The sequence below is a fragment of the Bowdeniella massiliensis genome, assembly GCF_023634005.1.
GTDB classification, from domain to species: Bacteria; Actinomycetota; Actinomycetes; order Actinomycetales; family Actinomycetaceae; genus Bowdeniella; species Bowdeniella massiliensis.
Window position 1 is genome coordinate 1 of the sequence record NZ_JALIQR010000006.1, and the last position, 112,548, is coordinate 112,548.

The window sequence follows — 112,548 nt, forward strand, 5'->3', positions numbered from 1 at the left end:
GGAGACGGAGCGCGAGCTGCTTCTGCTCACGACTGAGATGACCATGCTTGCCCTGCAACCGATGCCTCCTGAGATCAACGTCTGCTTCATCTCACAGCACCCATTGCGTTGACCGGTTGAATCCGCCATCGTGTTCGCACGTCTGAGTTCACGTACCTCGCGTTCGAGTTCCGCGATCCGGGCCGCGTCACCGCTCGTGGTGCCAGGGCGGAGCCCCTCGTCGGTCTCAGCACGATGCACCCAAGTTCTGAGCGCTTCGGGATGCCCGCCGAGTTGCTCAGCGATCCGTCGGTACGCGCCTTGCCGCGTCGCGAGGTCTCGGCGGGCATCGAGACACAGGCGGGTCCCGCGCTCGCGCAGCTCGGCGGGGTATTTACTGACTCCCATTCGCGGGGTTCCTTCCGGGCCGTTCTACCCTCCATCAAACCCGACACGATTCACTTCCCTGCGGCTTGCGCTCGTGCGCGGCGCTGACCCTGGACGTGACCGACGCGGATGTGGGCACCCGCTTTCTGGCAATGTATGGCAAGGGCGACACAGACCGACACGCACCACTGAATGCCAACCTAGCTGTACCCATCCGTGAGGTTGGCGGCAACTCGTTGGCTTGAGATAGGAAGAACTGAACCGTCCTGGGTGTCGTTCTTTTCAATTGTGTGAATCTGAGACGACCTCGCGAGAGGCAACGATGCCTCATAAGGACACACATCAGATCCGCGACCGGGTCCTATCCTTGGGTAAAGGAAGGCTGCCACAATGGCCTATGGTCTACCGGTGAGCGTCACCAGGCGCGCCTTGGCGCCCGACAGGTCGCGGGTGTCACGAGCCGAGAGAATGGAGAATCTTCAGCCGCTAGGCGATGGATTCAATCGTTAGAACAGGAACTGGAGGGCACCCGGCTTACGACCTAGATACTGAAAGACAACGGTATCCACGCACGAGGCAGTTCCCGGCGCTCAAAGCCGTGACCGAGCGCAGCCAGAGGGCCTGAGGAGGACCGCCCGCCACCCAACACCCCTTAACGGCATGCAGGAGAACTCGCTATCTTCGACTAATCAAATACTCCTTTTTCCGCTTTACAAGTTGGATAGAACAGCAATCTACATAGAAGGTCACTCGAAATACTTGCGCTCAGACGCGCAGTAGTATAGTTTCGACTAACCCGGATGTGGCACGAGCCACATTAAATGGAGGAACTATGTCAAGGCTCAGATCACTTCAAGCCCCCTCACATTCTTCGCCATCGGAGGGACTGCGGTAGCGTCAGCCACCGTCGATATCCCACCCGCAACTGACGGGCTCATCTTGACAAGACACGTTGTCAACAAGACCAGCACCGCCAATTTCATTGACACCACCAAAGAAATCGGACGCTGCCAAGTCGGAACGACCGGCGGAACCTGTACGATCCAGAGCGGCAAGACCGTTACACGGACGATTCAACTCACGACCGGAGTAACCCGCTGGTCAGTTGCATCATCCCTCTCTATCAGTTCGGCATCATCCGTGACGACCTCTCAATCATGCACCTCACCGGTCATGCGAGCAGGCGAGGCCTGGATCGCAAATCCCATCGGAACGAGATTCAGATACCAAATCGAAACACGAGGCCGTCTCGATGGCGCTCCTATCCCCCCAAAGCGGAGCGGATATCTGTACGCGTTCAACCCAACAGGGTCCATCTACTGCAAATTGATTGGATGAACCTACCGGCGGAGACCCTGCGCTGGACAGTTCTGGGTCTCCGCCGGACTGACACTTCGGCGATAGCTTTCCACAGATCTTGGCCAATTAGGAGAAATCTTGAGAACACGAGTCGCAATGGCTCTTGCAGCCGTATTGTGCTTTACCGGCTGCAGCAGCAAATCGGGAACAGACCGTACTGCCGAATCCCTCCTAGGCAAAAGTCTTGGAGAAGTCGGAAGCACCATATCCTCCGATGAGGTCTTGCTTATAGTTCAGGATGCCTCCCCACGCTTCGCCGAACCACCCAGTTACACCGCAGATAATCTGCATGATAGTCGGTTCACAATCATCGCCGCGTGTTCAAACCGGCCCAGATTGGATGATAGTTCTCAGATCGAGATCGCCGTTGTTCCAACAGACACTTTCCAAAAGGAAGGAAAAGAACGAATGGATCTCGCAGAATTCACTGATGCTGTAGTTTGCGACTTCAAATAGTGGTGATCCTGTACTGACGCAATGTTCGCTCCTACCGAACCAATCAAGACCGGTTGGGTTAGCCGACTCCCATGGGATGATAAACGTGGCCGCTGTCACCGGTTAAGGGCCAGCAATCCACTACAGGTTACGTGGACCCCGTGATCACCGTTTGAGGTGACACCCGCCCGTGCCCCACCCATTCGCGAATTTGTGACAGCGGGGCCACTGTCGAACGATGGCCTGGCAATGACGTTCCCCTCAGCACCATTGCCGCACTGGGCACAATTCCTTCGCCGGGCAGCTACGTGATGATTGGCGTGCCAACTGAATCGTCTGTAAGCGTTCGTGGTGGCCGGTCCTGGGCTGAATCGCAGGGTTGATGTTATAGTCCCTTGCCCGTGGAGGCTCTTAATCGTCTGCCTCCTATTGGGCATTGTTGCACGGGATCTGTCCGGCGGGGAGCAAACGTCAAGGCGAGATTCTAGTCCACAATCCTGCGCGCAGGTAGTGCCATCGCCCGGTCAGGTCATATAGTGAATGCTCGCGTCGTTTTCCGCACTCCGCGCATGCTCTCCTGCTTCAGAGGCGTTCGCTCTGATCCCGGACGATCTCGCACCTCTCGCGCTTCTCCGGGGCATGCAAGTTCTGCCGCCCGTACCCGCCAACACGCTTCGTTCCGAGCTGCTGGATCTGCGGCACGAAAAGCTCATCAAGCACTTACCCATCCGAATTGGGCTGTTCCTTCGCGTCCCGGCATCCGCGAGAAATGAAACACACACGATATACCGCACAAAACGCACGGCAAGGGAATACGACTCTGACACGATCACAATACTCGTCAACGAATCCGATCAATTCGTTCGGTGCCGGTCGAGTTGCTTCCCGAAAACATGCTCACAGCATTGATTGCATAGGTTCGCTTCTTCGCCTCGCGATCTCGCGGCGCAAGCGCCAAATCTCCTCGGTCTGTCAGCAGTAACACCGGACTTTACACCGGCATCGATCTCATAGAGGCGCTGCTACACGCGCAGTGCCACAAGGTTCAATTCCAGCAGCCCACCAACATTACAGCAGGTCACAGCCAGTGACTCGTGCTCACAACTGGCCTCAGCGAGCAGGCACTGCCGGGGTTCGGGGTCGAAGTTGCTTGTGGTCCACCCTCCTACAAAGGTCGGAACCCTCACCAGGCCGATTCAATCTCCCTACTGGCACCCAAAAGAACACCCTCACCTACCAGGCACCAAACAGAACGCCTTCCAACGAATTCAACCTTAACGAATACAACAAAATCGCTACTAATCCCGCAAGTTCGCCGGGAACTGTGGGCATCGATCGATGACGTCACTTGGCGCATCGACGATACTTGCAGGCAATTTGTATGTTCGCTCTGCAAAGTAGCCGTCAACGAAAGCGCCCTTGGAAGGAAAGCCCGTAACGGTATAGCCCTCGCGAGCAAGGCATGGGATGGACTCATCCATACTCCACTGCCATAGCTCGCCGATTTCTCGCTCATTCATCGGTGGTCGCGTCTTCTTCGGATACTGTCCGTAGCACGTATATTGAGAGATCTCGAAGGCCGCCGACTGACCGGCCGGGACTTCCACTTCCACCTCGTCAACATCGGGGAAGTACTTCGTTTGACTCCACCCCTGCTGCTTTAAGCACTCAGCGTATGGGCCCATTGATTCTTGATACGCAACTAGGCTGACCGACGGCCGCTCCGGAGAAACTGCTCCCTCCGGAAGACTCGCGAGGACGTCTTTCCACATCACGTCTAGCATCTCTTGGTGCGTTTGCTCCGGAAAAGACCGTTCTCCGTTCGCATCCACTTTGACTTCAGGAAGGTTCTCCCGATTCACCCCGTCGTCGGACTGAATCGAGCTTTCGGCAGGCTCCGGAGAAGTAGAAGTCGATGCGCCGCCTGACGTGCAGCCAGCAATCAGGGTTCCCAAAGTGGCGAAGACTAAGCCAGCCTTAAGCGCTCGCCAATGCGTCGGACCAGACTCGGTCGTCCTCGATGCTTGTTCGATCATTCACTTATGCTATGCAGCGCATCACACTGCTGCCACCCCTTGACGCCACCGAGACCAAACCGTTACAGACTCCACCTATCTTCCGGGTCGCATCGTCCTCAGGGTCGATCACATCAGGACCGTTTATCTACTACGGTAAATTCTGTGACCCCCTCAGATTCGAATCCGACCAAGGAACGTCATCGTCGCCTGTGGCAACGCCAGGCGGTGATCTTTGGTGGCCTCGGACTGCTCCTCGCGCTAGCGCTCGTGTTGTCTCTCGCTCAGTTCTCCGGACTGCTCCCCTCACCGTTCGCGCGCGAGTTCACTGTGCCAGAGGAGGAGGAGACCGGGAATACGACTGTGTCCGTATGTCCTCCCGCCGACTCGGTGCCGGTAGCGCTGAAAGATCTACCGGTAGACGTCTACAACGGGACGAGCCGCGTTGGCCTCGCGGGCGCAACTGCAAAGGGTCTCAAGGAGCTCGGACTCAAGGTCGGTCAGACGGGCAACTTCGGTGCGGGTTATCCCGGCACGGCACTCATTCGCGTCAATCAGTCACAGATCGTTCAGGGCTACACCATCTCCCGGCTGTTCCCCGATTCCGTCGTCACGCTCGAAGAGCGTGATACGGAGTCGATCGATGTCATCGTCGGCGATGAGTACAGCCAAATGGCGGGTGCTGATGCCGTCGGAGATAAGCCGTTCGTGGCCCCCGAAGGATGCAAAACACCGCCGGAGCCCCCTGAAGAGGAGGCCCCGGCGGAAGGTGACGGCTAGGAATTAGCGAGACTTGCGGACTCCGCGCCCGAAGTCCTCACCATTCAGCTCGACTCCGCCCGGCGCTGATGCCGGGGAAGCCGGTTCGAACGACGTCCCCCGCCAGCGGGAAATTGCCCGCATGACGTGGTAGATGATGATCGCGGCCGCCGAGCCGAGAGCGATTCCCTCGAAGCTGATCTGTCCCACGTTGATCGTGTAGTTCGCGATCGCGACGATGAGGGCGACAGCAGCGGTGTTGAGGTTCACGGGATCGGAGAAGTCCACTTGGCGCTGGACCCAGATCCGCACCCCGAGCATGCCAATCATGCCGTACAGGACGGTAGCCGCGCCGCCGAGCACGCCGGCGGGGATCGTCGCGATTGCTTCACCGAACTTCGGCAGCATCGAAAGGCCCAGTGCGAAGAGCGCGGCACAGACATAGGCAGCGGTCGAGTACACGCGCGTGGCTGCCATGACGCCGATGTTCTCGGCGTAGGTCGTCGTGCCGGAGCCGCCTCCGGATCCGGCCAGCATGGTCGAAACACCATCGGCGATGAGCGCACGCCCGGTGACATCGTCGAGATTGTCTCCCGTCATCGCCGCCACCGACTTCACGTGTCCGACGTTTTCTGCCACCAGCACGAGCACTACTGGAACAAACAGGCCGAGGTAGCTCGGGTCGAATGCGGGTGCGTGGAACGCGGGAAGGCCAACCCAGGAGGCATCTCCGATGGCTTCGAAGTTCACTTCGCCGCGAATGGCAGCGGTGACATATCCGACCAGAACACCGAGCAGGATGGACAGGCGTCCGACGATTCCCTTAAACAGGACCGTGATGAGCAAAATCGCGACGATGGTGACCACGGCGGTCACGGGCGCCTGCTTCACCCAGTTCCATGCGGCCGGCGCTAGGTTGAAGCCAATGAGGGCAACGATGGCGCCGGTGACGACCGGAGGCATGACCGCATCGATCCAGCGGACACCCGCGAAGTGGACGATGACACCGACGACCGCGAGCGTGAGTCCAACTGAGATGATGCCGCCCTGGGCGAGCGCCATCTTGTGCGGATCCAGGGCTGTGCCCTCACCGGGCACGAACCCGGTCACGGCCCCAATTGGAGCAAGGAGCGCGAAGGATGAGCCAAGGTAGCTCGGGAGCCTGCCCGCAGTCGTGATCAAGAAGATCAGCGTGCCGATCGCGGTGAAGAACAGCGTCGTTGACGGCGGGAAACCGGTCAATAAGGGCACTAAAAAAGTGGCCCCAAACATGGCCACTACGTGTTGTGCTCCGATCCCTGCGGTGAGAGACCAACTCAACCGCTCATGCGGGGTGACGATCTCACCGGGACCGATCTTTTTTCCGTCGCCGTGAAGCGTCCAGAATCCTTTGGTGGGGTTTGACATGGGTTTCCTCCGTGGTCGGCCGTGGCCTTTTTCCGGGAACACTGTACAACCAGCGCCGAGACTGCCCCCTCGACACGCCGTATGCTGAGCACATGACCCGCCAGCCGCCCGTATCTGACCCCGTGGACCTTGTGTTTCCTGGTACCGAAGATATAGACGCATCCGCCGTTTTTTCTGGACCGGGCTACAAGGCGCCTGAGATTAAGACGGAGTCCACGGCACTGACGAGTTTGGTGCTGTCCCTCCTCTTCTTCATCCCTGCGCTACCGCTGCTGGGTGTGGTTTTTGGGGTCGTGGGACTTCAACGGTGCGCCAACCGCCGCCGCAATGGCCAGGGGCTAGCAATTGCCGGCATCGTTATCGGTGCAGTTGTCACGGCCATACAGCTGATGGTGCTTTTCCTGTACTTCTCCTTTATGGGAGCGGTATGAAGCCGTTTGTTCTCATCGCCACGCGTCCCGAGGACGAAACCGCCGACGCCGAGTACGAGCTCTTCTTACGTTTTGGCGGGCTAAGGGAAACCGAGCTCATCCGGATCCGGCTGGAATCTGAGCCGCTACCCGAGATCGACTTGTCTGCGATCTCGGGAATCATGCTCGGAGGCAGCCCGTTCACGGGCTCGATTCCGCGGGAACACAAATCCGACACCCAGATTCGAGTCGAGCACGAACTCTCGGGGCTCCTGGATCGAGTAGTTCCCCAAGACATCCCCTTGCTTGGTGCATGCTACGGGGTTGGCACCCTCGGGCGGCACCAGGGCGGACAGATCGACTTCACCTACGGCGAAGAGATCGGCGCACCCATCATGAGGATTACCGACGCCGGTCTTTCCGACCCACTACTGGAAGGGATCCCGCGCGAGTTCAGGTCCTTCGTCGGTCATAAGGAGGCCTGCTCGAAACTACCCGAGCATGCCACCCTGCTCGTGTCATCTCAGGCGTGTCCCGTGCAGATGTTTCGGATCAAGAACAATCTCTACGGCACGCAATTCCATCCCGAACTCGACATCCCCGGGATTCACTTGCGGATTGATGTGTACAAGGACGCGGGTTACTTCCCGGCCGAATCAGCACAAGAGGTCAAGGATTACACGGCAAAGTTCGACGTCTCGGCATCCCACCAGATCGTGCGCAACTTCGTCGATTACTACCGCCGCTAAAGCCAGGCGAGCCAGCTCTCGGGCAGGAGGGTGTATCCGACGAAAGCCACCAGGTCGATCAGTGTGTGAGCAACGACGAGCGGCATGACGCGCCGCGTACGCCGGTAATACTCGGCAAAGACCACACCCATGACGACGTTGCCGATCCCCGGACCGATGCCCTGATAGAGATGATAGGTGCCGCGCAGCAGAGCTGACGCCGTGAGGATTGCCGGCACTTTCCAGCCCATCTGCTCCAGGCGCTCATACAGGTAACCAACGGCGATGACCTCTTCCAGCACCGCGTTTTTCAGGGCCGCCAGGATCAAGACCGGTACCGCCCACCAATATGACGGCAACCCCGCCGGCGAGACGTTCACGGTGATACCGATAAGCCGCCCCAGCAGGTAGAACCCGAGTCCCGGGATCCCGATGAGGGCGCCAAGTCCGATTCCGGCCAGCAGGTCACGCCCGGGACGACGACACTCGAATCCGATTCGGGCCAGTGCGCTCTTGCCGGAATCTGACAGGAAATACAGCGCTAGCACCACAGGCACGAGGGCGAAGCCAATCGCCAGCAGCTGGTAGGTCAGATCCAGATACGGGCGCGCGCTCAAGGACGTATTCAGCCCTGCGCTTTGCTGGCGCAGCGGGGTCGCAGCGGTCAGACGCGCAATGATATTGACGATTGAATAGATGCCCGATTGGCCGAGCGAGAGCCCAAGGACAATGAGGACCTCGGGCCCCAGGCGGCTCCGGGGCGCTGCCCGCTCGATCACAGCCAGTCCTTTCGCTTCATGACGACGTAGACGCTGGCCGAGAGCCCCACAACAAGGACAATCGAGGCGATGAACCCGGTGGCGTTGCCTTCCCCCGGAAACGGCACGTTTTGTCCAAACCATCCGGTCACGAGCGTCGGGACCGCGATGATCGCGGCCCACGCCGCAAGCTTTTTCATCACCGTGTTCAGTCGCGAGTCCTGCAGCTGCAGATGAGTCTCCACGAGGTTTTGGATGACATCGCGCAGCGAATCGGTCCACTCGCTCGCGCGCAGGACGTGATCCATGAGGTCTTGGAACCAGGGATCTGGCCGGTCGGCGAACTCGTGCCGGATCAGGCCGAGCACCACCTCGCGCATCGGCAGCACATAGCGCCGCAGCTTGGCCAGGTCCTTCCTGACCGCATAGGCCTTGGCCGAGAACTCAGGCCCCGGACCGCCCTCTGCAAACAGCTCGTCTTCAAGGTCTTCGAGATCACCGTCGATGAGCTGAATCGTCTCAAAGTGACCATCCACGATGTAGTCAAACAGGACGTGGACAAGGACACCGACGTCATCGGAGCTGCGGGCGGCGAGCTCCCGGTCTGCATTGGCCATGATGCGCGGAATATCGATGTCCTCATCGAGCCGCACCGTCACGAGGCCATGATCGAGCAAGAACCCCGAGACTCGCGAGGTTTGCAACCGGCCCGCTTCCCGGTCCTCGGCCCGGCTTTCCATATCGGTGGCGTAGACGACGAAGAAGAGCCGGCCATCGATCTCGGTGAGCTTGGGACGCTCATGGGGTGCGAGCGCGTCCTCGACCGTCGTGGGATCAAGCCCCAACTCGTCGGCGAGGTGGCCGAGCTGATCGGGGCTGGGCGCCACGAGATCGATCCAGCACAGCGTGCTTGGGTCTTCCAGGGCGTGGCGGATCGTCGCCGGCTCCAGGTCGGTATCGACGGGCTCACTATCGATCCAGGTACGGGCGTGGATCGCGGCGGAAGTGGCGGGACGCATGAAGACTATTGTGCCTACAGTTGGGGCATGCTTGTTGCTTTCTCTGTTGCCCCCTCCGGCTCCGCTGATGAATCCGGATCCGTGGCCAAGGCCGTCGCCGCCGCCGTCGAGGTCGTGCGCGCCTCCGGGCTTCCTAACCGCACCGACGCGATGTTCACGACGATCGAGGGCGAATGGGATGAGGTCATGGATGTCGTGAGGCGCGCGACCGAGGCCGTCGGCGCCTACGGTTCTCGCGTCTCGCTCGTCCTGAAAGCCGATATTCGCCCCGGTTTCACCGGCGAGCTCGATGGCAAGGTGGAGCGCCTCGAGGCCCACCTCGCCGAGCGCGAATGAGTGAGGCCGGCGAACCGCCGTGCCCGCTGCTCGCCCACCCCGGCACCGGCCAGCTGTTTGCCTCCCCCGTCCCTCCCGGCACGGGCTGGCCGGGCGATCCAGCTACCGCCGCGACGGCGGTGGCAACGAGCGCCGCTGAGGTCTCCCACCTCGCGGCCTCATGTGAGACGACCGAGCAGCTCGATGCCCACGTCACGGTGTGCCGGGCGTGCCCTCGCCTCGTCGCCTGGCGGGAAGACCATGCACGGGTAAAGCGCGCCGCCTTCGCCGATGAGCCCTACTGGGGACGCCCCGTTGCGAGCTTCGGCAACCCCGCCGCGCGGCGCCTAATCGTCGGGCTCGCGCCAGCCGCCCACGGCGGTAATCGCACCGGTCGCATGTTCACCGGGGATCGCTCCGGCGACTGGCTCTTCGCCTCGCTGTTCCGCGTCGGCCTCGCCTCCCAGCCCTCGAGCGAGGAGGCCGCCGACGGCCTGGAGCTGTTCGGCGCGCGCATGGTGGCACCCGTGCACTGTGCGCCACCCGCGAACAAACCGACCACCACCGAGATTGCGACGTGCGCGCCCTGGATCGAGCGCGAATTCTCGCTCATTCGCCCGATCGCTCTCCTCGCGCTCGGCGGTATCGCCTGGCAGTCCGTGCTGCGCACCGCTCGCGCGCTCGGCTGGCAGGTGCCGCGACCCGCGCCGCGATTCGGCCACGGCGCGGAGGTCGAGCTGGTGGCAGATTACGGCAGCGTGCGCCTTCTCGGCTGCTATCACGTCTCGCAACAAAACACGTTCACGGGCCGCCTCACCGAGGCCATGCTCGATACCGTCATGACTCGATTCGCGTCTGCCCCGTGAGCAGTTAATGTGGCATTAGGTAGGTGAGGACTGCGTGAGCGATAACGATAAGACCCGCGAACGCTGCTCGATGGGATCGGCGGCGATCGACGAGATCGCGGCGGGCAGCGCGGCCCGCGCGACATGCTGGGTCATGCTCGAACAGCCCGGCGCGTGGGGCCGTAAGGCCGTCACCCAATCGGATCTCGATCCGGCACTCGGCGCCCGTATCGACGATCTCGTGAGCTCCGTCGGCGGCCGCTTTGGCCTCATCCGAGAGCCCAATAAGCGCGTGAGCGAGAGCGATGACAAGCGCGTGCTGCTCATCGCGGGCGGGCTTAGCGGCGAGCCGTGGCTCGTGCGCGGCACCGTCACGGATCCCGCCAAACTGGAGCGCCTGACGCCCGAGGCGCTGAGCTCGCCCACCCCCGATGCGGTGCTCGCGCTGTTTTACCGGTTCGTCGTCTCGCGCGAGGCCGTCGCCCTCGTGTGCACTAACGGCACGCGCGACCTGTGCTGCGCGCTTGAAGGCCGGCCCGTGGCGATCGAGGCGGCGCAGCAGCGCGGCGGTCTCGTCTTTGAAACCTCCCACACCGGAGGCCACCGCTTCGCCCCGACGGGGGTGCTGCTGCCGAGCGGTTTCACCTTCGCGCGGGCGAGCGCTAAGAGCGTCGTCGCCGCAATCGATGCGGGCTCGATGGGCATCATCGCGCCCGACCTGAACGACGCGTGGCATAACCGCGGGATGTCCGCACTACCTCCCGAACAGCAGGTCGCGCTCGCCACGGTCCAAGAGCGCCTCGGGGTCGCGCGCCTGACGGGTTGGCAGCTCACGACGCTATCGGCCGAGGACGACCGCTGGCAGATCCGCGTGCGGCGCGAGGATACCGACGAACTCGTCGAGGTCATCCGCGATACGGCGGCGGGCGAGACGCGTCCACTGTCATGCGGCGCCGAGGCCAAGCTCCTGGCGCGATGGCGCGCCACGATAATCTAGTACGACCGTCCCATTACCGCGGTTTTCGCGGTACCATAGCCGTATCCGCAATGGCGCATGTGAAAGGCGAACGATGAGCGAGACCGACGACCAGCTCGCGCGCAAGAATGCCCGCCTCGCCCACGCCCTGTCCGCCGCCCGCCAGGAGCTTTCGAGCCTGCGCCAGGAGATCGACCGGCTCACCGCGCCCCCGCTCAGCTTTGGCACCTACCTGCGCACCGTCGACGCCCTGCAGCGCATCGTCGACATCTCCGCGGCGGGCCGCAAGATGCGCGTGGCCGTCTCCCAGCAGGTCCCGCTCGGCGGTCTGCAGGCCGGCACCGGCGTCATCCTCGATGACCACCTCTGCGTCATCGCCACCACCGAAGCCGAGGACACCGGCGATATCGTCGCCGTCGAACAGCGCCTGGATGACGACCACGTCCTCGTCATCGTGCGGGGCGAAGACAGCCGCGTCCTGCGCTTGGCCGGGGACCTCGCCCGCGAGCGCCTGCGCCTTGGCGACTCACTGCTCGCCAATCTGCGCGACGGGATCGCGCTGCGCCGGGTGCTGCGCGCCGAGGTCGAGGACCTGCTGCTGGAGGAGGTGCCCCACACGCCGTGGGAGGCCATCGGCGGGCTATCCGAGGCGATCGAGCAAATCCGCGACGCCGTCGAACTGCCCGTCACCCACCCCGAACTCTTCACCGAACACCGCCTGCGCCCACCCAAGGGTGTGCTGCTCTACGGGCCGCCCGGCTGCGGCAAAACCCTCATCGCCAAGGCGATCGCCACCTCGCTGTCGCGAACCGCGGGCGCCGACGCCTACTTCCTCAACATCAAGGGCCCCCAGCTGCTGGACAAGTACGTCGGTGAAACCGAGCGACGCATCCGCCTCATCTTCGCGCGGGCCCGCGACAAGGCCGCGCTCGGCCTGCCCGTCGTGATCTTTTTCGACGAGATGGAATCGCTCTTCCGCACGCGTGGTTCGGGCGTCTCCTCCGACGTCGAGACGACGGTCGTGCCGCAGCTGCTCGCGGAAATCGATGGCGTCGAGGAATTGCGCAACGTGATCGTCATCGGCGCCTCCAACCGCGAGGACATGATCGATCCGGCGATCCTGCGGCCCGGCCGCCTCGACGTCAAGATCCGCATCGACCGGCCAGATGAGGCCGGCAGCGCCGAGATCCTCGCCCGCTACCTCACCGCGGACCTGCCGATCGCCGAGTCCGAGATCGCGGCCGCCGGAGGCGTAGCCGAGGCCGTTGCCGCCATGCGCTCGGCCCTGCTCGCCGCGCTGTTTACCCGCGACGAACACACCGCGCTGCTCACGGTACGCCGCCGCTCGGGGGCAACCGAGACGTGGCACCTTGCCGATCTCGTCTCGGGCGCCATGATCGCCACGATCGTTGATCGCGCAAAGACGGCGGCGATCAAGTCTTACCTCGAGACCGGCACGCGTGGGCTCAGCACGGACCACCTCCGCCACGCGCTGCAGCGCGAACTTGCCGACAGCGCGGACCTGCCGGGTGCGAGCGACCCGGAGGAGTGGGCCCGCGTCATCGGGCGGGGTCGCGGCGGCGATCCCATCGTCGCGGTGATCCCCGTGGCGGGTGATGACGCATGATCTCGGTCTCGCGCATCCAGGGCGTGGAAACCGAATACGCCCTGCTCGATCCCGCCGATCCGGGCGCGGATCCGGAGGCATTGGCGACCAAGCTGCTGTTTTCCTACGCGCGCGCCCTGGCCGCCGAGGGCCAGCCGAGCCAACTCCACGTCCCCGCGGCCACGGGCCGGGAGCTCGAGGCGGGGGCAGGCACCCGCTTTGACTATTCGGGCGAAGCCCCGGGCTCCGACGCTCGCGGCTTTACGCACACGAACCTGCCGGCCGAGGCCCGCACCAACGAGGGCGCCGGCGCGGCGCTGACATCGGCCGCCACCCGCTGGGTCACGCGCCTGACCCCCTTTGAGGCGCACTACTACCGCGGCTCGGCGATCCACGGCCCAAACGGTGCGCGGCTGTACGTCGACCACTCCCACCCCGAATACGCCGCGCCCGAAGCCCTCGGACCGCGCGCGGCCATGCGCTATGACCTCGCCGGCGATCGCCTCATGCAGCGCGCTGCCGCCGATCTGCGCTGCGTGCTCGTGAAGAACAACGTCGATGGCAAGGGCCAAGCCTGGGGCGCCCACGAGTCCTACCTCATGTCGCGCGCCACCAGCTGGGACCTCATCACGGCAACCCTCCTGCCCTTCCTCGTCACCCGGCCCATCATCGGAGGCGCGGGCCGCGTCGGTATCGGGCGCCGCAGTGAAGAACCCGGCTTCCAGATCTTCGCGCGCGCGGACTTCATCGAGCAGGAAACCTCCCTGTACACCACCCGCGAGCGCCCCATCATCAACACCCGCGACGAACCCCACGCAAGCGGCAACCGGTGGCGCCGCCTACACGTCATCACCGCCGATTCCTCCGTTCTCGCGCCGACGATCCTGCTGCGCATGGGCAGCCTTTCCGCCGTCCTATCCCTCATCGAGAACCACCCCGAGGACGCGGCCGACCTCGCCGAACGCTTCCGCCTCGCCGATCCGGTCGCCGCCGTGCGCACCTTCAGCTATGACCCGACGCTGTCGGCCACCGCGCCGCTGGCCGCCGGCGGGCAGGCGAGCGCCCTGCAGATCCAGCGGGCCTTCCTTGCCGCCTGCCGCGCGCATCGCTGCGATGCGGAAACCCGCGAGGTGCTCGACCTGTGGTCCGAGGCCCTCGACGCCCTCGCGATCGGCCCACACGCCGCCGCCAGCCTCGTGCAGTGGTGCGCGAAGTACGAGCTGCTGCAGCGCCTACGCGCGAAGTACTCCTGCGGCTGGGACGACCCGCGCATCGCGGCCGCCGACCTGCAATTCGCGATGCTCGATCCGGCCGCCTCGCTCGCCGCCGCCCTGCAGCGCGCCGGCACGATCCGCCAGATCATCGACGACGAGGAGATCGCGGCGGCCGAGCTCGCCGCCCCTGAGAACACGCGCGCCGGCGGCCGCGCCGCCTTCCTTGCCGCCTATCCGGACCAGATCTGGGCCGCGAGCTGGACCTCCCTCGTCGTGGATTCGCCTCGCCCCCACCTGCTGCGCGTCACCCTGTCCGATCCGCACCACCCCACCGCCGCCGAAGCCCGCGCCGCGATCGCCGCGACCGATAGCGCGCTCGCCGCACTGACGCACCTGGGCCTCGATGTCCCACCCGATCCGCACACCGAGGGTTGGGACGAAGGCATCTACCATGAACCCAAGGAGGAGTAATGGCCAAGCGCATCCAGAAAGAAACCACCCACGAGGACGCGGCCGAACCCATCGAGCCGCCCACGCCCGCCGGCCCCAACCCCACGGCCCAGGGCCTCGATCAAGTCCTGGCCGATATCGACGACGTCCTTGAGGTCAACGCCCTGAGCTTCGTCCAAGGATTCGTGCAAAAGGGCGGCCAGTGAGCCCTGCCGGGCCGCTCACCCGTGCCTGCGGGATCGAAACCGAATACGGCGTGGCGAGCGCGCACCTGGCGCCGGTCCCCGACGATAGCGCTCCGCCCGTTGCCGCCGAGGCCGCGGTCAACGAGATTTTCCGCCACACGCCGCAGCGCCACCGCAGCGCGCACCACTTCTTAGCCAACGGCTCCCGCCTCTACGTCGACATCGGCTCCCACCCCGAATACGCCGGCGCCGAATGCCGCTACTTATCCGACGTGCTCGCCCAGGACCGCGCGGGCGACGCCATCCTCGCCGATATGCTCGCCACCGCCAACGCTGACCTCGCCACGCGCGAGCCCGCGGCGCGCATCCACCTGCTGAAATCAAACGCCGACGCCCACGGCAACACCTTCGGCTGCCACGAGAACTACCAGATTCGCCGTAGCCCCGAGCTGCCCACCGCCGGATTCGTCGGCTTCCTCGCCGCCCGCCAAATCCTCACCGGCGCTGGCCTGCTGCCCTTCCCCGGCGAGGTCGCCCACACCGAGCGCCCCACCTCGGCGCTCGCCCCGCTGCTGTTTTCCGCCCGCGCCCCCTTCATGACAGCACCCACCTCCGCGGACCCCACCCGCGGCCGCGCCTTCATCAATACCCGCGACGAACCCCACGCGGACAAGACCCGCTGGCGCCGCCTGCACATCATCGCGGGCGACGCGGCCAGGTGTGAGGCGACGACGGCCGTCAAGGTGCTGCTCGCCGACGCCCTGCTCGCCCTGATCGAGGCCGGCGGCTGGGACCTGGTCGAATGCGAGCTCGCCGATCCGATCGCCGCCACGCGGGCCTGGAACCTGGACCCGAACTCGCCCGCCGAGCGCACCGGCGGCCGCTCGCCCATCACCTGCCCCGAGCTCCTCACGCTCGTGTGCGACCGGATCGCGCCCACCCTGCCCGACGATCCGCTCACCGCCCGTACCTTCGATCTCGCGCGCCGTGGCATTGCGGCCCTCGAATCGGGCGATTACTCGAGCGTGCAAACCGAGCTCGATTGGGCGATCAAGGCCACCCTCGCGCGCCACGTCGCCGCCTCGGCGCCCGAGGGCTACGCCGACCCGCGCGTGCTGCGCACGATCCTTGCCTTCCACGACATCTCCGATACCACGGGCCTCGCCGCGGGCCTGCGCCGCGCGGGCCTCATGGCTAGCTGGGTCAGCCCCGAAGAGGTCGCCGCCGCCCGCACCACCCCGCCCACGGGCACCCGCGCCCGCATCCGCGGCGCCTTCGTCGCGGCGTGCGCAGCGGCGGGCCGCTCCGCCTCCGTCGGCTGGGCCCACATCCGCCTCGATTCCCCACCACGCCCCCAGATCGATCTACCCGATCCGCTCTCCGATGACGACGCCCAAGCCGCAGCCCTCATCGCGGAGCTCACCGAAATGTAGCCATGAAATTCCTCATTATCGGATCCGGCGCGATGGGCCTGTACTTCGCGGCCCGCCTCACCCAGGCCGGCCACGACGTCACCGTCCTCGCCCGCCCCACCTCAAAAGAAGCAACCGCCGTGCGCTTCACCCGCGGCGAGAACACCGGCACCATCGCGCCCATCCCGATTGTCTCGAGCCCACCGCCCGGCGCGCCCGACTGCATCATCCTGGCCACCAAGGTCTGGCAGGCCCGCGAAGCCCTGCAGCGCATCGAGGGTCGCTACGATGCCCGCACGCCGATCCTCACCCTGCAAAACGGGATCGACGCCCCCATCATCGCGCGCGAGCTCTTCCCCGACGCGCCCATCCTCGCCGCCACCTGCGTCGTGCATGTCCAGCGCACCGCCCCCGGCGCGCTCACCCTCCTCGGGGCGGACGCCACCCTGCTCGTGGGGCTCTTCGATGCCATCGGCGACGCCGCCCCGATCGTCGCCGCGATCGACGAATCGGCGATCGCTGCCAGCCTCGCGCCCGACATCCACCTCGCGCTGTGGAAGAAGCTCGCCCTCATTGCCTCCTACGGCGGCATCGGGGCCGTTTCCGGGCTGCCCGTCGGCGTCACTCGCGACCACCCCGAAACGAGCCGGCTCGTGCGCGAGGCGATCACGGAGGCGGCCAACGTCGCGCGCGCCAGCGGCGTTAACTTCACCGACGCCGACGAGGAGGAGACATTCGCGATCTATGCCGAGTCCTTTGCGCCCGATGCGACGTCCTCGATGCAGCGCGATCTCGCGGCCGGTCGCCCGAGCGAGCTCGCCGCCCAAAACGGCGCGATCGTCTCGCGTGCCGCGACGCTCGGCGTGCCGGTGCCGATCCACTCCTTCATCTACCGCACCCAGCTGCCGCGCGAGCGCGAGGCCCGCCATCAGGGGGGGAAAAGGAGAAACCCATGGCAGGACGAGACTTTTCCGCCCATCTTCGCGGCAGCAGTGAGCCCTTTGGCATGTCGGTCCCGCTGGTGATCGACGGGGGCCTTGGCGCCGAGCTCACGGTCACGGCCGATTTTTCGACCAATGCCAAGGACGCCCCGAGCTTCACGTGCGCCTTCACCGGCGGCGCCGTCCAGCGCGAGGATCGCCCCCTCGCCGTCATCGGTGTAGCGCTCACCTCGGTGGGCACCCTGGAGTACGAGGATCCCGCGATGCTCGTCCCACTTGCCGCCTTCGACTCCGAGGACGCCGCGATCGAGCACGCCCATGCGGCCATCCGCGACCTCGACGAGGCGGCGATGCTTGGCCTGCTGCGCGAGGCCTACGGCTGGCTGTTTGCTGAACGCTAGAACTGCGGGATGACGGACAGGTAGATCGCGGGCCGACGCTCGCGCCAATTGCCCTGCCAGCCCGAGGCGCTGCGCACGAAGTCGGTGCGCTCCATCCGGATGGCGCGCACCTTCCGGTTATCGACCTCGAGGGTGGCCGGCAGCGGCCGCGAGGCCGCGACGTTACAGCTCGGCCCCGCATCGATCGGCTGCACGCCCGCAAGCGAGGTATCGCCCGCGAAGTCATCGCCGCGCGCCTCGGCGAGGAAGCGAGCGGCCGCGGCGATCTGCCGCACCCGCTCATGCTCGGGGATGTCCTGCGCCGTCACCATCGTCACGCCGGGCCGCGAGCCGCAAATCGTCACGAGGTGCCGATCGACCACGGCCCGCCCCTCCACGGTGTAGAGCGCCTGCAGCTCTGCCTGATCGATGCTCGCCACGTAGGGCGCGTCCGGGCTATCGGTCGGCGTAAAGGCGAGCCCGACGGCCTCGCTCGGATCCCCATAGGCGATGAGCTGGCAGGCGTCTGCCGGCAGCAATCGGATGCGAAACCCGACGTGCCGCCACACGCCGTAATAGCCCGAGCGGATGATCGGAATGAAGCGATCATCCGAGGGCGTCGTCGGTTCGAACCACGGGTTGCTGGGCGCATCGCAGCAGCGACCGGCCAAGCGCGGCCCCTCGCCCGCGGGCACCACATCGGGCACGTGCGAGAGCTGGCGGGTAACCACGGCGTTCGGGATGGAGCGCAACTGCAGGCGCAGGTCCCACGGGTCGTAGGAGTCGTTGAGGTCCGCCAGAACATCACGCGGGACGAGATCGAGCTCGCGCACGTTCGTGAGCTCCCCCGGCTCGACGTGGACCTCGCCCGCGAGGTCGGCGTAACTGCCGTCCGCGCGGCGAAAGAGGACGCGGTCGCGAAACGCGACGCCGCCCGCAAAGCCCGAGGCAAGAATGACCGGATGCTCCATCATGCCTGATCCGCCCAGTAGGCGATGTCATGCGCGCGAACGTCGCGGTCACCGACGCGCGCCTGCTCATCGCCGATGTTGAGCGCGAGGTAGACGGGCGCCGCCGCCTCCTCGCGTGGCGTGAGCCGCAGCGCGAGCAGCGTGTTGGTCAGCTCGATGACCTCCAGGTGGGCATCGTGCAGCCAGCGGTGGCGGCGCCGGAAGCCGAATAGCTCCTGGTAGCGCGCCCGCAGGCCGCGTCCCAGCTCGGATAGTTCCGCGGGCGAGGCCGGCAGCTGCGGCCGGATCTCCGCATCGCCCCCGAGCCGCTCGTACTTCGTGCCGGTAAAGCCGTCCTCATCGCCGTAGTAGATGCTCGGCGTTCCGGGCACGAGCGCGAGCAGCGCCACCGCGTGGACCAGATGCCGCCGGTCGGTAAGCCGCGACGCGATCCGTGTGACGTCGTGATTGGAGACGAACGTCTGCGGAATGAAGGTTTCAAGGAAGGACGCGTGCCGCGCCAGCGCATGATCAAGCTCGTAGAAATTGGCATCGTTCAGCGCCGACCACGTCGCCTTCCACAGCTCGTACTGCGTCACCGAGTCGAATCCCGAATCCGCGACGATCGCCGGATAGTCCCCGTGGATGACCTCGCCGAAGATATAAAGCTCCGGGAAACGTTCGCGCACCGGCGGCAGGATCGTCTGCCACGTGGCGGGGTTCATGGCGTAGGCGGCATCCATCCGCCAGCAATCCACCCCGCGCTCCGACCAGTACGTCAGCACCTCGGCAACGAGCGGGCTTGCGGCCGGATAATCCAGGTTGACCAGGCCCGAGTGCCCTTCAAAAAATGTCGTCGACGGGTCATCCAGGCGGTCCGCGACTAGGGCATGGCCGCGCCCGACGTGGTTGAACACCCCGTCGAGCCCAACCTTGATGCCCCGCTCGTGGCAGGCCGTGATGAGCTCGATGAGGTCCGCTTCATCACCGAGCCGCGGATCCACGCTGAAGTGATCGAGCGTGTCATAGCCGTGGGAATAGGAGGAAAAGATCGGCCCGAGCAGCAGCGCGTTGCACCCGATAGCGAGCAGGTGGTCGAGCCAGCCAATCAGATCCGGCAGCCGGTGGGCGATGCCGTCCGGCCCCGCGAGGGGGTCCTCGTCATCGCGGGTATCGGGCGCACCGAGCGCGCCGAGGGGAAAGACGTGCCAGAAGATGGCGTCTTTGACCCAGCCGGGCTCGCTCACTGCTCGCTCTTGGGCGCGATCGAGGGGTCAGCATCCGACAGGAATTCGACGATGCGCTCGGCCTCGTCGTCCTCCCCGATCGCTGCGGCGGCTTTACCGAGCGCCATGAGCGCGCGCAAGAAGCCCTGGTTGGGCAGGTGATCGAAGGGGATGGGGCCGGCGCCGCGCCATCCCGCGCGACGCAGCGCGTCCAGGCCGCGATGGTAGCCGGTACGTGCATAGGCGTAGGCGGCGACGTCGTCGCGCTCGGCGAGCGCCTGCTCCGACAGCAGCGCCCACGGCAGCGAGGAGGCCGGATACTGGCGGGCGACCTCGTGCGGGCTAGCGCCCTCCTCGATGAGGGGTGCCGCAGGATCTGCGGGAAGCAGCGTCGGTTCGGGGCGGAGCAGATTCTGTTTCATGGCCCCAGTGTCTCACTTTGGATAGACCTCGGGACGGGAACTGTGGAGAGTTCCCGTCCCGGGGCGCGTTATTCGGCGTCGTGCTCGATGGTCTGTCGGGAGCCGCCGTGCGAGACCTGAATCTTGCGCGGCTTGGCCTCCTCCGCCACCGGAATGGTGAGGGTCAAAACGCCATCGGCGTAGTCGGCCTCGATCTTGTCCGGAGCCACGCCCTGGCCGAGACCAATCTGGCGGGCGAAAGTCCCCGTCGGACGCTCGTGGGTGAGCCATTCCAGATCCTCGCCGGTCACCGAGCGTCGCTCGGCGCGGATCGTCAGGGTCCGATCCTCGACGTCGATATCGATCGAGGACGCGTCCACGCCCGGCAGATCAATCTGGGCGACGAACTTATCGCCGTCCCGGTACAGGTCGAGCGGCATGCCCGGAGAGACCGGGGCCTGTCGCACGGATGCGTTAAACAGTCGATCCATTTCGCGGAACGGATCATAGCGAGTTGCCATCGTCGAAACCTCCAAGTCAGTGCTGCCCGGCGTTCCGGGCCGATACCCCATTATTGGCACTCGAGGCCTGAGAGTGCCAGCCATGATCGCCCTGGGCGAAAAGTTGAGCCGACTTGGCTCAACCTGCAGACGCAGTGCCCTAAATTGCGGGAAATTCGGCCAGTCTCAAGCCGCAGCTGCGTTGCGAGCGCGTACACTGGTGAGACGCTCGTTGCCAATGGAGGTTTGCATGTATCGCATGAGTGGCGTTCGCCGCACGTATGACTGGGGGTCACGCGATGCCATCCCGTGGCTCATGGGGGAAGAGGTAACCGAGGATCCGGTCGCCGAACTGTGGTTTGGCGTGCATCCGACGGGTCCTGCTGGGCTACCCGATCATGACGAATTTGCCGACCTGCGGGCGCTGATCGAATCCGATCCGCTCGGCACCCTCGGCGAAGACGTGCGCACCCGCTTTGGCGATACCCTGCCGTTCCTCATGAAGCTCATCGCACCCGCGAAGCCGCTCTCGCTGCAGGTCCATCCCAGCGCCGAGCTCGCCGCCGAGGGCTATAAGAAGGAAGAAGCTGCGGGCATTCCGCTCGATGCCCCGACCCGCAACTACCGCGATCCCAACCACAAGCCCGAGATGGTCATTGCCCTGACCAGACTCGAGGCGATGTGCGGCTTCCGGGCTCCCAGGCGGGCAATCGAACTCCTGGAAGACCTCGATGCGCCGCTGGCCGAGCGCCTCATCAAGGTGCTGCGCAATGACCCGACTGCCGCCGGCATGAAGCGCGCGTTTGCGCTGCTCGTGTCCGGGCCGCGCCGGCCATCGCAAGAAGACGTCACGGCGGTTGCCGAGGCGTGCGCGAAGCGCCTTGCCGCCGCCGAATCCCCCTCACCGCGAGCCGACTCCATCGTCGGGCTGCTGCAGTCCGAACACCCGGGTGATCCCGGCGTGGTCGCGGCTCTGCTGCTCAACCCGGTGACGCTGCGCGGCGGCGAAACCCTCTTTGTTTCGACCGGCACCGTCCACGCCTACCTGTCCGGCCTCGCCGTGGAGGTCATGGCCTCCTCCGACAACGTGCTGCGCGCGGGACTGACCCACAAGCACGTCGACGTCGATGAGATGCTGCGCTGCGTCGACTTCGTCGCCGCGCCTCCCATCCGGCTCGCGCCCGAACTTTTTGGCAGCGCCACCGAAGTCTTCTACGCCCCGGTCGATGACTTCGAACTGAACGTCACGCGGCTGCGCGAAAGCCACGGCCGCCAGGTGGTGCGAGGCCAGGGTCCGCGCGTCATCCTGTGCGTCGACGGCAAGATCTCGGTCTGGAATGAAGCGGGCGAGATGCTGCGGCTGAAGTGCGGCCAGGCCGTCTTCGTCCCCGCGAGCGATGGCTGCATCGAAGCCAAGGGCTCGGGTACGCTCGTCCAGGCGGACGTGCCCTAGCGCCCGGTATCGCGCCCCACCGGCGCGGTCTCGCGTGCCGGCAGCCAGCCGATAGCCGCGGCAATCATCATGAGCCCGGACAGGGCGAACCCGAGCGAATAGCCGGCCGTATCGACGATGAGACCGACGAGTATCGGGCCGACGATCGCGCCAAAGTCCGAGAGCATCATGAAGGTCGCGATCACCTTGCCCGCAGCCCGTTCCGGCCCGACGATATCGGCGACGGTCGCCTGCTGCGCCGGGTTAAGGATGCCCGAGCCGAGCCCGGCCAGCGCGCACAGCGTGATGAGCAGCCAGATCGAATCAGCCAGCCCCAGCACGGCGGTCAGGCTTCCGGCCACGAGCAGCCCGACGATGATCGGACGACGCCGCCCGATGCGGTCCGTAATGCGCCCCGCAAACAGCAAAATCGAGGCATTGCCGACGGCAAAGGCCGTAAGGGCCGCGCCCGCGACCCACGTCTGCGTCGCGATTGTGGCGGCAAAGAGCGGCAGAATCGAAACCCGCACCCCGAAGTTCGTCCAGCCGTTAGCAAACGAGGAGCCGAGCGCCGAGCGGAACGCGGAGTCCCGCAGCGCCTCCGGCACGGTCATCACGGGCAACGCGGGCGTCGCGGGATCGCGCCGCAGACTCGCCCCCGAGAGGAAGACCCCGACGACGACGGCCGCGATAATGAGCGCGACGCCGTAGGCCACGAACGGCACCCAGATCGCGATCTCGGCGAGCAGGCCGCCAAGCAGCGGCCCGATCACGTTACCGATGAGGAACGCGCCGCCGTAATAGGAGGAGACGCGCCCGCGGATCTTTGGCGGCGCGAGCCGCACAATGAGGGAGGCCGCAGAGACCGTGAACATGACCGAGCCGATACCGCCAAGGCCCCGGTAGATGATGAGCTGCCAATAGGAGTTCGCCGTCGCCACCGCTAGCGTGGACAGCGCCACGATGAGCACGCCGCTGATATAGACCGGCCGCTCCCCCAGCTTGTCGATGAGCGCCCCACCCGCGGGTGCAAACAGCAGCCGGAAGACGGCAAAAATCGAGACGACGATCGTCGCCGCGGTCACGGAAACATCGAAGGACTCGGCGAATCGCGGCAGCACAGGAGCGATCAGTCCGTAGCCGACGGCGATCACGAAAGCCGCCACGACCATCACCCAGATTTCGGCGGGAACCCGCACCTGCGCTTCGGAAGAACTGGTCATAGCGGACCCATTGTCTCCCGCGCCACCGCGCCGAGCCAATCGGCCTACAGTAGAGGGGTGGAAACCTCAACGCTGAATCTGCCCGCGACCGCCCCGATCACCCGCATGGCCGATGGCACGATCAAGCAAATCAATCCGCTCTCCGGCACCGAGGTTTGGACGATCCCCGGCCGCGCCAACCGCCCGCTGCGGCCCGCCAACCCCGAGCCCGGGCCCGTCGATACCGCCCGCACCGGCCACCACTGCGCCTTCTGCTCCGGCCGCTACCTGGAAACCCCGCCGGAAAAAGCACGCATCATCACCGAGGACGGCGCCTGGCGCACCCTGCTGAACGTGCCCGCCTCTAAGCTTTTTGACACGACGGCCGAATTCCGCCGCATCCCGAACCTCTTTGAGATCCTCTCGCTGGAGTACTGGCAATCGAACTACGGCTACCAGATCCCCTCCCAGGTGATCGACCGGCGCGATGCCTACCTCGTCGAAGACGCCGGCTGGGAGCACGTGCTCGCGATCGTGCGCACCAAACTCCTCGCCTCCGGCCTCACCGCATCCGAGATCGACGCCCTCGATGAGCGCACCCTCATCTCCTTTGCCGACGCCTTCTTCGCCTCCGGCCACGACGTCATCGTCGCCCGCCGCCACTATGTCGACGACGCCCGCTCCACCGCCGATCTCGCCGCCTCCGGCTCCCTCAGCCCCGACGAGCACCACCAGTACATCGCCATGACAGTGGAAACGATGCGCGATCTGTACCGCAAATACCCGCAGGCCAAATACGTCGCGGCCTTCCAAAACTGGCTCAAGCCCGCCGGCGCCTCCTTCGACCACCTGCACAAGCAACTCGTGACGATCGACGAACGCGGCGTGCAGGCCGAACGCGAGATCGCCAAGGTCGCCCTCAGCCCCGATATCTACAATCGCCTCGCCCTGAACTACGCCATCGCCCACGGCCTCGTCATCGCCGAAAACGAGCACGCCATCGCCTTCGCCGGCTTCGGCCACCGCTTCCCGACGCTTGAGATCTACTCCAAGGCCGCCGCAAACTTCCCCTGGAAGCACCACCCCGACGCCGTACGCGGCATGTCCGATCTCATCCACGCCTGCCACGTCGCCACCGGCCCGGAGATCGCCACCAATGAGGAGTGGTACCACCGCCCGCCGGATACCGAAACCAAGATGCCCTGGCGCGTCATGCTCAAATGGCGCGTATCCACGCTCGCGGGTTTTGAAGGCGGCACGAAGATCAACGTCAACACGATCGACCCCTTTGCCCTGGCCGACCGCGCCCTCACCCAACTCACCGCCCACCGCGAGCGCCTCGCCCCCGGGATCGCACTCGGCGCCGAATGCGATGCCCGCCCCGGCAGCCTCGCCTACCAATCGGAGAAATAACGATGACCTATCCCGACGTCTACCGCGCCGCCGAGAACCGCCACGACCAGCTCCCCACCGCCCACTGCGGCGCGACGGGCCTCGTCCTGCCGCGCATCAGCCTCGGCCTATGGTGGAATTTCGGCGACGACCGCCCCCTTGCCACCCAGCGCGAGATCATCCGCCGCGCCTTCGATCTCGGCGTCTTCCATTTCGACCTCGCCAATAACTACGGCCCGCCCTTCGGCTCCGCCGAGAAGAACTTCGGGCGGATTTTCGCTGAGGACCTACGCCCCTACCGCGACGAGCTCATCATCTCCACCAAAGCCGGCTGGGACTTTTTCGCCGGCCCGCACGGCATCGGCGGCAGCGCGAAGTACCTCATGGGCTCGCTGGAAAACTCCCTGCGCTCGCTGCAACTCGACTACGTCGATATCTTCTACTCTCACCGGCCCGATCCCGACACGCCGCTCGAAGAAACCCTGCGCACCCTCGATCTCATCGTGCGTCAGGGCAAGGCGCGCTATGTCGGGATCTCCTCCTACAGCGCCGATCAAACCCTGCACGCCCGGGAGATCATGCGCGAGCTCGGCACCCCGCTCGCCATCCACCAACCCTCCTATTCGATGCTCAACCGCTGGGTGGAAGACGAGCCCTCGCTGCTCGCCGCCTGCGCGGCCGCCGGCATGGGCACGATCGTCTTCTCCCCGCTCGCCCAAGGACTATTGACGAACAAGTATCTCGTCGACGATCCCGCCAGCCAGCTCACCTCTTCACGCGCGGGTTCCTCGCTCACGGCCGACATGCTGAACGAGCACACCCTCACCCGCATCCGCCACCTGGATGCGATCGCCAAGGAACGCGGCCAGAGCCTCGCCCAGCTCGCGATCTCCTGGGTGCTGCGCGACCAGGGCGAGCAGACCGTCACCTCCGCGCTCATCGGCGCCTCGCGCACGAGCCAGCTCGAGGAGAACCTCGCGGCGGCATCCCGCACCGATTTCACCGACGACGAGCTCGACGCTATCGAGCACTACGCCGTGGATTCGGGCATTAACCTGTGGGCCGAGGCGACGAAGTCGACGGCCGGCTCCTAGCAGCGAAAACGGGCCCCGGGATTTCCCGGGGCCCGTTCGCGTTGACCGCTAGCTCGCGTAGCGGCGGCGGATCATCGCGGCGCCGACCCCAGCTAGGGCAAGCATCGCGAGGATCGGACCCGAGCTATCGCTGCCGGTGATCGGCAACTCGGGCTTGATCGGCGGCTTCGGCGGCACGGGCGCGTCCTTACAGACCTTCGCCTGCGCGCTATCCTTATCGCCAGTTTCCGCGATCCAGGCAGTGTTCGTCACCTCGATACACTCCCCAGCCTTGGGCTCCAGCGTCAGCGAGTAGGTGAAGACGGCAGCGCCATCAACGACCTCGTAGCCCTCGCCCGGCTGGATCTTCCCGTCGGCGTCGACGGTCACGACCCCGAGCGTATGCTCCTCGCCGGCAACCGTCTTATCGTCGATGATCGTCACCTTGTCCCCGACGAGGCTGCCGAGCTCGAAGTCGAGCTCCGCGTTCGCATCGATCGAGCCCGTCGTGCCCACCGCGTCCGTGTAGTGCACGCTCGCGGTGTTCATCGTGGCATCGCCGTCCGTGAAGGCGCACTCATAGCTGAGCGTGAGCGATGCCCCGGCCTCGAGCGTCAGCGGGAAGTCGACCGCCTCGCCCGCGCTGGTGCGCAGCTCGCACGTCGCCTCGCCATCGGGTACGTCCAGCACGTCGGTGATGGTGTACGTGCCAGCGGCGAAGTCCGTCGGGTTGGCAACGGTGATCTCGCCGCTCGCGACGTAGGCCGAATCGCTGTGGCCGGCCACGCGCGCGCTCACGGTGTAGTCGACGCGCCCGTCCTTGCCGGGTTTGCTCGCCTGCTTATCGATCGACCAGTCAAAGGTGCGCTCGAACGTGCCCGCGGCGGTCTTGTCCACCTCCAGCGGCGCCAGCTCGCACACCTCGGTCACGGCCTCATCGGCGACGCGACCCTCGGCATCGTCCACGCCCCACACCTTGTTGGTGTAGCTCGTGCACTGCCCGGCCTCACCCGCAAGCTTAAGCTCGTAGGCGAAGACGGCCTTACCGTCGATCACCTCGTAGCCCTCGCCCGCCTGCACGGCGCCATCCTCATCGATCGTCACGACGCCAAGCTCGACCGGATTGTCCGGATCGGTCTTGTCATCGGTCACGGTCAGGTTGGCGTTGACGACGTTGCGCAGCAGCCATTCGGAGACCTCGGCGGTCGCGCTGACGTGGGAATCGCCCCAGCTCAGCGTCGCCGTGTTGGTCCCGACGTCGGTCGTCTCAACGTCGCAGCGGTACAGGAAGGTCGTCGTCTCGGTGATATCCATCGGGAATTCCACCTCGACGCCGCCCTGCGTCATGATCGTGCACGACTGCGCTGCGGGCAGCTCATCGCGCAGGGTCGCACTCGGCAGGGTCACGCCCTCGGGCACCGTCACCGTGATCGCACCGCCGACGAACTGCGGCGTATCGACCGGATCGCTCGCCCATGCGTGTACCCAGTATTCGACGTTCGCCTGCTCGCCGGCGGAGACCACCTGCGAGTCGGGATCGACGGACTTATCGACGTGCCACGTGAATGCGCGATCGACGTTGCCGTAGGCGTTCTTTTCGATCGCCGGGGCGCACACGTCAACGCTCGCGGAGGCGGACTTATCCAGCACCGATGCGGTGTTCGGGTAGGTCACGCACTCGCCCGGCGTCGGCTTCATCGAGACGTTGTAGGTAAAGACCGCCGCATTATCGACGACCTCAACATCAATGCCCTCGATCGCGGTTGCCGAGGTGATGACGCCGGCATCATCGACGCTCACCCAGCCCACCTCGACGCGGCCCAGATCGTTAAAGTTGTCGTAGACGGTGACCTGCTGGTTCGCGATCGAACCCGGCTCGCCGACGGCAACATCCGCGCGCGCGGTTGCCGAGGTATGCGGCGTGGGAATCCGCAGCCCATCGACGATGCCGTGATCCCACGTCAGCAGCGCGGTGTTAACGCCACCGCTGACCGCAGTGAAGTCGCCCTCGCACACGTAGGGAACCGTGATGGTGGCGCCCGCCGCGACCTCTTCAGGTGCGACGAGTTCGCACGCCAGCCCGGCCTCCGACAAACCCGTCACGACGTCGGTGAGCCCCGTGACCGGGACCGCCCACGCGTTCGGGTTCTTGATCGTGATCTCACCGGTGACGGTGCTCGCGGTATCGATCGGCGCCGACGGCGTCACTCTCAGCGTGTAGTTGGGCGTTGCGGACTCGTCATCGCCGAGCAGGAAGTCCGCCCGATCAACGCTCTTCGTCAGATCCCAATCGAACGCCCGATCGTAGGCGACGGCGGCCGTCTTCGTGATCGCCAGATCCGATCCGACGCAGAGCTTGACGTTCGCATCGGCGGACTTCTCGAGCCCGTCCGTGCTCACGAGGCTGGCCGTGTTGGTGTAGGTCTCACACTCACCCGGCGTGCCATCAAGCGTCTTGGTGTAGCCGAAGGTGTGGACCTTGCCCTGCTCCGACCACGTCAGCTCGACGGCGTCACCGAACTCGGCGAACGTATCGCTCACGGTGACGCTCTTGTGTTTCGAGCTGGCTTCCACGAAGCCGGTCTCGGCGCTCGCGCTCGCCGTGTAGCTCGCGTCGGCCGCCCGCTGTGGGTAGTCCTCCTGGGACCAGGCCACGCTCGCCGTGTTCGTCACGGTCTCAGCCGGCTCGTCCGCGAAGGAGCACGTGTAGGCGTAGCTCGCCGAGCCCGCCGGCACGCTCACCTGCAGCCCATCGGTCGCCGGATCAACGTCCGCGACGTCCGGGAAGGTGCACGTCGCGCCCGCAAGCGTATCGCTCAGCGTCGCCACGATGGGCTCGTCGTTCGGGTTCGAAACGGTGACGTTGCCCGCGACGACATAGTTGCTCGTGGTGCGCGCACCCTCGGTGACGATCACCTCGTAGGACGCCTCGTGCTGCGTGCCTTCGGCAATGCCGACGAGCGAGCGATCCACGCCCTTGGTGATGTCCCAGTCGTAGACGGCGTCATAGCGCCCCTCGGCGGTCTTGGTCACCGCGAGCGGCTCATAGTACTTCTGCTCGAGGTTTTGCACGACGCAGGAGACGACCTGCTCGAAGCCGACGGGAACGACGAAGCCGTTCTCGCCCACATTGGTCACGGCAACGGGCGCGCCGCCCACCGTACAGACGGCATTCTTGCCGTCCTGCGGGAACAGCTGGAAGTTGTCCTGCAGCCGCTCGCTGACGGTGACGTCGCGGCTCTCGCCCGGCTGCATCTCAGCGAGCTTGAAGCTCACGGCGCCATCGGCATTGGTCGTGGCACTCCCCGGCGAGAGACCCTCGCCCGCCGCATCGAACGTCCAACCTTCGCCAACGCCAATGACGTTGCCAGCCTCGTCGACGATCTGCTTGACGATATTGACCGTGCCGCCACACGTCTTCAGCGCAATCTCCTTCAGCGCCGCGGCCAGCTGGTCGTAGTTACCAATGGCGTAGTAATCGGTCCCAGCGCGTGGGCCCGACACCGCGGCAATGTTGGCGTAGTTGATGCCGCTGCCCACGGCCAGCCCCATGACGAAGGTGCCCGCGTTCTTCAGCGCATTGGCGGCGTGCACCGCGCTGTCGAGATCGATCTGGTCGAAGCGCGAGCCATAGTCCGGGTTGCCAGGCGTGCCCGGCGTGCCATAGGCCGTCGGATTGCCGTCGGTCACGAAGATGACGAGGTCGTAGCCCGCGCCTATCTGACGCAGCCCCGCGTCCCAGTTCGTACCGCCGCGGTTACTCGGCGGGGTTTGCAGCCCGTCGATCTTGGCCTTCACCGCATTCGCGCCACCCGCCGTCGCGATCGACGTCGCAGGCAGGTTGGAATTGCCCGTCGCCGGCGCAAACGAGGCAAAGCTATAGACTCCGACGCTCGACGGCGTGCCGGCAAGCGTATCCACGAACTGTTTGCCCGCGGCTTTGGACTGCTGCACGTCGCTCGCGCTGAGCGAGTTCGACAGGTCGAATACGAGCGCGATCTTCAAGCCACATTGCCCCGGCAGCTCCGGGTTCGGAACCGTCGACACAGTGGGCGCGCGCATCGCCGAGCGTGTCTGCGGGCCATCGATCGGCCCCGTGGACTCGGGCTCCGCGCTCGGCGCAGGTTTCTCCACCGACGCGGGCTTCTCGGCCGGCGCGGGCTTCTCGGCCGGCGCGGGCTTCTCGGCCGGCGCAGGCTTCTCGACCGGCGCAGGCTTCTCGACCGGCGCCTCCGGACTCTCCTCGACGGCCTCCGGCGGTGCGACGCTCTGCTCTACTGCAGGTGTCGCCTCCCCTTCGGCAAACGATGGTGGCACTGCAAAGCCACCGAACAACAGCGCTATTCCCGCTGTGATAGATAGGGCTCTCCGGCGCCGATAGGCGCGGGAGCCTGATTGATGTTTCGCCACTGACTCTCCCGAAAATCACGAAGGCGGTCAGGCCTCCCTTGGCGCTGCACTGGCAGGCAGCGATGCCTCCACGGTGGAGGCATACACTCCTAACTATAGTGACATCAACGTCAACTAAAGCATATAAGCTACAGTGGTCTATTTGACATGCAGGGTCGACACAATTCGCCCCTAAAAATCGGCCTAGAACCGATCAATGAGCTATTCCCAGCAAGGCGCCTTGTTATCGTGCGGCTCACACACCAATGGATATACCAAAAACAGTATCCGTATACATCAGGCCCCAGGTATGAGCGTCGCGGTCGAAACCCCCTCGACCCATTTTTCGGTGGAGCGCAAACTCAACAGGACCCACGACCCATCGCGATGCCCAAACTTCGCCCGATAGTTCACCGAGGATATTTCCCCCTCATCCATATCCTTCGGGCCTCGCACGTAGCTCACGTCCTCGAAACCTTGTATCTCCACGACGGAACCATGCTGGAGGGCCTGCGAAGTAGTGTGAAAGTCGACGTCGACCAAGATCGGGCGCTGCGGGTCGCGCCTGCCGCGCGCGCGAAGGTCATCGGAATCGACGAACGCCACCGATACGTCCGCAGGAATGGAGTGCAACTCAGCGGGCCGGTCCTCCATATAGATCTTCCAGCGCTCCTCCAGCACATCCTCGACGATGGCGGCGAGCTCGTCGGCCTGCTCCGGCGGAATAGGTTCGGGTCCGCAGGCGGCGAGCATACCTGCGACGCTCAACGCAGCAACCGCCGCGCGCAGCTTAGTTTTCACGCCGCACTCCTCACGATCGGGCACATCGACAGGCGCAAGGTGGCGAGCTGCCGCGTCCCCACCAAAACGGCCGGGTCGAGCTTTGCATCCGTGACCCGCGCCCGCGCTTCCTGCCCCTCCAGCCTAACGATGAGATCGCTATATCCGCGCCGCACACGCACATCCAGCACTTCAACCTCGACCTCGGTGCCAGGCGCCGGCTGCGATGAGACGGTCAGCGCCGCCGGCGCGATGGCACGAAGGCCGCCCTCGCTCGATACGAACGGGCCATATCCCAGGAACTGCGCAACAGCGACGGTTCGCGGATCGCGCCACACCTCCTCCGGGGTCCCCTGCCGCGCCAACTCGCCATCGATGAGAATCGCGATCCGGTCCGCGACGGTGAATGCCTCATCCTGATCATGCGTGACGTAGATGCTGGTCGAATTCGACCGTTTCAAGATCGCGCGAATCTCGGAGGCAAGCCGCTCTCGCATCGCCCGATCCAGCGACGACAGCGGCTCATCAAGCAACATGAGCCGCGGATCCGGGGCAAGCGCCCGAGCGAGTGCAACGCGCTGCGCCTGCCCACCCGACAGCGAGGTCACCGAGCGATGCGCCATGTCCTGCAGGCCGACGAGCTCCAGCATGTCCGCCACCCGCTCGGCGCGCTCCTTGCGCGGGAGACCATACCCAACGTTGCCCCCGACGTCGCGATGCGCGAACAATTGGCCGTCTTGGAACATCAAACCAAAGCCGCGGCGATGGACCGGCACGTCGATAACGGACTCCCCCGCAAAGAGCACGTCTCCGGCCGCAACGGGCTCCAGCCCCGCGACGGCACGCAGCAGCGACGACTTGCCCGAGCCCGAGGGCCCCAGTAGGGCGACAATCTCGCCCGGCGCCGCCGTCAGCGACACCCCGTTGACGGCGATGTTATCCCCGTACCGTACGACGAGGTCGCGCACCTCAAGCCCGATCATGCAAACTCTCCAGCCTGCGAGGGCCGACCTCGCTCCATGATGACCATGACAACCGCCGCGAGCGCGGCAAGCAGCACGCTTGCCGCCATCGCCATCCCCTGCTCGAGCGCGCCCGGGCGCGAGATGAGGCGATAGATGACGACGGGCAGCGTGGGCGATTCCGGCCGCGCCAGGAACGACGTCGCGCCGAACTCCCCGAGCGAGACCGCCAACGCAAATCCGGCGGCGACGGCTCCAGCTCGCACCAGGTGCGCGCCGTCGATCGTTGCGAGCACCCGCCCCGGCGACGCCCCCAAGGACGCCGCCGCCTCCCGCTGCCGGGGCGAGATCGCACGCAGCACCGGCGCGATCATCCGCACGACGAGCGGCACCGCCACCACCGCCTGCGCGATCGGCACGAGCCAAAACGAACTGCGCAGATCCAGCGGCGGCCGATTGAGCGTAATGAGAAAACCGAACCCGACCGTCACCGCCGATACCCCAAGCGGCAACATGAACGTGGCGTCGAGGAACGCGAGCGCGTGCCGCCCACGCCGCGTGCGCGGCCGCCGCGTCACGACCAGCGCCACCGCCACTCCCACAACGAGCGCGATCAGCGCCGCAATGAGCGCAATCCCGATCGACGTCCCCGCGGCCTGCAGCGCGGAAACCCGCACCGCGCGCGTGGCATCGGCGTTCGCGAGATTGCGGTAGTGCTCGAGGGTGAAGCGGCCCCCGCTGTGCAGCGAGCGCCACACGAGCTGCGCAATCGGCAACACGATGAGCCCCGCGACGACGATCCCGGTGACGACGAACGCGGGCACATCGGCGCCGCGCAGCCGGTGCGTCACCGGATCGGGCCGCAGATTCAGCGCCCGCTCGCTGCGTTTGCGCGCCTGCCCCGCCGCCCACAGCGCCACCGCAATGACAAGGAGCTGGACGACGGACAGCACCGCGGCCCCACGCAGGTCCAAGAACGTGGTCGTCAGCAGGTAAATCTCCGACTCGATCGTCGCCAGCCGCACCCCGCCCAGGATCAGGACGATGCCAAAGGCCGTCGCGCAAAACAGGAACACCACCGACGCCGCGGAGACGATCGCCGGCGCCAGCGCCGGCAGCGTCACCGTCAAAAACGCCCGCAGCGGCGTGGCCCCGAGCGCCCGCGCGGCCTCCACCTGCCGCGGATCGAGCCGCGCCCACAGGTTCCCGACGTTGCGCACCACGAGCGAATAGTTGAAAAACACCATGGCCGCGACGACGGCGACGACGCTGCCATCCAGCCCCAAAAAGTCGAGCCACCCGCCGCTCGCCAGCAGCGATCGAAAAGCGACGCCGACGACGACGGTCGGCAGGACGAACGGCACGGCAACGATCGCGCGCGCCACCATCATGCCGGGGAAGCGGCAGCGATACAGTGCATAGGCCCCCGGCACCCCGAGGAGCACCGCCAGCACCGTGCCGGCCGTCGCCATCCCTAGCGTCAGCCCAATGATCCGCCACGTGCGATCGCGCGCGAAGACCTCGGAAAACGCCCCGAAGTCCCAGCCGCCCTCGGGCGAGGTGAAGCCGCGCAGCACGAGCGTGGCGGCGGGCCACGCAAAGAACAGCGCGAGGAAGACGAGCGGGAGCCCCGCCGCCAATGCCCACCCGAGGATCCGCTGGGCCTTCACTTAGCCGATGACCTCCGCCTGCCAGGCGCGCAGCCACGCTTCGGCGTTGGCCGCTACCTCATCGGCGGGCAGCGAGTGCATTTCCGTTGCGAGCGGCCCGAAGTTCACAAGGTCCTCGGGAGCATTCGCCTCCGGGTTCGCCGGATGCATGTACGTGACCTCACTGATCGCCTCTTGCACCGCAGGCGTCAGCATGAACTCGACGAATTTCGCCGCGGCCTCGGGATTCTTGCTCCCCTGCAAGACGCCCGCATACTCCACTTGCCGGTAGCACGTCTGCGGCAGCGCCGCCGTCGTGCTCTCGGTCTTCGCCTCATTAACCGAATATGCCGGCGAGGACCCATAGGAGACCATCATCGGGAACGGCCCAGCGCCTTCACCAGCGGAATAATCGACGCTGAACGCATCCGACCAGCCGTTCGTAATCTTCACGCCGTTATCGCGCAGTTGCTTCCAATAGTCGAGCCAGCCGTCCGTACCGAAGTGCTCGATCGTGGCGAGCATGAAGGCCATTCCCGGGGTCGACGACGCCGGGTTCATCGCGACGAGCAGTCCCTTGTATTCGGGCTTTGCCAGGTCCTCGAACGTCTGCGGCGGCTGCTTGCCCTGGAACCACGCCTTATCGTAGTTGACACACACATCCCCCTGGTCGATGGGGATGAGGCCGGGTTCGCCCGCATAATCAAGTGCCTTATCCGGCGACGCGACGGACGTCTCCGCAATGACGTCCTGGCCCGAGATGCGATACGAGACGGTGTTGTCGAGCCCGTAGACGACGTCCCCGAGCGGCGCATCCTTGGTCAAGACGAGCTGGTTGGCGAGCTCGCCGCCGTCACCGATCTGCTGAATGGAGACGTCAATGCCGGTCTCCTCAGCGAACTGCTTGATGAGCGTTTCCGGGAAGTCGAACGAATCGTGGGATAGGACGACGAGCGATTCAGGCTGCTCGGCGCTACTGCAGGCGCTAAGCCCCAGGGCGAGCGCACTGACGAGCGCGAGGCCGATCTTGCTGGACATAAAAATAACCTCCTTGCCGGAGGGGTTCGGCGCCGCAGGGTGCGGCATACCGGAGATTGCGACTCCCTTCGCCGGCATGATCCGGATCAGGTTCGTAGGGTCTGCGTTCGCACTCTCAGCGCCAGGTGGCGCTCCCCTGTCCACGCGCATAAGTATACGGCACCTCTTCAGTCGGCTCGGTCGTGCCACACTCGACTGCGAACTCCGCGCCCGTCATCTTGACGACCTCGCGGTCGGTGTAGATGTCGTGGCGGTTGCCTTCGTTGAGCACCCAGGTGGTGCCGTCTTCGCTCAGGATCCAGGAGTGCTTCCAGTAGGAAACCGTCTCGTAGTAGTCCTTGGTCTCGCACTGCGGGGTCCGCGAGATGACCTGAGAGCGCTGCACATCTGCGGGCTTCACGCCCGGTCCGGCGGTGCACTCAGCCGCGATTTCCGCGGGCGTATCTCCCAGGATTCCTTCAGGTTGGCTCGCGGAATTGTGAACTTTCCTGATTGCTTATGCCACGTTTGATGGCGAACTATTGGGTCGGGCGACTAGCCTACGACGTTCACTAATCGCCCCAGGTCAACAAATCGGACAGCGACAGCCATCCCGGGACCTGGCAGCGGGCCGTTTCCGTCTCGGTCATCGGGCGGTAGGTGCTCTCCGGCCGAGGCGCGGCGATGTCCTCCCAGATCCGCTCGACGGGATTGAAGGTTCGAGTCGAGGTGACCTTCGTGCGCTGCCGCTCGACAGTCTTCGTCGTGCAGTCCTGGCGCACGTCGCGCCACGGCGTGTACGTCACGGTCTCAGGTGCGGGGCACTCCTTGAGCTCCGCCGCATTCAACTGGCGGGTGCGCTGCTCGGTCTCGCGGGCGGGCTCCCCCGTTACCCAGGCGGCATCGGCTTCGCTCCAGATGTAGGCCGTGGCGGTCTTGACGCGTTCTTGGCTAGCGGTGCCGCCGGCGCACATCAGCTCAACGTCGCGCCACGCCGTATATGAGGTGACATCGGCCGGTGGGGTCGTCGAACAGCCCTCAATGGTGCCCATCAGCGAGCTTGTGAGCAGCGGTAGCTCGCCCTTGACGTGGGCGGTGACCTCAAAGGAGAAGGACGCATCCGCGGGCAGCTGGGTGAAGGACACCTGCAGCTCGTTGCCATCGTCTTCGAACTGCACGGAACCGATCCCGACCGCAGCTACCGACTCAGACCCGGCCGGGCTAGTGAACGCCGTCGCTGAATCCGGCTCGAAGCGGAAGCCGTCGCTCGCCTGCACCCGGAAGGAGGCGTTGGTAAGGTCCTTCGTCGTCGAACCGGTCAGGCGAATGGTGCGCATCTGCTCGCCGGGGCCGATCTCCGTGGCCAGATCACCGAAGGCGTCACCGGTATCGGTGCGCGAGGCGGTGAGGACGGACTCGTCGGCGACGAGGTAGGTGCGCTGGGAGATGACCTGCTGGCAGGGCTCGCCGGCGGGGCGGCTCGGCGCTTCGGGCAGGATGGATTCATCGCCGCACGTTGAGAGCACGCTCCCATCGCGCGTCCACGTGTAGTGACAGTCGCTTTCGGCCACGGCGGGCACGGCAAAGAGCGTGAGCGCTCCGAGTGATGCAGCTAAGCGGATCATGTCACCTCCAGTCGTGAAGATGACTATTGTAGGCGGTTTTTCGCGAAAACGCTACGCTTCCACTTCGCGATCGCCACCGTACCAGCGCGAAGCGCCTGTCAGTGCGAGCTGGCGAGCAAGGCCCATCAGGGCGCCGGAGATGAGCGCGAACGTGAGGACCTCTGCGAGGCGAACGCCCGGATCTTCCGGGTCCTCGGGCGGGTTATGACCCGTCACGGCCTTCCAACCGACATTGACGACCTTGGAGGCCACCATGCCGGCGACGGCCATCGAGCCTGCTGAGACGATCTTCCAACCGATATCCATGCCTCAATCATGCCGCATCTCGTCATCGGCGGCGCGCTGTGCCACGGCGCGAAGCGCCCGTCGCTTATCGCGCCGATACTCATCGACGATGAGCGCGCGGCTGGGGGCGTGCCCGGTGCGGAAGCCCGCACGCGAGGCCAGGTGGGCGGAAATCGGGCTCGTGACGAGCGTGAAGGCGACGACGAGCGCGAGAGCCCAGATCGTCGTCGGACCGCGCAGCGTCAGGGCGAGGCCAGACATGAGCATCATGGTGCCGAAAGTTTGCGGCTTAGCGGCGGCGTGCAGGCGCTTGAGCAGATCGTCGAAATGCAGGATGCCGATCGCGGCGATCAGGATAAAGAACGCGCCGATCGCGATGAAGATCGAGCCGAGCAGGGTCATGATGGCTCCTCGCGAGGGGTGTCGACGTCGTGCACGGGCTCGGCCTCGTCGGCAATGAGTTTGTTGATGCGCTCGACTTCCGCAGCCTCCTGCTCGTTCATGATGCGAGCTTCTTCCGGGTCATCGATGACGGCGAACCGGGCGATCGTCGTCGTCCCAATAAACCCGACGATGGACAGCGCCACGAGCGCGGGGATGAGATCGAGTCGGCTCGTCAGCGCCGAATAGCTCGCGACAGCGCCGATCATGGCCGCGGTGACCACGTCCATCGAGATCGCGCGATCCAGCATCGAGGGGCCGCGCGACAGGCGGATCAGGACGACGACCGTCGCGATCGCGACGCAGGCGAAGGAGATGTACAGCAGCCACGTACTAATCATGGGCGGCCTTCCGTTCGAGGCGGGCGCCCACGGCATCCGGCCGGAAATAGTTCGGGCCCTGGCAGCGCCACCCGGTGTCGTAGCCGGCATCCAGCAGTTCGTCATCGGAGGCGATCGCGCGCAGCAGGCGCTCCTCCTGCGCGACGACGGAGGCGCGGAAATCATCGAGCGAGGCCCGCGGGTTATCCGGATCGACGTCAAGGACGTGCACGTAAAGCAGCCCCGAGTGCTTCAGCGCCTCGATCGCCACCGAGCCGGGCACGAGCGTCGTGAGGCCGGCCGTCGCCGTGAGGTAGAGGTCATTGTGGCTGCGCGTCTGGATCCGCACGACGGCGCACGTCGGATCGGCGCGTTTCAGCACGAGCTTGGCCACGTGGAAGGAGGCGACAACGACGTCGTAGAGGAACCGCACGACGAGGTAGATAACCGCGAGCGGCCGGATCTTGAAACGCATGACGAGGCGCGGCAGCGGCGCGAGGTAGGAAATAATGAGCGAGAGCAGGATGCCGTTGGCGATATTGCCCCACGACAGGTCGCCCCACAGCAGCAGCCAGACTCCCGTCAGCCAGATGATCATGCCGAGCGAGGTGGGTCCGCGGCCGCGCAGCTGCTTAATCGCCATTGTGATCCGCCTCCGGGTTCTCCTCTTCCTGCGGCGTCGTCTCCGTCGTATCGGAGGACTGGCCCTGGCCGCGCAGGCCATCGGGCAAGACGGCGTTGATGTAGTAGTTCGGATTCGACAGGTTCGCGGCGGCATCGTCGGTGTAGTTGATGACGCGGCCGCCCGCGATCGACAGCCCCATCGCAAGGACGACGAGCGAGGTTGCGGCGCCGATCATCGGCAGCGGCAGGCTCGTGGCGGGCATCGGTTCTTCCGCCTTCTGCCAAAACGCCATGTTCCAGGCTTTCACGACGGCATACAGGGTGAGGATCGAGGTGATGAGGGCGCCCGCGATGAGCGTGTAGTCCAGCGCGCTCGCGCCGCTGGCCGCGGCCTGCAGCAGGCCCACCTTGCCGATAAAGCCGGTAAATGGCGGGATTCCCGCGAGGTTCAGCGCCGGCACGAGGTAGAGCACGGCGACGAACGGGATCGCGGTGGCGAGCGAACCGAGACGGATGAGGGAGGTCGTGCCGCCGTAGCGTTCGACGAGGCCCGCCACGAGGAAGAGCGAGGTCTGGACGGTGATGTGGTGCACGACGTAGAACACGGCGGCGGATAGCCCTTCGGGCGTGTTCGTCGAGATGCCCCAGATCATGAAGCCAGTGTGGGAGACCAACGTAAAGGAGAGCATACGTTTGAGGTCATTTTGCGCGACGGCGCCGAGGATGCCGACGAGCATCGTCGCGAGCGCCACCCACGCGAGCAGCGTGTTGAGATCGTCGCCGGGAAACAGCAGCGTCTCGGTGCGGATGATCGCGTAGACGCCGACCTTGGTCAAGAGGCCCGCGAAGACGGCGGTCACCGGCGCAGGCGCCGTCGGGTAGGAGTCGGGCAGCCACGCCGACAGCGGGAAGACGGCGGCCTTAATGCCGAATGCCGCGAGCAGCGTCAGGTGCAAGACGGTGCGCAGGGACGGGTCGAGATCCGCGAGGCGCTCGGCCAGGTGCGCGAAGGACACCGTCCCGACGGCGGCGTAGATGAGCGCGATTGCGAGGAGGAAGAGCACCGAGGAGACGAGGGAGACGACGACGTAGATCGTTCCCGAGCGGATGCGATCGCGCGAGCCGCCGAGGGTGATGAGCACGAAGGAGGCGGCGAGCAGAATCTCGAATCCGACGTACAGGTTGAACAGGTCGCCGGTCAAAAAGGCGTTGGACACGCCCGCCGATAGGACGAGGAACGTCGGGTAGAAGACGGCGACGGGCGCGCCTTCGTCCTCGTCGGCCACCCCCTGCGCGGTCGAGTAGACGAGCACCGCGAGGGTCACCGCGATGGAGATCGTCAGCATGAGGGCGGAGAAGCGGTCGACGACGAGGGTGATGCCGACGGGTGCGGCCCAGGAGCCGACGTCCAGGGCGAGGGCGGAGGAATCGACGACGACGAGCAGCAGGATCGCGATGCCGAGCGAGATCGTCAGGGCCGACAGCGCGATTGCGCGCGAGATGCGCGGGTGGCGGCCGAGTGCGAGCGCGGCGCCGGCCGAAAACAGCGGGACGAGGACGGGTAGCGGCACGATCCAGTTCACAGCGCACGCTCCTCGGCTTCGGAGACTTCCTCGTGGGGCTTGCCGCCCGTCTCATCGCGCGCGAGCGCGGCATCGGCTTCGACGGGCGTGCCGTCGTCATCGAGGCGCCGCGCGGCAATGCGTTCGCGGATCTTGCGGTCTGCGATGCGGCGATCTTCGAGGTCGTCTTGCACTTCGTCGTGACCATTGAGCTGCCAGGAGCGGTAGGCCATTGCGAGCAGGAACGCCGTGATGCCGAGCGTGATGACGATCGCGGTCAGGACGAAGGCCTGCGGCAGCGGGTCGGAGATGCGAGAGGGATCGGGGCGGCCGATGAGCGGGGGCGCGCCCGCCTGCCCGCCCGCGATCAGGATCATGATGTTAATGCCGTTGGACAGTAGCGAGAACCCGATGATGATGCGCGTCAGTGAGCGCTCCAGCAGCAGGTAGACACCGATCGCGACGAGGAAGGCCGCGAGGATCACAAGGACGAGTGCGGGGCTCAATTCGTGACCTCCTCGGCGCGGGCGGCGTCGTCGGTGATGAGCGCCGCGGTCTCATCGGCTTCGCTATCGCCCTCGCCCTCGATCTCGGCGTGGCGGTCGATCTCGGCGCCAAGCGAGCGCAGGATATCGAGCACGAGGCCGACGACGAGGACGTAGACGCCGACGTCGAAGAGGATCGCCGAGGCGATGTGGATATCGCCGTAGATCGGGACGGTGAAGTCGAAGACGGTGGTTTGCAGGATCGTGCCGCCGAAGAAGACGGGCAGCAGGCCGGCGAACGCGGCGAGCGCGAGGCCCGTGCCAAGGAGGTGGCCGGCGTTCAGCGGCATGGCTTCGCCGAGCTCGTAGCGGCCCGCGGCCAGATAGCGCACGATGAGCGCGGTGCCGGCCATGAGGCCGCCGGCGAAGCCACCGCCGGGCGCGTTGTGGCCCGCGAATAGCAGGTAGAGCGAGACGAGGATCATCGTGTGGAAGACGAGCCGGGCGCCGATCTCGAAAATGATGGAGCGGCGGTGCGGGGCGAGCGTGAGGGAGCCGGCGAGCCAGGTTCGGCCGCGGCCCGGCTGGCGCAGTTCGTAGCCTTGCTGCTTCAGCTCCGCAGCGCGTTTGGCGGCGGCGCGGCGGGTGGCGTCGTGCAGCGCGGCGGCGTTGTGCAGCGCCCGGGAGTCCCACACGGCGGAGGTCGATTCGTCGCGGCGGTTGCGCGCGCGATCGACGATGCCGGCGCGCGAACGCAAGAACAGCAGCGAAGCGACGCCCGTGGCCGCGACGAGGAGGACGGAGATCTCGCCGAAGGTGTCCCACGCTCGGATGTCGACGAGCGTGACGTTGACGATGTTGTGGCCGTAGCCGAAGTTCAGCGCTTCGGCGGGGAAATTGGCGGAGACGGGATCGGCGGTACGCCCGGAGACGGCGATGACGCCGAGGACCGCGACGATGAGGCCCGCGAAACCGCCGAGCGCCGCCCGGAAGTAGCGTGAGGCGCGCAGCGGCCGGTTGGAGAAGTAGGCGGGCAGGCGGCGCAGCACGAGGATGAAAACGACGAGCGTGACCGTCTCGACGAGGACCTGGGTGAGCGCCAGATCGGGGGCGCCGTGCAGCGCGTAGGTCAGGGCGATGCCGTAGCCGGAGACTCCCATGAGCAGCACGGCCTTCAGGCGCCGCCGGGCGCGGGCGGCGAGCACGGCGGCGACGATCGTGACGATCGCGACGGGCACCTGCGCGATGCTGTCATACAGCCGCATGCCGCCGATGTGCGGGGTGCGCGCGAGGACGGCAATGAGCAGGGCGCCCATGACCGTGCCGATCACCGTCGCGAGGTAGAACGGCAGCGAACCGCGCTGGGTGCGCGCGGTGACGGCCGCGGCGCCATCTTCCAGCGCCTGCTCGCTGCGGCGGAAGGACTCCTCGGGATCGGGCAGGAACGCGACGCGGCGCTGCAGCTCCTCGATGCGAGTGCGCATGGCGAACATCGCCGCGCCCGCCGCAATAATGACGACGGTGACCCCGAGGGCGACGGTGAATCCGCCCCACAGCGTGAGATGGCCGGGCTCCCCGGGCGCGATCGTCGTCGCCGGTGCGAGGGCGTCCTCCATCGCCGACGGCATCAGCCCGAGCAGGGCGCCGGCCGCGAGCACGATGGGCGAGAACTGGATGATCGGGCTGAGCGCGTGGCCGTCGACGGGCGCGACGCCGGGCTTCGTGGCAAAAGCGCCCCAGTAAAAGCGCAGCCCATAGGCGAGGGTGAGGATCGAGCCGAGCGCAAAGGCGATTAGGACGAGCAGATCGCGCACCCAGTCATCGCCGCCGAGCGCCACGGCGTGCACGAGGCCCTCGATCGCGGCCTCCTTGCCGAGGTAGCCCAGCAGCGGCGGCAGGCCCACCATCGAGGCGGTCGCGACCGCGCCCGCGATCGCCATGAGCGGCATCTTCCGGGCGATTCCCGACAGTTCACGCAGATCGCGGGTGCCGACGCACCAGTCGATGACGCCAACGGTGAGGAACAGCGAGGACTTAAACAGGGCGTGCGCGACGATGAGGGTCAGGCCCGCGAGCATGAGCGCCTTGGAGCCCTGGCCGACGATCGCGATGATCATGCCGAGCTGGCTGATCGTGCCGAAGGCCAGCAGCAGCTTGATGTCGTACTGGCGCAGCGCGCGGTAGCCGCCGAGGATCATCGTCGCGAGCCCGAGCCCCAGGACGATCGCCTGCCAGACGCCAAGGTGGGCGTAGCCGGGCGCGAAACGCGCAACGAGGTAGACGCCCGCCTTGACCATCGCGGCCGCGTGCAGGTAGGCGGAGACGGGGGTGGGCGCTGCCATCGCGGCCGGGAGCCAAAAATGCGTGGGGACGAGCGCCGACTTCGAGCTCGCGCCAAACAGCAGCAGGATGATCGCGGCGATGACGAGCCCCGTCGTCTCCGGCGGATTCGTCACGAGCTGCGAGATCGAATACGAGCCGCCGGGCAGCTGCCCTAGCAGGATGATGCCGCCCAGCATGGCCAGGCCCCCGAGCGTCGTGAGGATGATCGCCTGGTGCGCGGCGCGCCGCGAGGTCTGGCGCTCGTGGTGATGGCCGATGAGCAGGAAGGAGAAGACCGTCGTCGCTTCCCAAAAAACGTAGAGCGCTAGCGTGTTATCCGTCGTCACGAGGCCATACATCGCGCCGGCAAAGGCGACGAAAACGGCGCCGAATCGCGGCAGGGATTGGGCGTGACGGGCGAAATACGGCGAGCAGTACACGAGCACGAGCGCCCCGACGCCGGAGACGATGAGCGCCATAATCGCGCCGAGCGGATCCAGCCGGAAGGCGAAATCCATCTCGAGCGCGGGCACCCAGGAGATGACCTCCGTCGGCGGATTATCGGAAAACGCGGCGCGCAACTGGGTGAGCGTATAGCCGAAGGCCGCCGCGGGCACGAGCGCGAGAATCAGAAAACCGCGTCGCCCCAGGCGCATGATTGCGGGCGCTACCAGCGCGGCGAGCGCGTGCAGGGCGACGAGTAAGGTCACGGGCGGGCCTCACGGTTGGGGGTGTTCGAGGGTACTACGTCATTGTAATGGATCGAGCCGGATAGGATCGAGCTATGCTCTCTTCCACGACCGAGGACTACCTCAAGGTGATTTGGGCGCTGAGCGAATGGAGCGAGGACCCCGTCACCATCGGCTCGCTCGCCCGCTCGCTCGGGCTGGCCCCCTCCTCGGTGTCCGAGACGATCAAGCGCCTTGCCTCCCAGGGCCTGGTCGATCACGAGCCCTACCGCGGCATTCGCCTGTCCGAGCGCGGCGAGGCCGCCGCGGTGACGATGATCCGGCGCCACCGCGTGCTGGAGACCTACCTCGTGCGCGTTTTTGGTTACACCTGGGATGAGGTCCACGACGAGGCGGAGGCCCTCGAGCACGGTGCCTCCAATCGGCTCATCGACGCCATGGCGAGCGCCCTTGGCAACCCGGCCGTCGACCCGCACGGCGATCCCATCCCGCGCGCCGACGGCTCGCTGCCCGAATGTCCCGAGCACGTCATTAGCCTCGCGGAACTTGCCCCCGGCCGCGAAGCCGAGATCGTGCGCGTGTCCGACGCAGCGCCCGAGCTGCTGCGCTGGTGCGAAAAATCGGGTCTGACGCTCGGCGCGCAGGTGCGCGTCACCGACGTCATCGCCGCCGCCCAGTTGCTCGAGGTGGCCGTCGCCACCACGCCCGAGCCGCTCACCCTCTCGCTCGCCGCCGCCGGCTCGATCTGGGTGCGGTAAATGCTGCTCATCGCCCTGCTTGCCACCCTCATCGGCGTCGCCGTCTTCACCTCGGGCGTCATCCGCATCGTGGCGCGGCTGCGCAAGGGGAAGGACGCCGATCGCCTCCGCCCCGTCGGCGCACGCGCCTGGCTGACGCTCAAGGAGATCCTCGGCCACGGCCGTTTCACCCACAAGCCCGTCGTGAAAGTCGCGCACTGGCTCGTCATGATCTCGTTCCCCGCGCTGTTCCTGACGCTGCTCGCGGGCTTCTTCCAGCTCACCAACCCCGCCTTCGCGCTACCGCTGATCGGCCAGTTCCCGCCGTATGAATGGGCCGTCGAGCTGATCGCCTGGGCGTGCCTGATCGCGATCACGGCCCTCGTCGTCATCCGGCTGAAGAACCTGCCGCACGACCGCTCCTCGCGCTTCTTCGGCTCCAGCCAGTGGCAGGCGTTCTTCGTCGAGGGCGTCATCGGCGCCGTCGCGGTGTGCATCATCGCGCTGCGTGCCCTGGAGTACGCCTACCTGTCGGCCGCGCAGCTGCCCGGCGCGAGCCTCGCACATTTCCCGACGACGGCCTGGCTCGCCCCCACGGGCCTTAGCCTCGAGGCGCTCGCGCGCGCCATCGCCATCGTCGCGCTCACCAAGATCTTCGTGTCCAACGCCTGGTTCATCGTCGTCGGCCTACAACCGACGATGGGCATCGCCTGGCACCGTTTCCTCGCGATCGTCAACGTCTATGCGCGCCGCAACCTCGACGGCACCCCCGCGCTCGGGCCGATCCATCCACTCGTCGTCGACGGCGTCGAACTCACGGCGGAAACGATGGAGGAGCTCGACGAGGACGCCACGCTCGGGGTGGGCAGCCCGGGCGATTTCACCTGGAAGGGGCTGCTCGATTTTTCGACGTGCACCGAGTGCGGGCGCTGCCAGGACGTGTGCCCGGCGTGGAATACCGGCAAGCCGCTCACGCCCAAGGGCCTGATTATGGACCTGCGCGATCAGACGACGGACGTGTTCGAGGCGGCGCTGCAGATCGATCCGGACGTCCTGTGGAGTTGCACGACGTGCGGCGCCTGCGTGGAGATGTGCCCCGTCGATATTGAACACATCGATCACGTCACCGATTTGCGGCGCTACCAGGTGCTCATGTCCTCGGCGTTCCCGCAGGAATTCTCGCGGATGTTTCGCTCGCTGGAGACGAAGGGCAACCCGTACAACCAGAGCGCGCGCAAGCGCCTGGAGTGGGCCAAGGGGCTCGACGTCCTCGTCGCGGGCGTGGATATCGACTCGCTGGACGAGGTCGACTACCTCATGTGGGTCGGCTGCGCGGGGGCCTATGACGCGCGGGCGCGGCAGACGACGCGGGCCGTCGCGGAGCTGCTGCAGACCGCGGGCGTGCGCTTTGCGGTGCTGGGCGATGGCGAGTCCTGCACGGGCGATCCGGCGAGGCGCGCCGGCAACGAGGTGCTCTACCAGATGCTCGCGGCGCAAAACGTCGAGGTGCTGAACGAACTCGGGGCGACGAAGATCGTCACGAGCTGCGCGCACTGCCTGAACACCCTGGGACGCGAATATCCGCAGCTGGGCGGCACCTACGAGGTCGTCCACCACACGCAGCTGCTGAACCGACTCGTGCGCGAGGGCGCGCTGAAGCTCGCGCCGCCAGAGGCCGGCACCATCACCTACCACGATCCGTGCTACCTCGGGCGCCACAACGACATCTACCGGCCGCCGCGCGAGCTCGTCGGCGACGTCGCCACCAGCGTCGTTGAGATGCCACGCCACGGCGATCGCGCCATGTGCTGCGGGGCGGGCGGCGCGCGCGTGTGGACGGAAGAGAGCATTGGCGAGCGCATCAACCAGGTGCGCGCGAAGGAAGCGGCCGACACGGGCGCCGATATCGTGGCGACGGCCTGCCCATTTTGCACGCAGATGCTCTCCGACGGCGCCGCGGCCAACGGCGATGAGATCCAGGTGCGCGACGTCGCGACCCTCATGCTCGACGCCGTGCGCCGCGCTACATGACCTGGCAGCGCCGCCCGGAGGTTGCGGCGGCTCGTCGTCGCTCGGTCACGACGCTTGCCGCCTCCCAGGTACTGTCTTCGCTAGCCATCGGCGTTGGCCCATCGGTGGGCGTGCTGCTCGCGGCCGAGGTCACGCATTCGGAGGCGTGGGCCGGTATTGCGCGCGCGTCCATGACGATCGGCGCGGCGCTCGTTGCCATGCCGCTCGCGGCCCTTGCCGCCAACCGCGGCCGGCGCGCGGCGCTGGGACTCGCCTTTAGCGTCGCGACGTTGGGTGCGGGCCTCGTCGCCCTATCTGCGCAGTTCACCTCTGCGCCGCTGTTCGTCGCAGGGATGCTTGCGATGGGCTTCGGCACGGCCGCGGGCCTGCAGGCCCGATTCGCGGGCGCCGACCTGGCCGAGCCGGATCGCCGCGCCCGCACCCTCTCGCTCGTCGTGTGGGCCGGCACCGTGGGAGCCGTCCTCGGCCCCTCGCTCGCCGAGCCCGGGGCGGCGCTCGGCGGCGTCTTCGGCTGGCATCCGTTCGCGGGAGCCTTCGCGATCGCCGCGCTGCTAGCCGCCCTGACGACCGTGCTCATCGTCGTCTTCCTGCGCCCCGATCCGCTCTTGCTCGCCCAGCGCTTCGAAGCCACCGCCGCTCCCGCCGCCACTCACGCCCAGCGCCGCCGCGCGTTCGGCCCTGCTTGGCGCGCAATCGCGCACGTCCCGGCCGCGCGCGACGCCCTCATCGCGCAGGTCCTTGCCCACCTCGTCATGGTCTCGATCATGACCATGACGCCCGTCCACCTGCACCACTCCGACCACAGCCTCGGCGTCATCGGCGTCATCATCTCGCTGCACGTCGCGGGCATGTGGGCCTTTGCGCCGCTGTTCGGCTGGGGCTCGGACCGCCTGGGCGCGCGTCGCATGATCCTCATCGGCGCGGCCATCCAGCTGCTCTCGTGCGTGATCGCCTTCATCTGGGCGGGCGCCATGATCGGCGTCGCGATCGCGCTATTCCTCCTGGGCCTCGGCTGGTCGGCCATCACCGTGCCCGCAGCCGCGATGCTCACTCACGCGGTCGCCCCCGCGCAGCGCCCCTACGTCCAGGGCTTCGGCGACCTCTCAATGAACGCCGTCGCGGCCTTCGGCGCTGCGATTTCCGGGCCCGTCATGGCCTACACGAATTTTTCCGCGCTCGCCGCCATCGGCGCCCTCGCGATCCTGCCGGTTATTGGATATCGACGAGGAACCCGTCATCATCCGCGACGACGCCGGGCGCGAGCGCCACAATAGCGCGGCACGCCGCTTCGATGACGCGCGCCGCCGCGGAGCGCTCGCGCCGCTGCGCAAGGCTCAACTGCCGCTGATCCTCGTTCTCGGCAATGAAGCGCACAGCGTAGGCGACGGCACCTCCCGCCGCCCAGTCAAACGCCGCGATCGAGGGCGGCAAAAACTCCTCGGCCTGCACCTCGATGCTGATCTGCCCCCCGGCGATGGGCGCATAGATGCTGTACGCATCGAGCACGACGTCCTCGGCCAACTCATAGCTGTCGGCATCCTGCAGCGAGCTGCGCGCACCCGCAAGAATCGGCGCGAGTCGCGCATCCAGCGTGTCCGGATCGAGCCAGATCGGCGAATACACGCTCAAGTCTGGCCGCTCGTCGGGATCGGGCACGACGACCGACCCGCCCGCGAGGACGAGCGCTCCCCCAAGCCGCCTCGCCGCTGCGCGGAAGAAATCTAGCGCCCGCGCCTCCTCGCCCTGGGGCAGCCCCTCGGGGTAGGCGTCCCAGACGGGATCGATGCCCGCGAGCTCGCTGGGCAGCGCCGCTCCCCGATCGGGCGGCACGTGGGCGACGAAAGCGGCGTGCGCCCAGGCCGGAATATCGAGTTCGCGCCGGATCTCGCTCGCCAAGCCGTAGGCGCCCGAGATGCTGTAGTCGGCCGCGAGCGCGAACGTGTACTCGTCTTGCGGATAGACGTCCGGGAAGTAGGACGCCGCGAGCGCATGGATGTCCGCGTAGCCCACGCCCTCGGGCACTACCAGGATGTGGTGGGCGCGCGCCGCGGCGAGCGCGAGCTGCAGATCCGCCACAGCCTAATCCCCGACGCGGATGCGCGAAAACCCGAGGTGGGAGCGGCTCGCGGTCGGTCCGCGCTGCCCCTGGTAGCGTGACCCGCTAGCGCCGGCGCCGTAGGGCCGCTCCGCGGGCGAGGTGAGCCGGAAGAAGCAGAACTGCCCGATCTTCATCCCCGGGTAGAGCCGAATCGGCATCGTCGCCGTATTCGACAGCTCGAGCGTCACGTGCCCCGAAAACCCGGGATCGATGAACCCGGCCGTGGAATGTGTCAGCAACCCCAGCCGCCCCAGCGAGGACTTACCCTCCAGCCGCGCCGCGATATCGTCGGGCAGCGTCAGGTGCTCGTGCGTACTACCGAGCACGAACTCCCCAGGATGCAGGACGAACGGCTCGTCACCCCCAACGTCAACGAAGCGCGTCAGACCCTCCTGCTCCTCGGCCGGGTCGATGACCGAGTATTTGTGATTGTCAAAAAGCCGGAAGTACCGGTCGAGCCGCACATCAATCGACGCCGGCTGAATCATGTCGCGGTCCAACGGGTCGAGTTTGATGCGCGCAGTATCGATTTCACGGCGGATGTCACGATCGGAGAGAAGCACGTTTCGATTCTGCCATCTCGACGCGAAAAGGTCCGCTATCATCGCCCCCATGAAACGCTGGAGCATAATCGCCGCAGCAGCCCTCCTCGCTGGATGCAACGCCACCACATCACCAGCCGAGACCTCCCCCGCTACCGAAACCACCCCAGCCGAGACGTCCCCCGCTACCGAAACTACGCCCCCAGCAGAGACCTCCCCATCTGCCACCGAGACCACCCCAGCCGCCGATCCGTTCCAGGCCGCACCGCTTAAGGGCAACGACTTCCCCGCACTGAACACCTCCCGCCTCATCACCGACATCCGCGCCGGCGAGCACGAGGACTTCGCGCGCCTCGTCATCGAGTTCTCCGAGGACGCGAGCGGCACGGAGGATGCGTCGGTCGGCTACTCGCTCGATTACGTCACCGAGGCGATCTCCGACGGCAAGGGCGAGCCGATCAAGGTCACGGGCGAGAAGATCCTCGACATTCGCCTCGCCGGCATTCTCATGCCCGAAGAAGCAAAGACGCGGCCCTTCGGCGAGGTGCCCGGCACCGAAACCTTCACCCAGATCGAATCCGTCGGCCCGTTCGAGGGCATGAGCCAGATCGTCATCGGCCTCACCCACGAGGGCCCCGTGCGGGTCACGGAACTAACAGACCCCTACCGGCTCGTCATCGACGTGGAGAAGTAATTTCCGCCAGCACCCGCTATACTTGACGACGCACGCGGGTGTAGTTCAATGGTAGAACTCCAGCTTCCCAAGCTGGTAGCGCGGGTTCGATTCCCGTCACCCGCTCCATGTCCCGCGTCATCCATGGCGTGGGACATTTGGGCGTGGCTGAACCCTCCAAATCTCGGGGCCCGTTGTCCCACCCACAGCTCCCGCAGCGGCGCAAAGGTGAAGCGTTGATTTACTGAGGGGCAACTATCAAACGCGGCGTTCGCACCGGGGTCGTCATCACGACCGCTGTCATCGTTTCACTGGTCGCCCGTTACTTCATCCGCGATCACCTGGCGAGAACGACGTACGGCCCGCAAGGCCGGGTCGAGAGCTATCTCGCGACGCTCGTCGAGGGCCGCGCCACGGACGCGATCGCGCTGCTCGATCCGGACGTCACCAGCGCCGAACGAGTCCTCCTCACCGACGAGATCTACCGCGCCGCCGTGCGCATCGGTGAGAAAACCGCGACGGTCGACGCCTCCCTCACCATGGACGCCAAGCGCTATCCCGTCTCCTTCGAACTGCGCAAGAGCGGCACGGTCAATATCTTCTTCGACGACTGGACGCTCACGAGCGGGCCGCGCCAGTCGATCCACGTCAGCGGCGCCGCCACCGCGTCGCGCGTCAACGGCGCCCAGGTCAACCTCACGAGCGTCGCTGTCTCCGACGTGCTCGCCGTCTTGCCCGGCAGCTATATCTTCGATGCGCCCGAGGGCACGGACTACCTCAGCTTCGGCTCGCCGCAGACGGTCGTCGTCGTGCCCGGCGCGGCTCCCGCAGAGGTGGCGTTTTACCAGTCCTGGACGCCGGCCGCCAGCACCGATGCCATCGCCCAGGTCAACGAGCGCATCGCCACGTGCATGATGTCCACCCCGCCGGCTGCGAAACCGTCCTAGCGATGTCCGATCCGGGCTACGCCGTCACCGCGATCGAGCGGCGCTGGCTGCGGGAGCCCGCCATCTCCTTCGACGACGGCGTCGTGCTCATCGACGGCGGCGAGATGAAGATGGACTACAAGTGGCGCTGGAGCGAGGACGATACCTGGGAGCCGGATCACCGCTCCTGTTCGCACGTCTTCGAGATGATCGAGGTGCCCGTCACGATCGGCGACGACGGCACGCTCGCGCTGGACTTTTCCGGCTTCTAGTCCGCGTACGGCAGCACCGCGAGCGACGAGCCGGTGGGCACGGTCTCCTGCTCGAAGACCTCCAGCTGATCGGGCAGCACGAGCAGGCAGATGTGCACGGCGAGCAGCGCGCCGTCGGCAAACATGAGGGTGCCGACGTCGACGGAGCCGATGGGTGTGCCACCGCCCCAGGCGCTACGTGCTGTGGGCGGGCTTGCCGCCGTAGCACCGTCACGATGGCTACCGCGACCAGCCCTATGATCGTGAGCGTTTCCATGACTGCCTCCAAGAATCCGAGAAGCCTCTTCCCGCCAGCATCGAAGCCCGCGGCAAGACGATCACCGAGCGGTTCTACATTGAGGCCGACACGAGGAGCTCGAGGCGTCCCTCGACTTCATGGAGACGCACTGCCCGGTGATGGACACGCTCGTCAACGCGCCAACCTTTGTCCGGGAGTTACATCGCTAAGATAGTGACCGGCGAGCCGACACGCGGCCCGCGCACGTAAGGAGCATCATGCGCGCACTGGTCAAAGCGGAGGCAGCCCCCGGGCTCGTCCTCAGGGACATCCCGGAGCCGAATCCGGGCCCGGGCGAAGTCAAGATTCGAGTGCTACGCGCAGGGCTGTGCGGCACCGATCTGCACATTTATAACTGGGACGACTGGGCCGCCTCGATGCTCAAGCCGCCGCTGACGATCGGCCACGAGTTCTACGGCGAGATCGTCGAGATCGGTCCGGACGTCGCCGAGGGCGATGATGGTTTGAAGGTCGGCATGGGCGTGTCCGTGGAGGGGCACGTCGTGTGCGGGCGGTGCCGCAACTGCCGCGCGGGGCGTCGTCACATGTGCATCCGCACCAACTCGATCGGCGTCAACCGCGATGGCGCGTTCGCCGATTACGTCGTCGTTCCGGCAACCAACGTGTGGGTGCAGCCGCCCGCGATCGATCCGGAGCTTGGGGCGATCTTCGACCCGCTCGGCAACGCGTTCCACACGGCGCTGCAAACGCCCATGATCGGCGAGGACATCCTCATCACTGGCGCGGGCCCGATCGGCTGCATGGCCGCCGCGATCGCCAAGCATGCCGGGGCGCGTAACGTCGTCGTCACCGACGTCGCCGAATTCCGCCTCGACCTCGCCCGCAAGGCCGGCGCCACCGTCGCCGTCAACGTCGCCGAACGCAGCGTGCGCGACGTCCAAAACGAGCTCGGCATGCGCGAGGGCTTCGACGTCGCGATGGAGATGAGCGGCGTGCCCTCGGCGATGGCCGACATCCTCGATAACTGCACGCACGGCGCCCGGATCGCGATGCTCGGCCTGCCGAAGGACCCCTTCCCTATCGACTGGGGCAAGGTCATCACGCACATGTTCACGATCAAGGGCGTCTACGGGCGCGACATGTTCGACACCTGGTACCACATGACGTTTTGCATGGAGTCCTCCGAGTCCTTCCGCGAGGCGATCCGCGGCGTCATCACGCACCGCTTCGCCGCCGAGGACTTCGAGGAGGCCTTCGCCGCCGCGGCCACAGGCACGTGCGGCAAGGTCATTATGGACTGGTCGAAATAGCTAGGAGAATCATGACTTTTCTTTCCGACGTCGAGGCTGAGCTTGCCGAGATCGAGGCCGCGGGGCTGACCAAGCGCGAGCGGCAGCTCACGAGCGCGCAGTCCGCTTACATCGCGACGACGAGCGGCAATGCGCTGAACTTCTGCGCGAACAACTACCTGGGGCTCGCCGACGAGGAATCGATCGTCGCCGCCGCCAAGGACGCGCTCGAGCAGTGGGGCTTTGGCATGGCCTCGGTGCGTTTCATCTGCGGCACCCAGACGCAGCATCGCGAGCTGGAGGAATCGATCGCCGAGTTCGTCGGCACCGAGGACGCCATCTTGTTCTCCTCCTGCTTCGACGCCAACGGCGGCCTGTTCGAGGTGTTCTTCGGGCCCGAGGACGCGATCGTCTCCGATGCGCTGAACCACGCCTCTCTCATCGACGGCATCCGGCTGACAAAGGCCAAGCGCCTGCGCTACGCGAACGCCGACATGAGCGAGCTGCGCGCCCGCCTGCAGGAGGCCAAGGACGCCGGCGCCCGCCGCATCGGCATCGTCACCGACGGCGTCTTCTCGATGGATGGCTATTACGCGCCGCTCGATGAGATCTGCGACCTGGCCGACGAGTTCGGCGCGCTCGTCATCGTCGACGACTCCCACGCCACGGGCTTCGTGGGTGAGCATGGGCGCGGCACGCACGAGCTGCTCGGTGTCATGGATCGCGTCGACATCATCACCGGCACGCTCGGTAAGGCGCTCGGCGGCGCCTCGGGTGGCTTCGTCGCGGGCCCACGCCCCGTCGTCGAGCTGCTGCGCCAGCGCGCCCGGCCCTACCTGTTTTCCAATGCCGTGGCGCCAAGCGTCGTCGCCGGATCACTGCGGGCCCTGCAGCTCGCGCGTGCGGCCGACGACGCGCGCGCCCAGCTGAAGCGCAACACCGAGCTCTTCCACTCCCTCATGACGGAGGCCGGCTTCGAGATTCTGCCGGGATCGCACCCGATCACGGCCGTCATGTTCCCAGGGGAGGACGGCGCCCGGCGTGCCACCGAGATCGCCGACGCCATGCTCGAGCGCGGCGTGTACGTCATCGCTTTCTCCTTCCCCGTCGTGCCGAGGGGCCAGGCGCGCATCCGCGTCCAGCTCTCCGCGGGCCACAGCGAGGCCGACGTGCGCGCCTGCGTGCAGGCGTTCATCGAGGCTCGCGGATGGTGACGGGCGCGCGTGGCAACGTCGGCGCGGCCGTCGCCACATCCTTGCGCGCCGCCGGCGCCGAGGTGCGGGAGGCCTCGCGCCGCTCGGGGTTCGATTTCGCGACGCCAAGCACGTCGTCTTTCTCTCGCTGCAGGGCGCGGAAAAGAACCGCGTCGTGCCGCATGCGGCGATCGAGTCCTACCTGGAATCCTCCGGCATAAGCTACACGCTCGTGCCCGCATCCTTTTTCAATCTCTCGACGACGCACCTCGCCGATATCCGCGATCGCGACGAGATCATGGTGCCCGCGGGCGGCGGCGCTACTGCTGGCATGCTCGGCGCAGCATGCCGCTGCCGATGGTGACGGCGGCCATCTACACGACGGCGCGCCTGGGGCTGGCGGCCGGCCTCACCGACGACGTGCGGCGCGTCCTTGGGCGCGATCCGATCTCGTTTGCCGAATTCGCGCATCGGGAGTCGTGGGCATGATCCGGGCGTCGCCGTCGCCACGAGCCGGCTCTACCGCACCACCTCGTGCACCTGGATCACCCACGACGCCCACGCGCCCGGCCATACGGCGATGCCGGAGCCGCGCATCCTCATCGCGGGCGACATGCTGAGCGACGCCGCTGCCCTTCGCGCCCGACGACGTCGACGCGTACCTGGCGGGGCTGGACACGCTCGAGCCGTACGTCGAGCAGACGGCGCTCATCGTGCCGGGCCATGGCAGCGTCGGCTCGGATGCGCGCGAGCGCCTCGCGGCTGATCGGCGCTATTTCGCGGCCGTGCTCGCTGGTAAGGAGCCGGACGATCCGCGCCTAGCGGATCCCGAGCAGCGGGTAGCGCTCGCCCGCCTGCAGCGCATCGTGTCCTAGCCGCGCTTGGAGCACACGCACCACGTCTTGCCGCCGGGCTTGTAGCACCGCGGGCCGTTGTAGCCCGGGGGCGCCACGCCGTGCGGGTAGCAGCCGCCCGTCACCTTCGGGGGCGTCTTTTTGGGAGCAGGCTTCGGCGCCGGAGCCTTCTTCGGCGCGGGCGCCTTCTTCGGCGCGGGCGCTTTCTTCGGCGCCGGCTTCGGAGCCTTTTTCGCTTCGGCCTTTCGCTTCTCCTCGGCCCGACGGTTGTCCTCCGCCCGCTTCGCTTCTTCGGCCTTGCGCGCTTCTTCAGCCTTGCGCGCTTCCTCGGCCTTGCGTTCTGCCTCAGCGCGCTCCGCTGCCTCCCGAGCCTGCTCTGCCCGCATCGCTTCTTCCTTGGCGGCGTCAAGGGCCTGATCGAAGCGCTGCGCGTCGCGCTGCGCCGGCTCCAGGACCTCACTGCGCGCCTTGCGCACCAGGCTCGCGTGGTAGGTGCGTCCCCACTCGTTAGCGAACAACGCATTGCGGTGCGACGTCGCACCATCGAGCGCCTCATAGGCCGCGAGGATGGCCGCGAGCGCCGCCGCGTTGTGGCCGCTCGTCGTCACATCCTGTTCCAGCTCGCCGCTGAGCTGCGATGCGATCGGCTGCTGGGACATCACCGCCGTCGCGAGGGCTGCGATTGTGCAGTCGCGCGCCGGGTCGAACACACCGCGCTGCTGCGCCTGAGCTTCGTCGGCGGCCGCCTTGACGTCGGCATAGAACTTGCGATTTTGGCCGAAAACGACGGGAATGCCGAAGCCCTCGCGCGCGACTTCGGCGTTGATGAGCTGGTCCCCGACGAACACTCCCGCGAGCCGGCGCCCGAACCGATCATCGCGCTCGACGTCGTATTCGAGTCGCAGCGCCGTGCCAGCCGGGAGCTTCTTGCGCAAGAACTCGGTTGCCTCCGGACCCATGCACTGCACCTCCTTGTCGGGGTGCTTGGTCTCCGGACTGTCGACGTTCAGCAGCCGCACGGTATACGTGCTGAAGCCTTCCTTCACGACGATCGTGTCGCCGTCGACGACGTGTTTGACGGCGGGCTGGGCGTTCGCCGCTTGGACGGCGATGAGGCCACCACTGGTGGCGACCCCGACGGCGACGAGGCCGGCGAGGATTTTGGTGCGGGCGAGGGCCATGTATCACTCCTGGTGTTGTCACCGTCATTTTGGCACCGTTTTTTCGGCGGTTTCGCCAATCGAGATGAGGCGGGGAGCACAAAAAATGCCCGGCATGATGCCGGGCAGGCGAGACGCCCCGCCATCGGGGGCGGGGTGTTACGCCGATGCTTTCGGTGGTGGGATCTTGGGCCGGAAGCGTTCGTGGAACCGGGGGCGTCGCTGCGGGTCGATCCGGGAGGGCGGAATGGCGGCGGGAATGCCGTCGATGAGCTTGATGCACCACCCGGTGTCGTCGTCGAATGTGTTTTCAAACTCGGGGTGGTGCCGCGTGCACAGCAGGCACATGTTCTCGGCCGTCGTCGGTCCCCCATCGGACCACTTCACGATGTGGTGGCCATCGCACAGCTCCGCCCGGACGTGACACCACGGGACGACGCAGCCGCCGTCGCGCGCTGTGAGGCGATGCCGCAGGCTCGGGCCCATAAGCCGCGCCGTCGGGTCCTCGGCGACTGCGGAGCTAGCCGATGCTGGGCTAGGCGGCACCGGCGCGGGGCTGGCCGATGGGTCCATGGGCGCGGAGTTGGCTGGCTCGGGGTTGGGCAGCGCGGAGTTCGATCGTGCGGGACTGGCTGGCGCGGCGCTGGCGAGGGAGACAAGGGCGTCGAGGGTGCGGGTCGCCTCCCCCGCTACCGGTTGGCGGCGAGCGCGTGCCTTGCGCAGCAACCGGTTGGATTCGCGGTCGAGCCAGCGCATGACAGCTGCGGCGTGGCGGCCGGGCAGGTGCCCCCTAATGTCGTATCCGTTGACGTTGTCGCCGATGAAGACGAGGAAGCGCTTGGCTTCGGAGGCCTTGCGGATGGCGTCATCCTGCTCGGCGCGGGTGCGCGCCCCCTGCAGGTCGATCTCGTCCTTGAAGGCGCGGCAGCGGCGTTTGAACGCCGCGGGCATGGAGAACTCCGCGTCGTTGAGGAGTACGCGCGTGGCCTCGGCGGTAGCGTCGTCGGTGAGGAAGGGCCGCAGTTCCTCGAGCGTTTGACAGATGGTTGCGGCGTTGGGCTCGGAGATGCGGCCGGTGGCCTGCGCGGTGAGGACCTCGGGGTGGTTGGCGTGCCGGCGCGATTTTTTGACGATCGAATCCGCGAGCTTCGTGGGCAGCTTGCGCACCTCGGAGATGATGGCCGACGTCGTACGGCCGCGTTGGCCGCGCCGCGAGCGATCGACCTGCGCGATGAGGCGAGTAACGGTCACGGACAGGTGCGCGGTGACGGCCTCGAGGGTTTTGAGGGCTTCGACCGCTTCGTCGCGGTTCTTGGCGATGACCCCGTGCTGGGAGGCGCGGGCATGCAGGGAGCGGAGAACGTCGAGCTCGGCTTCGGTGAGTGCGCCGTGTGACATGTGTGCCTCCTTCCTGCTGGGTGGTCCCAGTCAACCCCGGTCTGGGGCGGCGCGCTAGGGGGTAGGCAAACCTGTGGATAACACGAAACCGTGGCCAGCCGGAATCTCCGACTGGCCACGGTTAGTGGGGATTAATCGTCGCTAGCGTGCGTCTTTTCGCCCGCGACCTCGCCCTGATCGGCGTGGGCCTGGGCATCATCCGGGGCGCCACCGGGCAGCGGATCGGCGTCGCCGCCGGACTCGTGGAACTCGCGGATGCGTCGACCGATGTCGCCATCGATCTGCGTCCAGTACCAGTAGACGCGCTCGCGGACTTCGTCGGTGAGGTCACCGATGATGCCGCCGACGGTCTCGACGAGGCGAGCACGCTGCTCGTCGTCCATGACCTCGCGAACGAGGATGCCGGGCTGGGTGAAGTCGTCGTCATCCTCGCGCAGCGTGTAGGCCTGGCGAACGAATTCGCCGTCGGCCTCCCACCCGTTGTCAACGACGCCTTCGAAGTCCGCGTAGCTGTGGCCCTTGGAGTTCGGGACGTAGGTGGCGCGGTCATCGCTCTGGTCGAAGTTCATGTTGCCGTCGAAGGCGTAGACGTTGACCTCGGTCTTCGGCCGGTTGACGGGCAGCTGGTGGAAGTTCGTGCCGATGCGGGCGCGGTGGGCGTCCGGGTAGGCGAAGACGCGGCCAAGCAGCATCTTGTCGGGCGAGAATCCGATGCCGGGAACGAGGTTGGACGGCGAGAAGGCCGCCTGCTCGATCTGGGCGAAGTGGTTCCTCGGGTTCTCGTTCAGTTCGAACTCGCCGACCTCGATCAGCGGGTAGTCCGCGTGCGGCCAGGTCTTCGTGAGGTCGAAGGGGTTGATGCGGTAGGTCTTGGCCTCCTCATAGGGCATGACCTGGACCGAGAGCTTCCAGCGGGGGAAGTCGCCGCGCTCAATGGCTTCGAACAGATCGCGACGGTGGAAGTCGGCGTCTTCACCGGCGATGCGGGTGGCTTCGGCGGATTCGACATTCTCGACGCCCTGCTGGGTGTGGAAGTGGTACTTGACCCAGAAGCGCTCTCCGGCCTCGTTGATCCACATGTAGGTGTGGGAGGAGTAGCCGTTCATGTTGCGCCACGTCTTGGGCAGGCCGCGGTCGCCCATGAGGTAGGTGACCTGGTGCGCCGATTCGGGGTTGAGCGTCCAGAAATCCCACTGCATGTCCTGATCGCGCAGGCCGGAGGCCGGCAGGCGCTTTTGGGAACGAATGAAATGCGGGAACTTCATGGGGTCGCGAACGAAGAAGATCGGCGTGTTGTTGCCGACCATGTCGTAGTTGCCCTCGTCGGTGTAGAACTTCAGAGCAAAGCCGCGCACGTCTCGCCAGGTGTCGGGCGAACCGAGCTCGCCTGCGACCGTCGAGAAGCGGGCAAGCATTTTGCACGAGGCGCCCGGCTGAAACAGGCTCGCCTTCGTGTATTGCGAAACATCGCTCGTCGTCCGCCAGGTACCGAACGCGCCGGAACCCTTGGCGTGGGGCTTGCGTTCTGGAGTGTTTTCGCGGTTGAAGTGGGCGAGCGTGTCAACGAGATGGAAATCGTGCAGCAGGATCGGGCCATCGGGCGAAACCGTCAGGGAGTTACGGTCCGAGTCTGCGGGGGCTCCATTGAAGTTTGTGGAACCGTCGGGCCGGATGGAGGCATCGGGCATATCAGACATAGCGTGTCCTTCCGTCATGGCAGCAACATCACCGCCGTTACGTCTACCGTAACCGCCTTGTCAGGAATCTTCTTGAGATGTCACCCTCGGTCTCGGTGGCCGGGCGGAATGCCCCGTCCGTGGCCCTTTCCGGGCTTTACGACCTCATCCGGGTCCTCCGGCGCCGGGACGAGGGGCTTCACGACCTCGTCGCTGCCGTCCTCTGGCTCGGGAGCCAGCTCTGGGGATGGGGTCGGCGTCGGGGTTGGCTTAGGTGGCGCGGTTGGCTTAGGTGGCGGGGTCGGCTTCGGAGCAGGCTCGGTTTCACTCGGCTCCGGGCTCGGTTTGGGAGCGAGGGTCGGTTTGGGTGTCACCGGGCGCGGTTTTTCGATGGGCGGTTGCTTCGCCGGGGGATCCGTGACGAGATCCGGTTCAACCTCGACATCCGGAACGGTAGCTGCCGCTTCCGCCAGCCGCTTCTTGGCGGGCGCGACATAGGAGTTCCAGTATTCGCGTTTGAGTTCGTCGACGTAGCGCTCCGACCACGTCGAGCGCAGCACCATGTTGCGATTGCCCTTGGCTGCGCCGATGTTCTCCCAGGTATGAATGAGGCTCCGCACGTCGGCTGTCATCGCGAGCACATCATCGCGCTGGTAGGCGCCCGGCGGCTGCCCGGTGAGACGGGCCGGGAGTTTGGCGCTTCGAACCTCGGCCGCCAGTGTGCACGTGACGCTCGGGTCAAATAGTCCGAGCTTGGCGGCCCGCGCATGGATGGCGCCCGATTCGATCGCGGAATAGAACCGGTCGGGCGAATCTAGCGCGATCGGCACGGCAAACCCGGCCCGAGCAAGCTCGGCGTTAATGAGGACCCCATTGCGGTAGACGCCGGCAATGCTGCGGCCGTGGCTATCGCGGGCGGCGGCGTCGATCATAATGGGAGTTCCCGCGGGCAGGAGTTCGCGCAGGAAGCTCACCGCTTCCTTGCCAAGGCACTGGGGAACCGTCGACTCCGAGCCAGAATCCGGGGTGTCGAGGTTCGCGAGTCGAACCTCGTATTCGCGAAAACCCTGCGCGACGACGATGGTATCCGCGTCGATGACTTCAGCGACGACGGGCTGAGCCGTCAGCTGAAAAATCCCGGCCCCAATGGCCAGGACACCGGCGGCGACGAATGCCGCGCAACGGAAACCAACGGACTCCATGAACCTCGAACTTATCTAGCGCAGTAACACCCCCGCGCTCTTATCATAAACGCGCGCGGAAGCGAAACCCAGAACCGTGACAGTTTCGAGACCTGAATAGGGGCTTCCCCTGACTTCCGACTGATGCTGCTTGCGCTCGTCTACGACCGGAGAAGGACTGCTGTTACCCGCACTTTCATGCGCCCGTCCGATCCGGTTTGGGTGCGTTCTTGCCACGATAAAGATGTCAGGAACATCAGGAGGGGAAATGTCTCGCACCGTTCGCTCATCACTCTTACATCGCGTCGCGACGACGCTGATTGGCCCGGTCATCGGCGCGCTGCTCGGTTTCGTCACCGGCCTGCTGTTCGAGCTGGCTGTGTCCACGCCGTGGCTGTCGTTCAACGGCCTGTTCGGTTTCGGTGAGTACGTCGGGGAGCCCATCATGCTCGCCATCGCGACGCTCGCCGGTGCGCTCGGCGGCACGGTCTTCTCCGTCACGATGCTCTCCGAGGCGCTGCGCATGACGATTTCGCCCAAGGAGATCGAGATCGCGTGGGATGACGCCCGCGTGCAGGTACCGGCCGAGCTCGTGCGCTCCATCGTCGTCGACCGTGACTTCGTCATCCTGGGCGATCACGATATTGAGCTGGCGCGCGTGCGCAACGACGTCGATTCCGCCCACCTCGTCGATGCGCTGCTGGACTGCGGCTACACCTCGATCATCAACGGTGACCCCTTCGACTATGAGTTCCGCAGCGAGGAGGACTGCACGCTGTGCAACGACGTGAAGAAGCTGCTCTCGGCGCGGGCGCACGCGATCCGCGCGGGCGCGCACGGCGATGCGGAGCTGCTGCGCCGCCGTCTAGCCAGCCGCGGGGTCATGGTGCGCGATCTGCACCGTCGCGGACTGCGTCCCGTCGGACAGCAGTGGCGGGCCGTTGATGCCGACTTTCGGGAGCTCGCCGTCGTTGCGTAACCTAGCTCGCGACGATGACCGTCACGAGCACTATCTTTACTAGGATCCCCACCGCGAACAGTGCCGCGTACCCGGCTTCGATGCGATCGTCATCGCGCCGGGACGCGGCATACGCATATATGGCGGGCTGCCCCACGATGCCCGCGACGGCCCCGGCGGTGCGCGCGGCCGATAGGCCAAGCAGGCGCCCGGCGGCGACGGTGGCGAGCGTCGTGATGGTGACGACGACGATGGCGACGGCGCCCGCGGCAGCGCCCTGGGCGGTGAAGGCGAAGGACGCGAAGTTCGGCCCCGCGCTGAGGCCGACGGCCGCGAGGAAGATCAGCAGGCCCAGCTGACGCAGCGTCAGGTTCGAGGCGAGCGGGAGCTGCCAGACGATCGGGCCGGTGCGCCCGATATAGCCGAGGAGCATGCCGACCACGAGGGGGCCGGCGGCGGTGCCGAGGGAGAACGTCGTACCGCCGAGCGAGACCGTGACGAGGCCAAGGACGAGGCCGAGCGCCATGCCGACGCCCACCGATAGGGCCGAAAACGAGGAGATCGAACGCTCGGAATCGCCGAAGAACTGGGCGACGTCGTCGAAGGATTCGCGCGGCACGACGACGAGCACGCGATCCGAGAGCTCGAGCACGAGATCGTCGGCGGCCAGCATCTCCTGATCGCCGCGTTTGACCCGAGTCATGACGCCGCCGAATCGGCCGGGCAGGTTGAGTTCCGCGACGGTTTTGCCGGCGAGCGTCGAATTGGATAGGACGAAGTGCTTGAAATCGACCTGGCCGCGATCGTGGGTGAGGTGCTCGGGCAGGCGGGAACCGACGGCGGCGATCGCTTTTTCGACGATGTCACGCGGGCCGACAAAGAGCACCTCATCGCCCGTACGCAATTCCTCGCCGGGCGTGACGACGCGGGTGTGGCCCTCGCGGCGCAGGTAGCTCATGCGCAGGTGCTGCTCGGCGTAGCCGGGCACGCGGCGCACGGCCATCGGGTGGTCAACGCGCACCGAGACGGCCTCGATATCGCCGCTGGCTAGCGGCGCGGAGTCGCGCTTGCCGGGCCAGGAGCGGGTGACGACGGCGGCGACGACGATCATCGCGACGATGACGCCGACGGGGTATCCGATGGCGTAGCCGACCGACGGCTCGTTCGATCCAGCGGCGGTGTTGGCGGCGGCGAGCGCCGGCGTCGTCGTGAGGGCACCGGCGTAGACGCCCGCGCCGATCGGGGTGGAAACGCCGAGCAGCTTTGCCGCCGCGAGCGCGCCGGCGGCCGCGAGCGCGAGGATGAGGGCCGCGACGCCGATGAGGGGCGCGGTGCGTTTCAGATCGGCAAAGAACGGCTGGCCGGCGGCCAGGCCCACGAGGTAGACGAACAGGGCGAGGCCCAGGCTCTGGACGAGGGCGAGCTCGGTGCCGATTTCCGGCACGGCGGCGCCGATGGCCAGGCCGACGAACAGCGCGCCGGCGGCCCCGAGCTTCAGCGGCCCAAGCGGGATCTGCCCGAGCAGCGAACCGAGGGCAACGACGAGGAAGATGGCAAGGAGTGGGGAGGCGGCAAGGAGGTCCATTAGTGCTCGATTCCGTAGCCGCGCAGACGCTTTTTCGCGGCGGTTGTGCCTTCATTCTGCAGCGCGAGGAGCTCGGCGTAAATACCGCCCGAGACGGCGAGATCGGCAGGCGCGCCCATCTCGTCGATGCGCCCGTCGCGCAGGGTGATGATGCGATCAACGCTCGAGATCGTGGAGAGCCGGTGGGCGATGATAAGCGAGGTCCGATCCGCCATGAGCGCGGCGAGCCCGGATTGCACGAGGCGTTCGCTGCGCGTGTCCAGGGCGCTCGTGGCTTCGTCGAGCACGAGGATCGCGGGGTCCTTCACGATGGCGCGCGCCACCGAGATGCGCTGCTTCTGGCCGCCCGAGAGCTTCAGGCCGCGTTCGCCGATGAGCGAATCGTAGCCGCGCGCGAATTTGGTGATGAAGCCATCGGCGTTGGCGCGGGCCGCGGCGGCTTCGATGACGGCGCGGGGCGCATCCGGGTCCGCGTAGCCGATGTTCTCGGCGATGGTGCCCGAAAACAGATTCGGCTCCTGGAAGACGACGCCGATCGCGGCGCGCAGCTGGCTGGTGGACAGGTCGCGCACGTCGTGGCCCATGACGCGGATCGTGCCGGAGCGCACCTCGTATAGGCCCAGCAGAAGGTTGATGAGCGTCGTCTTGCCGCCGCCGGATTCGCCGACGAACGCGACCTTCTCGCCGGGTTCGATCGCAAAGGAGACGCCCGCGAGCACGTCGGCGTCATCGTCGTAGCCGAAACTCACGTCGTCGAATTCGACGGCGGGAACATCGCTGCGCAACTCCACCGTGCCGCGCACGGGTAGGGGCGTTTCACGTTCGATGACGCGGAAGTAGTCCTCCGAGCCGGCGATGGCGTGCTGGGCGCTGTCGACGATGTAGGACATTGAGGTGACGGGCGCGCGCGCCATGGTGACGAGTTGGATGAGCAGGACCATGTCGCCGACGCTGAAACGGCCTTGCACGGTGTAGACGAAAATGATGGCGTAGATGCCGAAAAAGATCGCGGCCATGACGCCGCGGCGCAGCGCGTCCATGGCGTGCCAGTGCCGGGACTGATCGCGGGTGAGGCCGATCGTCTTCGCGAAGCGCTCGGCAAAGACCCGCAGCTCGCGGCGTTCCTGCACGAAGGATTTGACGACCTTGATCTGGGCGATGACCTCGGTGAAACGCCCGCCGGCGGCGTCGATCTCGTGGTTCTTCTTGCCCTCGATGACCTGCCAGCGTCGGGAGGTCAGCGCCGTGAGCCACAGGTAGATCGGGAAGACGATGGCGAGCAGCAGCGCGAGCGGCCAGGCATACAGCGCGGCGATCGCGAGGATCGCCACCGTCTGGATGAGCATCGTGAAAAAGGAGTTGGAAAACGCCTTCGCAAAGCCCGTGACCTCGGTGATGGAGCGATTCAGGCGCGAGACGATGCGGCCCGTCAGCTCGTTGTCGAAGTAGCGCTGCGGCAGTGCCAACAGCTTCGTGAAGTAGCGGTTGGACAGGATCTCGCGCATGCGTGCGCTCATGACGTCACCCGCGTAGCCGCCGGCCGAGGAGATGAGGGTTGCGGCGAGTTCGACCGCGAGGAAGGCGGCAGCAAGCCACAGCACGGTGGTGACCGCGTCGCCGGCGGCGATGGCGCCCGTCGTCGCGTCGACGACGGTATCGGTGGCGCGGCCGATGATGAAGGGCGTGGCGAGGGCCAGGACGGCGGTCGCGACGGCGGCGAGCACGATCGCAAGATAGTAGGGTGCGAGCTCGCGCGTGAACGCAAGGATTTTGGCGAGGGGGCGCATATCTCTATTCAACGCCGTTCGGCGCGCACCTCATCCCGGGTGCGGCTAGAGATTGGTCACGCCCTAGACTTGCTGGCATGGTTCTCGTCGCTGCCGCCGCGCTGCTGCGCGGCTCCCAGCTGTTGTGTGCTCAGCGCTCCGCCCCGCCGGAGCTGGCCGGGCTGTGGGAGTTTCCGGGCGGGAAGGTCGAAGACGGCGAGGAGCCGCGCTCGGCCGCGCACCGGGAACTCGCCGAAGAGCTCGGGATCGAGGTCGAGCTCGGGGAGCTCGTCGTCGGGCCGAATGCGGACGGTTCCTGGCCGGTGCTCGGCGATGCGCGGATGCTCGTGTGGCGCGGCGAGGTCGTCGGCGGTAGCCCGGCCGCACTGCAGGATCACGCGGACGTGCGCTGGGTGGAGCTAGCGGAGGCTCACACGCTCGCGTGGATCGAGGTCGATCGGCCGATCCTAGCGGCGCTCATCGCGCTCGCGGGTGACGAGTCTGCGCTTCAGCGTCAAGACCCGCAGCAGTTGGATCAAGGACCGCGACGACCAGCGCCGTGATCGCCAACACGTAAAGCGTCGTGAGCATCTCCTATGCTGCCACGCTACCAAGCTTCGCCGGAGCCAAAGCCCTCGCCCTTGCGCTGCTCGCGCTGGCGCAGCTCGTCCTCGGCGTGGCGCTGGTTGTCCTCAAGCTCGTCCTGCTTGTCATCGAGCTTTGGCGTCGGCGTGACAGTGGAGTCGGGGATCTTCTCCTCGGTTTCGCCGTCCGTCGTCGGTTGATCGGTGGGCTCGCCCTCGACGGCGCCCGCGGCGTCGCGCTGGCGCTGGTGGATGCGGTCCTCGTCGGCGGTGGAGCCGTCGCCGCCCTGGCCGTCCGTCGTGCACGGTTTGGAGGTTTCGGCCGCGAGGTTCATGCGTGCGAGGCCCTCATCGTGCTTCCCGTCGGCGCCAAGCTTGAGCGCTTCGCCCTCGTAGGCGAGCGAGAGGTTGATGCGCACGCGGCATTCGTCGCTGCCGGCGCGCGAGCCTGAAGTCTCGACTGTGGGGACGCGGGCGAGGGCGCGCTCTAGCGGCGGGACCGCGCGGGAGTAGTCCTCGCTCATGAGGAGCGAGGTGCCCTCGTTATAGGGCGCGATCCAGCTGTGCGGCCCGGCGGGCACGATGAGGCCGTGGCCGCGGTAGATGCTGTCCCAGGTCTTGCCGGCGGTGCCGCGGCCCTGCCAGGCGCTCACGCTAAGCCAGGCAAGGACGAGGCCCGCGAGGGCGAGCAGCGCGATGGCGGGGATACGGAGTTTAGACATCGAGACGCACCGCCTTATAGTGCCGGGCGAGCGCGAACAGTTCCCAGGCGATCAGCAGCGCGAGCGCGATCATGAACGGCCAGAAGACGCGCTCGGTGATCGCGACGTCCTTGCGGCCGTCCTCGGCGATCGTCGCCGCGTCGATGGTCGTGGCGGCGGCGAGCGATCCCGGGCGGTGGACGTAGGGCACGCCGAGGGCGTTCGCGGCCTCGGATAGGGCCTTCTCGTCGAGCCGGGAGATCGCGTCGCCGCCGGAGTTCGGGTCCTTGATATAGGGTGCGTCCCTTCGGCTGGTGCCGTCGTATTCGCGCATCTTGCCGCCGGTCGTGGTGCCGTAGCCGAGGACCGCGCCGCCATCGATCAGGGGTGCGAGCTCGGCGAAGGCGGCGGCGCTGCCGGTCTCGCCGGGGACGCCCTCCCCGCGCGTGGACTCGCCGTCGGTCAGGACATAAAGGACGCGGACGTTGGCGGTGTTGCGTTCCTTGGCGGCGGAAAGCGCGCGCTTCAAGGCCGCGACGGGGCGATCAATGGCCGAGCCGGCGGAGTAGTTCGTGATCTCCTGGCGGGCGGTTTCCGCCCAGCTGCGCACGGCGCGCGCGTCCGTCGTCAGGGGGAGTTGGCGCGCGGTGACGGAAGTGTAGGAAATCACCGAGAAGCGCGAGCCGGCGAGCCTGCTGGTGAGCTCCTCGATATCGGCGCGCACGCCGGCAAGGCGCGGCTGCGAGCCGTCGTAGTCCTCGGCCGCCATCGAGCCGGTGAGGTCCACCGCGAGGTAGACCTCAAGGTTGGAGGTGACCTCCTGTTTGGCGACGGCGATCGTCGGGGAGATGAGGATCGGCAGCGCGGCGAGCGCCATCAGGGGGCGGCGGATGCGGGCCGACACGTCCGGGGAGCGCACGGCCGCGATGACGGCGGCGAGCAGCAGCAGGGCCGCGAGCAGCGCGGTGATGAGCGGGGAGTAGGTCAGGCTCACAGGCGCCACCACCCGACGGCGAGCAGGCCGAGGACGAGGCCGCCGATGAGCAGCGGCGCGAGGCGCTCGGGGTGGTCGGTGATGACGACGGTGGGCGAGGCGTCGAGTTCGGCGGCCTGCTGGCTCGTCACGTCATCGATGATCGAGTCGACGGCGTCGGGCGAGGCGGTGTCAAAGACGAGCCCGCCGCGGGAGGTGATCGTCTCGGTGAACTCGGTGCGCTGCTTGTCAGAGCCGCCCTCGGCCGTCGGGGAAAACAGCCCGATGACGCGGATATCGCGTTCCTGGGCGAAGCCGGCCGCCTCGTCGAGGGTGTAGACGGGATCGCCCTGCAGGTCGTTGTCGGTGGCGAAGATGATGGAGCGGGAGCGTTCCTGATCGGCGAGGTCGAAGGCGAGGACGCAGTTGGCAAGGCCGTCGCCGATGAGGGAGGCCGAAGTGCCGGGCAGGGCGGTGGTGCCGGCGAGCAGATCGAGCAGCTGCTGGGTTTGGCTCGAGCCGGAGCTCAGGGCCGCGAGGTCGACGTCGAGGATCTTGGCGGAGTTTTTGAGTTCGTCGCGCACCATGGCGTAATCGTCGGTGAGGGGGAACAGGGTGCGCGAGGTGTTGTTCCACATGACGAGCGCGATGCGTTCGCCCGCGAAGGAGTCGACGAGCTCGGAGAATTTTCCGAGGATTTCGCTGTCGTAGGAGATCATCGAGCCGGAGACGTCCAGGCACAGGACGATATCGCGGGTGGCGAGCTGCTCCGATTGGGCGTGGCGATCGGCGGGGCGGCCGGCGAGGCCCGCGGCGCCGAGGGCCGCGACGAAGAACAGTGCGAGGGCGGCCGCCAGGCGGCGTTTGCGGGCGCGGATCAGCGCGGTGAAGCTCGGCAGCGCGCGCACGTAGCCGGTGTGGGCGACGTCGATGGGTGTGAGGGCGCGGCGGCGCCGTCGGCGGGCGAGCAGGCCCGCGATGATTGCTAGGAGCGCGATCGCGGCGAGGGCGAGCGCGAGCGGCCACCAGATCATCGGCCACCTCCGGCAAGCATCTCGGACAGGGCGGCCAGGGTGCGCTCGGCGGCGACGTCGGGGTGGACGTCAAAGGAGGGCCGCTCACTCATCTCGACGACGGCGATGACGGGGGCGAGCTCGTGGGCGTCGGCGCGGGCGTGCAGTTGGGCGAGGGTGAGCGCCCGCAGGTTATCGCCGCTCACGTTCGAGCCGTAGCGCCGGGCGATATCGGAGGCCGCGAGGTGCAGCGCGCGCACGTCGGTCTCGCCGGCGGCGTAGCGCTCGCGCAAGTGCGCGACCTCCGATTCGAAGCTCGGCGCGAACCGCAGCTCGCTAGCGGCGGCAGGGGCGCTGCGGCGGCGGCGCAGCAGGCGCGGGCGCGGGATCAGCGCGATAGCGGCGATGAGCAGCACGAGCGCGATCGCGAAGTAGAGGCCGGGATAGCCGATGAGCGGTGAGATGTCCTCCGGGCTCATGTGCGCCCCCGATCCGCGAACAGGTCCGTGAGGGCGTCCTCCAGATCCTCGCTGCCGCCGATGCGCGCGTAGCGGATCGCCAGGCGCTGCATCATGTCCGCGAGCTGGGCTTTGGCACGGGCGCGCTCGGCCCCGACGTCGGCCGCGAGTTGCGGCTCGGTTGCCAGCGCGCCGGCGAGGAAGGCGGGCAGCGGCCCCGCCGCGACGTCGATCGCCTGCTGGCTGCGCGTGAGCTGGTTGAGGTCCACGTCGGGGATCGAGAAGTAGACGACGTCGTGCCGGATGCGCAGGCGCTTCAGGCTCGCCTCGCACGCCTCATCGAGGGAGTAGTCATCGCCGATCACGATGACGAGCGAGCGGCGTTTGATGAGGGATTCGGCGCGCGTGAGGATCGTCGCCATCGAGTCATCGGGCGCGGGCTCGGCGCCGCGCAGCCGGTGGCGGATGACCTCTAGATGCTCGGTGCCGGAGCGCGGTGGCAGCTGGCGCGGGCCCGAGCCCTCCGCATAGACGAGGGCGAGCTGGTCGCCGCGAATGCGCGCGAGGTAGGCAATGATGTCGACGAGGTCGATCGCGACCTCGAACTTCGGCTGCCCCGAGGGCGCGGTGGCCCGCATCGCGCGCGAGGTGTCCACGGCGAGGACGACGGACAGGTTCGTTTCCTTCACGAAGCGCCGAATCACCGGTTCGCCCGCGCGCGCGGAGGCCTTCCAGTCGATATCGGAGACGTCGTCGCCCGGATGGTAGGCGACCATATCCTCGAAATCCTGCCCGTGCCCGGTAAAGACCGAACGATGGCGCCCCTCGATCCCGCCGGAGACCCGTTTCAGGACCGGCAGGGAAATGCGGTGGCGCAGCTCGGCGAGCCGGGCATAGGAGATCGCCATGTTAGGGCACGGGCACCGCGTCGAAGGCCGCGTCGATGAGCGATTCGCTCGTCACACCGCCGGCGATTGCGTCATAGGAGCGCACGATCCGGTGCCGCAGCACGGGGTGGCGCATCGAGACGATGTCATCGGGCACGACGTAGGCGCGGCCCGCCATGAGCGCGAGCGCCTGGGCGACGCGCATGAGCGCGATCGCGCCACGCGGGGAGGCCCCGACGCGCACGTCGCTGGAGTCGCCGCGGGTGGTCGCGACGACGTCGACGATGTAGCGCTTGAGCGAATCGTGCACGAAGATGCGGTTCGTCGCGGCCTGCAGGGTGCGCACGTCGTCGAGGGTAATGGGCTCGACGCTGGAGGTGCGGCGCTGGGCGCCGGAGGCGGCGAGGGTGCCGTCGGCGATCCCGTCGAGGATCTTGACCTCCTGCTCGGCGCTCGGGTAGGTCAGCACCTCCTTGATGAGGAAACGGTCCATCTGCGCCTCGGGTAGGACGTAGGTGCCCTCTTCCTCGATCGGGTTTTGCGTGGCGAGGACCATGAACGGATCGGGTACCGGGTAGACCTGGCCGCCGATGGAGGTTTGGCGCTCCTGCATCGCTTCGAGCATCGCGGACTGCGTTTTGGCCGAGGAGCGGTTGATCTCGTCGAGCAGCACGAGGTTGGCGTGCACCGGCCCGAGCTGGGTGGTGAGTTCGCCCGTCGTGTAGTTAAAGATCTGGGTGCCGACGATGTCGTTGGGCATGAGGTCGGGCGTGCACTGGATGCGGTGGAAGGAGCCCGAGATCGCCGAGGCGAGGGTTTGCGCGGCCGTCGTCTTGGCCAGGCCCGGCACGGATTCGAGCAGGATATGGCCCGAGGCGAGCAGGGCGGCTAGCAGGGAGCGGCGCAAATCGTCTTGCCCGATGACCTTCGAGGTGAAGATCGTGTTGACGCGGGCGATGAGGCGGTGCGCGTCGCCGAGTTCGTCGGCGCTCAGTTGCTGATAGGCCATCGTTCCTCCTAGGACTGGTAGGCACCCTGCCAGACCGTCGTGAACGGGGTCGCGGTAGCAAGGCGCTCACGGATGCCGGCGGTGACGAAGTCCTTGGCGATCTGGACGGCGTCGTGAATCTCGGTGCCCTTGGCAAGCTCCGCGGTGATCGCGGCGGCCAGGGTGCAGCCGGCGCCGTGGATGCGGGCGCCGTCGCCGATCTTGGGGACCTTCAGCACGGTGACGTCCGAGCCGTCGTACAGGACGTCGACGGCGTCCTCGCCGGGCAGTTCCACGCCGCCCTTGGCGACGACGTAGCGCGGCCCGAGCTCGTGGATCTTCACGGCAGCGTCGATGAGGTCATCGAGGGTCTCGATCGAGTCGCGGCCGGAAAGCACGCGCGATTCGAAGACGTTTGGGGTGACGACGGTGGCCTTGGGCAGGATCTTTTCGCGCAGCGCGGTATCGACCTCGAGCGCGGGCGAGAGTTCCTGCGTCTTACAGATAAGGACGGGATCGAGCACGATCGTCTCGTAGTGGTGCTCGGTGAGCGCCTGCTCGACGACGTCGATCGTCGCGGGCGTGCCGAGCATGCCGATCTTCAGGGTGGTGACCTCGGGGAAGGCGTGGGTCGCGGCCTCGATCTGATCGGCGATCACCTGGGGGTCCACCGGCACGAAGCGGTGGTTCCAGCTGTTGTTCGGATCCATCGAGACGATGCACGTCAGGGTCCCCATGCCGTAGACGCCGAGCTGGTGGAAGGTTTTCAGATCAACCTGGATGCCGGCGCCGCCGGTGGCTTCCGACCCAGCGATGACGTGCGCAGTTGCGACCACAGTGACTCTCCTTAATAGGGCTTGGATGACCGGACTAAGCCTAGCGCGCTCTCCAGCAACGGGCGATACCCTGGTCCTATGTCCTCCCTTCGCGTGACGCCCTCCCGTGTGCTCATCGCGGTTGCTCCACTCACGCTTGTTGTGGCGGTTCTTGCGCTCTTTGCTTCGGGCGCCGTCGCCCCCACTCCCCCGCTGGATCCGGGGCCGCTGGCGCGCTGGTCGCTGCCGCTGCTGACGATCGCCACGCGCCTTGCCGCGATCGTGACGATTGGCTCGACGATGATGTGCGCGCTCGTGTTGCCGGCGCCCGCGCGCGATCGGCACGTGCACCACCGGCAGTGGGAAAAGACGAATCCGGCAGCGTGGCTGAAGTCCGCGGCGATTGCGCGCGTCGCGGCGATCATCTGGAGCCTGGCCCAGCTCGCGAACATCATCGTCGAATACTCTGTGACGGCGATGCGGCCGATGACCGAGCCGACGTTCGGCAGCGAGCTGTGGATCTTCCTCACGCAGGTCGACCTTGGGATCGCCTACCTGTGGGCGACGCTGCTCACGGCGTTCGCGGCCGTCCTCGTCGTCCTCATGAGTCATTACACCTCGGCGGCATGGGCGGGCGTCATGGCCCTCGTCTCGCTCGTTCCGCTCGCGCTGACCGGCCACGCGGCGGGCGCGGCCTCGCACGATCTCGCGGTTTCCTCGATGCTCATGCACCTCGTCGCCGTCACGATGTGGATGGGCGGGCTGCTCATCCTGCTCGCCGTCGCGAAGGACGTCGGCACCCAGCTTCCGAAGATCGCCCAGCGCTATTCGGCGATCGCGCTGTGGTGTTTCATCATCACCGTCGTCTCCGGGGTATGCGCGGCCTGGATCCGGCTGAACGGGCTCGGCGAGCTCGTCACGACGCCGTGGGGATTGTTGCTCACGGCAAAAACCGTGGCGTTCGTCGCCCTGGGGCTCGCGGGCTACTGGCATCGGGAGCGCACCATCCCGCTGCTCGGTCGTGGCGAGGCGCGGCCATTTTGGCGGTTTGTGGGCGTCGAGGCCCTCATCATGGGGGCGACGACGGCGCTCGCGGTCACGCTGTCATCCTCCGCGCCGCCGGTGCCGCAATCGCCGCTGCCCGATCCCTCGCCCGTGTGGGAGGCGACGGGCTACGCGGAGCCGCCGCCGCCAACGTTCGCGACGTGGTTCACGCAGTGGCACCCCGATCCGCTCCTGATCTTTGGCTGCATCGCGGCGATCGTCGTCTATCTGCGGTGGGTCTATAAGCTGCGCCAGCGCGGCGATCACTGGCCGCTGGGCCGCACGATCTGCTGGGTGATCGCGTGGGTCTCGTTGCTGTGGCTGACCAACGGCGGGCCGACGGTCTATGGCCGCATCCTGTTCTCGGCGCACATGATCCAGCACATGAGCCTCGTGATGATTACGCCCGTGCTGCTCGCGCTCGCGGCGCCCATCACGCTCGCCACGCGCGGCCTGCCCGCCCGCAAGGACGGCACGCGCGGTCCGCGCGAGTGGATCCTCGCGCTCGTGCATTCCCGCTATGCGCGCGCGTGGGCGAACCCGTTCGTCGCCGCGATCAACTTCGTCGGCTCGATGTGGATCTTCTACTACACGCCGCTGTTCCAGCTCGCGATGACGACGCACCTCGGCCACATCCTTATGACCGTGCACTTCACGATCGCGGGCTACCTGTTTGCCAACGTCATCATCGGTATCGATCCGGGCACGAAACGCCCCGGCTACCCGCTGCGACTCGTGTTCCTGCTCGCGACGATGGCCTTCCACGCGTTCTTTGGCATCAGCGTCATCCAGATGAATTCGCTCATCGCCGCGGATCACTTTGGGCGCCTGGGCCTCGGCTGGTGGGTCGATGCGATGACGGACCAGCGCATCGGCGGCGAAATCACGTGGGGCATCGGCGAGTTGCCGACGCTAGCGCTCGCGATCATCCTCGTCTACCTGTGGTCGCGCGCCGATACCAAGGAAGCGCAGCGTCGCGACCGACGCGCCGACCGCGATGAGGACGCCGAGCTCGAGGCCTATAACGAGATGCTTGCGCGCCTTGCGGAGCAGGACGCGCAGCGTCGGTAGCAATTCTTCCTCGCCACTCTATGGTGGAAGAAAGGAAGGAAGACTCATGACTACCACCCCGCAACGAAGCGTCGTCGTCAACTCGTTCACCAATTCCCTACTCGATCCCGATGCCGAAATGCTCGGGCCCGTCGCCGATGGCGGAACGATCATTGCCAACACCGCACCGGGCTGCTGGGGGCCGATGCTCACCCCGCGGCTGCGGGGCGGCCACGAGGTCACTCAGCCGGTTGCCGTGGCGGGCGCCCAGCCCGGCGATGGCGTGGCGATTCGGATCAAGGACATCACCGTGACGGCCCTTGCAACCGCCTCGGGCTTTGACCGCTCCCCTGCGGAATACTCGCTCGGCGATCCATACGTCGCGGCGCGCTGTCCGCACTGCGATGTCGTCTGGCCCGAGACGCACGTCGATGGCATCGGAGCTGGCGCTATCAAATGCGATACCTGCAAGAACCCGGTCACGCCGTTCGAAATGGTGCACGGCTACACCGTCGTTTTTGATGACACCGGCGAGGTTGGGCTGACGATCGGTCAGCAAGCGGCCGAAAAGATCGCTCACGAAGCCGAGTACTACGCCGCGCTCCCCGATGCGTCGGTCCAGCATCCGGTGCTCAGCCTCGCGCCGGCCGACCTGCCGGCCGTCATGGTGCGGATGCGGCCGTTTCTCGGGCAGTTGGGTTCCACGCCGTCCCGCGTCATGCCGGATTCGCACAACGCGGGCGACTTCGGTGCGGCGCTTATTGATGCGCCACACGATTACGCCATGACCGCCGATGAACTGGCCACGCACAAGACCGATGGCCATATGGATATCGATGCGGTTCGCGAGGGAGCGGTGCTCGTCGTGCCCGTCAAGGTTGACGGCGCGGGAATCTACCTCGGCGATATGCACGCGGCGCAGGGCGATGGCGAAATCGCCTCGCACACGATGGACGTCGCGGGCAGCGTGACGCTGCAGGTCAACGTCGTCAAGGACTACCCGATCGATGGGCCAGTGTTGTTCCCGCTAGTGGCGGATCTACCCCCAATCGCCCGGCCGTTCAGCGCTGCGGAGCGAGCGAAGGCCGAGCGGCTTGCGAAGACGTGGGGCGTCGGCGCGATTGAGGAGTCGGCACCGATCTCGGTGATTGGGACGGCACCCAATATGAATGACGCGATTACCAATGCGTTGGAGCGGGCGGCGGCGCTACTGGATGTCAGCGTGCCCGAGGTGCGCAACCGCGCGACGATTACCGGCGCGGTGGAGATTGGGCGCGACCCGGGCGTCGTCCATGTGACGTTCCTGGCGCAGCTCGAGCGCCTCGATGCCGTCGGGCTGGGCGATATTGCGCGCGAACAATACGGCCTGTAACCCTGGGAAACGTGACTATCGTTGAAGCCCGCGACGCCCACGTCGCGATCGATAAGGTTTCGCTGCTGGCGCCGACGAGTTTTTCGGTGGCGCCCGGCGAGGCTCTCGCGGTCACCGGTTTCAATGGCTCGGGTAAGACGACCCTGCTACGTGTGCTTGCCGGAAAGCAGCAGCTGACGGGCGGTTCCGTCACGATCGCGGGTGAGGCGCCCAATGAGAAGGACGCGGAGTTTCGCGCGCGGCTTGCGGCGCTGCTCGGGCTGCCGCCGCTGTCGCGCTCCCTGACGTTGCACGAGCACCTGGCGCTCGTCGCGGCATCGTGGGGCGATTCCGTGGAGCTCGCGCGCGAGGCCGCGAGCGATGCGCTCCGGCAGTTCGGGATTCAGCGCCTGCAGCGGCGCTTCGTGCACGAGCTGTCCTCGGGACAAACGCAGATGTTTGCGCTCGCCCTCACGCTCATTCGGCCGAGCGAGATCCTGCTGCTGGACGAACCGGAGCAGCGGCTCGATGCGGAGCGGCGCGAGCTGCTGGCTGACGTGCTCGCCGCGCGGGTAGCGTCCGGCACGACGCTCATCATGGCCTCGCACTCTGCCGAGCTCGTGGGGCGCGTCTGCGATCGCGAGTTAGCGCTGGCCGAGGACGTGGCGTGAACCGGTTGCGCTCGGTTCGCTACCTGTACGCGCATCGCAGCGATGCACCCGGCGCACGGGACATTGCCTATTTCGTCTACCTCGCGGCGCTGACGATCGGCATCGTCGGGACGCCGCTCATCCGCGCGGCGGCGCAACGCCTTGCCAGCCCCGACACGGTGGCGCGACTAACCGGCACGGCGACGCCGCTCATCGTCGTCGCGGTCATGACGGTGGCAGCGCTCGCGCTTCTTGCGGCCGGGCGGCTGCGCGGCCCGGTCGTGCCCGAGCCGTTTCGCGTCCTCTTGCTTGCCGGCACCGACCTGCCGCGTGAGCGCTCGCTGCTGCGTCCTTTTGCGCTTTCGGCGCTGTGGCCCATCGCCGGCGCCCTCGGGATCGCGGCGCTCCTTGGCGGCGTTCTCGTGTCCGTCGGCGCGATGGGCGCCGGCACGTTCGCCCTGGTGCTCGCCTCGGCCGTGTGCATCGGGGCGATTTCGAGCGTGGGCTGGCTCGCGGGTCAAAGCCTTGGATGGGCGGGGCGCCTTGCCGCGGCTTCCACCCTCGTAGCGGCGGCGGCCGCCGGTTATGCGAGCTTCGCCCTGCTGGGATGGCCAGGTGTCGCGGCCGTTGGCGGGATCGCGGCGGTGATCGCCCTACTGTGCGTGCCACGCCTGCTCGCGCGGATCGATGGCGTCCAGCTGCTCGCCGATGCTACGCGTTGGCAACTCGCGGCGACGGCCAGCATCGTCGGCGATATTCAGCACGCAGCCGGGCTGTTTCGCCAGCTGCCGAGCCTCGGTCGCACCTGGCAGGCGATCGCTGGGCCGCGCGCGCTGCTGACGGCTCGCTCGGATCTCGTCGGCGCCGCCCGTACGCCGTTGCGGTTTGCGATCGGGACCGCCTTCGCGATCCTGGCATGGGCGCTACTGGCCGCTGCACCCGCGATGCCGATCGCGCCGTGGGCCATCGGCGCGGTGGGCCTCGTCATGGGTTATCTCGCGGTAGGAACGCTGAGCGATGGGTTTCGCCATGCCGCGGCCTGCGCGACGATGCCTGCGCTCTACGGCCGCTCCGTCATGCGGCTCTACCTCGCGCATAGCGTGGCCCCGGCCGGTTGCGCCCTACTGACCGCGGTCGTCGGCGCGTTGCTGGCCGCCCTCGTGATCCCCGGCAGCGTTTCCTACCTGGCGCTGCTGGGCGCGGTCGTTGCCGTCGTGCTGCGCGCTTTCGATAGCGCGAAGGGCAATCTGCCGCCCGAACTGCTTACCCCGCAGCCAACGCCCATGGGTGACATGTCGGGAATCATGGTGATGGGCTGGCAGGCCGACGCGCTCCTCCTCGCCGTTGTCGGGGGCGGTCTTATCGCCGCGTCTGGCTCGCTGCTACCGGCCGTTACGATTGCGGCCGGTGTCATCGGCTTCCTGTTACGGTCTCTGCGCCGCCGTCTGGCCAAGAAATAAAACCTCGACAGCTCCCGCGCGCCTGCCTAACCTGGCGGCATGTGGAACTAGCTCCTTGAACTCTCGCGACCGCGGCGCCGCCCGTCGTGAGCCCTGCCACTTCAAGGACGCCACGTGCCCGCTCAACTTCTTCTTGACGGACTTTCATTTTCTTCCCCCACCCGACCCATCCTCACCGACGTCACGCTCGCCGTGGGGCCGACCGACCGCATCGGCCTCGTCGGCGAAAATGGCAGCGGCAAAACCACCCTGTTACGCATGGCTGCAGGGCAGCTGTCACCCTCGCACGGCCAGGTCATCGCGACGCGACCGGGCGGCGGCGAGGTGCGCATCGCACTGCTCGCCCAGGAGGTTCCGTTCGGCGCTAAGGACAGCGTCGGCGCGGCAATTGAGGCCTCGCTCGCGCCATTACGCCGCGCCGAAGCCGAGCTGGAAGAGGCCGCGGCGGCGGTCGCCGGGCCGGGTGGCGAGGAGCGATATGCCGCCGCGCTCGCGCAGGCCGAGCAGCTGCGCGTGTGGTCGATTGAGCACGAGGTGGCGGAACTGCGCGCCGGTTTCGCCCTCGCGGACGTGGCCCTCGAGCGCCCAACCTCGCAACTATCCGGCGGTCAGCGCGCCCGCCTCGCGCTCATCTGCACGCTGCTCTCCCGACCGGATGTGCTGCTCTTGGACGAGCCCACCAACCACATCGACGACGCGGGCATGGATCTGCTCGCCCGGCTCGTGCGGAGGTGGCACGGGCCCGTGGTGTTTGCCTCCCACGATCGCGCATTCCTCGACGCGGCAGCGACCTCGATCGCGGACCTCTCTGACAGCGGCGTCGCGCGCTACACCGGCGGCTACGCGGATCTGCGGGCCGCCAAGGCCGCCGCACGTGCGAGGTGGGAAGCTCAGTACGCGGCCGAGCAGGCGGAGCTGAACCGGCTGCGGGAGCGCGTCGAAGCCTCGCGCACCGTCGGCCACCCGGGGGCTCGCGCCCGGACCGAGGTGCGAATGGCGAAGAAGTTCTACGCCGATCGCAATGCGACCGTCGTCTCCCGTCGCCTGACCGCCGCCCGCAGCGCGCTCGCAAACCTCGAAGAACGTCAGGTGCGAAAATCTCCACAGCTGCTGAGTTTCATTGGCTTCTCGCCCGCACTCGGCGAGGCTTCGGGCGCCCTGGTCTCCGCCACGCGGGTCACGCTTCCCGGACGCCTGTGCCCCACCACGATCGACATCCGGTCCGGCGATCGCTGGCTCGTCACCGGCCGCAATGGCTCGGGAAAGTCGACGCTGCTGCACATCCTGGCGGGACACCTCACCCCCGCAGCGGGCAGCGTGACGCGAGCCCCGCGGGTACGCGTCGGCCCGCTGACGCAGGAGTGGCCCGACTACGATCCGGCAATCACGCCACGGGCCGCCTACGCCGAATACCTTGGCGCCGCTGCCGCCGAGATCCTGCCGATCACGACGCTCGGACTGATCCACCCGCGCGACGTGGACCGTCCGCTAGGGGACCTCAGCGTGGGCGTGCGTCGCCGCGTCCAGCTGGCGATGCTGCTGGCCGATCCGCCGGACGTCCTGCTGCTCGATGAACCGACGAACCACCTCAGCCTCGATCTCGTCGAAGAACTCGAGGCCGCGCTGCCCGACTACCCCGGAGCCGTCGTCACGGCCTCCCACGATCGCTGGCTGCGCGAACGCTTTCAAGGCTCCACCCTCACCCTTCCGTCCTGTGGCGTTCACCCGCCCGTCACCTCGGGGCCCTAGCATCGGCGCGAAACCCTCACGCCCACTGAAAAGGACGCCATGTCTCCCCTGCTGACCGCCGCACTGTCCGCGGCTGCCATCACCGGCCTCAGCCTCGCGCCCCTGGCCCCCGCCTCCACGATCGAGTACTCGGCCGATAACCCTGCGCTCGAACTCCAGGTGCTCGGCACCTACGAGACCGGCAAGTTCGGTGTCTCGGCCGCCGAGATCGTGGCCTTCCACGCCGCCACCGCCCGCATCCTCGTGGTCAACGCCGCCGATGCGAGTGTCGAGGTCCTGAACGGCTCCGATCCGGAAAACCTCACCAAGCTCTTCGACCTGAAGACCACTGACATCGCCGCCGCTGACGGCTCCACCATTCCCGCGGGGGCCGTCGCCAACTCCGTGGCGGTGCGCGCCGACGGGCTCGGCGTCGTCGCCGTCGAGCACTCCACCAAGACGGAAAGCGGCTGGCTCGTGTTCTTCGATGCGGCCGGTTCGGGCGAAGCGCTCGGTGCGGTTCGGGTGGGGGCGCTGCCGGATATGGTCGCTATTTCAGCCGACGGCAGCTACGCCGTCGTCGCGAATGAGGGCGAGCCTGCCGAGGACTACTCCGTTGATCCGGAGGGAACCGTCTCGATCGTCTCGCTGCCGACGTTGCTCGCGGTTCCCGGCCAGGATGCCGTCAAGACCGCCGATTTCCGAGCCTTTGAGGGCGACAATCTCCCCGCAGGGGTACGCATCTTCGACGGCCGGGAGGATGCCGGCACTGGCACCCCCGAGTTCCCCGTCGCGGAAAATCTCGAACCCGAGTACGTCACCATTGAGGGCACGACGGCCTACGTCAGCCTGCAGGAAGCTAACGCGCTCGCCGTCGTCGATCTGCCGAGCGCCACGGTGACGGCGCTGCAGCCGCTTGGCGCGATCGACCTCAAAGGCTTCGATATTTCGGACAAGGATGGCGCGATCAACCCCGTCGAGGTGCCGATCAAGTCGTGGCGGCAGCCCGATGCCATCGCCTCGCTGACGCAGGGCGGCGCGACGTACATCCTCACCGCGAACGAGGGCGATGCCCGCGACTGGGAGGGCTACTCCGAGGAGGCGCGCGTGAAGAACCTGGGCAAGAAGGACGTGCCGCCGCTGTGCGAGGGGCACCCGCTGACGGCGGTCGAGAATTATGCGGACGACGCGGTCGCCGGGCGGCTGAAGATCACGCTCGCCGATGGCCTGTCCGCCGATGGCAGCTGCTACGAGGAGCTCTATGGCTTTGGCACTCGCTCGATGAGCGTGTTTGGTGCCGACGGGTCCCTCGTCGCGGATACCGGCACGGATTTTGAGCGGATCACCACCGCGGCCGCGCCGGAGTTCTTCAACTCCAACCACGAAGAAGCTGAGTTCGACTCGCGCTCCGATGACAAGGGCCCCGAACCCGAGGGCATCGTCGTCGGTGAGGTCGGCGGCACGCCGTATGCGTTCATCGGATTCGAGCGCGTCGGCGGCATCGCCGTTTACGACGTGTCGAATGTGCACGAGCCCGCCTTCGTCACCTACGTCAACAATCGCGACTTTGCGGCCGATCCCGCTGCCGCTGGCGATCTCGGCCCGGAGGGCCTGACGTTCGTGTCCGCCGAGGACTCCCCCACCGGCGAGCCGTGGCTCATCGTGGGCAACGAGGTCTCGGGTACGACGACGGTCTTCGCGGCGCGGAACCTCACGGCCGCGCCGACGCCAACCGAGCAGCCGACCCAGCAGCCGACCGCGGAGCCGACCGAGCAGCCCACCGAGCAGCCGACCCAGCAGCCGACCGCGGAGCCGACTGCGCTGCCAACCGAGCAGCCCACCGCGCAGCCGCCGGTCGACAAGCCGCGGCTCCCGGTGACGGGCGCCTCGGCCGGACTCATGGCTCTTGCCGGCGCGGCCCTCGCCGCCGGTGCTGGCCTGCTCGCCGCACGGCGGGAGTCGCGCGCCTAGACTAGGCGCATGATTCTTGCTGATTCGCGCATGCTCCTCACGCTTCTTCGCACTCCGAAGTTGCGTGAGGAGCTCGCGCGTATGTTGGCCAATCCATCGCCGCCGGCCCCGCCGCTCGACCGCCTCAGCTTCGTCGCCGCCGATGGCAGCATCGATACGGCGGCATTGGCAGCGAGCCTTGGCGAGATCGAGGAACTCCGCGGGCCGTTCGCCTTCCGCCACCTGCCCGTGGTCACCGATATCACGGCCCCGATGGCTGAAGAGATCGTCGCCGAAGTCTTCGCGCGGCTCGGCTCGCCGGCGTCCATCACCGAACCACAATTGAATGCGGCGCTCGCAATGTTCGTCGCCGACGTCGCCGGAACTCGGCGCAGCGCCGTCGATTCTGGCTTCCTGCTACGCGAGAGCGATGGCTCGCGCTACCGACTGCGGGCGCTTAGCGAATGAACGCGCGGGCGGGGTCTTGCAGCAGGGCTGCCACCTCGGCAAGGACGCGTGAACCGAGCTCGCCGTCGACGAGCCGGTGATCGAAGCTCAGCGCTAGCGTCGTGACGTCACGGATCGCAAGTTCACCGTCGTGGACCCACGGCTGCTTCTTGACGGCGCCGAACGCGAGAATGGCCGCCTCGCCGGGGTTCAGGATGGGCGTGCCGGTGTCGATGCCGAAGACGCCCACGTTCGTGATGGTGATCGTGCCCTGGCTCATCTCCGCGACGCTGGTTTCGCCGGCGCGCGCCCGCTCGGTCAGCTCGCGTAGTCCCGCGGCGAGTTCGGGCAGCGTCATGCGGTGCGCGTCCTTGATATTGGGCACGACGAGGCCGCGCGGCGTGGAGGCCGCGATCCCGAGGTTGACGTAGTGCTTGTAGACGATTTCCTGCGCGGCTTCGTCCCAGGAGGCGTTGATCTGCGGGTGTTCGCGCACCGCCATGATGAGCGCTTTCATCACCATGACGAGCGGGGTAACGCGCAGCTGCGCGAATTCGCGTGAGGCACGCAGATCAGCGACGAGCTCCATCGTCTTCGTGACGTCGACGGTCTGGAAGACGGTGACGTGCGGGGCCGTGAACGCGGAGGCGACCATCGCTTCGGCGGTGCGGCGGCGCACCGAGCGCACCGGCACGCGGGTTTCGCGGCCTTGGCGATCGACGCGGCCGCCCGCGAGCCATGGCTCGTCGCCCGGATAGCTTGCGAGGGTTTCGGCTTCCTGCGCGCTCGCGGCGAGGTTGACGTCCTCGCGCGTGATGATGCCGCCGGGCCCGGTCGCCTCCACCGTCGTGAGGTCCACCCCGAGGTCCTTCGCGAGCTTGCGCACCGGGGGCTTAGCGAGCACCCGCTGCTTGCGCGTCGCTCGGTGGCTTGCCCCCTTGGCGCCATAGCCCACGAGCATCGCGCCATCGCCCGCTGCCTCGGGCGCTGCTTCCTCGGGCACTGTTTCCCCGGGTGCTGCTTCGGGCTCATCGTCGCCCGGGACCTCGACCGCGAGGATCGGCGTGCCGACGGCAACTTCCGCCCCCTCCTCGACGAGCAGTTCCGCGACGCTACCGTCGTAGGGACTGGGCAGTTCCACGGCGGACTTGGCGGTCTCGATCTCGACGATCGGATCGTTCGTCGCGACGATGTCGCCTGCGGCCACGAGCCAGCGCACGATCGTCGCCTCCGTCAGGCCCTCACCCGGATCGGGCAGCAGAAATTCGCGTCTCATCAGTACTCCAGGGTGCGCTGGACCGCGCGGTGAATGCGCTCGGCATTGGGCAGGTATTCATGTTCGAAGGCGGCCGCGGGGTAGGGCGTGAAGGCGCCTCCGACGCGGGCGACGGGCGCCTCCAGCTGGTAGAAGCACTCGGCGGCCAGGTGCGAGGCAACCTCGGCGCCGGGGCCAAGTACCGTCGGTGCCTCGTGCGCGATGACAGCGCGCCCGGTGCCGCTGACGGCCGCCACGAGCGTCGCCTTGTCGATCGGATTGAGCGAGCGCAGGTTGACGACCTGGGCGCTCACGCCGTCGCCCGCGAGCGCGTCCGCAACCTCGTGCAGCGTCGCGACGACGGGCCCGTACCCGATGAGCGTGATGTCGCTGCCGTCGCGCTCGATGTGCGCGCTGCTGAGTTCCTCGCTGGCGCTTTCGGGCGTGAAGTGGCCGCCGCGCTCAATATCGCCCTTGACCCAATAGCGCGATTTCGGCTCGAGGCAAATGACCGGGTCATCGCTCGCGATCGCCGCGCGCAGCATCGTGTAGGCATCGCCGGCATCCCCGGGCGTGACGACGCGCAGGCCCGGCGTGTGCGCGAAGTACGTCTCCGGGCTCTCGCCGTGATGCTCGACGGCGCCAACCCCGCCCCCAAACGGGATGCGGATGACGAGCGGGAGGCTCAGCCGGCCCGCGGAGCGGTAGCGCAGCTTGGCTAGCTGCGTCGTGATCTGGTTGAACGCCGGAAACACGAACCCGTCGAACTGGATCTCGACGACGGGACGGTAGCCCCCGAGCGCCATCCCGATCGCGGTGCCCACGATGCCGGATTCTGCGAGCGGCGTATCGCGCACCCGCTCGGCCCCGAAGGTATCGAGCAGGCCCGCCGTGACGCGGAAGACGCCGCCGAGCTGGCCGACGTCCTCGCCGGAGACGATCACCGTCTCGTCCTCGGTCATGGCGTCGTGCATCGCGGCCGTGATCGCCTTGGCCATGGGCAGCGCTTCGCGCGTCAGCATGTTCCCGCCTCCCAGGCCGCGCGGTCGGCGGCCACCTGCAGATGCTCGCTGGCGTAGACGTGGTCGAACATGTCCAGGACGTCGCCCGCGCTGAGCTCGCGCGTGTAGGTCCTAATCCGCGAGCGCAGGTCTTCGGCGTCCGCGGCAACGTCGGCGAAGAAGTCCTCGCCGACGCCCTGGTTGCGTAGCGCAGCTGCGGTGCGCTTAATCGGGCAGCGTTCGGCCCAGTACTGCTCTTCGGCGTCGGTGCGGTAGCGCGTCGGGTCATCGCTGGTGGTGTGCGCGCCCATCCGGTAGGTGACGGCCTCGATGAAGAACGGGCCGCGACCGGACTGCACGTGTTCGAGCGCGAGTTTGGTCGCCGCGTAGCTCGCGACGGGGTCGTTGCCGTCGATACGCAGCGCCTCGATCCCAAAGCCCGCGGGCCGCTGCACGATCGGCACGGCGGACTGCACGCTCGTCGGAACGGAGATCGCCCAGCCGTTGTTTTGGCAGATGAAGACGACGGGCGCTTTCGCGCTCGCGGCGAAAACGAGCGCCTCGTTGGCATCGCCCTGCGAGGTCGCGCCGTCTCCGAAGTAGGTCACGACGGCACGTTGCTCGGCATTGAGGCCGCGCCGGTGATCCTGCTGCAGCGCCATCGCGCGCCCCACCGCGTGGGGCAGGTGCGCCGCAATGACGAACGTATAGAGGTGAAAATTGCGCTCGGCCGAATCCCAGCCGCCGTGCTCGACGCCGCGAAAGACGCCAATGAGCTTGGCCAGATCGAGCCCGCGGACGTCGGCGACGCCGTGCTCGCGATAGGAGGGAACGACAAGATCGCTCATCGGCGTCGCGAGCGCCGATCCCACCTGGATGCCTTCTTGCCCCTTGCACGGCGGCCAGAGCGCGAGCTCGCCCTGCCGCTGCAGGCTCGTCGCCTCATCGTCAAAGGCACGGGTGCGCACCATGTGCCGGTAGGCCGTACGCAGGAAATCCTGCGAGGTATCGGCGTAGCGGGCCAGCGTCGCATCCTCGTGCCACTCGCCGTGGTGATCGAGCATGCTCAGGCCCGCGAAATCCTGCTGTGGGTGTGTCAACGTCATGACAACCTCCTAACCTACGCAATCGTAAGTTACGGATGTCCACCACCCAGTTGTGGCAACCCTACAGATAATCCCGAACTGATTTTCTCCGGTTTACAATGGAGATATGAAGCGACGTTCCCCCGGCTGGATTCCTGACCAACACGGCGCGTGGGCGATGATCACCGTGCCCGCCCTCGTCGGCGTCGTCATCGGGGGTCCCAGCTGGCGCCATATTCCGCTGCTCGCTGCCTGGTGGGTCGGCTACTTCCTGTTTCACGCCGCCTCGCTCTGGTTGAAATCACGTCGCAAAGCTCGCTACTTTCCGCCGGTGCGCGCCTACGCGCTCGCGACCGCACCCCTGCTGATAGCGACCCTCATCGCCGCGCCGTGGCTCATCGGCTGGGCGGTCTACCTCATGCCGCTTGCCGCGATCTCCGCGTGGTGCATCGCCCGCCGCAAGGACCGCTCACTGCTCAACGACGTCGTGACGATCACCGCCGCCTGCCTCATGACGATGGTGACCTTCGACGCCGCGACGCGCCCGCCGAGCCTGCTCGCGGGCCTCGCCTTCGACCCGGCCGGCACGCTCGGCGCTGATCCGAGCTGGGCGTGGCGCGCGTGTGCGGCGCTCACGGTTTACTTCATCGGCACGATCCCGCACGTGAAGTCGCTCATCCGCGAGCGCCGCAATCCACGCTACTGGGCGGGCTCGATCGGCTACCACGCCCTTGCGCTCATCGCCGCGATCGCCGTCGTGGCCCTCGGGCACTGGCCGCGCCCGCTCGCCTCAGTGCTGCTCATCCTCGCGGCGACCCTCACACTCATCCGCGCGATCGTCATGCCGCTTATTCAGCGTCGTCGCGGCAGCCCAATCCGCCCGATGCACATCGGGTTGGTGGAAATTGGGCTGTCCGCGCTTATGGCCGCCGCAGTGCTGACGAATTAGGCTCGCGCGCCGCCAAAAACTCTAAGAGACGGTCGTTTTCGGCCGGCGTCCCGATCGTCACGCGTACGCCATCGCCCGCATATCCGCGGATGAGGACGCCCTCGTCGAGGCCGGCGGCCGCGAGCTTTGCGGCATGCTCGCGCAGCGGCAGGTAAAAGAAGTTTCCACTCGTGGGCGGGATTCTCCAGCCCGCCTCGCGCAGCTCAGTTACGACGCGCTCGCGCTCCTCGATCGCCTCCTTGACCTGGCGGCGCATGACCTCCTGCTCGCCGAGCGCCACCTGGGCGGCCGCCTGCGCGATCGCGTTGACACCAAACGGGGTCGACGTCGAGCGCACGGCCGCAATGAGCCGCGGATCGCCCAGACAGTATCCGACCCGCAGCCCCGCGAGCCCATAGGCCTTGGAAAACGTCCGGAAGACGAGGACGTTTGGGTAGTTGGCAAGCTCGCTGAGATCGAAGGAGCACTCGGCATCTTCGACGTATTCCTGATACGCCTCGTCGACGAAGACCGCGACGGTGGGCGGAATCGTCTCGATGAAGTCCATGAGCTCGCTGCGGGTAATGAGGTTTCCGGTCGGGTTGTTAGGGTTGCAGACGATGACGGCGCGGGTGCGCTCGGTGACGGCGGCAGCCATCGCGGCCAGATCGTGGCTGGCGTCCTCGCGCAGCGGGACCTGAATCGAGGTGGCGCCCGCGGCCTGCGCGATGATCGGGTAGGCCTCGAAGGACCGCCAGGGGTAGACGACGTCGTCCCCCATGACGGCAAGCGCGGTCAGCGCGTGCGACAGGAGCGCCACGGAGCCGTTTCCGACGGCCACGTTCTCGGGCGTGAGTTTCCAGTGTTCCGCGATCGCGTCGGTGAGGTTGGTGGCGTAAAGATCGGGGTAACGGTTGATCTGACTGGCGGCCCGATGCACGGCATCGACGACGGCGGGGGCGGGATCAGCGGGGTTCTCATTCGATGACAGCTTCGTCATCGTGACGCCGGCCGGAGGGCGGGCGCCGGGGACGTAAGCGGGCAGGGATTCAATGTCGGGGCGGATATAGGCCCCGAGTTTTTTCTCGCTCGGCATGGTCCAACTATGACACGATGACGCTATGGGCTTCCTCATCAGACTGATCGTCTCCGCCATCGCGATCTGGCTCGCTGCCGTGATCGTTCCGGGAATCGAGCTCGCTCCGAGCGATTCGATTGGGCACAAGATTTTGATTCTTGCGGTCGTCGCGCTCTTATTCACGCTCGTCAATATGTTCATCCGGCCGATCGTGAAGGTGCTGTCCTTCCCGCTCTACATCCTGACGCTCGGGCTCTTCTCGCTCGTCGTCAACGCACTCATGCTCATGCTGACGGGGTGGATTTCGTCGAAGACGGAATTCGCCCTCAACGTGGAAGGTTTTTGGGCCGCCTTCCTCGGTGGTCTCATCATTGCGCTCGCGATGTGGGTGCTGAACATCATTCTGCCGGAGCGCTTCGAGTCGCGTTAGCGCTGCAGAAGTACGTCGATTCCGGGGTGGATGACCCGGTTGCGGACTAGCTGCGGGGCGACGTCCGCGCCGTAGATCGTGCGCGCCGCGGCGAAGGAACGCGAGCGTACCTCGGCTCCGGTATCGAAGCCGAAGACCTCGGACATGTCGTGCTTGGCGCGCACCAGATCCGGATCCGCCGAGTTCTGGACGAGTTTCATCCCCTCGGCGTAGACCTCGGCGCCGTGCGTCGAGCCGAGCCGGGCCGTCATCGTATCGGCCGTGAACGTCATGGTGACCTGGTGCGGCGCGGAGTGGTTACCGGCGCCATCGAGGGAGGGGACGCGGTCATTCTTTTCCTCCAGATGCAGCGAGGTCACGTGCTCCGGTAGCCGTTGGCTCCCGACCGGGGAGGCTGCCGTCAGGACGTAGTTGACGTGGTATTTCTCGTTCATGGCCGCTGAGGCGGCGAGGTTCATCGCGGTGATGCCGCCCTGGGAGTGCCCGACGAAGGCGACGGACTCGCCCTCCTTGATGCCCGCGGCTTCCATGGCCGCGCGGACCGAGCGCTGCGCGTCGGCGTCGAGGCCCGCGACGAGGTTGACGTTGGCGTCGTGGCTCGCCGGATTGCGGCCCCACACGCTTTTTCCTGCGGAGGTACCCGGGATGAAGACGACGTGTTGGATGCTGCCGTCAGGCTTGGTGATCGTGTCGATCTGGATGACCTGTTCCTGGCGGCGGCCGCTTTCGCGGTTGAGGCGGCCGAGTGTGCCGATGGCGTAGCCGGTTCGAGCGGCCGCCGAGTTGGGGAATCGCCCGGTGCGGCCGCCTTCGTAGACCGTCGGGCCGGTAAGCATCGAGTAGCCGATTGCCGCTCCGGCGCTCGCGATGGCGGCGGCAGGGAGCTGGCCACCGATGATGAGGGTGTCGAAGTCGGGCGGGATGGCGCGGCCGTCGGGGCCGCCGAGGTAGAAGCCGTCCGAATCGAGTTCGCTGAGGGTGACGTCGCCATCGAAGCGATCGTTGCCGATGAGGCGCATGAGGACGTAGGCGGTGCGCTGGACGGGGGTGAGGTCGTGATCGTCGGTGAAGCCTTCCGGCAGGACGTATAGGCCGGACAGCGGGCTCAGATCGAGGGAGATGGCGGCGCTGCGCACGCCCCACTGGGTGGCGGCTCCGTTGCCGACAAAGCCGGACCAGCCGCCGAGGTAGGCGGCGATACCGAAGCCGACGGCCTGCCCTCCGCGGATGTTCAGCGACAAGAGGCGACTGAACAGGCCGGGGGTCGCCTGCTGGATCTGGCGTTCGGCGGTCTGCTCGGCCTCGACGTAGATGGCGGCGGTTTGCGTCAGCGCGGCGACGAGGTCGGTGAGCCGCGCGGCCAGCGAGCCGAGGGAGTGGGTGCCATAGAGCAGGAGCAACAGATCGGAGGCGACGTCCGAGGCGTGCTCAAAGCCGGAAAGGATCTCCGTTGGCGACGTGGCAATCGCGCGCGTGACGTTGGCCGTCGCAACAGCCGTGTGGGTGCCCGCGAGCGCGATGATGGCGGCGAGCTTTTCCAGGTGCTCGGTATCGACACGCTGGCCAGCGGCGACGTGAACGATCTCCCCCATCACGCCACCTTTGCCCGGATGTAGCCGATGCGCGTGCGCAGGGCGTTGGCGGCGGCGATCGCATCCGTGACCTCGTGGTGATAGGCCTGCGCGGCACCGCCGGTCCAATCCTGGGGGTAGGCGGCCTCTAGCCGGGCGACGACTGCCGCGAGGTTATCCTCGGCGCGATCCAGGTGGGTGGATACGAAGAAATTGTCGAACATCGGGTGACTCCCTCCGACTCGTTCCGGCCGATCTGGCCGGTAGTAGGGAAGGTATGTGGCACCCGGGCGCCGTGGCGGCGCGCAGTGGACCTAGGCTCGCTCGGTGTCGACCCGCTCTGGCCTGTGCACAGTCTCGGCGAGCAGGCGCAGGACTCGAGCGACGGCAGCCTCGAGGTTGTCCGCGGCGGCGGCTTTGGCTTCGGCAAGGGTGCAGGGACCGGGCACGATGGGAATAACGGCGTCGAAGAGATGAGCGAGCTCCTCTTCGTCCGCGACGCGGCCGGCAAAAGCGATGACAGCGGCATCGGCCGCGCGCGCAATCTCGGCGACGCCCGCAGGGGTTTTTCCGGACAGCGTCTGGCTATCGATCGAGCCTTCGCCGACGAGGACAAGATCCGCGCCGGCGACCTTGTCGGCGAGGCGGACGGTATCGGCGACGATGCGTACGCCGGGCTCTAGCTGGGCGCCGAGCGCGAGGAGCGCGAAGCCCAGCCCGCCGGCCGCGCCCGCTCCCGGGGTCTCGGGGTCGGCGTCGAAGAGCGTCGAATAGTCGCGCAGGAGCGCGTCGAGCTCGCTTACCTGCTCGGGGCTCGCGCCCTTTTGGTGGCCGAAGATGGCGCTCGCGCCGCGCTCGCCGAGCAGTGGGTTATCGACGTCGCAGGCGACGCGCAGCGTGATGCCGGAAAGGTCGGGCAGCTCGATGCTCGCGGCATCGGCCAGTGCAACAGCGCCGTCGTCGATCGGATCGCCGGCAGCGGTAAGGACGCGCCCGCCGAGCCCGGCGATGAGGCCCGCGCCGCCGTCGTTCGTCGCGGAGCCGCCGAGCCCCACGATGACCGTGCTCGCACCGGCGTCGATGGCGTGCGCGATGAGTTCGCCGACGCCGCGCGTCGTCGTACGCAACGGATTGCGCTGGTCTTCGGGGACGAGATCGAGCCCGCAGGCCTGGGCACATTCGACGACGGCGACATCGCCCGCGAGGGCATAGTGGGCCTCGACGCTCTCACCGAGTGGGCCCGTCACGCGCGCGCGGCGCAGCTGTCCACCGAGCGCATCGCACACCGATTGAGCAGTGCCCTCGCCGCCGTCGGCCATCGGCACGAGCGTGATATCGGCGTCGACCACCCGCCGGATGCCGCGCGCCATTGCGTCGGCTGCCTCGCGCGCGCTCAGCGATTCCTTGAAACTATCGGGGGCGCAGACAATTCGCATACGTCCATACTGGAGGCATGGCGGACTTTCGTAAAACCGGCGACGCGCTCTCGATTGCGACGGAGGCCGCCTCGCTGCGGTGGCTTGCTGAAGCCGACGGGGCCGCCGTCGCGGAACTAACCGAGGTCAACGCCGAGGCCGGCTATCTCACGACGGCACACATCGAGACCGCTGCCCCGAGCCCGGCCGATGCCTATGCCTTCGGCGAGGCGCTTGCCCGCACCCACGCCGCGGGGGCGCCGCACTTTGGCGCTCCCCCGCCCGGCATCGGCAACCATGCGCGCTATGCGAACGTCGATATTGCAATGCCGGGTCCGGGCCTCAGCTGGGGCGAGTTCTACGCCGAATACCGCATGGCCCCCTACGTTAAGGACGCCGCCAACGCCGGCGCGATCTCACCTGCCGGGGTACGCACGATCGAGGCTGCGATGGCGCGCATCGCAGCTGGCGAGCATGATTCCGCGCTGCCCGGCCTCTGCCGCGAACCGGCCGCCCGCACCCACGGCGATCTGTGGGGCGGCAACGTCATGTGGCGCCCGGAGGCAATCCTCATCGACCCGGTCGCGCATGGTGCGCACGCGGAGACGGACCTCGGCGCGTTGCACCTGTTCGGCTCGCGGCATCTGGACGATACGATCGCGGGCTACCAGTCCGTCTCGCCGCTCGATGCTGGCTGGCGCGAGCGCATCGGGCTGCATGAGCTGCACATGCTACTCGTGCACGCCGTCCTGTTTGGCGGCTCCTATGGCCCGCAAACCGTGAGTGTCGCCGCCCGCTACGCATAAAAACGTCCGGCGACAGCCGCTAGGCTGCCGCCGGACGCGTCGGCGCTAGATGCCGGTTCTGATGGTCGGGCAGGACATGCAGCGCGGGCCACCACGGCCGCGGCCGAGTTCGCTACCTTCGACCTCCAGGACCTCAATGCCCTGGCTACGCAGGTAGGAGTTGGTGGCGACGTTGCGCTCGTAACCCACGACGACGCCGGGGCGGATCGTGAGGAAGTTGCAGCCGTCGTCCCACTGTTCGCGCTCGGCCTGCAGGGAGTCCTGCGGGGTGGTGAGCACGCGGACCTCAGGCAGGCCAAGGGCACCAGCAATCACGTCGAACATCTTGTCCGGCGAGTTGTAGGTGACGTCGAGCTTGCCGGAGGATTCTCCCGGGCGGATCGTGTTGGAGGCGAGCATGCCAAGGTTGCCGTAGGCGGTGAACGACTCTTCGTCGAGCATCGTCATGACGGTGTCCAGGTGCATGAGCGCGCGCTCGTTCGGCATGTGCAGCGCGACGATCTCGTCCGCGCGGCCGGCGTCGAAGAGCTGGCGGGCCAGGCGCTCCACACCCTGCGGCGTGGTGCGCTCCGACATACCGATCAGGACCTTGCCCTTACCGATGACGAGGACGTCGCCGCCCTCGATCGAGGCGGGGCCTTCGTCGTTGCCGAGGCTCCAACGGTTGAAGTCCTCGTTCGCGAACTTCGGGTGCCAGGTGTAGATGGCTTCGAAGTTCACGGTCTCCGGGCGACGAGCATCCATGCGCATCGAGTTGATGGCCACTCCGTCATAGACCCAGCAGGAGGTATCGCGCGTGAACAGGTGATTCGGCAACGGCGGCAGGGCGAAGTCGTCGGGACCGAGCATGTCGAAGACGACGGACTTCGGATCGCCGACCTCCTTCATGATTTCCTGCTTGGTCACGCCGCCCACGATCATGGTGGCGAGCTTGTCGGACTCGAGCCGATCCGCGTAGTTCCGCAGCGCGTCCGTTGCGGCCAGGCCGTAGCGGCGCTCATCGATGACGTGGTCCAGGACGTGGGCTCTTGCCTCAGGAATGTCCAGGACCTCCTGCAGCAGATCCTGGAAGTACAGGACCTCAATACCCTCATCACGCAGCAACTGAGCGAAGCCGTCGTGTTCTCTTTGGGCTTCCTTCAGCCACACAATGTCATCGAAAAGGAGCTTGTCCTTGTTGGTCGGGGTGAGTCTTGCTAGTTCCTGGCCGGGGCGGTGAAGAATCACCTGGTCGAGTTTTCCGACCTCTGAATCGACGTGGTACGTCATTGTCACATCATTCCTTTCTGTGGGGATGGCTAGATCGCAATGGTTCCGTTTAACCAAAGGACCAACGCTAAGACGGCACCGACACACATCGCTGCCGCAAGCGCGAGTTCCACGGGACCGTGGAAGACCTTCTCGCCGCGTTCCTTGCGCGCCCAGGCGTGAATGATCAAGCCGGGGGCATACAGGAGGGTTGCGACAAGCAAATAGTTGAGTCCTGCTCCATACAGCAACCAGACACCGTAAATCGATGCGACGACGCCGAGCGTGAGTTCTCGACCACGAGCTGAGGAATTCTTCTCGTAGGTCTTACCAGTGCTCGCAAGGTAAGCGGCATACAGAGCCGACAGCAGGTAGGGCACGAGGATCAGGGAGGACGCCAAGCTGATCATCGTCTTGTAGACACCCTCGCCCATGAAGCCGGTGAGGATGAGCGTGATCTGCATGCAGATGTTCGTCAGCCACAGGGCCGCGTACGGCGAGCCGTTCTTGTTCAGGCGGCCAAAGATCTTCGGCATCGTGCCGTCTTCGCCGGCTACCTGCATGATCTCGACGGGGATGAGCAGCCACGCCAGCAGCGCTCCGAACAGCGAGATGACCAGACCGACGGAGACGATCACGGTACCGGCATGTCCGATCACCGATTCGAGGATGCCAGCCATGGCGGGCTCGGCCTGACCGGAGATCTCGGCCTGGCGCAGCACGCCGTGCGAGAGCAGGTTGACCATCATGAGCAAAACGAGCACGAGCAGGAAGCCCACAACGGTGGCCCTACCGACGTCGCGGCGGTTCTTCGCGCGAGCGGAGTAGATCGAGGCGCCTTCAATACCGATGAAGACCCACACGGTCACGAGCATCATGCCGCGGGTCTGATCGAAGACCGACCCGAGACCCGATTCGGTACCCCAAAAGTCGCTCGTGAAGATATCGAAGTTGAACGCGAAGATCAGGATGATGATGAACAGGATGATCGGGATGAGCTTCGCGATCGTCGAGATCGTGTTGACGATTGCGGCTTGACGCACGCCCTTGATGACGAGCGTATGCAGTCCCCACAACAGGACTGATGCCGCGATGATCGCGGGCCACGTCGTGCCGCTACCAAAGCCCTTGAACCACAGGCTCAGCGTTCCGAACAGGAGGACGAAGTAGGCGATGTTGCCAACCCATGCCGAGAACCAGTAACCCCAGGCAGAAAGAAAGCCTACGAGTCGGCCAAACAGGGCTCGAGCGTAGGCGTAGACACCGGCATCGAGGTCCGGTCGTCGGTTCGCGAGGTTCTGGAAGCACAGGGCCAAGCAGCACATGCCGACCGCTGTGATGCCCCAACCGATCATGGCCGGGCCGGGCGCCGTCGTTTCCGCGACGTCGCGGGACAGGTTGAAAATACCGCCACCGATCATCGACCCCACGACGAGGGCGAGCAGCGGCAGGAATGTCAACGTGCCTTTGGAGGTGTGCGTATCTGCACCTGGTTCTGCGAGATCACTCGCTCTGCCGGACATATCTCCGGGATTGCTTGTAGTCACTATGGCTCCTTTGCCGGTGGAAACAAGCCCCTTACTCGGGCCATGAATAACGATAACGGTCTGGTAACAAAAGTCCAAGTCCCGCCACCATGAGACCCGCTCGATCCACATCGTGATCGGAGGCGGCACAATAGGAGCCATGGCCCAAGATTTGTCCTCGCTTCGCCCTCAAATTGCCCTGACTCCGCTTGATGGGCGCTACCGCAGCGTCGTTGCTCCGCTCGTCGATTCGCTCTCGGAGGCGGCGCTGAACAGGGCACGAATCACAGTGGAGATTGAGTGGCTCATTCACCTGACCGACCATGACGTCCTGCCCGGCGCGCCGACCTTCACCGACGACGACAAGGCCTACCTGCGCCAGATCGTTGCGGACTTCGGCGCCGAGGAAATCGCCGAACTCGCCGCGATCGAGGCCGAGACCCGCCACGACGTCAAGGCCGTTGAGTATTTCATCAAGCGGCGCCTGGCTGCCGCGCCCAGCGATTCCGTGCTGCCGAGCGTGGGCGAGATCGTCCACATCTTTTGCACCTCCGAGGACATCAACAACCTGTCCTATGCCCTCATCATTAAGGACGCCGTTAAGCGCACGTGGCTGCCGGCGGCGCAGGGCCTCGTCGACGATATTGCCGAGCTCGCGCGCGCAACCCGCGACGTCCCGATGCTCGCGCGCACCCACGGCCAGCCCGCCACCCCGGTGACGCTCGGCAAGGAGCTCGCCGTCACCGCATACCGGCTGACGCGCCAGCTGCGACGCATCGCAGCGGCGGAATATCTCGGCAAGATCAACGGCGCGACCGGCACCTACGGCGCGCACGCGATCTCCGTGCCGGAGGCCGACTGGCCGGCCATTGCCCGCTCCTTCGTCGAACACCTGGGCCTGACCTTCACGCCGCTGACAACCCAGATCGAGGCCCACGACTGGCAGGCCGAACTGTTCTCCGACATCGCGCGCTTCAACCGCATCGCCCACAACTTCGCCACCGACGTGTGGACCTACATTTCGCTCGGCTACTTCCGCCAAAACCTCGCGGCCCAGGGCTCCACCGGATCCTCGACGATGCCGCACAAGGTCAACCCCATCCGGTTCGAAAACGCCGAAGCGAACCTCGAAATTTCCTGCGCGCTGCTCGACACACTCGCCGCGACCCTCGTGACCTCCCGCCTGCAGCGAGACCTGACCGACTCCACGACGCAGCGCAACGTCGCCCCCGCGATCGGACACTCGCTGCTCGCGATCGACAACATGACGCGCGGCCTTGCCGGCCTCGACGTCGACCGCGTCCCCATGGAGGCGGACCTCGACGGCGCCTGGGAAGTGCTCGGCGAGGCCGTCCAACAGGCCATGCGCGCCGCCTCGATCGCGGGCGCCACCGGCATGGAGGATCCCTACGAGCGTCTCAAGGAACTCACCCGCGGCCGCAAGGTCGATGCCAGCGCGATGCGCGAATTCATCGCCTCGCTCAACATGCCCGCGGACGTCGAGGCACGCCTTGCCGCGCTCACCCCCGCCACCTACACGGGATACGCCTCTCGCCTCGTCGACGAGCTCGACGCCGACACCCGGGGGTAGGGTAAGGCCCGTGATATCGATCGTGCTGGCCGCCGCACCCGCTGACCAACCGCTGACCGGAATCGCCAGCTGGGCAGTCACCGTGATGGAGACCCTCGGCGCTTTTGGCGCCGCCGTCCTCGTCGCCGCCGAAAACCTCTTTCCGCCGATTCCCTCGGAGATCATCCTGCCGCTCGCGGGCTTTACTGCCTCCCGTGGCAGCCTCACGCTGCTCGGCGTGATCATCTGGGCGACGGTCGGCTCCGTCGTCGGCGCGCTCGCCCTGTACGGCGTCGGCGCACTCCTCGGCCGCGAACGCACCCGCAAGATCATGGGTGCCCTGCCCCTGGTGAAGATCTCCGACGTCGACAAGACCGAGGCGTTTTTCGATAAGCACGGCACCTACACCGTCTTTTTCGGCCGTATGATCCCGATCTTCCGCTCGCTCATTTCGATCCCGGCGGGCGTCACGCGTATGCCGCTAGCGATCTTTACCCTGCTGACGACGATCGGCTCGCTCATCTGGAACACCGCGCTCATCCTGGCCGGTTATTACCTGGGCGAGAACTGGCACCTCGTCGAAAACTACGTCGGCGTCGCCACCTACGTCGTCATCGCTCTCGTCCTGATCCTCGTGGTCGCATGGGTTGTCATGCGACTGCGTAACCGCTCCGCAACCGAAAGCCACTCCTCATGATGCTCCAAAAGGCCGTCACCCCCGGTATGGCCCAGGCCTACCTCGACCACGGATTCGACCGCGTCTCCGGCTGGGTCCTGAGCGCCTCCGACGTCTCCGACCTGACCAGCGATGAGAACCTGCGCCAGCTGCACCAGCTGGACTACCCCAACAGCCCCTTCGCGGCGGGCGAGGCGATCCACATCTTGCACTTCCCCTCGCCGCAGGCCACCCCGCTCGTGCGCGCCAACCCGGAGGCGATGAGCGAGCTCTTCCCCCTGCCGGCCGATGGCCTCGTCCGCGTCGACGACGTCGCCACCCCCCTGCTGTGGCTCGAGCACACCCGCCTGCCCGCGGGCGCGCGCCTGTGGCGCTTTACCCCCGGCGAATCGAGCCCGACGCTCGCCGGCACCTACAACGGCCCCGCCTTCGGTTGGCAGGACGAGGCCGGCGAGTTCCACGCCATTCCGCCCACGATCATCGCGGGCCGCGTCGGCGTCCTTGACGGCGCCGCCTATGCCGCCGAACCCGATTATGACGAGGCCGGCGACATCGTCTCCGTCACGCTCGCGACGATGAGCCAGCCCGAGGACCCAGATTTCGCCGAGACCGAGGCGGGCATGTGGGCCAAGGTCGTCGCCTTCGACGACGTCGACCTCCTGTTCGAATCCCACGTCAAGGCCACCTGCCGCGACCTGCCCGTGCGCGTCATCGAACGCTTCTCCTCCGACGACGGCGACCTCGCCCGCATCTCCTCCCTCGTGCTCGATCACGGCGCGAACCAGAACGCGAAGTTCGATTTCATCGAGGCGGGCGTGTGGGAGGCGACGCTGCCCTGGTCCGAGCTGAGCAGCATTGAGCCGACGCAACGCGTCGCCAAGGCCTGGGCGCGCGAGGAGGACCTTGCCGATACGACTCCGATCCAGGCCCAGTCTGAGGCCGAATCGAGCGCCAGCGCGGCCCGCAGCGCGTGGGTTGGCGAGGGCGAGCCGCAGGTGACGATCAAGGCCTCCGATCCGAACGACCCGCTCGCCTCCGATGACCTGCAGGAGATCTACCGCGACATCATCGCCGAGGTCGCCAAGGCCGCGCCGCGGGAGGCCGACCGCATCGAGATGATGGGCATGTGCGTCGACACGAACCTGCAGATCGCCTCCCAGGCGATCTTTGGCGAAGACGTGCGCCCGCTGCCCGAACCCGTCGAGGGCGTCGCCCCGCACCTCATCAAGCTGCGCATGGCCACCGCCAAGCCCGATCGCGGCGCCTGGTTCTCCGCATTCCTATCGATCACGCCGAACGGCCAGTTCCAGATCTCGCTCGATTACGACAACGAGCCCCGCCTCACGCGCGAATTCCCGGCCGAGGTCTGGGCCGCCGAACTCGAGCGCTTCCCGCGCAGCGAGGAGAACATCCCGAGCTGGCTGCGCGCCAAGCTTGATTCGCCCGAAGAAGAATAACGCGCTAGCACCCCGGCAATTTTCTATACTTTTGCTAACCATTCCCGTCGCAAGGAGCAGACATGTTTGATCGCACCATCGTCCTCAAAATCGATGGCATGACCTGCGGGAACTGCGCCCAGCACGTCACCGATGAGCTGGAGGCGCTCGAGCACGTCGATAACGTCGTCGTCACCCTGGACGCCAAGGGCACCTCCACCGTGACGGCCTATGTGTCTGCTCCGGTCGAGGACGACGCCCTGCGCGAGGCCATCGACGAAGCCGGCGATTACACCCTGCTCGCTATCGAACGGGACTTCTAATGCCGGCGGGGGATCCCGCCCGGAGTGCCACCGCGAGAGATGTTGACCTCGCGGTCACTGGCATGACCTGCGCGTCCTGCGTGGCGCGCGTGGAAAAGAAGCTCAACAAGCTCGACGGCGTCTCGGCGAGCGTCAACCTCGCCACCGAAACCGCGCACGTATCGGTCACCTCCGATATCAGCGACACGGACCTCATCGCGCGCGTGGCGGCGGCGGGCTACGGCGCCTCGGTGAAGTCCGCCGACGACTACGACACCTCGGATCCGTCCGAGGCACGCGCCGCCGATCTGCGCCGACGCTTCTTCGTCGCCCTCGCGCTATCGATCCCCGTGATGGCGCTGTCGATGGTGCCGGCTTGGCAGTTCACGGGCTGGCAGTGGGTCGTCGCAGCCCTGACGCTACCCGTCGTGACCTGGGCGGCCTGGCCCTTCCACTCCGCGGCCGCGCGGGCCGCGCGCCACCTCACCTCGACGATGGACACGCTCGTCTCCCTCGGCGTCAGCGCGGCCACCCTGTGGTCCCTGTGGGCGCTGCTGTTCGGTGGCGCCGGCCACCTCGGCATGCGCATGCACATGAGCCTCCTACCGCGCCACTCCACGATGGCCGAGCTCTACTTCGAATCCGCCGCCATGGTCACGACGTTCCTGCTGGCCGGACGCTGGGCCGAATCCCGCTCGCGCTATCGGGCGGGCTCCGCGCTGCGCGAGCTGCTCAATCTCGGCGCGAAGGACGCGGCGCGGCTTATCGACGGCCGCGAGGAGCGCGTGCCCGTGGACCAACTCGCCGTCGGGGACACGCTGCTCGTACGCCCGGGCGAAAAGATTCCGGCCGACGGCATCGTGCTCGACGGCCAGTGCGCCGTCGATGAGGCCATGGTCACGGGCGAGAGCGAACCCGTGGACGTCGGCCCGGGCGATCACGTCACCGCGGGCACGATTGCAACCTCCGGCGCGCTCACGATCCGCGCCGAGAAAGTCGGCGCCGACACCCTCATCGCGCACATCGGTGCCATGGTCGCCGACGCCCAGGCGCGCAAGGCCCCCATCCAGCGCCTGGCCGACCGCATCTCCGCCGTCTTCGTCCCAATCGTCATCCTGCTCGCCATCGCAACCTTCCTCGGCTGGTGGTTCATCGGCGGCGAGCTCACTCCCGCCTTCACCGCCGCCGTCGCCGTCCTCGTCATCGCCTGCCCGTGCGCGCTGGGCCTTGCCACCCCGACGGCGTTGCTCGTGGGCACCGGCCGCGCGGCTCACCTCGGCATCGTCATCAAGGGTCCGGAAATCCTCGAATCGACGCGCGTCGTTGACACCCTCGTGTGGGACAAAACCGGCACGCTTACCGAGGACACCATGCAGGTGCGGCACGTGGCAGGCTCGGATCGAGTGCTCCAGCTCGCGGCGGCCGCGGAAGCCTCCTCCGAGCATCCGATCGCGCGTGCGATCGTCGCCGCCGCGTCGCACCCCCTGCCGGCTGCGACGAACTTCGAGACCTCCGCGGGCCTCGGCGTGCGCGCCACCGTCGAAGGCGAGCGCATCAGCGTCGGCAAGGCCGACTTCCTCGCGCTCGAGCTGCCCGAATTCACGTTGCCCGACGAGCTCGCGGGCGCGACGACGGTGTGGGTCGCCGCCGGCGATCGCGTCATCGGCGCCATCGCCGTGGCCGCACCGCTGCGCCCCAGCGCCGCACGCGCCGTCGCCGAACTGCGCGAGCTTGGCATCACCTCGGTCCTGCTGACGGGCGATGCCGCCGAACCCGCGGGCGCCGTCGCGCGCCAGGTCGGGATCGAGACCGTGCACGCGGGCGTGCTGCCCGCCGATAAGCGCGACGTCGTCGCCGCCCTGCAATCCGGCGGCAAGGTGACGGCCATGGTGGGCGACGGCGTGAACGACGCGGCCGCGCTCGCCCAGGCCGATCTCGGCATGGCGATGGGCTCCGGCACCGACGTCGCGATCGAAGCCGCCGACATCACCCTCATGCGCTCCGACCCGCTCGCCGCCCCGCTCGCCATCCGGATCGCCCGCGCCACGCTGCGCATCATTAAGCAAAACCTGTTCTGGGCGTTCTTCTACAACGTCGCCGCGATCCCGCTGGCGATGGCGGGCCTGCTCAACCCCATGATCGCGGGCGCCGCGATGGCGTGCTCCTCGGTCATGGTCGTGCTGAACTCGCTGCGCCTGCGCCGCGCCCACTCGTCGTAGACTCACTCCATGAGCATGAACGCCGAAACGCCCCGGCATCCCGTCACGCTCATCGATTCTCCCGAGCGCATCGTGCGCCGCCCGCAAGATGGCCTGGGGGCGCTGCTCGCGGCCTTCGGTATTGCGCTCGTGCTGCTGCTCGCGATCTACGCCCACGGCACGACGTCCGGCGTGACGGAAGACGTTGCCTCGGCCGTCGCGAAAACCGCGCGCCAGGTGCTGCTCGTGCCCGTCAATGTGCTCGAAGGCCTCGTCGCCTCCCTCGTGCCGATCGCCGTCATGGTCTCGACGATTGCGCGGCGGCGGTGGCGCGCCACCGCAATGATGGCGGGCGCCGCGATCGGCGCCGCGGCCCTCACCCAGCTCGCCGTCTATACGCTGCAGGCCACCGCCCCCAACGCGATCGCGACGGCGCTATCGCTGCCGGGCTCGCGCATCGTGCTGTCCACCTACATCGCCACGCTCGCCGCGCTGCTGACCACCGCGAGCGCCGGCACCTCCTCGCGTACCGTGCGCATCTCCTGGTACGCGCTCTCGCTCGTGCTCTTCCTCGCTGTCATCCAGGGCGATCAGACGCTGCCTGGCGTCCTCATCACGCTGCTGCTGGGCCGCGCCGTCGCGCTCGTGATCTGCTACTTCGCGGGCGTGCGCTCCGGGCGCGCCTGGGGGGCGAGCCTCATCGCGGGGCTGCGCCGCGCCGGGCTCGATGCCCACCTCGTCGTGCGCGTCGACGACGTTGATAACCTCGCGGCCTGGACCGTGACGTCCACGGCGCCCGTCGGCCACGTCGAAGGGATCTCCAGCGAGGAGGTGGTCGTACCCGATCCGCTCGCCGATATCGACGCCCTGCGCGAGCGCGTGGGCGGCACGCGCCTGGCGACCTCCCACCGCATCTTCGCCGTGTGGACCGATGACGGCCGCTTCGATGCCGTCGTGCTCGACGCCGAGCAGCAGGTCCTCGGCGTCCTATCGAACATGTGGGACGCGATCCGCAACCGCGGCCTGGAGCGCCGCTGGGCCCCGAGCGTGAAGGAAACCGCCGAGCGCGCGCTGCTCATGAACCACGAGGCGCGCGCCGCCGGGGTGCGCACCGTCGCCGCCCGCTCCGTCTCCCAGGCCGAATCCTCCATCATCGTCACCTACGAGCCGCTGCCGCCCGCGCGCGAGCTCGCCGAAATGTCCGAGATTAGCGACGACACACTCACGGACCTGTGGCGCCAACTCGCCGCCGCCCACCGCGCAGGCCTCGCCCACCACAACATCACCGAGCGCGCCACGCTCGTCGATGAGCAGGGCCGCGCCTGGCTGCTGAATTGGGAGGACGGCGAGATCGCGGCCTCCGAGCTCGTGCGCCGCATCGACCTCGCCCAGCTGCTGACGATCACCGCGCTCCGCGTCGGCCCCGAACGCGCCCTGGCCATCGCGCGCGGCGTCCTTGGCGACGCCACCGTCGCGAGCATCACGCCGCTGCTGCAAAAGGCCGCCCTGCCCGCGCCCACGCGCAGCGAGCTACGCCACCACCGCGAGCTGCTGGCCGAACTGCGCGATGCCCTCATCGGCGACGCCGCGGACGTCGCCCCGATTCGCCTCGAGCGCGTCTCCTTTCGCACCCTCGCGATGGTCATCATCGGCCTCGTCGCCGTCATCGTCGTCATGGGTTCGCTGCAAATCTCCGACGTCATCGCCGCCGTGCAGGGCGCGAACCCGTGGTGGATGGTCGCCTCCTTCAGCTGCGGCCTGCTCACCTACCTCGGTTCGGCGATCGGACTCGTGGCCTTCACGCCCGAAAAGATCGGGCTGTGGCGCGCGACCCTCGTGCAGGTCGCGGCCTCGATCGTCTCTCTCGTCGCCCCCGCCGGCATCGGCCCCGCCGCGATGGATATGCGCTTTTTAACCAAGGCGCGCGTCCCGGCCGCGCTCGCCGGCGCCACCGTCGCCCTCACCCAGGTTTCGCGCTTCGTCATCACCGTCGCCCTGCTCGTCATCGTCGCGCTCGGTTCGGGCTCCGCGGGCACGATCTCGCTGCCCCAGCTGCCCACCGTCCTCACGGTCCTCGGTATCCTCGCGGCCGCGGCCACCGCGTTCGCCTTCCCGCAGGTGCGCACCTTCGTCTGGGCAAAGATCGGCCCGACGATGAAGCAGATTTGGCCGCGCGTACTGTGGGCCGTCGGCAACCCTAAGCGCCTGGCGATCGCGATCGCGGGCAACGTCATCATGACGATCGGCTACGTCGCCGCCTTCGGATTCGCGCTCCTCGCCTTCGGCTACACGCTCTCGCCCATCACGCTTGCCATCACCTTCCTCGTATCCAACTCTGCGGGCTCCGTCGTGCCCTCCCCCGGCGGCGTCGGCCCCGTCGAAGTTGCCCTGACCTCCGGCCTCGCGCTCGCGGGCATTCCGTATGCGACGGCCCTGTCGACGACGGTGATCTACCGCCTCCTCACGTTCTGGGGCCGGGTGCCGCTCGGCTGGGCGGCGCTGCGCTACCTCGAAAAGACCGATGCAATCTAGGTACCTGTCGGGCCTTGCTGTTGCCCTCGCGACCTTCGCCCTGGCCACCGCGATCTCCCTCAGCCAGTGGCGCACGCTCGCGGCCCCGAGCTGGGACCTCGGCATCTTCACGCAGCTCGCCGACGCCTACGCCCACTTGCGCGAGCCCATCGTCCCGATCAAAGGCGACGGCTATAACCTGCTGGGCGATCACTTCCACCCGATCCTTGTCCTGCTCGCGCCGTTTTACCGCCTCGCGCCTTCCGGCCTGACGCTGCTTATCGTCCAAAATGCGCTGTTCGCCCTCGCCGCGGGGGCCTTCGCCACGCGCCTGGCCCGCCTCATCCCGCTGTGGGCCGCCACCTGCCTCGGCGCGATCCTGGGCCTCGGCTGGGCGACGCAAACCGCCGTCGCCGCCCAGTTCCACGAGATCGCGTTCGCCGTGCCGCTGCTCGCCTTCGCGCTGACGGCCTACCTCGCCGACCGGCCTGTCGCGGCGGCTGCCTGGATGGCCCCGCTCGTGTTCGTCAAGGAGGACCTCGGCCTGACCGTCGCGGCCCTCGGCGTCATCATGCTGGTGCGCAGCTTCCGCAGCCCGGGCGCGATGCGTCGTGCGGGCATCTTCCTCATCGGCTGGGGCGCGGTCTGGTTCCTGCTCACCATCACCGTTCTCCTGCCGGCGCTCAACCCCCACGGCCAATACGACTACACCGGCCGCCTCGACGAAACCGGCTCCATCCTCGCGCCCGCCACCAAATGGCTGCTGCTCGCCTTCCTCATCCTCACCGCGGGCATCATCGGCGCCGCCTCGCCGCTGATACTCCTTATCCTGCCGACGCTCGCCTGGCGGTTCGCGGGCAATGTCGAGTTTTACTGGTGGATCGGCTGGCACTACGACGTCATCCTCATGCCGATCCTGCTCGCCGCGCTCGTCGACGCCGCCCGCCGCCTCGGCCCGCGCTATCGCGACGTCCGCACCGATGCTCCCGTGACGACGCAGCTGCTCGCCGCCGGCATTGCCCTATCGATCAGCTCGACGGTGATCGTCGGCGCCACCTTGCCGATCTTCGCCAACCGCACCGTCGAGCCCGCGCGGCTGACCACCGCCCAGCAGATCGAGGAACTCGTCTCCGGCGACGTCGTATCCGACCTCACCCTCATGGCGCGCCTCGTGCCGCACGCGCGCGTCTACTGGGTGGCCGAACGCGACATCTCGCCGAATTTCGTCGTCATCGATCAGCGTTCCTCGGAGTTTTCACGCTCCATCGCCGACGTCGCCGCCTGGGCCGAGCAGACCTACGGCGGCAGCTATCGCGTCGTGCTGTCCGACAACGGCTTCCAGGTCGCCGAACGTGCGCACTAACTACGCTCTCGTGGGCGCCGGCGCGGCCCTTGGCGCCCTCGCCCGCTACGCGATGGGTTCGACGCTCACCGCGAACATCGTCGGCTGTTTCCTCCTCGGCCTCGTTCTCGCCGCATGCGGCGACGGCAAGCTGCGAACCTTCCTCGCCGCGGGAGTGTGCGGGGGCCTGACGACGTATTCGACCTTCGTGCTGGAAGTCCTCACCGCCGCGAGTCCCGCCGCGGCCATCAGCTACGTCGCCATCACCCTGACAACGGGCCTGCTCGCAGGGGCCGCTGGATACGCGCTATGGCCATCCTCCTAGCGTTGGCCGCCGCCGCGGGCGGGATCTGCCGCGTCGCCCTCGACGCCCGCCTCCCGCACGGCATCATGGTCGTCAATGCCGCCGGCTCCTTCCTCCTCGGCCTGCTGTACGCCTTCCCGCCCGAGGTCTTCCTCGTCCTCGGCGTGGGCTTTTGCGGCGCATTCACGACCTTTTCCACGACGACGATGGACGCCATCGCCCTGCTGCGCGATCGCCGCTATCTCGCGGCCGCCGCCCTGACCTTCGGCACCCTTGCGCTGTGCCTGGCCGCCTGCGCCGCCGGCCTAGTTATCCACACCCCCTAGCGCGCCGTGGCGGCCTCGCGTTCACTAGGACGTGAAAGGAGGTCCCCATGGCAGAGCTCACGCAGGCCGACGCGCCACTCACGCAGGCCGACGCTGACCTCCTCGCATCCCTGGCCGCCCGCGCCACGCGCCACGGCCTGGACGTCCCCTCGCGCGAGGCCGGCATCTCGCTGCTAGAAACACTCGAGGCCGCGGCCAACCACCTCGACGTCGCCCGCACGCGCCTCATCGCCCGCATCGACGAAGTCCGCGGCGCCAGCCAGAAGGGCCGCACCACCTCCGCCATTGTCTCCGAGGTCCGCAAGCTGCCCACCCCCGCCGCCGACGCCGTCGTCCTCGCGGCCCGCCGCCAAGCCGCCTACCCGGCGATCCTGACCGCCCGCGCCGAGGGCCGCATCTCGCGCCCCAACACCCAGCACCTGTTCAGCGTCGTCGGCCAGCTGAGGCCCTTCCTCACCCCCGAGCAATTCGACGCCGCCGAATCCGCCCTCATCGCCGACGCCGAAGTCGCGATGCCCGGCCCCTTCAAGCGCCGCTGCCGCACCTTCCTCGACGAGATCGACCTCAGCGGTGGCCGCACCCGCGCCGAGCAGGACAAGCTAGCCCGCGAAGTCTCCGCAGCCAAGCGCTTCCTCGCCTTCTACGGCGATAGCGTGCGCGGCTACGACATCCGTGGCCACATCACCGGCGACCAGCACCGCATCCTCATCCGCGCCATCAACGCCGAATCCAACCGCATCCTGCGCGCCCGCCGCGCCCGCGGCCAGCGCGTCCCCGGCGAGGCGACCCGCGCCATCGACGCCCTCGTCGCCCTCGCAGCGCGCCCCGCATCGCCCATCGCCGCATCGCCCACCAAGGAGCGCACCGAGGATCCGCGCGCCCGCACCGCGGGCCCCATCCTGCGCGCCAAGCTCATCGAGCGCGACCGCGGCTGCGTCGTCCCCTGGTGCGACGCCCCGCCGGAATTCGCCGACGGCCACCACATCCTCGCCTTCCACGACGGCGGCCCCACCACGCTCGAGAACATGTGCCTGCTGTGCACCCGCCACCACCCGGAGTTCGAAAACCCGCCGGGCTCCACCTCCGGCTGGACGATCCGCATCGAGGGCGGCATCCCCGTCGCCATCCCACCGATCCACGTCGATCCGCGCCAACGCCCGCGCATCCACGATCGCTTCCGCTCCCCCATACGGGGACCCGCACCGCCTGCCGCCTAGCGATACAGTGGACTCATTCCCGACGAAAGAGTCCTATGTTCCGCCGCGCATCCAGCCTCCTCATCGCCTTGGCGATCATCGCGCTTGCCGCGCCGATCGCTCATGCCCACGACGTCCTCGTCGACTCCAACCCGAAGGACGGCGCCCACCTCGAGGCCGCCCCGGCCGCCATCACCCTGGAGTTCAACAACGATCTCCTCGACCTCGGCTCCGGCGCCGCCGCCCTCGTCCTCACCAACGACGACGGCACCGAGATTGCGAACGGACCGCTCAGCCTCGACGGGCGCGAAGCAAGCTTTCAGCTGCCCGCGCTCGACGCCGGCAGCTATCGAGCTGCCTGGTCCGTCGTCTCCTCCGACGGCCACCGCATCCAGGGCGCCCTCGACTTCGCCGTTGGGGAATCAACACCAACTGATGGACAGAAACCAACACCGCAAGAAACCACCCAAGAGCAGAGCGATTTTCCCGATACTTTCGGGTTTCCCAGAGCGGTACTTCCTATTTTTGCTATCGGAATTATCGCTAGCATGGTGCTCGTCATCATCAAATTGAAGAGGAAATAACATGCGCTCCGCTCGACTGATTCTCGCTCCCGCCGCCGCCCTCGCCCTCCTGCTGTCCGGATGCAATTCGACGACGCCCGCGTCCGAGACCACCACCCAGGCCGCCACCCAGGCCGCGATCACGTTCGAGGAGATGTGGGTGAAGGCCACCGACGAGAAAATGACGGCGGCCTTCGGCTTCCTGCACAACACGACGGATAAGGACATTCACGTCACGGGCGTCTCCTCCGACGTCGCCGGCAAGTCCGAGCTGCACGAAACCGTCGATAAGGACGGCAAAATGATGATGCAGGAAATGAAGGACGGCTTCGTCATCAAGGCGGGCGACAAGAAGGAGCTCAAGCCTGGCGGCGACCACCTCATGCTCATGATGCTCAAGGAGCCGATCGCTCCCGGGCAGGACGTCACGGTGAAAATTACGACGGAGGGCGGCGAGGAATTCTCCTTCACGGCGCCGGCGCGCACGTTCGCGGGCGCTCAGGAGGAATACGGCGTTCACGGCGAGGACGATGACCACTAGTCGTCGCGAAGTACTCCTCGGGGCAGGCGGCGCCGCACTCGGCGCCGCCGCGATGTGGGGCCTTGGCACGCTCGAAGCGATCGCGCCGGAGGACGTCGGGCGCGCACGGATCAGCTGCCACGGCGCCCATCAAGCAGGCATCGCCACCCCGCCGCAGGGCTTCCTCGCCCTCACCGCCTTCGACCTCACCGAGGGCACGGACGTGGAGGGTGCCCGCCGCCTGCTGCGCCTGTGGACGGAAGACATCGAGCGCCTCACCGCCGGCGAGCCAACGATCACCGACACGGAACCCGAACTCGCCCAGCTGCCCGCATCGCTCACCATCACCGTGGGCTTTGGCCCTGGCTTTTACGACAAACTCGGCCTGCGCCGCCCCTCCTGGCTAAAACAGCTCCCGCCCTATCCCATCGACCAGCTCGATGAGGCTTTCGTGGGCGGCGATATCGCGCTGCAGGTCTGCTCAAACGACCCGATCACGACGGCGCACGCCGCGCGCGTCATGGCAAAGGAAGCCACCGTCTACGCCACGCCGCGCTGGAGCCAATACGGCTCGCGCAACGCGCCCGGCGTCACGACCGCAACGATGCGCAATCACTTCGGGCAGCTCGACGGCACGCGCAACCCCGATCCCGCGGAGGAGCCCAACCTCATCTTCCGCGAGGACGGCACCTCGTCCATGGTCGTGCGCCGCATCCACATGAACCTCGATACGTGGGACGAGCTCGATCTGCCCGCGCGCGATATCGTCCTCGGGCGACGCCAGTCCACGGGCGCGCCGCTCACCGGCGAGAAGGAATTCGACGAGCCGGATATGGCGGCGAAGAACTCGATCGGCTTCCCCGTGATTGATGTCGCCGCCCACATTCGCCGCGCCCGCACCGACGACGGCTCCCAGCGCATCCTGCGTCGGCCCTATAACTACGTCGACCTGCCGCGCGCGGGCCAAATCTCCAACGTCGGCCTCGTCTTCATCGCGTTTCAGGCCGATCTGGAGCATCAGTATCTGCCGCTGCAGGCGCAGCTCGCCGAGCTCGATCTGCTCAATCAGTGGACGACGCCGATCGGCTCGGCCGTCTTCGCCATTCCTCGTGGCTTCCGCCCCGGCGAGATCCTCGGTGAGGCCGAGCTAGCAGTCGCCGCGCAGTCGGATCGATAGGCTCGTCGGGCCCGTCGCGAACGCCGAGAGGTCCACCGTCAGGACGTCAAACCCGCGCGAGCGCAGCAGCTCGGCCGTCGCGGGCGCCGACGCGGCAAGCATCACCCGATTGCCGCCCAGCAGTACGACGCTCGCGCCGCTCGGCTCCGGCACCTGCAGGTAGGGCTCATCCAGCTCCAGCCCATGACCGATGAGCGTCCCGTCGGGCAGCGCCGTGAGGACCTCCTTGAGATGGCTCGCAACCGGCACGGTCGTCACCCGCACGCCATAGCCCGCGAGCTGGCCCGCGAGCTCCGCAGCGCCCGCCGCATTCGTATCCGCCCCCAGGCCCACCCAGACGCGGCCCCCGAACTTCAGCACGTCCCCGCCGTGCAGCCGCGCACCCGCGGACAGCCGCACCACCCGCATCGCGCGCGGCGCCACGAACTCGCAGTCGTGATCAATCAGCAGCGTCTCGGCGTAGGCTACGGCGTGGCGCTCCACGCTCGGATTGCCCCGGCCGATCTCGATCGTCTCCCAGCCGGACTCCTTGAGCGCGTCGACGTAGGTCTCCCACTGCTCGAGTCCGTAGCGCGGACGGCGGACGAGGGCATGCATCATCGGGCGTCGTCGATGCTTTCATCGATGAAGCGCTCGACGATGAGCGCGGCCTGCTGATCCAGCGCGTCCGCGATGCGGCGCTGGGACTTGCGGCGCTGTTTGGGCGTCATGACGGGCAGCATCCGCACCGAGGCTTCGATGCCGTCCAGGCGCCGCGAGAAGTCCTTCGCGGTGGCGGCCTCGCCGTGCGAATCGCTGGAGGCGATGAGGTAGCGCACCTGCTCGCGCAGCGCGGCGATGCGAGCATGCAACGTTTCCTCGCTGGACCCCTTGGTGCTCGCGACGCGACCCACGGCACGCTGGACCTGATTGAGCATGTCCGGGTGCGACTCCAGGTAGCGCATCAGCTGCGGCCCATAGTCGCGCACGACCTTCGCGACGGCCGGGCCCGCCGTCGCCGCTAACGTGATGAGTTTTTTCTTGTTCATGGCAGGGGACGCAATTCCTCGTCGACGACGGCACTACGGCCGAGGGTAAAGAGCACAATCTCGCTGATGGGCCCGCGCACGTGGCGGGCGATCTCGCCGCGGCCGCCGCGCAGCTTGTACGTGACGGCGGTATCCGTGGCGGTGACGTAGGTGGGCAGATCGGCGCTCGCGGCCAGCGTCATCGGGCCGAGGCGCCGCGCGAGCTCATCGCGATCGGCCTGGCTGAGCGCGCGCGGCCCATCACCGCGGGGGCGGCGCACATCCTCGTGGTGGACGAAGAACTCGATCGTATTCATCGCCGCATCGGCGCGCTGCAGCAGCGCGGGCGGCCCGGCAGCGATCCGCGCAAGCAGCTCCGGGTAGCTGAGCTCGGCTCGCACGCGCGCCATCTCGGACTCGAAGCCGCTGATCAGCGCGCGCGGCCGGTTCTCCCGCACGAACAGGTGCGCGGCCAGGTCGCCCGTCGTCCAGCCCTCGCACAGCGTCGGCGCATCAGCGCCCACCTGCGCGAGCAGTGCCACGAGGGCTTGGCGTTCCCGCTGGGCGAGACTCATAGCGACTGCACCGCCCCGCCGTCCACGCGCAGCGCCGTCCCCGTGATGTAGGCGGCCGGGCCCGAACACAGGAAGGCGCCCGCGGCGCCGAACTCGCTCGGATCGCCATAGCGGCCCGCGGGGATCGTCGAGATGACATCGGCGCGCACCTGCTCGGCGTCGCGGCCAAGCCGCTCAGCGCTCGCGGCATCGAGGGACTTCACACGCTCGGTATCGATGCGCCCGGGCAGCAGGAGGTTCACGGTCACGCCGTCGGGCGCGACCTCGGCGGCCAGCGTCTTGAGGTAACCCGCGAGCGCCCCGCGCCCGAGGTTTGACAGCGCCAGATCCGGCAGCGGCGCCTGAATGCCCGACGAGCCCACGGCAAGGATGCGGCCCCAGCGTCGCTCCCGCATGCCCGGCAGCAGGCGGCGGATGAGCTCGACGTGCGGGCGCAGCAGGGAATCGATCGCGGCGCTCACGCCATCGTCGTCGACGGCATAGGCGGGCGCGGGCGGCGGCCCACCACCGTTCAGGACGAGAATATCGATATCGCCGACGGCGGCGCGGGCGCGTTTGACGAGCTCCTCGATCGCCCCTGGCTCAGTCAAATCCGCGGCAATTCCGACGGCATCACCGCCGCGTTCGCGAATCTCTGCGACGACCTCCTCCACGTTGTGCCGCCCATTAATGACGACGCGCACGCCCTCATCGGCGAGCGCCGTCGCGATGGCGCGCCCCAATCCCGAGGTGGAGGCGGCAACCAGCGCGCTGCGAGAACTAATGCCGAGATCCATGTCGACTCCTTTGTGATCGCGTACCTTCACTGTAGCCGTAGGATCGTCCTATGGAGATGACCGCATCTGATTTTGAGGCGCTCGTGCACGATATCGTGCTGCCGGCGTTCCCGGCGAGCGAGGTGCTGCCGGCCGATGAGCTGGTGGCGGCCTTTGCGCGGGGCGATCTTGCTGTTGTCGCTGATGAGCAGCGACGCGGGGTGGCGATCGGGACGCGCCCGAGCGATGACGTCATGCTGCTGACGTGGCTCGCCGTCGGGCCGGCGGGGCGCGGGCAGGGCGTGGGAAGCGCGCTGGTGCGCGCGGCGCTTGCCGAGTGGCAGGAGCGTTTCGATCCGCTGCTCATCGTTGGCGAGGTGGAGGATCCGGCCTATCACGCGGGATCGGCGGCGACGGGGGACCCCGCGGCGCGGCTGCGGTTCTATCAGCGGCTGGGCGCCCGGCGCATCGAGCTGCCGTTCGTCATGCCGCGGGTCGCGCCCGATCAGCCGCGCGTCGATCACATGCTGCTGCTCGCCCTCGGCGGGCGGGCGCTGCAAAGCGAACATGCGCTGCAGCCGCGCGATGAGCGGGCGATCGGGCCCGCGCTTGAGCGGTTCTTGCGCGCCTACGTGGCGGCCTCCGGGGAGGAGCGCGTCGACGGGAGCTATGCGGACGATATCGAGGCGATGTTCGCCGCCGCGCCGAGCGCGCGCCTCGGCTAGATCGCCGAAATCGAGCAGGCCAGGCTGAGGTGCTCGCGCGCCTGCAGCACGTCCGGCGCTAGATCGCCCGATGCTAGGGCGTTGAAGGCGCCGGGCGCGCACGTCATCGGCTCGATCGCCACGCCGTCGCGGTTGTCCGGCCCCGGCCGGTCGGAGGTAAAGACCTGCAGCCAGGGTGCCTCGGTGATAAGGCGCACCCCGTGCCCGTCGCGCGCATCGCGCAGCTCGATGACGCCATCGAGCGGGTCCGTGTAGGCGGTATCGAGGCTGACGCCCGCGAGCGAGCGCGCCTCGCGCAGGTCGGCCGGCCCACCATCGAGCGGCGTGAGCTCGCCCGGCAGCATGCGTTCGCCCACGCTCGGGTAGAGCGTCGCGTAGGGAATGCGCGCCGTGAGGTCATCCACGCGCGCGCCGCCCACCGTCAGATACGGGTGGAAGCCGAGGCCGATCGGCGTCGGCCCCGCCATCGCATACGCCGTTAGCACGACGTCCAGCCCGGCATCGCTCAACCGGTACGTCGCCTCGAGCAGCACCTGGTGCGGGTAGCCGTCCTGCGCGGGAATTTCCGCGACGAGGCTCAGCGCGTCCACTTCATGCTCGACGACGGTAAACGGGCTCCAGCACGCGAGGCCGTGCAGCGCGTGGCCGCGCTCCGGCTCGGTGATCGCGAGCTGGTGCTCGACGCCGCCAAAGCGGTAGCGGCCGTCGATGACGCGGTTGGGCCAGGGCGCGAGCAGCGCGCCGCGATAGTAGGGCCGGATTTGCTCGCTCGGGAACGGGACGATGAGGTCCTCGCCGCGGTAGGTCAGCGAGGCGAGCGATCCACCTACGCCGCTCACCGTGGCGCGGTAGTCCCCCGCCGCGATCTCGTGTGCAGGCCACATCATAGCTCGGGCTCCAGGAGGTTAATGATGGCGGAATCGTCGGCCTCGCCGAGGCCGGCGCGGCTGGCAAGGAGGAACATCTGCTCGGCGAGGCCCGCAAGCGGCGCCCCGACGCCCGCATGGTAGGCCGTTGCCGCGACGATCCCGAGGTCCTTCGTCATGACGGCCAGCGGATTGTGCACGCGCGCACCGCCCGCCATCCGCTCGGCGCGCTCCGTCGTCACGAACGAGGCCGTATCGGCAAGGGCGAGGAAATCGACGACGGCCTCGCGCTCCAGCCCGAGGGCGCTTGCCAGCGAGAGAGACTCCGCCGTGGCGAGGACCTGGACGCCCGCCAGCAGCTGGTTGACGATCTTCATGGCCTGGCCATCGCCCGGCGCGGTTCCGACGTGCACGATTCGGGCGGCGAGGGCGTCGAGCACCTCGTGCGCGGCGGCGAGGGTGGCGGCCTCGGCGCCCACCGCGATGAGCAGCTCGCCGCGACGGGCGCGATCCGGCCCACCCGAGACGGGCGCATCCAGGAGGTGGATTTGGCGCTCGGCGAGACGTTCGGCGAGCTCGCGGGCCTCGGCGACGCCGATGGTGGAGCACAGCACGACGATGGCGCCCGCGGGCAGATGCTCGACGAGGGCGTCATCAAATAGCGCGCGGGTCACCTGCTCGGCGTCGCGCAGGTTGAGCAGGACGAGGCTCGCGCCGTCGACGGCCTCGCTGCCGGACAGGGCCGTTGTTACGCCGTGGGGGCGCGCGAGTTCGATGCGGGCCGGGTCCACGTCATAGCCGACGACGGAGAAGCGTTCCGCGAGGCAGGCGGCGATCGGCAGGCCAGTCGCGCCGAGGCCAATGACGGCGAGGTGCTTGCCCGGCGATGCGGCGCTGGTGGATGTGGCGCTGCCGGGCGATGCGCTGCCGGGGGCGAGCGGCGTGCTCGTCGGGGCGACGAACGGGGCCGGGCGGGGCGGGATGGGGACGTTCGCGGCGATGTCGACGACGTCAGCGAGGGACTCGTCGTCGCCGATCGAACCCGCGTACACCGCGAAGGGAACGCCTTCCGCTGGGCCGGATTCCGCCTGCCACAGCGAGACCGCGCCCGGCAGCAGCGGGCCGCGCACCCAGGCGCGGCGCACGCCGAGGGCGCGGGCGACCGTCGTGGCGATGGCGCCGCCGCGCGAGACCACGAAGCGCAGCGGCCGGGCCACCACGATCCCGCGCACGATCGCGAGCAGGCCCGAGGCAATGCGCTCATCGAGCGAGTAGTCGGCATCGCCCGAGGAGCCCTCGCGCGAGAACCGCAAGACGACGTGCTCATCGGCCTGGGCGGCGCGCGCGATGACCTCGTCGATATGCATGGCGCGCCGCTGATCGATGAGCGCCGGGAGCTTGATCTCGACCTCGCGCAGCCCGCGCCGGCGCCGCAGCGCCCGCAGCTGGCGGTAGGTCAGCCCGCTCGCCTTGCCGACGATGACGAGCCCGTGCTTGGCGCCCTCGGCCTTGCCGCCCTCGCGCAGCGCCTCGACGTCGGAGGCGCGCAGCGGCGGCGGGGTGTCCTGGCCGAGATAGGCGCGGATGAACTGCGGCGCGACGCGGAACAGGAAGCGCCGGCCGCGCTCCTCGGCCGCATACAGCGCGAGCGCGAGCTGGCGCAGATCCTCCTCGCATACCGCGTCGACGACAACGGGGATGCCGCCGGAGGCCTGCAGCAGCAGCTCGGGCGCGGCGCCGGAGCGCAGTTCGGCGAGCGTGATGCGCACGACCTCGGTGATACGCCCGCCCGTGCGCTGCTCGATCCACTCCGGAATCGAGGAGGTATCGAAGCCGAAGACGGGATCGTCGGCAAACTCGGTGGCGGCGACGGGATGGTAGAGCTCGCCCTCGCCGCGCACGTAGTGGGTGGAGTCCACGGTGATGCGGCCCGCGTCGGGAAATGCGGGGCAGATGATGAGGGCGTCGATCTCGTGGCCGGCGTCGGCGGCAAGGCAGGAGGCGACAACGTCGGTCTCCAGCGGGTAGTGCCCGCGCAGCGTCGAATCGGAGCGCAACGCGAAATCGATATCGACGCCGAGCTCGGCGGCGGCGGCGAGCGCGGCGCGGGTGACGTCGAAATCGCGGTCTTCCGTCTCGGCGGCGCTCATCGCGCGCGTGCCCGTCATGACGTGGATGCCGGGGGCGCCGGTGGCAAGGGCCCAGCGCAGGTCCTCCACCGACCACGCGGTTGTCACCGGGAGATTCGCGATGGATTGCGTGCCGGAGGCGTGATCATCGAGGACGACGAGTTGGCGGGTGCGGCCGGTGCGCGCGTGCTGAACGTCGCGGGCGGTGACGGCGGGGGCTGCGGGGTAGGGCGCGAGTAGCTCGGATAGCGTCGGCACGAGTGGACTCCTTGTAGCGGTATCGCGTCCATTATGCCCGCCGGGCCTGCCCGCGGCCTGGGGCCTTAGGCCATGGCGTGGGGGCGCCCGAGCGCGGCGCGCAGCAGCACGAGCGTTGTTTCCGTCACCTCGGCAAGGTCCGCTCCGTCGACGACGGCGCGGGCGGCGGCATCGATCATGCCCTGGA

General features: G+C 67.2%; 109 protein-coding genes, 1 tRNA gene and 1 riboswitch (1 of these 111 only partly in view). Of the genes, 53 read left to right on the top strand and 57 right to left on the bottom strand.

Features of this window, described 5'->3' with window-relative positions:
• Together MUN85_RS13050 and MUN85_RS05090 are read right to left on the bottom strand one after the other, a co-directional pair.
• On the bottom strand, positions 1-387 hold a 387-nt coding region (locus tag MUN85_RS13050), incomplete at its 3' end, for a transposase (protein WP_431603548.1).
• A gap of 3,071 nt (positions 388-3,458) precedes the next feature.
• On the bottom strand, positions 3,459-4,196 hold the full coding sequence (locus tag MUN85_RS05090) for a hypothetical protein (protein WP_250505686.1): 738 nt from the start codon (positions 4,194-4,196) through the stop codon (positions 3,459-3,461).
• Positions 4,197-4,340: 144 nt separating this feature from the next.
• On the opposite strand from MUN85_RS05090, the gene MUN85_RS05095 reads away from it, so the two are divergent.
• The gene (locus MUN85_RS05095; protein ID WP_250505687.1) at positions 4,341-4,955 is read left to right on the top strand and encodes a LytR C-terminal domain-containing protein; all 615 of its coding nucleotides are present in this window, start codon (positions 4,341-4,343) and stop codon (positions 4,953-4,955) included.
• A gap of 3 nt (positions 4,956-4,958) precedes the next feature.
• On the opposite strand, the gene MUN85_RS05100 is transcribed toward MUN85_RS05095, so the two are convergent.
• Positions 4,959-6,341: a uracil-xanthine permease family protein gene (locus MUN85_RS05100; protein WP_250505688.1), complete on the bottom strand. Its 1,383-nt coding sequence runs from the start codon at positions 6,339-6,341 to the stop codon at positions 4,959-4,961.
• Positions 6,342-6,433: 92 nt separating this feature from the next.
• Here MUN85_RS05100 and MUN85_RS05105 point away from each other — a divergent pair, with 92 nt between their 5' ends.
• Complete coding sequence (locus tag MUN85_RS05105) at positions 6,434-6,772, top strand: DUF4190 domain-containing protein (protein WP_250505689.1); 339 nt, start codon at positions 6,434-6,436, stop codon at positions 6,770-6,772.
• On the top strand, positions 6,769-7,500 hold the full coding sequence (locus tag MUN85_RS05110) for a glutamine amidotransferase (RefSeq protein WP_250505690.1): 732 nt from the start codon (positions 6,769-6,771) through the stop codon (positions 7,498-7,500). Before MUN85_RS05105 ends, MUN85_RS05110 begins: the two co-directional genes overlap by 4 nt.
• On the opposite strand, the gene MUN85_RS05115 is transcribed toward MUN85_RS05110, so the two are convergent.
• Complete coding sequence (locus MUN85_RS05115; protein WP_250505691.1) at positions 7,497-8,258, bottom strand: CPBP family intramembrane glutamic endopeptidase; 762 nt, start codon at positions 8,256-8,258, stop codon at positions 7,497-7,499. The genes MUN85_RS05110 and MUN85_RS05115 overlap by 4 nt on opposite strands.
• A complete protein-coding gene (locus tag MUN85_RS05120; protein ID WP_250505692.1) occupies positions 8,255-9,256 on the bottom strand; it encodes a magnesium transporter CorA family protein in 1,002 nt (333 codons plus the stop codon). Before MUN85_RS05120 ends, MUN85_RS05115 begins: the two co-directional genes overlap by 4 nt.
• Positions 9,257-9,283: 27 nt before the next feature.
• Between MUN85_RS05120 and MUN85_RS05125 the strand changes: the two genes are divergently transcribed.
• The 9 genes from MUN85_RS05125 (at position 9,284) to MUN85_RS05165 (ending at position 17,601) form a co-directional block, all read left to right on the top strand.
• Positions 9,284-9,592 (top strand): thiamine-binding protein, encoded by a 309-nt coding sequence (locus tag MUN85_RS05125; RefSeq protein ID WP_092562211.1) that lies wholly within the window; start codon positions 9,284-9,286, stop codon positions 9,590-9,592.
• Positions 9,589-10,437, top strand: a complete 849-nt coding sequence (locus MUN85_RS05130) for a uracil-DNA glycosylase (RefSeq protein ID WP_250505693.1) — start codon at positions 9,589-9,591, stop codon at positions 10,435-10,437. Before MUN85_RS05125 ends, MUN85_RS05130 begins: the two co-directional genes overlap by 4 nt.
• A gap of 34 nt (positions 10,438-10,471) precedes the next feature.
• Positions 10,472-11,413 (top strand): ferredoxin family protein, encoded by a 942-nt coding sequence (locus tag MUN85_RS05135; protein WP_250505694.1) that lies wholly within the window; start codon positions 10,472-10,474, stop codon positions 11,411-11,413.
• Between the two features lie 73 nt (positions 11,414-11,486).
• Positions 11,487-13,019: a proteasome ATPase gene (gene arc, locus MUN85_RS05140; protein WP_250505695.1), complete on the top strand. Its 1,533-nt coding sequence runs from the start codon at positions 11,487-11,489 to the stop codon at positions 13,017-13,019.
• Entirely contained in the window at positions 13,016-14,683 is a 1,668-nt protein-coding gene (locus MUN85_RS05145) for a proteasome accessory factor PafA2 family protein (RefSeq protein WP_250505696.1), read from the top strand. The genes arc and MUN85_RS05145 overlap by 4 nt, the downstream gene beginning before the upstream one ends.
• Positions 14,683-14,868, top strand: a complete 186-nt coding sequence (locus MUN85_RS05150; RefSeq protein ID WP_250505697.1) for a ubiquitin-like protein Pup — start codon at positions 14,683-14,685, stop codon at positions 14,866-14,868. Before MUN85_RS05145 ends, MUN85_RS05150 begins: the two co-directional genes overlap by 1 nt.
• Positions 14,865-16,280: a proteasome accessory factor PafA2 family protein gene (locus MUN85_RS05155; RefSeq protein WP_250505698.1), complete on the top strand. Its 1,416-nt coding sequence runs from the start codon at positions 14,865-14,867 to the stop codon at positions 16,278-16,280. The genes MUN85_RS05150 and MUN85_RS05155 overlap by 4 nt, the downstream gene beginning before the upstream one ends.
• A gap of 2 nt (positions 16,281-16,282) precedes the next feature.
• Positions 16,283-17,284 (top strand): ketopantoate reductase family protein, encoded by a 1,002-nt coding sequence (locus MUN85_RS05160; protein ID WP_250505699.1) that lies wholly within the window; start codon positions 16,283-16,285, stop codon positions 17,282-17,284.
• A complete protein-coding gene (locus MUN85_RS05165) occupies positions 17,266-17,601 on the top strand; it encodes a hypothetical protein (RefSeq protein WP_250505700.1) in 336 nt (111 codons plus the stop codon). Before MUN85_RS05160 ends, MUN85_RS05165 begins: the two co-directional genes overlap by 19 nt.
• Here MUN85_RS05165 and MUN85_RS05170 read toward each other — a convergent pair.
• The 4 genes from MUN85_RS05170 to MUN85_RS05185 all read right to left on the bottom strand — a co-directional run bounded on the left by MUN85_RS05170 (position 17,598) and on the right by MUN85_RS05185 (position 20,678).
• Positions 17,598-18,554 (bottom strand): hypothetical protein, encoded by a 957-nt coding sequence (locus MUN85_RS05170; RefSeq protein ID WP_250505701.1) that lies wholly within the window; start codon positions 18,552-18,554, stop codon positions 17,598-17,600. The two genes, MUN85_RS05165 and MUN85_RS05170, sit on opposite strands and share 4 nt — an antisense overlap.
• Positions 18,551-19,777 (bottom strand): alpha-amylase family glycosyl hydrolase, encoded by a 1,227-nt coding sequence (locus MUN85_RS05175; protein ID WP_250505702.1) that lies wholly within the window; start codon positions 19,775-19,777, stop codon positions 18,551-18,553. Before MUN85_RS05175 ends, MUN85_RS05170 begins: the two co-directional genes overlap by 4 nt.
• A complete protein-coding gene (locus MUN85_RS05180) occupies positions 19,774-20,178 on the bottom strand; it encodes a DUF3151 domain-containing protein (RefSeq protein WP_250505703.1) in 405 nt (134 codons plus the stop codon). Before MUN85_RS05180 ends, MUN85_RS05175 begins: the two co-directional genes overlap by 4 nt.
• A gap of 68 nt (positions 20,179-20,246) precedes the next feature.
• Positions 20,247-20,678, bottom strand: coding sequence for an Hsp20/alpha crystallin family protein (locus MUN85_RS05185; protein WP_092562246.1), 432 nt, complete (start codon positions 20,676-20,678; stop codon positions 20,247-20,249).
• A 229-nt stretch (positions 20,679-20,907) separates the two neighbouring features.
• Here MUN85_RS05185 and manA point away from each other — a divergent pair, with 229 nt between their 5' ends.
• Entirely contained in the window at positions 20,908-22,110 is a 1,203-nt protein-coding gene (manA, locus tag MUN85_RS05190) for a mannose-6-phosphate isomerase, class I (RefSeq protein WP_250505704.1), read from the top strand.
• Here manA and MUN85_RS05195 read toward each other — a convergent pair.
• The gene (locus MUN85_RS05195; RefSeq protein WP_250505705.1) at positions 22,107-23,312 is read right to left on the bottom strand and encodes an MFS transporter; all 1,206 of its coding nucleotides are present in this window, start codon (positions 23,310-23,312) and stop codon (positions 22,107-22,109) included. The two genes, manA and MUN85_RS05195, sit on opposite strands and share 4 nt — an antisense overlap.
• A 105-nt stretch (positions 23,313-23,417) precedes the next feature.
• Between MUN85_RS05195 and MUN85_RS05200 the strand changes: the two genes are divergently transcribed.
• Entirely contained in the window at positions 23,418-24,704 is a 1,287-nt protein-coding gene (locus MUN85_RS05200; protein ID WP_250505844.1) for a DUF4921 family protein, read from the top strand.
• Between the two features lie 2 nt (positions 24,705-24,706).
• Entirely contained in the window at positions 24,707-25,777 is a 1,071-nt protein-coding gene (locus tag MUN85_RS05205; protein ID WP_250505706.1) for an aldo/keto reductase, read from the top strand.
• A 48-nt stretch (positions 25,778-25,825) separates the two neighbouring features.
• Here the strand turns inward: MUN85_RS05205 and MUN85_RS05210 are convergent, their stop codons facing one another.
• The 14 genes from MUN85_RS05210 to MUN85_RS05275 form a co-directional block, all read right to left on the bottom strand.
• Complete coding sequence (locus MUN85_RS05210) at positions 25,826-30,073, bottom strand: vWA domain-containing protein (protein ID WP_250505707.1); 4,248 nt, start codon at positions 30,071-30,073, stop codon at positions 25,826-25,828.
• Between the two features lie 369 nt (positions 30,074-30,442).
• On the bottom strand, positions 30,443-30,946 hold the full coding sequence (locus tag MUN85_RS05215) for a hypothetical protein (RefSeq protein WP_250505708.1): 504 nt from the start codon (positions 30,944-30,946) through the stop codon (positions 30,443-30,445).
• Positions 30,943-31,908 (bottom strand): ABC transporter ATP-binding protein, encoded by a 966-nt coding sequence (locus MUN85_RS05220; protein ID WP_250505709.1) that lies wholly within the window; start codon positions 31,906-31,908, stop codon positions 30,943-30,945. Before MUN85_RS05220 ends, MUN85_RS05215 begins: the two co-directional genes overlap by 4 nt.
• Complete coding sequence (locus MUN85_RS05225) at positions 31,905-33,557, bottom strand: ABC transporter permease (RefSeq protein ID WP_250505710.1); 1,653 nt, start codon at positions 33,555-33,557, stop codon at positions 31,905-31,907. Before MUN85_RS05225 ends, MUN85_RS05220 begins: the two co-directional genes overlap by 4 nt.
• The gene (locus MUN85_RS05230; RefSeq protein ID WP_250505711.1) at positions 33,558-34,652 is read right to left on the bottom strand and encodes a thiamine ABC transporter substrate-binding protein; all 1,095 of its coding nucleotides are present in this window, start codon (positions 34,650-34,652) and stop codon (positions 33,558-33,560) included.
• Positions 34,621-34,722, bottom strand: a riboswitch (TPP riboswitch). (Overlaps the previous gene by 32 nt.)
• On the bottom strand, positions 34,690-34,974 hold the full coding sequence (locus MUN85_RS05235) for a hypothetical protein (protein WP_250505712.1): 285 nt from the start codon (positions 34,972-34,974) through the stop codon (positions 34,690-34,692). Its footprint overlaps the riboswitch before it by 33 nt.
• Positions 34,975-35,125: 151 nt before the next feature.
• A complete protein-coding gene (locus tag MUN85_RS05240) occupies positions 35,126-36,178 on the bottom strand; it encodes a hypothetical protein (protein WP_250505713.1) in 1,053 nt (350 codons plus the stop codon).
• A 51-nt stretch (positions 36,179-36,229) separates the two neighbouring features.
• A complete protein-coding gene (locus MUN85_RS05245) occupies positions 36,230-36,484 on the bottom strand; it encodes a DUF4235 domain-containing protein (protein WP_250505714.1) in 255 nt (84 codons plus the stop codon).
• 3 nt (positions 36,485-36,487) lie between these two features.
• Positions 36,488-36,865 (bottom strand): monovalent cation/H(+) antiporter subunit G, encoded by a 378-nt coding sequence (gene mnhG / locus MUN85_RS05250; RefSeq protein WP_250505715.1) that lies wholly within the window; start codon positions 36,863-36,865, stop codon positions 36,488-36,490.
• A complete protein-coding gene (locus MUN85_RS05255; protein WP_250505716.1) occupies positions 36,862-37,245 on the bottom strand; it encodes an MrpF/PhaF family protein in 384 nt (127 codons plus the stop codon). The genes mnhG and MUN85_RS05255 overlap by 4 nt, the downstream gene beginning before the upstream one ends.
• Entirely contained in the window at positions 37,238-37,867 is a 630-nt protein-coding gene (locus tag MUN85_RS05260) for a Na+/H+ antiporter subunit E (RefSeq protein ID WP_250505717.1), read from the bottom strand. Before MUN85_RS05260 ends, MUN85_RS05255 begins: the two co-directional genes overlap by 8 nt.
• Positions 37,857-39,431: a Na+/H+ antiporter subunit D gene (locus tag MUN85_RS05265; protein WP_250505718.1), complete on the bottom strand. Its 1,575-nt coding sequence runs from the start codon at positions 39,429-39,431 to the stop codon at positions 37,857-37,859. Before MUN85_RS05265 ends, MUN85_RS05260 begins: the two co-directional genes overlap by 11 nt.
• Positions 39,428-39,916, bottom strand: a complete 489-nt coding sequence (locus tag MUN85_RS05270; protein ID WP_092562289.1) for a Na(+)/H(+) antiporter subunit C — start codon at positions 39,914-39,916, stop codon at positions 39,428-39,430. Before MUN85_RS05270 ends, MUN85_RS05265 begins: the two co-directional genes overlap by 4 nt.
• Entirely contained in the window at positions 39,913-42,927 is a 3,015-nt protein-coding gene (locus MUN85_RS05275; protein ID WP_250505719.1) for a Na+/H+ antiporter subunit A, read from the bottom strand. The genes MUN85_RS05270 and MUN85_RS05275 overlap by 4 nt, the downstream gene beginning before the upstream one ends.
• Before the next feature lie 74 nt (positions 42,928-43,001).
• On the opposite strand from MUN85_RS05275, the gene MUN85_RS05280 reads away from it, so the two are divergent.
• The 3 genes from MUN85_RS05280 to MUN85_RS05290 are packed head-to-tail and all read left to right on the top strand — an operon-like array spanning position 43,002 to position 46,948.
• Positions 43,002-43,664, top strand: a complete 663-nt coding sequence (locus MUN85_RS05280; RefSeq protein WP_250505720.1) for a metal-dependent transcriptional regulator — start codon at positions 43,002-43,004, stop codon at positions 43,662-43,664.
• The gene (locus tag MUN85_RS05285) at positions 43,665-45,674 is read left to right on the top strand and encodes a (Fe-S)-binding protein (RefSeq protein WP_250505721.1); all 2,010 of its coding nucleotides are present in this window, start codon (positions 43,665-43,667) and stop codon (positions 45,672-45,674) included. It begins immediately after the preceding gene.
• Positions 45,671-46,948 (top strand): MFS transporter, encoded by a 1,278-nt coding sequence (locus MUN85_RS05290; protein ID WP_250505722.1) that lies wholly within the window; start codon positions 45,671-45,673, stop codon positions 46,946-46,948. Before MUN85_RS05285 ends, MUN85_RS05290 begins: the two co-directional genes overlap by 4 nt.
• Here MUN85_RS05290 and MUN85_RS05295 read toward each other — a convergent pair.
• Positions 46,884-47,750, bottom strand: a complete 867-nt coding sequence (locus MUN85_RS05295; protein ID WP_250505723.1) for a hypothetical protein — start codon at positions 47,748-47,750, stop codon at positions 46,884-46,886. The two genes, MUN85_RS05290 and MUN85_RS05295, sit on opposite strands and share 65 nt — an antisense overlap.
• Before the next feature lie 3 nt (positions 47,751-47,753).
• On the bottom strand, positions 47,754-48,335 hold the full coding sequence (dcd, locus tag MUN85_RS05300; protein WP_250505724.1) for a dCTP deaminase: 582 nt from the start codon (positions 48,333-48,335) through the stop codon (positions 47,754-47,756).
• Between the two features lie 49 nt (positions 48,336-48,384).
• On the opposite strand from dcd, the gene MUN85_RS05305 reads away from it, so the two are divergent.
• From MUN85_RS05305 to MUN85_RS05320, 4 genes are all read left to right on the top strand, one after another.
• A complete protein-coding gene (locus MUN85_RS05305) occupies positions 48,385-49,008 on the top strand; it encodes an AMIN-like domain-containing (lipo)protein (protein WP_250505725.1) in 624 nt (207 codons plus the stop codon).
• Between the two features lie 34 nt (positions 49,009-49,042).
• A tRNA-Gly gene (locus tag MUN85_RS05310) sits at positions 49,043-49,116 on the top strand.
• Positions 49,117-49,481: 365 nt separating this feature from the next.
• The gene (locus MUN85_RS05315; RefSeq protein WP_250505726.1) at positions 49,482-49,934 is read left to right on the top strand and encodes a hypothetical protein; all 453 of its coding nucleotides are present in this window, start codon (positions 49,482-49,484) and stop codon (positions 49,932-49,934) included.
• On the top strand, positions 49,895-50,185 hold the full coding sequence (locus MUN85_RS05320) for a hypothetical protein (RefSeq protein ID WP_250505727.1): 291 nt from the start codon (positions 49,895-49,897) through the stop codon (positions 50,183-50,185). Before MUN85_RS05315 ends, MUN85_RS05320 begins: the two co-directional genes overlap by 40 nt.
• Here MUN85_RS05320 and MUN85_RS12685 read toward each other — a convergent pair.
• Positions 50,182-50,310, bottom strand: coding sequence for a hypothetical protein (locus MUN85_RS12685; RefSeq protein WP_284500948.1), 129 nt, complete (start codon positions 50,308-50,310; stop codon positions 50,182-50,184). The two genes, MUN85_RS05320 and MUN85_RS12685, sit on opposite strands and share 4 nt — an antisense overlap.
• Before the next feature lie 370 nt (positions 50,311-50,680).
• On the opposite strand from MUN85_RS12685, the gene tdh reads away from it, so the two are divergent.
• Positions 50,681-51,733 carry an L-threonine 3-dehydrogenase gene (gene tdh / locus MUN85_RS05325; protein ID WP_250505728.1) on the top strand — a complete coding sequence of 351 codons (1,053 nt, stop codon included), beginning with the start codon at positions 50,681-50,683 and terminating at the stop codon, positions 51,731-51,733.
• An 11-nt stretch (positions 51,734-51,744) separates the two neighbouring features.
• The gene (locus MUN85_RS05330; protein WP_250505729.1) at positions 51,745-52,926 is read left to right on the top strand and encodes a glycine C-acetyltransferase; all 1,182 of its coding nucleotides are present in this window, start codon (positions 51,745-51,747) and stop codon (positions 52,924-52,926) included.
• Here MUN85_RS05330 and MUN85_RS05335 read toward each other — a convergent pair.
• Positions 52,904-53,089, bottom strand: coding sequence for a hypothetical protein (locus MUN85_RS05335; RefSeq protein ID WP_250505730.1), 186 nt, complete (start codon positions 53,087-53,089; stop codon positions 52,904-52,906). The genes MUN85_RS05330 and MUN85_RS05335 overlap by 23 nt on opposite strands.
• Between MUN85_RS05335 and MUN85_RS05340 the strand changes: the two genes are divergently transcribed.
• From MUN85_RS05340 to MUN85_RS05350, 3 genes are all read left to right on the top strand, one after another.
• A complete protein-coding gene (locus MUN85_RS05340) occupies positions 53,081-53,269 on the top strand; it encodes a hypothetical protein (RefSeq protein ID WP_250505731.1) in 189 nt (62 codons plus the stop codon). The two genes, MUN85_RS05335 and MUN85_RS05340, sit on opposite strands and share 9 nt — an antisense overlap.
• A complete protein-coding gene (locus MUN85_RS05345) occupies positions 53,251-53,394 on the top strand; it encodes a hypothetical protein (RefSeq protein WP_250505732.1) in 144 nt (47 codons plus the stop codon). The genes MUN85_RS05340 and MUN85_RS05345 overlap by 19 nt, the downstream gene beginning before the upstream one ends.
• Before the next feature lie 224 nt (positions 53,395-53,618).
• Positions 53,619-53,780: a hypothetical protein gene (locus tag MUN85_RS05350; protein WP_250505733.1), complete on the top strand. Its 162-nt coding sequence runs from the start codon at positions 53,619-53,621 to the stop codon at positions 53,778-53,780.
• Here the strand turns inward: MUN85_RS05350 and MUN85_RS05355 are convergent.
• The 4 genes from MUN85_RS05355 to MUN85_RS05370 form a co-directional block, all read right to left on the bottom strand.
• A complete protein-coding gene (locus tag MUN85_RS05355; protein WP_250505734.1) occupies positions 53,777-54,940 on the bottom strand; it encodes a thermonuclease family protein in 1,164 nt (387 codons plus the stop codon). The two genes, MUN85_RS05350 and MUN85_RS05355, sit on opposite strands and share 4 nt — an antisense overlap.
• A gap of 138 nt (positions 54,941-55,078) precedes the next feature.
• Complete coding sequence (locus MUN85_RS05360) at positions 55,079-56,317, bottom strand: HNH endonuclease signature motif containing protein (protein ID WP_250505735.1); 1,239 nt, start codon at positions 56,315-56,317, stop codon at positions 55,079-55,081.
• A gap of 131 nt (positions 56,318-56,448) precedes the next feature.
• Complete coding sequence (locus MUN85_RS05365; protein WP_284500949.1) at positions 56,449-58,014, bottom strand: catalase; 1,566 nt, start codon at positions 58,012-58,014, stop codon at positions 56,449-56,451.
• An 80-nt stretch (positions 58,015-58,094) separates the two neighbouring features.
• Positions 58,095-59,195: a thermonuclease family protein gene (locus MUN85_RS05370; RefSeq protein ID WP_250505736.1), complete on the bottom strand. Its 1,101-nt coding sequence runs from the start codon at positions 59,193-59,195 to the stop codon at positions 58,095-58,097.
• 247 nt (positions 59,196-59,442) lie between these two features.
• Here MUN85_RS05370 and MUN85_RS05375 point away from each other — a divergent pair, with 247 nt between their 5' ends.
• Positions 59,443-60,153 carry a YqeB family protein gene (locus MUN85_RS05375; protein ID WP_250505737.1) on the top strand — a complete coding sequence of 237 codons (711 nt, stop codon included), beginning with the start codon at positions 59,443-59,445 and terminating at the stop codon, positions 60,151-60,153.
• A 1-nt stretch (position 60,154) separates the two neighbouring features.
• Here the strand turns inward: MUN85_RS05375 and MUN85_RS05380 are convergent, their stop codons facing one another.
• Positions 60,155-61,717, bottom strand: a complete 1,563-nt coding sequence (locus MUN85_RS05380) for an aspartate:alanine exchanger family transporter (protein WP_250505738.1) — start codon at positions 61,715-61,717, stop codon at positions 60,155-60,157.
• Positions 61,717-63,504, bottom strand: coding sequence for an ABC transporter ATP-binding protein (locus MUN85_RS05385; protein WP_250505739.1), 1,788 nt, complete (start codon positions 63,502-63,504; stop codon positions 61,717-61,719). Before MUN85_RS05385 ends, MUN85_RS05380 begins: the two co-directional genes overlap by 1 nt.
• A gap of 77 nt (positions 63,505-63,581) precedes the next feature.
• Between MUN85_RS05385 and MUN85_RS05390 the strand changes: the two genes are divergently transcribed.
• On the top strand, positions 63,582-64,046 hold the full coding sequence (locus MUN85_RS05390) for a (deoxy)nucleoside triphosphate pyrophosphohydrolase (RefSeq protein WP_250505740.1): 465 nt from the start codon (positions 63,582-63,584) through the stop codon (positions 64,044-64,046).
• Between the two features lie 44 nt (positions 64,047-64,090).
• On the opposite strand, the gene MUN85_RS05395 is transcribed toward MUN85_RS05390, so the two are convergent.
• From MUN85_RS05395 to thiD, 7 genes are read right to left on the bottom strand one after another with little or no spacing between them, the layout of a single operon-like run.
• Positions 64,091-64,789, bottom strand: a complete 699-nt coding sequence (locus tag MUN85_RS05395; RefSeq protein WP_250505741.1) for a hypothetical protein — start codon at positions 64,787-64,789, stop codon at positions 64,091-64,093.
• The gene (locus MUN85_RS05400; protein WP_250505742.1) at positions 64,782-65,762 is read right to left on the bottom strand and encodes a VWA domain-containing protein; all 981 of its coding nucleotides are present in this window, start codon (positions 65,760-65,762) and stop codon (positions 64,782-64,784) included. Before MUN85_RS05400 ends, MUN85_RS05395 begins: the two co-directional genes overlap by 8 nt.
• Entirely contained in the window at positions 65,759-66,775 is a 1,017-nt protein-coding gene (locus MUN85_RS05405) for a vWA domain-containing protein (protein WP_250505743.1), read from the bottom strand. The genes MUN85_RS05400 and MUN85_RS05405 overlap by 4 nt, the downstream gene beginning before the upstream one ends.
• Positions 66,772-67,233, bottom strand: a complete 462-nt coding sequence (locus tag MUN85_RS05410) for a hypothetical protein (protein WP_250505744.1) — start codon at positions 67,231-67,233, stop codon at positions 66,772-66,774. The genes MUN85_RS05405 and MUN85_RS05410 overlap by 4 nt, the downstream gene beginning before the upstream one ends.
• Positions 67,230-68,120, bottom strand: a complete 891-nt coding sequence (locus MUN85_RS05415) for a DUF58 domain-containing protein (RefSeq protein WP_250505745.1) — start codon at positions 68,118-68,120, stop codon at positions 67,230-67,232. The genes MUN85_RS05410 and MUN85_RS05415 overlap by 4 nt, the downstream gene beginning before the upstream one ends.
• A gap of 1 nt (position 68,121) precedes the next feature.
• Positions 68,122-69,108, bottom strand: a complete 987-nt coding sequence (locus MUN85_RS05420; RefSeq protein ID WP_250505746.1) for an AAA family ATPase — start codon at positions 69,106-69,108, stop codon at positions 68,122-68,124.
• Positions 69,109-69,116: 8 nt separating this feature from the next.
• Complete coding sequence (gene thiD / locus MUN85_RS05425) at positions 69,117-69,923, bottom strand: bifunctional hydroxymethylpyrimidine kinase/phosphomethylpyrimidine kinase (protein WP_250505747.1); 807 nt, start codon at positions 69,921-69,923, stop codon at positions 69,117-69,119.
• A 78-nt stretch (positions 69,924-70,001) separates the two neighbouring features.
• Between thiD and MUN85_RS05430 the strand changes: the two genes are divergently transcribed.
• The 7 genes from MUN85_RS05430 (at position 70,002) to MUN85_RS05460 (ending at position 79,603) form a co-directional block, all read left to right on the top strand.
• Positions 70,002-72,017, top strand: a complete 2,016-nt coding sequence (locus MUN85_RS05430) for a bifunctional copper resistance protein CopD/cytochrome c oxidase assembly protein (RefSeq protein WP_250505748.1) — start codon at positions 70,002-70,004, stop codon at positions 72,015-72,017.
• Between the two features lie 46 nt (positions 72,018-72,063).
• Positions 72,064-73,368 carry an acetamidase/formamidase family protein gene (locus MUN85_RS05435; protein ID WP_250505749.1) on the top strand — a complete coding sequence of 435 codons (1,305 nt, stop codon included), beginning with the start codon at positions 72,064-72,066 and terminating at the stop codon, positions 73,366-73,368.
• Positions 73,369-73,379: 11 nt separating this feature from the next.
• On the top strand, positions 73,380-74,018 hold the full coding sequence (locus MUN85_RS05440) for an ABC transporter ATP-binding protein (RefSeq protein WP_250505750.1): 639 nt from the start codon (positions 73,380-73,382) through the stop codon (positions 74,016-74,018).
• Complete coding sequence (locus MUN85_RS05445) at positions 74,015-75,457, top strand: hypothetical protein (RefSeq protein WP_250505751.1); 1,443 nt, start codon at positions 74,015-74,017, stop codon at positions 75,455-75,457. Before MUN85_RS05440 ends, MUN85_RS05445 begins: the two co-directional genes overlap by 4 nt.
• A 114-nt stretch (positions 75,458-75,571) precedes the next feature.
• Positions 75,572-77,206: an ABC-F family ATP-binding cassette domain-containing protein gene (locus MUN85_RS05450; RefSeq protein WP_250505752.1), complete on the top strand. Its 1,635-nt coding sequence runs from the start codon at positions 75,572-75,574 to the stop codon at positions 77,204-77,206.
• A gap of 39 nt (positions 77,207-77,245) precedes the next feature.
• Positions 77,246-79,156 (top strand): choice-of-anchor I family protein, encoded by a 1,911-nt coding sequence (locus MUN85_RS05455; RefSeq protein ID WP_250505753.1) that lies wholly within the window; start codon positions 77,246-77,248, stop codon positions 79,154-79,156.
• Between the two features lie 9 nt (positions 79,157-79,165).
• Positions 79,166-79,603 carry a DUF2087 domain-containing protein gene (locus tag MUN85_RS05460; RefSeq protein WP_250505754.1) on the top strand — a complete coding sequence of 146 codons (438 nt, stop codon included), beginning with the start codon at positions 79,166-79,168 and terminating at the stop codon, positions 79,601-79,603.
• On the opposite strand, the gene MUN85_RS05465 is transcribed toward MUN85_RS05460, so the two are convergent.
• Genes MUN85_RS05465 through MUN85_RS05475 form a run of 3 tightly spaced genes read right to left on the bottom strand, consistent with a single transcriptional unit; the run spans position 79,593 to position 82,944 of the window.
• Entirely contained in the window at positions 79,593-80,858 is a 1,266-nt protein-coding gene (locus MUN85_RS05465) for a dihydrolipoamide acetyltransferase family protein (RefSeq protein WP_250505755.1), read from the bottom strand. The two genes, MUN85_RS05460 and MUN85_RS05465, sit on opposite strands and share 11 nt — an antisense overlap.
• Positions 80,858-81,859, bottom strand: a complete 1,002-nt coding sequence (locus MUN85_RS05470; protein ID WP_250505756.1) for an alpha-ketoacid dehydrogenase subunit beta — start codon at positions 81,857-81,859, stop codon at positions 80,858-80,860. The genes MUN85_RS05465 and MUN85_RS05470 overlap by 1 nt, the downstream gene beginning before the upstream one ends.
• A complete protein-coding gene (locus MUN85_RS05475) occupies positions 81,853-82,944 on the bottom strand; it encodes a thiamine pyrophosphate-dependent enzyme (protein WP_092562397.1) in 1,092 nt (363 codons plus the stop codon). Before MUN85_RS05475 ends, MUN85_RS05470 begins: the two co-directional genes overlap by 7 nt.
• 106 nt (positions 82,945-83,050) lie before the next feature.
• Between MUN85_RS05475 and MUN85_RS05480 the strand changes: the two genes are divergently transcribed.
• Positions 83,051-83,872, top strand: coding sequence for a YwiC-like family protein (locus MUN85_RS05480; protein ID WP_250505757.1), 822 nt, complete (start codon positions 83,051-83,053; stop codon positions 83,870-83,872).
• Here the strand turns inward: MUN85_RS05480 and hisC are convergent.
• The gene (gene hisC / locus MUN85_RS05485) at positions 83,844-84,947 is read right to left on the bottom strand and encodes a histidinol-phosphate transaminase (protein WP_250505758.1); all 1,104 of its coding nucleotides are present in this window, start codon (positions 84,945-84,947) and stop codon (positions 83,844-83,846) included. The two genes, MUN85_RS05480 and hisC, sit on opposite strands and share 29 nt — an antisense overlap.
• Before the next feature lie 25 nt (positions 84,948-84,972).
• Here hisC and MUN85_RS05490 point away from each other — a divergent pair, with 25 nt between their 5' ends.
• A complete protein-coding gene (locus MUN85_RS05490) occupies positions 84,973-85,359 on the top strand; it encodes a phage holin family protein (RefSeq protein ID WP_092562406.1) in 387 nt (128 codons plus the stop codon).
• Here MUN85_RS05490 and MUN85_RS05495 read toward each other — a convergent pair.
• The 3 genes from MUN85_RS05495 to MUN85_RS05505 all read right to left on the bottom strand — a co-directional run bounded on the left by MUN85_RS05495 (position 85,356) and on the right by MUN85_RS05505 (position 88,366).
• Complete coding sequence (locus MUN85_RS05495; protein WP_250505759.1) at positions 85,356-86,951, bottom strand: hypothetical protein; 1,596 nt, start codon at positions 86,949-86,951, stop codon at positions 85,356-85,358. The genes MUN85_RS05490 and MUN85_RS05495 overlap by 4 nt on opposite strands.
• The gene (locus MUN85_RS05500; RefSeq protein WP_092562412.1) at positions 86,951-87,154 is read right to left on the bottom strand and encodes a hypothetical protein; all 204 of its coding nucleotides are present in this window, start codon (positions 87,152-87,154) and stop codon (positions 86,951-86,953) included. The genes MUN85_RS05495 and MUN85_RS05500 overlap by 1 nt, the downstream gene beginning before the upstream one ends.
• Before the next feature lie 90 nt (positions 87,155-87,244).
• Positions 87,245-88,366, bottom strand: a complete 1,122-nt coding sequence (locus MUN85_RS05505) for a glycerate kinase (protein ID WP_250505760.1) — start codon at positions 88,364-88,366, stop codon at positions 87,245-87,247.
• Positions 88,367-88,383: 17 nt separating this feature from the next.
• Between MUN85_RS05505 and MUN85_RS05510 the strand changes: the two genes are divergently transcribed.
• A complete protein-coding gene (locus tag MUN85_RS05510) occupies positions 88,384-89,151 on the top strand; it encodes a fructosamine kinase family protein (protein ID WP_250505761.1) in 768 nt (255 codons plus the stop codon).
• A 45-nt stretch (positions 89,152-89,196) separates the two neighbouring features.
• Here MUN85_RS05510 and MUN85_RS05515 read toward each other — a convergent pair whose 3' ends face one another.
• Together MUN85_RS05515 and MUN85_RS05520 are read right to left on the bottom strand one after the other, a co-directional pair.
• Positions 89,197-90,420, bottom strand: coding sequence for an arginine deiminase (locus MUN85_RS05515; protein ID WP_250505845.1), 1,224 nt, complete (start codon positions 90,418-90,420; stop codon positions 89,197-89,199).
• Between the two features lie 29 nt (positions 90,421-90,449).
• Positions 90,450-91,946 (bottom strand): basic amino acid/polyamine antiporter, encoded by a 1,497-nt coding sequence (locus tag MUN85_RS05520; RefSeq protein WP_250505762.1) that lies wholly within the window; start codon positions 91,944-91,946, stop codon positions 90,450-90,452.
• A 139-nt stretch (positions 91,947-92,085) separates the two neighbouring features.
• Here MUN85_RS05520 and purB point away from each other — a divergent pair, with 139 nt between their 5' ends.
• From purB to MUN85_RS05585, 13 genes are all read left to right on the top strand, one after another.
• A complete protein-coding gene (gene purB, locus MUN85_RS05525; RefSeq protein WP_250505763.1) occupies positions 92,086-93,516 on the top strand; it encodes an adenylosuccinate lyase in 1,431 nt (476 codons plus the stop codon).
• A gap of 10 nt (positions 93,517-93,526) precedes the next feature.
• The gene (locus MUN85_RS05530) at positions 93,527-94,192 is read left to right on the top strand and encodes a DedA family protein (RefSeq protein ID WP_250505764.1); all 666 of its coding nucleotides are present in this window, start codon (positions 93,527-93,529) and stop codon (positions 94,190-94,192) included.
• Positions 94,189-95,628, top strand: coding sequence for a hypothetical protein (locus MUN85_RS05535; RefSeq protein WP_250505765.1), 1,440 nt, complete (start codon positions 94,189-94,191; stop codon positions 95,626-95,628). Before MUN85_RS05530 ends, MUN85_RS05535 begins: the two co-directional genes overlap by 4 nt.
• A 62-nt stretch (positions 95,629-95,690) precedes the next feature.
• Entirely contained in the window at positions 95,691-95,930 is a 240-nt protein-coding gene (locus MUN85_RS05540; protein ID WP_250505766.1) for a heavy-metal-associated domain-containing protein, read from the top strand.
• Positions 95,930-98,128 (top strand): heavy metal translocating P-type ATPase, encoded by a 2,199-nt coding sequence (locus tag MUN85_RS05545; protein WP_348647950.1) that lies wholly within the window; start codon positions 95,930-95,932, stop codon positions 98,126-98,128. Before MUN85_RS05540 ends, MUN85_RS05545 begins: the two co-directional genes overlap by 1 nt.
• 9 nt (positions 98,129-98,137) lie before the next feature.
• Positions 98,138-100,639, top strand: a complete 2,502-nt coding sequence (locus tag MUN85_RS05550; RefSeq protein ID WP_250505768.1) for a lysylphosphatidylglycerol synthase transmembrane domain-containing protein — start codon at positions 98,138-98,140, stop codon at positions 100,637-100,639.
• Positions 100,629-101,981, top strand: coding sequence for a DUF2079 domain-containing protein (locus MUN85_RS05555; RefSeq protein WP_250505769.1), 1,353 nt, complete (start codon positions 100,629-100,631; stop codon positions 101,979-101,981). Before MUN85_RS05550 ends, MUN85_RS05555 begins: the two co-directional genes overlap by 11 nt.
• On the top strand, positions 101,971-102,285 hold the full coding sequence (locus MUN85_RS05560; protein ID WP_250505770.1) for a fluoride efflux transporter FluC: 315 nt from the start codon (positions 101,971-101,973) through the stop codon (positions 102,283-102,285). Before MUN85_RS05555 ends, MUN85_RS05560 begins: the two co-directional genes overlap by 11 nt.
• On the top strand, positions 102,270-102,590 hold the full coding sequence (locus MUN85_RS05565) for a fluoride efflux transporter FluC (protein ID WP_250505771.1): 321 nt from the start codon (positions 102,270-102,272) through the stop codon (positions 102,588-102,590). The genes MUN85_RS05560 and MUN85_RS05565 overlap by 16 nt, the downstream gene beginning before the upstream one ends.
• A gap of 47 nt (positions 102,591-102,637) precedes the next feature.
• Positions 102,638-103,807, top strand: coding sequence for an HNH endonuclease signature motif containing protein (locus MUN85_RS05570; protein ID WP_250505772.1), 1,170 nt, complete (start codon positions 102,638-102,640; stop codon positions 103,805-103,807).
• A gap of 35 nt (positions 103,808-103,842) precedes the next feature.
• Positions 103,843-104,370, top strand: a complete 528-nt coding sequence (locus tag MUN85_RS05575; RefSeq protein WP_250505773.1) for a copper resistance CopC family protein — start codon at positions 103,843-103,845, stop codon at positions 104,368-104,370.
• Between the two features lies 1 nt (position 104,371).
• Positions 104,372-104,890 (top strand): copper chaperone PCu(A)C, encoded by a 519-nt coding sequence (locus MUN85_RS05580; RefSeq protein ID WP_250505774.1) that lies wholly within the window; start codon positions 104,372-104,374, stop codon positions 104,888-104,890.
• Positions 104,880-106,046 (top strand): Dyp-type peroxidase, encoded by a 1,167-nt coding sequence (locus tag MUN85_RS05585; RefSeq protein WP_250505775.1) that lies wholly within the window; start codon positions 104,880-104,882, stop codon positions 106,044-106,046. Before MUN85_RS05580 ends, MUN85_RS05585 begins: the two co-directional genes overlap by 11 nt.
• On the opposite strand, the gene MUN85_RS05590 is transcribed toward MUN85_RS05585, so the two are convergent.
• Genes MUN85_RS05590 through MUN85_RS05605 form a run of 4 tightly spaced genes read right to left on the bottom strand, consistent with a single transcriptional unit; the run spans position 106,017 to position 108,404 of the window.
• Positions 106,017-106,646 (bottom strand): hypothetical protein, encoded by a 630-nt coding sequence (locus MUN85_RS05590; protein ID WP_092562456.1) that lies wholly within the window; start codon positions 106,644-106,646, stop codon positions 106,017-106,019. The two genes, MUN85_RS05585 and MUN85_RS05590, sit on opposite strands and share 30 nt — an antisense overlap.
• The gene (locus MUN85_RS05595; RefSeq protein WP_250505776.1) at positions 106,643-107,074 is read right to left on the bottom strand and encodes a DUF6474 family protein; all 432 of its coding nucleotides are present in this window, start codon (positions 107,072-107,074) and stop codon (positions 106,643-106,645) included. Before MUN85_RS05595 ends, MUN85_RS05590 begins: the two co-directional genes overlap by 4 nt.
• The gene (locus MUN85_RS05600; protein ID WP_250505777.1) at positions 107,071-107,628 is read right to left on the bottom strand and encodes a TIGR03085 family metal-binding protein; all 558 of its coding nucleotides are present in this window, start codon (positions 107,626-107,628) and stop codon (positions 107,071-107,073) included. The genes MUN85_RS05595 and MUN85_RS05600 overlap by 4 nt, the downstream gene beginning before the upstream one ends.
• The gene (locus MUN85_RS05605; protein ID WP_250505778.1) at positions 107,625-108,404 is read right to left on the bottom strand and encodes an SDR family oxidoreductase; all 780 of its coding nucleotides are present in this window, start codon (positions 108,402-108,404) and stop codon (positions 107,625-107,627) included. The genes MUN85_RS05600 and MUN85_RS05605 overlap by 4 nt, the downstream gene beginning before the upstream one ends.
• 50 nt (positions 108,405-108,454) lie before the next feature.
• On the opposite strand from MUN85_RS05605, the gene MUN85_RS05610 reads away from it, so the two are divergent.
• Positions 108,455-109,108 carry a GNAT family N-acetyltransferase gene (locus tag MUN85_RS05610; protein ID WP_250505779.1) on the top strand — a complete coding sequence of 218 codons (654 nt, stop codon included), beginning with the start codon at positions 108,455-108,457 and terminating at the stop codon, positions 109,106-109,108.
• Here MUN85_RS05610 and MUN85_RS05615 read toward each other — a convergent pair.
• The 3 genes from MUN85_RS05615 to MUN85_RS12695 form a co-directional block, all read right to left on the bottom strand.
• Positions 109,105-109,995 carry an aldose epimerase family protein gene (locus tag MUN85_RS05615; protein WP_250505780.1) on the bottom strand — a complete coding sequence of 297 codons (891 nt, stop codon included), beginning with the start codon at positions 109,993-109,995 and terminating at the stop codon, positions 109,105-109,107. The two genes, MUN85_RS05610 and MUN85_RS05615, sit on opposite strands and share 4 nt — an antisense overlap.
• The gene (locus MUN85_RS05620; protein WP_250505781.1) at positions 109,992-112,361 is read right to left on the bottom strand and encodes a four-carbon acid sugar kinase family protein; all 2,370 of its coding nucleotides are present in this window, start codon (positions 112,359-112,361) and stop codon (positions 109,992-109,994) included. The genes MUN85_RS05615 and MUN85_RS05620 overlap by 4 nt, the downstream gene beginning before the upstream one ends.
• Positions 112,362-112,426: 65 nt before the next feature.
• Positions 112,427-112,548, bottom strand: partial view of a TetR/AcrR family transcriptional regulator gene (locus tag MUN85_RS12695; protein ID WP_348647951.1) — the end only. The gene runs 466 nt beyond the window's last position; 122 of the gene's 588 nt are visible here — the last part of the coding sequence; the start codon falls outside the window, past its right edge; it ends in the stop codon at positions 112,427-112,429.

Bases quoted from the DNA above. Each gene is read 5' to 3' on its own strand.
- MUN85_RS05385 (WP_250505739.1), bottom strand. From the start codon at position 63,504: ATGCGCCCCCTCGCCAAAATCCTTGCGTTCACGCGCGAGCTCGCACCC.
- MUN85_RS05600 (WP_250505777.1), bottom strand. From the start codon at position 107,628: ATGAGTCTCGCCCAGCGGGAACGCCAAGCCCTCGTGGCACTGCTCGCG.
- MUN85_RS05205 (WP_250505706.1), top strand. From the start codon at position 24,707: ATGACCTATCCCGACGTCTACCGCGCCGCCGAGAACCGCCACGACCAG.
- MUN85_RS05565 (WP_250505771.1), top strand. From the start codon at position 102,270: ATGGCCATCCTCCTAGCGTTGGCCGCCGCCGCGGGCGGGATCTGCCGC.
- MUN85_RS05500 (WP_092562412.1), bottom strand. From the start codon at position 87,154: ATGTTCGACAATTTCTTCGTATCCACCCACCTGGATCGCGCCGAGGAT.
- MUN85_RS05415 (WP_250505745.1), bottom strand. From the start codon at position 68,120: ATGGCGATCTCCTATGCCCGGCTCGCCGAGCTGCGCCACCGCATTTCC.
- MUN85_RS05555 (WP_250505769.1), top strand. From the start codon at position 100,629: ATGCAATCTAGGTACCTGTCGGGCCTTGCTGTTGCCCTCGCGACCTTC.
- MUN85_RS05255 (WP_250505716.1), bottom strand. From the start codon at position 37,245: ATGATTAGTACGTGGCTGCTGTACATCTCCTTCGCCTGCGTCGCGATC.
- MUN85_RS05455 (WP_250505753.1), top strand. From the start codon at position 77,246: ATGTCTCCCCTGCTGACCGCCGCACTGTCCGCGGCTGCCATCACCGGC.
- MUN85_RS05110 (WP_250505690.1), top strand. From the start codon at position 6,769: ATGAAGCCGTTTGTTCTCATCGCCACGCGTCCCGAGGACGAAACCGCC.
- MUN85_RS05285 (WP_250505721.1), top strand. From the start codon at position 43,665: ATGCTGCTCATCGCCCTGCTTGCCACCCTCATCGGCGTCGCCGTCTTC.
- MUN85_RS05280 (WP_250505720.1), top strand. From the start codon at position 43,002: ATGCTCTCTTCCACGACCGAGGACTACCTCAAGGTGATTTGGGCGCTG.
- MUN85_RS05475 (WP_092562397.1), bottom strand. From the start codon at position 82,944: ATGACGTTGACACACCCACAGCAGGATTTCGCGGGCCTGAGCATGCTC.
- MUN85_RS05585 (WP_250505775.1), top strand. From the start codon at position 104,880: ATGACCACTAGTCGTCGCGAAGTACTCCTCGGGGCAGGCGGCGCCGCA.
- MUN85_RS05390 (WP_250505740.1), top strand. From the start codon at position 63,582: ATGGTTCTCGTCGCTGCCGCCGCGCTGCTGCGCGGCTCCCAGCTGTTG.
- MUN85_RS05180 (WP_250505703.1), bottom strand. From the start codon at position 20,178: ATGAAACAGAATCTGCTCCGCCCCGAACCGACGCTGCTTCCCGCAGAT.
- MUN85_RS05395 (WP_250505741.1), bottom strand. From the start codon at position 64,789: ATGTCTAAACTCCGTATCCCCGCCATCGCGCTGCTCGCCCTCGCGGGC.
- arc (WP_250505695.1), top strand. From the start codon at position 11,487: ATGAGCGAGACCGACGACCAGCTCGCGCGCAAGAATGCCCGCCTCGCC.
- MUN85_RS05165 (WP_250505700.1), top strand. From the start codon at position 17,266: ATGTCGGTCCCGCTGGTGATCGACGGGGGCCTTGGCGCCGAGCTCACG.
- MUN85_RS05495 (WP_250505759.1), bottom strand. From the start codon at position 86,951: ATGGGGGAGATCGTTCACGTCGCCGCTGGCCAGCGTGTCGATACCGAG.
- MUN85_RS05430 (WP_250505748.1), top strand. From the start codon at position 70,002: ATGTCCTCCCTTCGCGTGACGCCCTCCCGTGTGCTCATCGCGGTTGCT.
- MUN85_RS05420 (WP_250505746.1), bottom strand. From the start codon at position 69,108: ATGGCCTATCAGCAACTGAGCGCCGACGAACTCGGCGACGCGCACCGC.
- MUN85_RS05490 (WP_092562406.1), top strand. From the start codon at position 84,973: ATGGGCTTCCTCATCAGACTGATCGTCTCCGCCATCGCGATCTGGCTC.
- MUN85_RS05105 (WP_250505689.1), top strand. From the start codon at position 6,434: ATGACCCGCCAGCCGCCCGTATCTGACCCCGTGGACCTTGTGTTTCCT.
- MUN85_RS05590 (WP_092562456.1), bottom strand. From the start codon at position 106,646: ATGATGCATGCCCTCGTCCGCCGTCCGCGCTACGGACTCGAGCAGTGG.
- MUN85_RS05120 (WP_250505692.1), bottom strand. From the start codon at position 9,256: ATGCGTCCCGCCACTTCCGCCGCGATCCACGCCCGTACCTGGATCGAT.
- MUN85_RS05580 (WP_250505774.1), top strand. From the start codon at position 104,372: ATGCGCTCCGCTCGACTGATTCTCGCTCCCGCCGCCGCCCTCGCCCTC.
- MUN85_RS05240 (WP_250505713.1), bottom strand. From the start codon at position 36,178: ATGATCCGCTTAGCTGCATCACTCGGAGCGCTCACGCTCTTTGCCGTG.
- MUN85_RS05245 (WP_250505714.1), bottom strand. From the start codon at position 36,484: ATGGATATCGGTTGGAAGATCGTCTCAGCAGGCTCGATGGCCGTCGCC.
- MUN85_RS05515 (WP_250505845.1), bottom strand. From the start codon at position 90,420: ATGACGTACCACGTCGATTCAGAGGTCGGAAAACTCGACCAGGTGATT.
- MUN85_RS05570 (WP_250505772.1), top strand. From the start codon at position 102,638: ATGGCAGAGCTCACGCAGGCCGACGCGCCACTCACGCAGGCCGACGCT.
- MUN85_RS05360 (WP_250505735.1), bottom strand. From the start codon at position 56,317: ATGTCACACGGCGCACTCACCGAAGCCGAGCTCGACGTTCTCCGCTCC.
- MUN85_RS05380 (WP_250505738.1), bottom strand. From the start codon at position 61,717: ATGGACCTCCTTGCCGCCTCCCCACTCCTTGCCATCTTCCTCGTCGTT.
- MUN85_RS05410 (WP_250505744.1), bottom strand. From the start codon at position 67,233: ATGAGCCCGGAGGACATCTCACCGCTCATCGGCTATCCCGGCCTCTAC.
- MUN85_RS05605 (WP_250505778.1), bottom strand. From the start codon at position 108,404: ATGGATCTCGGCATTAGTTCTCGCAGCGCGCTGGTTGCCGCCTCCACC.
- tdh (WP_250505728.1), top strand. From the start codon at position 50,681: ATGCGCGCACTGGTCAAAGCGGAGGCAGCCCCCGGGCTCGTCCTCAGG.
- MUN85_RS05335 (WP_250505730.1), bottom strand. From the start codon at position 53,089: ATGCGGCACGACGCGGTTCTTTTCCGCGCCCTGCAGCGAGAGAAAGAC.
- MUN85_RS05375 (WP_250505737.1), top strand. From the start codon at position 59,443: ATGTCTCGCACCGTTCGCTCATCACTCTTACATCGCGTCGCGACGACG.
- MUN85_RS05185 (WP_092562246.1), bottom strand. From the start codon at position 20,678: ATGGCAACTCGCTATGATCCGTTCCGCGAAATGGATCGACTGTTTAAC.
- MUN85_RS05130 (WP_250505693.1), top strand. From the start codon at position 9,589: ATGAGTGAGGCCGGCGAACCGCCGTGCCCGCTGCTCGCCCACCCCGGC.
- MUN85_RS05545 (WP_348647950.1), top strand. From the start codon at position 95,930: ATGCCGGCGGGGGATCCCGCCCGGAGTGCCACCGCGAGAGATGTTGAC.
- hisC (WP_250505758.1), bottom strand. From the start codon at position 84,947: ATGCCGAGCGAGAAAAAACTCGGGGCCTATATCCGCCCCGACATTGAA.
- MUN85_RS05615 (WP_250505780.1), bottom strand. From the start codon at position 109,995: ATGATGTGGCCTGCACACGAGATCGCGGCGGGGGACTACCGCGCCACG.
- MUN85_RS05090 (WP_250505686.1), bottom strand. From the start codon at position 4,196: ATGATCGAACAAGCATCGAGGACGACCGAGTCTGGTCCGACGCATTGG.
- MUN85_RS05145 (WP_250505696.1), top strand. From the start codon at position 13,016: ATGATCTCGGTCTCGCGCATCCAGGGCGTGGAAACCGAATACGCCCTG.
- MUN85_RS05160 (WP_250505699.1), top strand. From the start codon at position 16,283: ATGAAATTCCTCATTATCGGATCCGGCGCGATGGGCCTGTACTTCGCG.
- purB (WP_250505763.1), top strand. From the start codon at position 92,086: ATGGCCCAAGATTTGTCCTCGCTTCGCCCTCAAATTGCCCTGACTCCG.
- MUN85_RS05480 (WP_250505757.1), top strand. From the start codon at position 83,051: ATGAAGCGACGTTCCCCCGGCTGGATTCCTGACCAACACGGCGCGTGG.
- MUN85_RS05535 (WP_250505765.1), top strand. From the start codon at position 94,189: ATGATGCTCCAAAAGGCCGTCACCCCCGGTATGGCCCAGGCCTACCTC.
- MUN85_RS05230 (WP_250505711.1), bottom strand. From the start codon at position 34,652: ATGCCGGCGAAGGGAGTCGCAATCTCCGGTATGCCGCACCCTGCGGCG.
- MUN85_RS05260 (WP_250505717.1), bottom strand. From the start codon at position 37,867: ATGGCGATTAAGCAGCTGCGCGGCCGCGGACCCACCTCGCTCGGCATG.
- MUN85_RS05200 (WP_250505844.1), top strand. From the start codon at position 23,418: ATGGCCGATGGCACGATCAAGCAAATCAATCCGCTCTCCGGCACCGAG.
- MUN85_RS05125 (WP_092562211.1), top strand. From the start codon at position 9,284: ATGCTTGTTGCTTTCTCTGTTGCCCCCTCCGGCTCCGCTGATGAATCC.
- MUN85_RS05290 (WP_250505722.1), top strand. From the start codon at position 45,671: ATGACCTGGCAGCGCCGCCCGGAGGTTGCGGCGGCTCGTCGTCGCTCG.
- mnhG (WP_250505715.1), bottom strand. From the start codon at position 36,865: ATGACCCTGCTCGGCTCGATCTTCATCGCGATCGGCGCGTTCTTTATC.
- MUN85_RS05470 (WP_250505756.1), bottom strand. From the start codon at position 81,859: ATGCTGACGCGCGAAGCGCTGCCCATGGCCAAGGCGATCACGGCCGCG.
- MUN85_RS05345 (WP_250505732.1), top strand. From the start codon at position 53,251: ATGCCGCTGCCGATGGTGACGGCGGCCATCTACACGACGGCGCGCCTG.
- MUN85_RS05505 (WP_250505760.1), bottom strand. From the start codon at position 88,366: ATGCGAATTGTCTGCGCCCCCGATAGTTTCAAGGAATCGCTGAGCGCG.
- MUN85_RS05575 (WP_250505773.1), top strand. From the start codon at position 103,843: ATGTTCCGCCGCGCATCCAGCCTCCTCATCGCCTTGGCGATCATCGCG.
- MUN85_RS05365 (WP_284500949.1), bottom strand. From the start codon at position 58,014: ATGTCTGATATGCCCGATGCCTCCATCCGGCCCGACGGTTCCACAAAC.
- MUN85_RS05460 (WP_250505754.1), top strand. From the start codon at position 79,166: ATGATTCTTGCTGATTCGCGCATGCTCCTCACGCTTCTTCGCACTCCG.
- MUN85_RS05195 (WP_250505705.1), bottom strand. From the start codon at position 23,312: ATGACCAGTTCTTCCGAAGCGCAGGTGCGGGTTCCCGCCGAAATCTGG.
- MUN85_RS05610 (WP_250505779.1), top strand. From the start codon at position 108,455: ATGGAGATGACCGCATCTGATTTTGAGGCGCTCGTGCACGATATCGTG.
- manA (WP_250505704.1), top strand. From the start codon at position 20,908: ATGTATCGCATGAGTGGCGTTCGCCGCACGTATGACTGGGGGTCACGC.
- MUN85_RS05465 (WP_250505755.1), bottom strand. From the start codon at position 80,858: ATGAGACGCGAATTTCTGCTGCCCGATCCGGGTGAGGGCCTGACGGAG.
- MUN85_RS05330 (WP_250505729.1), top strand. From the start codon at position 51,745: ATGACTTTTCTTTCCGACGTCGAGGCTGAGCTTGCCGAGATCGAGGCC.
- MUN85_RS12685 (WP_284500948.1), bottom strand. From the start codon at position 50,310: ATGTTTGCCGACGGCGCGCTGCTCGCCGTGCACATCTGCCTGCTCGTG.
- MUN85_RS05220 (WP_250505709.1), bottom strand. From the start codon at position 31,908: ATGATCGGGCTTGAGGTGCGCGACCTCGTCGTACGGTACGGGGATAAC.
- MUN85_RS05150 (WP_250505697.1), top strand. From the start codon at position 14,683: ATGGCCAAGCGCATCCAGAAAGAAACCACCCACGAGGACGCGGCCGAA.
- MUN85_RS05100 (WP_250505688.1), bottom strand. From the start codon at position 6,341: ATGTCAAACCCCACCAAAGGATTCTGGACGCTTCACGGCGACGGAAAA.
- MUN85_RS05510 (WP_250505761.1), top strand. From the start codon at position 88,384: ATGGCGGACTTTCGTAAAACCGGCGACGCGCTCTCGATTGCGACGGAG.
- MUN85_RS05405 (WP_250505743.1), bottom strand. From the start codon at position 66,775: ATGATCTGGTGGCCGCTCGCGCTCGCCCTCGCCGCGATCGCGCTCCTA.
- MUN85_RS05435 (WP_250505749.1), top strand. From the start codon at position 72,064: ATGACTACCACCCCGCAACGAAGCGTCGTCGTCAACTCGTTCACCAAT.
- MUN85_RS05595 (WP_250505776.1), bottom strand. From the start codon at position 107,074: ATGAACAAGAAAAAACTCATCACGTTAGCGGCGACGGCGGGCCCGGCC.
- MUN85_RS05305 (WP_250505725.1), top strand. From the start codon at position 48,385: ATGAAACGCTGGAGCATAATCGCCGCAGCAGCCCTCCTCGCTGGATGC.
- MUN85_RS05370 (WP_250505736.1), bottom strand. From the start codon at position 59,195: ATGGAGTCCGTTGGTTTCCGTTGCGCGGCATTCGTCGCCGCCGGTGTC.
- MUN85_RS05540 (WP_250505766.1), top strand. From the start codon at position 95,691: ATGTTTGATCGCACCATCGTCCTCAAAATCGATGGCATGACCTGCGGG.
- MUN85_RS05170 (WP_250505701.1), bottom strand. From the start codon at position 18,554: ATGATGGAGCATCCGGTCATTCTTGCCTCGGGCTTTGCGGGCGGCGTC.
- MUN85_RS05355 (WP_250505734.1), bottom strand. From the start codon at position 54,940: ATGGCCCTCGCCCGCACCAAAATCCTCGCCGGCCTCGTCGCCGTCGGG.
- MUN85_RS05550 (WP_250505768.1), top strand. From the start codon at position 98,138: ATGAGCATGAACGCCGAAACGCCCCGGCATCCCGTCACGCTCATCGAT.